Raw genomic sequence first — 113,792 nt, forward strand, 5'->3', positions numbered from 1 at the left:
CGGCCTTCCTGCTAGCCTGTGCCGCCTTTTCAGACAACTCGACTAGCGAGGATGAAGGCGCTTCCGGTGGGAGCGGGGTGCAAAGGTAGCTAAACCTTTCCGACTTGCGCAACCCCGCAGGGCAACTTATTTTCAAGCGGCTTTCCCGAGGAACAACCAACCCCGACCGCGTTCCGGTTGGGGATGCAAAAGTGGGTCATCAAGCCGTATTACGCAAGCCCGGAGGGTAAAATACTCGTTTAAGCCCCCCTTCCGCCCACTGCGTCAGGCACTTTCTTTTCGGAAAGCAAATGAAAACCGGCCTTCCCTACCCTATATACATAGGAGCGAGAAGGCCGGATGGACGCTAAAATGGCTTTTTAACGTACGGACTGCACGTATTCCTGTACTTCCCGGATACTGGAGTTGAATACCAAGGCATCATATACTTGGTAAAAGTTCTGCCGGTCGGCGACGCGGCTGTATAGGTACTTGGCAGTCTCTATGCGGTTTTCGTCGAAGGACAGAGATTTGATCAGGCGACGGGCATCCTCTGATTCGATGAATGATTCGTGCAGCGCGTCGCGCATAATGGCCATACGGGCATCGTCGAAGGGCCGGCGCTGGATTGCCTGGAGTAAATTGTCTACTTCGACGGGAGCCAACTGGTAGGCCGGAACCGGATAGCCGTGATTCTGATGCCCAGGTGCGGGGTATCCATTATTTGGGTAAGGCGTTGGATACGGGCCATGGTTGGGATACACCACCGGCGGAGCCAGCGGCACGGTGCTCACGGTGCGTAGCGAAGGGGGAAAGCCTAGACGAGCAATCAGCACGAAGTTCGTTTCGAACCCATCAGCCAGGAAAATTTGGGTGCGGTAATTAACGCCACGGCCCCGACCTACGGGAATGTAAAAATCGGCCCAATGATAGCCGGGGCGCAGTTGGTCGAGGTAGATCTGGGGGCGGGCGCCACGTGATACGGGCTGCCCATTGAGGGAAAGCCGAAAAGCCAAGCCCCGCTCACCGGAGATGCTGGCCGTAACGGGAGCAGCGTGCACAGTGCCAAGTAGTAGCAGGCAGCCAATAAGAAGAGGTAAGATTCGTTTCATGGAGCCGTACATTATAGGAGTGTACCTCGCATAAGCCAAGGACTGTGCCAAGTGGTGGCTCCTCCCCTATCGATTTATCGCCAAAGCAAAACCGCCCGGCCTGCTTCATGCAGACCGGGCGGTCGACTTATCTAGGAGCGGGATACCTACTCCGCAATTTTGGTCACTTTGAACTCGGTGCGGCGGTTACGCTGGTATTGCTCCTCCGTTTTGGCGTTCGGGACTACCGAGCGCGATTCGCCGTAGCCTTTGGCCGTGATGCGACCGGGAGCAATGCCTTTGGAGATGATGTAATCGACGGCCGATTGGGCCCGGCGCTGCGAAAGGGCCTGGTTGTAGGCATCTTTGCCACGCGAGTCGGTGTGTGAGCTGAGCTCAATGGTGATGCGCGGGTTGTCGTTGAGGGTTTCGACCAGCTTATCAAGCTCCAGGGCCGCATCGGGGCGGATATCGGACTTATCGTAATCGTAAAATATGTTATCGACCACGATGGCCTTGTTCTTCACGATTTTGGTGAGCGTAAGCGTTACCGGTATCCGCACTTCGTTCACGGGGTCGGGCAGTAACTCCTGGGCGGGTTTGCGGCCCACGGTGGTGAGGGGGCTGCGGGCCGTGAAATAGTCGTCGCGGTTAGCAGTCAGGGCATAACTGGCGACGGCCGAGTCAAGCTTGAAGATAAACTTGCCGTCGGGGCCGCTGGTGGTGGTTTGAAGCTGCTTGCCGCTAGAGCTGAGTAGCGCCACGGGCTGGTTGGGAACGATGGTGGTGGTGCCGGTTTTGTTGTCGCGCTCCAGCACGGTACCATCGGCCACGAAGAACACCAGCTTGATCGTATTCTCGCGGAAACGGTAGAGGTCATCGGAGCCTTTGCCACCGGCCCGGTTCGAGGAGAAAACGCCGCCTTGCTTGTCGAGGAAGAAGGGGGCGAAGTCGTCGCCGTTGCTGTTAATGGGGCTACCCAGATTCTGCACCTGGCCTTTATCAAGCTTGAAGATATCGAGCTTGCCGAGGCCGGGGTGGCCATCGGAGGAGAAATACAGTACCCCTTCGGGCGAAATGGCCGGGAAGCTCTCGTTGCCCACGGTGTTTACCTTGTCGCCCAGGTTTTCGGGGGCGGCAAAGCGGCCGGGACCTTCCATGGCAGCCTTATAGAGGTCGCTGCCACCCAAACCGCCCTTGCGGGTGGAGGCGAAGTAGAGCGTTTGGCCATCGGCCGAGAAGACCGGCGAATACTCGTCGGCGGTGCTGCTGTTCACGCCACGCAGGATTTCGGGCTCGGTCCAGGCATTTTCGCGGAAGTAGGAAATCCACAAATCCACGCTCAGCAGGCCCTTCTTGGAGCCGTCGTTGGAGCGGGCGAATACCAGCATCTTGCCATCGGGCGAGTAGGTGGCGCTGGCTTCGTGGCGATTGAGGGAGTTGATGACGGGTTCGAGTTTGCGCACGGTGCCTCCAGTCAGCTTCTGGTCGTCGGCGAAGCGCACGGCATACAGGTCGTTGAACCCTTCGCCGTTGCCGGGGAATACTTTCCCCTCGCGACCCGAGGCAAACACCAATTCCTTAGAGTCAGGAATGCGGGTGGTGCCGAACTCCGAGGCGGGCGTGTTCAACTCATCCAAGGGCATTACCTCGCTGTTGGTAGGCTGGGCCAGCAGTTCTTTTGAGGCGCGGGCGTTTCGGGCTTCGGCTTCGGCCTGAGCCGTGAGGGTGCGGTTGCTACCTACCTCGGCGTATTGGGTGAACTGCTCAGCGGCTTCGTCGAACTTGCCGTTGGCCCGTAGCGCCAAGGCATAATAGTAGCCGGCGTCAGCCTTGCGGGCTCCACCATCAATAGCTGCCTTATAATACGATTCTGCCTGCTCGACGCGGTTGGACAGACGGTACGATTCAGCAATGCGGTAGTTGCCCTGCGCTACGTTCTTGCCCTTCGCCACTTCGGCCTTATATAAGGTAAGCGCCGACTCATATTCGCCGCGCGTAAACCGCTTATCGGCCTTGCTCAGCCCCCCGGTGGTAGCGCAGCCCGCCAGTAGGGTGGCCGAACCCACAGCAGTCCACATCAGAATAGCGTTTTTCATAATAGCAGGCAGGGAGGAAAGAAGAACCGGTAGCTGGCCGCAAAAGGTGGCCAGTGCTCGGATAATGCGCAGATAGTGCGGCTAAGATGCAAGTTTTCCGACGAAAAAGTCGGTTTCAGCGCCCTAGCCGTTCGTTAAACGAAGTAACGGGTGAGCCAAGTATCGGCGGCCGGCGCCGGCCACCGCTCCAGCAGCTGCTGGCGCTGGCCAATGGTGTTGTCGAAATACGGCGTTTCGGCAGATAGCGTGCCGGCGGCAATGGCGGGGCCGAGTTGCTTACGGTCGAGTAGCGTTACCGTCCCGTCTACCCAAAAAGCCAGCTTCGACTTTTCGAGTAGCTCTATGCCCAACTGCTGCTCCATGCCCTGCACGAAACGTACCGAGGCATCAATCGAGCAGCCACTGGCATCGGCTACGCCCTCATCGAGCCCGATAACCAGAAATTGGCTGTGCAGCACAACGGCCGAGGCGGCTAAGCTGCGGCCGTGGCTGGTCCACTCGTCGGCGAAACGGTGCAGCGTGGGTTGCACCTGGGTTTGTTCGGCGGCCGTGAGGGGACGGTTGGCTTGGTAAATCCAGATGCGGGCCGAGGGGGGCAGTTGCTCGAAGGGAACGTACATGGGCGAGGTATGGCGCGAAGCTCCAGCTTCGCGTTTCATTGAATGCTGCTCTACAGTGTCAGCAACGATACGCGAAGCTGGAGCTTCGCGCTACTTACAAAGAAACAGCCCCGGCCGGAAGTTCCGGCCGAGGCTGTTTTTGAAGCGGATGGATTCAAGCCGGAGACTACGCGTTCAGGCCCTCGGCAGAAGCAATCAGCTCGGCCAGGTCGAACACCTGCACATCCTGCTCGCGCTCCTTGTTTTTTACGCCGTCAGCCATCATGGTCATGCAGAAAGGGCAGGCCACGGCAATAACGCTGCCGCCGGCCGCTTTGGCCGAACCAGGGCCGGCAGGGGCGTTGCTTTCCACGCCGCGCAAATTGTTGAGCACGGCAGCGGCGCCGTCGAGGGTAGCCAAGGCTTCCTCGGTGCGCTCGATGTTCACTTCCTTGTTACCGGGTTCGGCGTCTTTCCACATCTGGGCACCGCCGGCACCGCAGCACAGACCGTTGGTTTTGCAGCGCTTCATTTCCACCAAATCGGCATCGAGCACTTCCAGTACGGCCCGCGGGGCTTCGTAAATGTCGTTGGCCCGGCCCAGATAGCAGGAGTCGTGGAACGTGATGCGGCGGCCCTTGAACGATTCGCCGCCTTCAGCCTTCACCTTGCCCTCGTTGATGAGCTGTTGCAGGAAGGTGCTGTGGTGAATCACCTCGTACTCACCGCCTAAAGCGGGGTACTCGTTTTTGATGGTGTTGAAGCAGTGCGGGCAGGCCGTAACCACCTTCTTGATGCCGTAGCCATCAAGGGTAGCAATATTGGTCATGGCCTGCATCTGAAACAAGAACTCGTTGCCGGCACGCTTGGCCGGGTCGCCGGTGCAGCTTTCCTCCTTGCCCAGCACGGCGTAGTTCACGCCCACATGATCGAGGATGCGCACAAAAGCGCGGGTCACGCGCTTGTACCGGTCGTCGAAAGCGCCGGCGCAGCCCACCCAAAACAGGATTTCAGGACTTTCGCCCCGGGCCGCCAAATCGGCCATTACGGGTACAGAAACAGGACGCTTGGCAGTTTGCTCAGCCATTATATTGAGAACTAGAAGTCAGGAGGATGGTAAGATCAGGAAGGCAGGCGGGCTTTATACAGCTGCCGCCTTATCGGCCACGAACAGGTCGTCGGCCCAGTTGAAACGGTCGGAGGGCGAGAAGGCCCAAGGCGCGCCGTTGTTTTCAATATTGCTGAACATGGCGTTCAGGGCGTTGGGAGCGGCTGATTCCTCGAGTACCAAGAAGCGGCGCATCTCGATGATGCTGTCCAACGGGTTGATGTTCACTGGGCAGGCCTCGACGCAGGCGTTGCAGGTGGTGCAGGCCCACAACTCCTCGGGCGTTACGTAGCCCCGTAACAGCGTGTGGTTTTCCTTGTCGAGTTGCTCCTGGGGGTCGTGCTTGGCTTCTGCGCCGTACAGAGCCGGGCTGAAAATGAGCGGCGCGTTATACTTCTCCTCCATCCGGTCGCGCGTGTCCATGATGATTTTGCGGGGCGAGAGGAGCTTGCCGGTGATGTTGGCCGGGCACACCGAGGTGCAGCGGCCACACTCGGTGCACGAGTAGGCATTGAGCAGATTGGTCCAGGCCAGATCATCTACATCTTTGGCCCCAAAGGGTGCGGGAGCTACTGCCGAGCCATCGGGGTTGGTAGCCGGGGCCGGCACCGCGTAGCTGGGGTCCATCATGGCCTTCACCTCGTGGGTGATGCTATCCACGTTCGAGAACTGTCCCTGCGGGATGAGCCGCGAGAAGTACACGTTCGGAAACGCCATGATGATGTGGAAGTGCTTGCTGCTGGGCAGGTAATTCAGAAACAGCAGAATGCCCACTATATGCGCCCACCAGCCCACACGCTCCAATACATGCAACATTGGTACGCTGTCGGGCAACAGGCCTGTCAGGAACTGACTGACGGGATAGGCCCCCGGCAAGTCTAAGCCCTGGAGCTGGTAGGCCTTCAGGTCGGCCGTGTTCATCAGAAACAGGGCTGCCATCAGCACTACTTCTACATAGAGAATGATGTTGGCATCCATCTTGGGCCAGGCCCGCATTTCGGGGCCGGTGAAGCGCTTTACCACATTCGCATTGCGCCGCCACCAAAAGGCCACGACAGCCAGAACTACCAGCGCGCCCAGGATTTCGTTGGTACCAGTAAGGGCCGAGTACAAGGGACCAGCAAACTGCAGGAAGCGGTGGGTGCCGAATAGGCCGTCCACCATAATCTCAATCACCTCAATATTGATGACGATGAAGCCCACGTACACAATCAGGTGTAGGAAGGCCGGCGTCAGGCGCTTGAACATCTTCTGCTGACCGAAGGCGACGAGCAGCGTTTTCCAGAGCCGCTCATTCACGTGGCCACTCATGTCCCGGTCGCGGCCCACCAGCACGTTGGCCCGGATGCGGCTGGCCTGCCATGCAAACAGGCCGAAGCCCGCCAGCGCCACCAGCAGAAAGATGATGTTTTGAATAGAGAAATGCACGGGAAAAGGGTAAGTTTAGGGTTAGATCCGAAATATACTCGGTATGCATAACAATTTACCGATTTTGAGGCAGATAGTTTCCATTGACAACTTTTTTTTCAATTCTGGTTTGTAGGTTTGAAATGGTTTGCTACTTTTGTGCTCCCCAACGGCCAAAAGGCCCGCCGGGAACCACGAGCTGGTAATGTAGCTCAGTTGGTAGAGCACAGCACTGAAAATGCTGGTGTCGTTGGTTCGATTCCAATCATTACCACAAAAACCCCGATTCTGCTTCAGAATCGGGGTTTTTATTTTGCAGCAGTTTGTTTTCCCCCTGTACTCTGAGACGGCTCCGCGGCGCAGGTTGTGTCGCGGGCGGCGCGGGCAAACTCGTACCCCTGCAACACGGCCCGCCGCAGCAGGTCGCAGGCCCGGGGCACATCGCGCTGCTGTTGCGCCACGCGGCCCAGCAGAAAATATAGCTGCCCGCTGCGGGGCGTAATATCAAGCACCTCCCAGTAATCGTTCTGGGCAGCCTCGTAGCGGCCCAGCTTGAAATTGGCCAGCCCCCGGAACGTAAGCAGCTGCCCCCGCAGCCGCGAAGGCTCGCTGGCATGGCGCAACCCACCCGATAGCGTGCGAACGGCCGCCGCGAACTGCTGCTGCTGAAACAGCTCTGCTTCGCCCTGCCGTAGCCAGGCGCGGGCCAGCGTACTATCAAGGGCCAAAGCTTTCTGGTAGGCAGCCCGAGCAGGTGCCGGCTGGCCGAGGGCGGCCTCGCATTGGGCCAGACGCAGCCACAGCTGCCCCCGCAGCGCAGCCGGGGCTTCGGGCAGGGCCGCCCGCAGGTCGGCGCGGGCGGCGGCGTAATCGTGCAGCCCGAGCTGAGCGGCCTCGGCCCGTCGCCGCAGGGCTAAGTTGTAATTGGGCCGGAAGTGCAGGGCATCGGTGAAGTAGCTGTGTGCCCCGGCCCAATTACCCTTCGTGTAGGCCTGCAGGCCCCGCGTATAGTTGCTCGTGCCCGAAACATAGTCCATTGTAACTTTGACCGAGAACATAAACAAGGCTAGCCCCACTCCCAGCAGTGCCGTGAGCCAATAATCGCGCCGCGTGAACTTTACTTTCTGGCGCGCAATGGGCTGGTAATACCGCTCGTTGGCTCCGGCGGGCCGGCGGGTACGCAATGGCGGGCCCGGCGCGGGCATGGGCGCGCCATAAATGTGCTGGCCCTGCTGGCGGAAATGCTGCTGCCGTTGGGCCTCATCGATCCGGCGGGCATCGGCGCGTAGCTGCTGGTCGTAGTGGGCACGGCGGGCCTCGTGGCCAAGCACCCGGTAGGCCACGGCTACTGCCTTAAACAGCTCTTCGTAGAGCACATTACCGCCGTGTTTATCGGGGTGATACAGCACTGCCAGACGCCTGTAAGCCAGCCGAATATCGGGTAGCGTGGCCGTTACCGGCACCCCCAGTACGTGGTAATGATTCTGGCTCAAAGCAGGGCAGTATAGCGTAAAAATAAACCAATTTCAGACACAGCTTCGCCTTTTCCGTATGCAACAGCTACCATATAACGGGTAGCAGCTTTATTTGCTGTTGCCCGACTCTGTAACATTGTTTTCCCGCAAAAGTCTCCTCCATGGGCCTGTTCTCCACCGAAGAAAATGCTTCCAAGACCCCTCACAACGATAGTCTGGTAGGTAATCTGAAGGGTTACCTCGACACCCGCCTCGACTTGGTGCGGCTGGAGGTGCAGGAAAAAGCCAAGCACACTTTCGTAAATGTGGCGCATGGCATTACTATGGCTGTTATAGGCCTGTTCTTCTTCCTATTTCTAAATCTGTTCTTGGCTTTTCTACTGAACGATGTGCTCGACAGCCAGTTCTGGGGCTTCGGAATCGTGGCAGGCTTCTATCTTATTTTACTGATTGTCTTTGTTATGGGGGTCGATAAGTCGGCTTTCCAGGCCTTGGCTGATAAGATGCTGGGCAACACCATTTATAAATCTGACAAACGCCAAGCATAATCCGACCCATGACTGAGTTGCACAACCCTTTGTTTGAAGATGAGAAAGAGTTTCTGGAACGCCAGAAGCTGGAATATGAGCGGGCCCTGATGGGCGATGTTCAGGATATAAAGGAGAAGACACTGCAGTTGGGCAAGTACGCCGCCGCAGGAGCCGGAATATTGGGTGGGCTGTGGCTTATCTCGAAGGCCCTTGGCAGTTCCAAATCCAACAAAAAGCCGGCAAAGGCGCTCAAAGCTGCCGAAAAAGAATCTGCGAAGCAATTGAAGAACAACTCACGCAGGCCGCTGGCATCGACTTCCGTTGACACGGCGGTGGCAGACGACTTGGGTTTGGGGGGGCGGCGGCTTCGGGGAAGCATGCCGGCCGCAGGCAGTGCTGCCACTAACGAGGCAGACCCGTTCCAGCCTGCTACGAACTACAACGCCGCAGCACCTGCTACCCGCCCGAGTGCCCGCCCACAGGAGCAGTCAGCCTCCATGGCCGACCCGTCGTCGCAGTCGGAAGCGTCCTCGATACTGGCCGCTACTTTCAACGCCTTTATGCAGTCGGACACGGGCAAGATGCTGGTGGCCCAGGCCACGGCCGTTACCTTGGCCTTTATTGCCAAAAAGGCCAGTGACTACTTGCCAGTCCTTAAAAATGCCGACCTTGCCGCTTCGGATGCACCGCGCCAAGAGCCGGAAACCCGCGACATTGAATTTACTTACCACCACGACGACGCTGATGCGCCCAGCCAGCCTGCATGATACACTCAGCCAAAACCGCCAACTCGGCCGGAAGTCGCTGGCCGTTCTGCTGGACCCCGACAATATAGATGAGGCCGGGTGCCAGCGGTTGCTGAACTTAAGTGAGCGACACGCAGTAGATTACTTTTTTATGGGTGGCAGTCTGGTGCTTGGTTCGCATCAGGCTGCCCTCATTCGTTTTATCAAGAGCCGGTCCAGCGTACCGGTGATCCTCTTCCCAAGCCACAGCCTGCATTTCGATTCGCAGGCCGACGGCATCCTTTTGCTATCCTTGATTTCGGGCCGCAACCCCGAGTTTCTGATCGGTCAGCACGTAATTGCGGCCCCACGGCTGCGCGAAAGCGGCCTCCAGATTCTGCCTACCGGCTATATGCTCGTGGATAGTGGCCGCCAGACGACGGCCAGCTACATCAGTGGCACCACTCCCTTGCCCCACGACAAGCCTGCTATTGCCGCCTGCACCGCCATGGCCGGCGAGCAGCTAGGCCTGCGCCTCATCTACCTCGATGGCGGTAGCGGGGCCCTACACCCTGTTACGCCCGCCATGATTGGGGCCGTACGCCAAGCAGTAGATCTGCCCATTATCGTAGGTGGTGGCCTAAATAGCGCCGAAAAAGCCCGTGCAGCCCTGCAGGCTGGGGCAGATGTTATCGTGGTTGGGAACCATATCGAGCAGAACCCCGATTTCTTGGCCGAAGTAGCCGCCGTAATCACAGATTTCACGCGCGTTGCAGATGGCATAGAAGCAGCCAAAACCGTATCTACTCAGCACGTCATCAGCAGATAGCTACTACACACATATTCCTTTAGCAGAAAAGGAGAGAGCTCGACCAGATTGGCCGGGCTCTCTCCTTTTCTGTTACTACCATTGACACCTGCATCTGCGGCATCTGACCATCTGTAATTAGATGTTCATGGCCGATTCGCGGCGGCGCATTTTGCCGGCCGGAATACCGAACATCATCTTAAAGCGGCGGCAGAAGTAAGCGGTGTCTTTATATCCCACTTCCTTACCGATGTCGCGGATGCTCTTTTTGGTGGTCCGAAGCAGGAACACGGCGCGCTCCATGCGCTGGTATTCAATGTAGTCCTGCGGGTTGATGCCGGTAAGCATCTTGAAGTACTGGCCCACATAATCTTCACTCACGTTGGCTACGCCCGAGAGAACTTTGTTCGACAGGTCGCCGCCGATGTTCTCCTTGATGTAGTTGAATAGGTCGATGAGGCGTGGATCCTTGAAGTACGTGCTGTTGGTAGCCAGCTGCTCCACAAACATCTTATTCTTGAGGATGTAGCGTACGATTTCCACCACGATGTTCTCGGTGTAAATCGTGATGAGCCGCTCGCGGCCGGGCAGCTCCTGCAGGCTCTCCTCTACCACCTTGATGATGAGGTTGGCCAGCTTGGAATTGCCGGTGATGAGGAAGGCCGGCACATCGAGCGAGGCGAAGAAGTTCACCGAATCGAACACCTTGGCCTCAAAGCTCACAAACGAGTGGCTCTCCTCGGCATCCCCGATTAGGTCAAGGTCGGAGTTGGAGTGAAAGAACTTGTCCTTATTGGTGATTAGGTCGTCGTTGGTAATGCTCTTGCTAGGGTCGTGGCCATACGTAACCTTGGTAGCACGGCCGCCGGGGATAAAGAGCATTTCGCCCTCCTCTACCGCGTGGCTTTCATCGCCAAAGGAAACATGCCCTTTATGGAGCAGAATCAGGTTGTTACCTACATCGTAGGAGTTGCGCACCGTAAAGGGCTGCTGCAGCACCAGGTTCTTTGCTTTGATGTACCGGACACCCAGGGACTCTATTACTTTATTATAATCTTCCATCGGTAGGTAGAGCGAGAAATTTGAGAGTAGTAAACCAGATTATAGTACCTCTGGTTTAACAAATGCAAAATAACATATAAAAATTCACAAAAACACAAAACCCAGCCATTTACTGGCTGGGTTTTGTGCAATACTTCTGAATAATAGGCAATTCTGTTTCTATTTGAGAATTTCCCTAGAGATTACAATTTTCTGAATCTCGGAGGTTCCCTCATAAATCTGGGTGATTTTGGCATCACGCATCATCCGCTCCACATGGTATTCTTTCACGAAACCATAGCCACCATGAATCTGTACGGCCTCTACGGCTGTGTCCATGGCAACCTTCGAGGCGAACAACTTAGCCATAGCGCCCGACTTGGCGTAGTCTTGGTGAGCGTCTTTGTCATGGGCCGACTGCAGACAGAGTAAACGGGCCGCGTCGATGTTGGTAGCCATATCGGCCAGCTTGAACTGGATGGCCTGATGCTGCGAAATCGGCACACCGAACGCCTTCCGCTCCTGGGCGTACTTCAACGACAATTCATAAGCACCCGAGGCAATACCCAGGGCTTGGGCAGCAATACCAATACGGCCACCAGCCAGCACCTGCATGGCGAACTTGAAGCCGAAGCCATCTTCGCCGATACGGTTTTCCTTGGGCACCTTCACATCGGTGAACTGCAGCGAACAGGTATCGGAACCGCGGATACCGAGCTTGTTTTCCTTGGGGCTGGTTACGAAACCTTCCATGCCCTTCTCAACGATAAGCACGTTGATGCCGCGGTGCTTGGCTTCGGGGTTGGTTTGGGCCACTACGAGGTATACCGAAGCAGTGGTACCGTTAGTAATCCAGTTTTTGGTGCCGTTGAGCAGATAATGGTCGCCCATATCCTCGGCGGTGGTGCGCTGGCTTGTGGCATCGGACCCAGCCTCTGGCTCCGATAGGGCAAAGGCGCCAATGATTTCGCCGGACGTCAGGCCGGGCAGATACTTTCGCTTCTGCTCCTCGTTGCCGTACTTCTCTAAGCCCCAGCATACCAGCGAGTTGTTCACCGACATGATAACGGAGCACGAGGCGTCCACTTTGCTGATTTCCTCCATGGCCAGCACGTAGCTCACGGTATCCATGCCGCCGCCACCGTACTCGGGGCTCACCATCATACCCATGAAGCCCAGCTCGCCCATCTTCTTGATTTGCTCAGTCGGAAATTTTTGGTGCTCGTCGCGCTCAATTACACCAGCCCATAGTTCGCTCTGGGCAAAGTCGCGGGCAGCGGCCTGTACGGCCAGTTGTTCTTCAGTAAGCTGGAAATCCATGCAGTAAAGTGGGTGGGGTGGGAAAATCAAACGGTTGGGCCAGCACGACGAGCGGGCTGCGGCCGGACAAAATTACGCAATCAGGCGTTGGGCAGTAGCGTTCTAACACAAAACCCGCACAAAGAGTTGGCGGTCAGCGTCACTCTACTTGCTTTGGCAACTAAAAAGCCGCTTCCGAAGATCCGGAAGCGGCTTTTTATAGTGGGTTGTGCTGCCTTAACTGTTGCGACGACCGCCCAGAAAGAGACTGACGTAGTACAGCAGAGTGGCCAAAGAACTGAGGGCGGCAACCACGTAAGTCATGGCCGCCCACCACAGCGCGTCTTTGGCCATGGCGTGTTCTTGAGGTGTTACGATGCCCCGCTTATCAATCCAGGCTAGGGCACGCTTCGAAGCATCGAACTCGACGGGCAGCGTGACGAAGGCAAATAGCGTTGTGAGCGAGAATAGCACCACACCGGCCCCCAGCGGCCAAGGAGTGCGATTGAGCAGAAATACGCCCGCAATCAGCAGGATGGGCATAAAGCGCGATACGGCGCTTAGGGCCGGCACCATAGCCGAACGGAACTGCAACATATTGTAGGCCGTGGCATGCTGCACGGCATGGCCGCATTCGTGGGCGGCTACGGCGGCAGCGGCAGCGCTACGCTCGGCATAAACGGCTTCGCTTAGGTTCACAGTTTTGTCGGCCGGGTTGTAGTGGTCGGTCAGGCGGCCTTCGGTGCTGATGACACGCACATCGGTGATGCCGTTGTCTGCGAGCATCAGTTCAGCAATCTGTTTGCCCGACAGGCCATTCTGGAGGCCAACCTGGGAATACTGCTCGAACTTGCTTTTGAGGCGACGCTGCACAAGCCAGCTGACCACCATGGCAACAATCAAGACGATGTATATGGGAGAAAATATCATGGGAGAAAATCAGATGTGCTGGTTGAACAATGGCCCGCCGGATTTCGTGCCGGCCGGCGCTACTACGTGTGACTGATACGCTCGACGATGCGCGTGGTGCTGTAGCCTGGCACCAGCGGCACCGTCAGCACACGGCCGCCGCGGGCCAGCACCACCTCATGGCCCACAATCTGGCTTACGGCGTAGTCGTCGCCCTTCACCAAAATATCGGGTTGCACGGTTTCAATGAGGGCCAACGGGGTTTGCTCGTCGAAGAGCGTCACGGCATCAACAAACAAAAGCGAAGCCAGAACCCGCGCGCGTGACACTTCGTCCTGCAAGGGCCGGCCGGGCTTGAGTCGGCTAACCGAAGCGTCAGTGTTCAGGCCCACCACCAGCCGCTGGCCCAGGTGCCGGGCTTTCTCGAGGTAGTCGACGTGGCCCAGGTGCAGCAGATCGAAGCAGCCATTGGTAAACACTACCTTCTCGCCAGCCGCCTGCCAGGCAGCTACGGCAGTTGCGAGGGCTTCGCGGCTCAGTATTTTATCTTTCGACCACATGGCTTTAGCTGATAAGTTGGGGAAATAGTGTGAACATAAGATCAACAAGCCTCACCTATTGAAACCTTGGCTTACGCTTATTGCGGCCCTACTACTTCAGTTTCCAGTGCCACATCGGCTAAAGCCCGGCGCTTATGGCCCTTACCCGATTTGACCATACTGGCGGCAAAGCTGATACCGCCCATGAGCACAACCAGCAGCGTCTGAGAGCCGTGCACTACCAGCGCGTAGGCAATGCCGGCCTCCTTACTGATACCGTAGGCTAACAACACGCTCTGTACCATCACATGGAAGGGCCCGATACCGCCCGCCACCGGCGCGGCCATACCCAGAGCTCCAAACGTAAGCACGGCCAGACCAGCACGCATTCCCAAATCATAGGTTTCAGGAAAAGCGAAAAAAGCCAGGTAGTCCATGAGGTAATACACGGCCCAGGTAAAGAAGGTGTGGAACAGGAACAGCCCCTTATTCTCCAGCTTCAGGATACTGAACGCACCAGCCAGTACACCTTTTACGAAGCCTACAGCCTTGCTGAACAGCGCATTCTGGCGCAGCTGTTCCAAGTTGCGAAACACCGCGTAGCCTAGGCCCAGCATCAGCAACAGGGCAATACCCAGGGCCACCAGCAACGGCGTACGGTTGCGGGCCAGATCATCGTAGCGACCAGCCAGCACTTTGTCGGTCACGAAGCTCCAGAAAGTATTGAAGTCGAGAAGCAGCGTAGTACCCAGCAAACCCAATAGCACCAGCACATCAATTACCCGCTCGGTTACTACTGTACCCAGCGCCACCTGCACCGGCACGCCACTAGTACGCCGCAGCACCGAACAACGAATAACCTCGCCCATACGCGGTAGTACCAGGTTGGCCAAGTAGCCCACCATCATAGCATGGTACACATCCCAATAGCGGGGATAGTAGCCGGTGGGCTCAATCTGCATTTTCCAGCGGTAGGCGCGGCTGAAGTAACCCAGCACCGACAGCCCCATAGTAAGCAACAGCCACCAGTAGTTAGCCCCGCGTACGTACTGCCCGATGCGACTCAGATCCTGCCCCTGCAGCGCATACCACATCAGGAGGCCCGATACGGATAGCAGAAGCGTATATTTTATAATGTTGAGGACTTGCTTCATGCAGCAGGATCTGGGGGGCAGGAAAAGAGCTGCTAGGCTACTCGGTTGTGCTGGTCGGGGAAGATGACGGTAGGCTGATGCATTTTGGCCTCAGCGAAGTCGATAAGGGCGTAGGATATAATGATGACAATATCGCCCACGGCCACGCGGCGGGCGGCCGGGCCGTTTAGGCAAATCATGCCCGAGCCCCGCTCTCCCTTAATGGTGTAGGTTTCAAACCGCTCGCCGTTGTTGATATTGACAATGGTGACCTTTTCATTTTCCACCATGTTGGCCGCATCGAGCAGGTCCTCATCAATGGTAATGCTGCCCACATAGTGCAACTCGGCCTGAGTAACCTTAACGCGGTGAATTTTCGACTTGAGAACCTCTATATGCATGTGCTAAAGCATCAGATACTGTTTGGGGCCCCAAAGATACGGAAGGCGAGATAGTGAAGCCGTGAGGCAAAGGCCTATTGAAATCAAGGGACTTGCTGATGCTGTCGCCGGTTCGTGAATACCGGCTCAGCAGCTCGTCAGCTGTTTATTTCACCTCTACCACTACGTTATCAATCAGCCGTACGCCGCCGAGGTGGGCAGCCAAGCACACTACAACGGCACGGTCGGTATGCGTATCGGTCAGGGGCTGCAGGGTGTGGGCATCGGCCACGGTAATGTACTCTAGCTCCAGCCCGGACACGGCAGCCAGCTGCTCACGCACGACCGCCTGCACCTCCCCCGGCGTAGTATGCCCACCTCGGAGCAACTCGGCAGCAGCCTGCAGGCTTTGGTACAGGCGCGGGGCCAGCGCGCGTGCCTCGGGGCTCAGCCGCCGGTTGCGCGACGACATGGCCAGCCCGTCGGGCTCACGTACCGTTGGGAAAGCCACCAATTCCAGATCGAAAGCCAAGTCGCTGATGAGCTGACGCACGATAGCCACCTGCTGGAAATCCTTCTGGCCGAAATAGGCGCGGTGAGGCCGACTGAGGTGGAAAAGCTTGCTGACCACCGTAGCCACTCCGTTGAAGTGGCCGGGGCGGTGTTCCCCCTCCATTACCCGCTCCAGAGCTCCAAAACCGAATTGCACTGCCGTCGGGCGGGGGTACATTTCGGCTACTGAGGGCAGAAACAGGGCAGTGCAGCCAGCCGGAGCCAGCAGGGCCGCATCGGCCTCGGGCAGACGGGGGTACAGGCGAAAGTCGTCGGGGTTATTGAACTGGGTAGGATTGACGAAGATACTGGCCACTACTACGTCGCACTCGGTGGCGGCGGCCCGTACCAGCTGCAAATGGCCTTCGTGGAGCGCACCCATAGTGGGCACCAAGCCAATATGTTGGCCGGCCCTACGCCATTTTTCGGTGTGGGCTTGCAACGCGGCAGCAGTAGTGAGTATCTCCATAAAGCAAAGGGGCCCGGCCAGGGGCCGGAAGGCGGACCAGAATGAAATTTCCCTCAAAAATGCTTAATTTTGTGCATCCCAAAGTGTTGCCTACCTCTAATAATCCCAACTGACCGTTTATGTCGAAGTTGAAAATACTCTATGCTGCCACGGAAATCGACCCGTTTCTGCAGACCACCAAGGTAGCGGAGTTTTTGCGGCGCTTGCCGCAGGGCATGCAGGAAATGGGGATGGAGATCCGCATTTTTGTACCCCGTTTTGGCATTATCAACGAGCGTAAAAACCGATTGCACGAGGTAGTACGCCTCTCAGGCATCAACATTGCGGTAGGCGAAGATGAAAAGCCGCTCATCATCAAAGTGGCTTCTATTCCTAATGCCAAGCTACAGGTATACTTTATCGACAACGAAGATTATTTCCACCGCAAGTCGGTACTGGTTGATAAGAACGACAAGTTTCACTCCGACAACGACGAGCGGGCCATCTTCTTCTGCAAAGGCGTACTGGAAACAGTAAAGAAACTCGGCTGGGCTCCTGATATCGTGCATTGCAACGACTGGATGACAGGCCTGATTCCGATGTATCTGAAAACGACCTACAAGAAGGACCCGATTTTCAAGGATGCCAAATCTGTCTTCACGATTTACAGCAACGAATTCGATTTCAAGTTCGACGCCGACATTATCGAAAAGGCCAAGATGCTCGATATCGACGATGATATGCTAGCTTCTTTGAAGACGGCTGATTTTGGCGGCTTCATTAAAACGGGCATGCAGTATGCCGATAAGGTTGTGAAATCTGACGAAGATTTCAGCGAAAACATGGAGGCACTGTTCACCGAGTATTCGACCAAAAAGCAAATTGACCAGGTTGCCGCCGATGACGACCTGTTGACTTCTTACTACGCGCTCTATAATGAACTGGCCAACTAGCGCCGGCCGACTTTCGTCGGTTACTCTGCTCGGAATTACCCTGTTGGCCTTGGCCAGCAGCTGCGAAAAGGCCAACGACCTGGGCCTTGAACTGCCCGGTACGTCGCCTATCTCCGCAACCTATCTTGATCTGCCGCTTAAGGCCTCCACAGTACGCCAGCCGGTGGTGCAGACTGTGAAGGCGAACAGTGCCCTAGTAGGCCGCGTGCGCGACTCGTTCGTGGGTACTACCACGGCCGCAGCGGCCTTGAACCTGCTGGTATTGCCGGGCCTTTCGCCACTCGATTCGCTGCCGGCCAAATTCGTCAACCCCCGTCTCGATTCGGTGGTATTTGCTCTGGCTTTCGATCAGGTATACGGCTCTGCGGTTCAGCCACTGCGCCTCGATGTACTACCATTGCAGCAGCCGCTCGACGCCCGAACGGTGTATAACTCGACTACTACGGTGGCAACGGGCGACGCATTGGTGAGCAACTTTACGGCCGTGCTCAACCGCGACAATACGGTGCGGCTGCCGGCCAGCAACGCGCCGGATACGATCAGCGTGGCTTCGCCTCAGCGTACCATCCGGATTCCGTTGCTTAAATCGAGTAGTGCCGCACCGCTGGTTAATTCGGTGTTTGCGGCCATGACGTCGAACTCCGCCTTCAATCAGAGCACGCTCGACGGGCTGTGGAAGGGTGTGCTGTTACGGCCATCCGAAGGCCATGTGGGAAATGTCATCAGCATTCCGCGGGCCTCTAGCCGGACGATTAACGTAGTGACCTTTTACTTCCGTACTGGTGCGGAAGGCAAAAAGCGCACGTACTCCATCTATTTGGCCAACATTGCGCCGCTAAGTGGTTCTTTCACAGACGGTCGGTACTTCACGCAGCTCACCACCGATTTGGCCGGAACCCCGCTGGCCAGCCTGACTCCTCAAAACCAGCTGCCCTCTAGCACCACCAACGGCCTGACATATGTGCAGGAAGGCGTGGGGCTGAGTACCCGGCTGGAGTTTGAAGGCTTGGAAGCATTGCGCGACAAACCCACACTGGTCATCAATCGGGCCGAGCTGCTCATTCCGGTACGCCAGCTTAGCAACGGCTTGTTCCCGTATCCGTCTTCACTTTACCTCTATGAGGTAAACGAAGCCAACCAGATTCTGACGCGCCAGAATGGGGCCTCGACGGTTGACCGCCTCGTGCAGCAGGAAGAGCCGGTTGCGCTACCTAATGGGTCGCTCGTCCTGCCGTCCTCCACTGGAGTAGGTTATCCAGCTTCCGTCTCAGTCCCGTTTGGGCAGAATCCCACTCAGTTTTACTCGGTTGGTATCACGCAGTACCTACAGGCCTTCCTACAGAACCGCTTCAATGCGGGCGAGGATCGTCCTTCGGGTCTGTTGCTCTCACCGGCTCTTCGCAACGGCGAAGGCCTGCTGCTACCGCAGCAAAGCGGCGCAGTAGCCAACCTCAACCTGAACCGCGCTCAGCTAGATGCCAATAACATCCGACTGCGCGTATACTACTCCCAGCTTCAGTAAAGAGGAGTATCGGCCTTCAATCGGCCTAAGGGCGGCACGGCCTTTGCCAGTGTCGCCCTACTTTTGTCTTATATTTTTTCTCTTCGAGCTGCGGCTCTGAACCCGTCGACACTATGTGCGGAATTGTTGCTTACATCGGGCACCGTGAGGCCTGCCCCATTATTCTCAAAGGATTGCACCGCCTCGAATATCGGGGTTACGATTCGGCAGGCGTAGCGCTGCTGAACGACGGTGAGTTGAGCGTGTATAAGAAAAAGGGTAAGGTAGCCGAGCTGGAAAAATTCATTGCTGAGAAGGATACGCACGCCAATATCGGTATGGGCCATACCCGCTGGGCTACCCACGGCGAGCCCAACGACGCGAATGCCCATCCGCACTACTCCTCCTCCGAGCGAATTGCCATCATCCACAACGGCATTATTGAAAACTATGCCGCCCTCAAGGAGCATTTGCAGCAGCAGGGCCACGTATTTCACTCCGACACCGACACGGAGGTATTCGTGAATCTGATCGAGGAGATCCAGAAGAAAAACCAATGCTCGCTGGAGCAGGCAGTGCGTTTGGCGCTACACGAGGTAGTAGGTGCTTACGCTATTGTAGTGCTGAGCAAGGACAACCCCGGCCAGCTGATTGCGGCCCGTAAAGGCTCGCCGCTGGTGGTAGGTATCGGCGAGAACGAGTTTTTCTTGGCTTCCGATGCTACGCCCATCATCGAGTACACCAGCGATGTAGTGTATGTAAATGACTACGAGCTGGTTATCATCAAGGATGGCGAAATGGATCTGCGCAGCCGTGAGGACGTGAAGCAGACGCCCTACATTCAGCGGCTTGAGCTAGAGCTAGACCGCATTGAAAAAGGCGGCTACGAGCACTTCATGCTGAAAGAGATTTTTGAACAGCCCCGCTCTATCCTCGACTCGATGCGCGGCCGCTTAGAGCTGGAAGCAGGCCATCTGAACATGGGTGGCGTTCGGGCTTACGAGCGGAAGTTCGTGAATGCCGACCGTATCCTGATCGTGGCCTGTGGCACTTCTTGGCACGCTGGTCTGGTGGCCGAGTATCTGTTCGAAGACTTGGCCCGGGTGCCGGTGGAAGTGGAGTACGCCTCCGAGTTCCGTTACCGCAACCCCATCATTACGGAGCGCGACATCGTAATTGCTATTTCGCAAAGCGGTGAAACGGCTGATACGCTGGCCGCCCTGGAACTGGCCAAGAGCCGCGGAGCTACCATTTTCGGTGTCTGCAACGTGGTGGGCTCGAGCATTGCCCGCGCCACCGACGCCGGCGCCTACACCCACGCCGGCCCCGAAATCGGGGTAGCCTCCACCAAAGCCTTCACTGCCCAAGTAACGGTGCTCACGCTGTTGGCCATGATTGTGGGCCACAAGCGCGGCGCGCTCACCGATACCCGTCTGCGCGAGTTGATGGTGGAGTTGGAGACCATTCCGGCTAAAGTAGAGAAGGCGTTGGAGCTGAATACCGAAATCATGCAGATTGCGGAAATCTTCAAAGACTCCACCAACTTCTTGTACCTGGGCCGGGGATACAACTTCCCAGTTGCTCTTGAAGGCGCTCTTAAACTCAAGGAGATCAGCTATATCCATGCCGAGGGATACCCTGCGGCCGAGATGAAGCATGGTCCTATTGCGCTCATCGACGAGAACATGCCGGTGGTGGTTATTGCCACCAAGGACAGCTCGTACGAGAAGGTAGTGAGCAATATTCAGGAAGTGAAGGCCCGCAAAGGCCGCATCATTGCCGTGGTAACTGAGGGCGACACTGTAATCCCGGCCATGGCCGAGTTTACGATTGAGGTGCCTGCTACCAGCGAAGTGCTGATGCCACTCGTATCGGTGGTTCCGCTGCAGCTCCTCTCTTACCACATTGCCGTATTGCGCGGTTGCAACGTCGACCAGCCTCGTAACCTAGCTAAGTCGGTGACGGTGGAGTAACGGTTCAGACTATTAGCTGACTGCTGGTGGCTTCTGCTCAACCAGATATTTTATGAAAATTGCCGCTACGGAAGCTTCCGTAGCGGCAATTTTCGTTTAAAGCGAAGTATAATTTTCGGCTTATAGAGCGAACGACTCACCGCGCAGATACATCGTTTTCAGCAGCGGGCACACCTTATAGCGCTCCTCGTGGGTATCCTGATAAAGAGCCTCCAGCGTTTCATATACCCGCGCTACGCCGATGGCGTTGGCCCACTCGAATGGTCCGTGCGGGTAGTTGGTGCCTAGCTTCATACCCAGGTCAATATCCTGTACCGAGGCAGTACCTTCCTGCAATGTGTAGCAAGCCTCATTGATAATCATGCACACAATGCGCGGCGTTACCAGGCCCACGCGGTCGGCTACGAGGCGGTAGTCGGTGCCCAAGTCGGCACAAAGGGTAGCTAGCGCGGGGGCCGAGATGGAGTCGAGCAGCGTAACTTCCAGCAGAGGCCGATCAAGAAGAGTGGGCAGAGCGCAGAGGCCAAATACGGGGCCTAGCGGGGGTTCTTCGCCGTGGAAAAGTTGCGCCAAGCTGCGGGCAGTGGTATCGTAGAACAAAGGTTGACGGGGCCGCTCGTAGTGTAGCTGGGGCCAGTCGCGCAGGTCGAAGAGCACATCGGCAGCAGCCAGGCGGGCCGGCAAGTCGGGTGCGGTGGCGGGGCAGAAGTCGTACTGGTGAGCCGCGCCAAACTTGCGGCGCAGCTCGGTTTCGACGGTTTCACCGCCCACGATAAACAGATGCATAGATTTTCGGCTTACTTTAGCCCAAAGATAGTTCTTTCGTTTGCCCACCCCGTTTTCTGCCCTATCCATGGCCCACACCGTTGTATTTTCGCCCCAAGCCCCTGCTCCCATTGGTCCTTACAGCCAAGCCATCCGGGCTGGTGGCACCGTGTACGTTTCGGGTCAGATTGCCCTCGACCCAGCTACTGGCCAGCTCGTGGGCGGCGGTGATGTAGCCGCCGAAACGCACCAAGTAATGCGCAACCTGCAGGCGGTATTGGCGGCGGCCGGCCTCTCGATGCGCCACATCGTGAAGTGCAGCATCTTCGTGCAGGACCTCGGCAACTTCGGCCTCATCAACGACATCTACGGTAGCTACTTCGATGCCGATTATGCTCCGGCCCGCGAAACGGTGGAAGTGAGCCGGCTACCCAAAGACGTACAGGTAGAAATTTCGTGCGTGGCCGTGGAAGTATAAACAAGCCACCATACCGTTATCTTGAGCAGGGCGAAGAATCTGGCAGCTACCATCAGCTGACACTGACCAGACTATTCGTCCCGCTTAAGATAACCGTAAACCCAACACCTTATTTCACCATCTCGTTAGCTCACCGCATGCGCGAACTAGGCATCTTCCTGTTTCTGGCCGGGCTAATTGCCTTGGTGGCCCCTTATCTGCTGCCGGCCAACTTTCGGTTTCCGCTGCTTGATTGGATTTACAGCTGGGGGCCAACAGTAGCCTGGGCCATTAAGGGTGGCGCGGTACTGTTAGGGTTGGGCCTCTGGCTAGGTTTCCGAAACCGCGAATAATGCGCCGACCTGGTATCCGTAAGCCGGCTAAAGCCCAAGCCCGGCCCGACTACTTTCCACCCGAAAACGTGCTCTTGCGGGTGCTGCCCCCGGCCTTAGTGGGCCAGCGTGAGTTCGAGCAGTTCCACTTTGTCGGTTTCGATTTAAGCCAGGCCGACCTGGCTGGCCGCCGGTTTACCGACTGCCTGTTCGAAACCTGCAACCTGGCCGGAGCCTCGCTGGCCAACACCAGTCTGCAAAACGTGGCTTTCGACGGCTGCAAGCTGCTGGGCCTGCAGTTCACCGTCTGCCGCGACCTGCTGTTTGGCGTACACTTTGACCGTTGTCAGCTCGATTATGCCTTGTTCGGGGGCAAACAGATGGCCAATACGCGCTTTGAAGGCTGCTCGCTACGAGAGGCAGATTTCGCCAATACCAACCTAAACGGGAGCGTATTTGCTGACTGCGACTTGACAGGCACTTTGTTTGAGAACACAAAGCTGGCGGGTGCTGACCTACGCACCGTCCGTCACCTCCAACTCGACCCGGCCATCAACGAAGTGAAGGGCGCCCGCTTTGCCCTCGAAAGCCTGCCGGGCCTGCTGACGAAATTCGGGTTGGTGGTGGAGTGAACTGATGAATGTGCTGTCACCTTGACATTCCGCGACTTGAGCGGAGAGAGGAATGTGAGTGCCGCCATTGAACAAAATCATTCGGTAATGTCGGCCCAGATTCCTCCGCCGTCGGAATGACAGTTCTTTCGCTATTTCACCAACTCACCTTTCGTACCTTTGCAGCGCGGTTTCTCAACCTGAATAAAGCCGCACAACTGACGTATGGAAAGAGAAGTACGGGTGCGTTTTGCGCCCAGCCCCACCGGCCCGCTGCATATCGGCGGCGTGCGCACCGCGCTATACAACTACCTGCTGGCCCGCAAGCTGGGCGGTAAGATGCTGTTACGCATCGAAGACACCGACCAGAACCGCTTTGTACCCGGTGCCGAGCAGTACATTATGGACGCGCTGCGCTGGTGCGGTATCGAGATTGACGAAGGTATTGAGCAGGGCGGCCCCCACGCGCCCTACCGCCAGAGCGAGCGGAAGCCCATGTACCGCCAGTACGCCGACCAGCTGATTAAGGATGGTTTCGCCTATTATGCGTTCGATACCCCCGAGGAGTTGGACGCCATGCGCGCCCGCCTGACGGCCGCCAAGGTGCCCAACCCGCAGTACAACAGCATCACGCGGGCCCAGATGCGCAACTCGCTTACGCTGCCGGCCGAGGAAACCGAGCAGCTGCTGGCCGCCGGCACGCCCTACGTTATCCGCCTGAAAGTGCCCCGCAAGGAGGAAGTGCGCTTCCAGGATTTGATTCGGGGCTGGGTCGTGGTGCATTCGTCGGCCATTGACGACAAGGTGCTGATGAAGTCCGATGGCATGCCGACGTACCATCTGGCTAATATCGTGGACGACCACCTGATGGAAATCACGCACGTTATCCGGGGTGAGGAGTGGCTGCCCTCGGCGCCGCTGCACGTGTTGCTGTACCGCTACTTGGGCTGGGAAGCTACCATGCCGCAGTTTGCCCACCTACCGCTGCTGCTCAAGCCCGACGGCACCGGCAAGCTCAGCAAGCGCGACGGCGACAAGCTTGGTTTCCCGGTTTTCCCGCTCGAATTCCATGGCACCGACGCCGACGGCCAGCCTACCGTGAGCAGCGGCTACCGCGAGGCTGGCTATCTGCCCGAGGCGTTCATCAACTTCCTGGCCTTTTTGGGCTGGAATCCCGGCACGCCCCAGGAGCTGTTTACGATGGATGAGCTGATTGAGAACTTCTCGATTGAGCGCGTGAGCAAGTCGCCGGCCCGCTTCGACCAGAACAAGGTGCGCTGGTACAACGAGCAGTACCTGCGCGCTAAGCCCGACGCCGAGCTGGCCCAGTACCTCATCGAAGACCTCCAGAAGCAAGGCGTTGAGGTTTCGACTGACAAAGCCACCCAAATTGCTGCCCTGGTAAAGGAGCGCGCCACTTTCCCGGCCGATCTGGCCAAGGAAGCCCAGCTATTCTTCGAGCGGCCCACCAGCTACGACGAGCAGGTAATCAGCAAGAAATGGAATGCGCCGGTAGCTGCCGCGCTGTCCGAATTCGCCGTCCAGCTGCCCGCCGCTGCCGACGCTTCGCCTGACGAAATCAAGGCACTGCTGACGCAGGTGGTGGAAGGCCAGGGCCTGAAAATCGGGCAGGTACTCCAAGCCTTACGGATGGCCGTAACCGGCGCCGCGGCTGGCCCCGACCTGATGTACATCATGCACATTCTGGGCCCGCAGGAAACGGCCGAGCGGATTCAGGCGGCGGTAGCAGCCCTGCCCGCAGCCTAACGTTTCCGGTTTACCGATTGCAAAAGCCCGCCCGACAAACCGTCGGGCGGGCTTTTACGTGGGAGGTGGTGGCATATCCTTCGCCCCGACGGTTGCGTACCTACAGGGCGCGGGCTATGGGCCGGCGCGCTTTTGTGTATTTCCACTGCCCCGCATCCATTATGGCCAAGAAACCCGCCAAGTCGAAAAGCAAAAAGGAGGAGCCCGAGAAAAAAGCCCGAGTTCATAAGGAGCTGGAAGGCTTCGAAATCAAGGTAAACCCGCTGGGAGAAATCACCTCCAATTACTCCATCGAGGAAATAAACCAGTTTCTCAACCGTCATGTGCGCGACAAGAAGCTGGTAAACCGCGACGGGGCTTTCGGAGAGAAGGATGAGGAAGACGACGACCTGCCAATTGAAGAGGTAGAGGAGTCGGAGGAAGATTTTGTGCGCCGCAGCAGCACCGAGGCTAAGAGCAAAAAGCCCAAAGCCGATGCCAAGGGCAAGGAGGTGGATGAGGACGAAGTAACGGACGACGAGGACGAGTAGACTCGTCATTTATTCATCTTTTGCTATACTTGAGCTTCTTTCCATCAATCCCGTTAAGGTTCCCTCATGCAGTCTCACGAAATCGACTACAGAATCCTCGGCAACGATATTCAGGTGCTAGAAGTAGAGCTTGACCCCAACGAAACGGTGATTGCTGAAGCTGGGGCCATGGTGTACATGAGCGAGGCCATTGCCTTCGAAACCAAGATGGGCGACGGCTCGGAAGTGAACCAAGGGCTGATGGGCAAGCTGTTTTCGGCCGGTACCCGGCTGCTCACCGGCGAGTCGCTGTTCATGACGCACTTTACGCACCGCGGCGGCACGGGCAAGGCTCAGGTGGCCTTTTCAGCCCCTTACCCCGGCACTATCATTGCGCTCGATTTGCGGGAGTTGCCGCAGGGCCTGATTGTGCAGAAAGACGGCTTTCTGGCCGCCGCCCGGGGCACCAAAATCAGCCTGCATCTCAACTCGAAGCTCGGCGCGGGCTTTTTCGGGGGCGAAGGATTTATTCTGCAAAAAATAACCGGCGACGGTAAGGCCTTCGTGCACGCGGGCGGCACCATCATCGAAAAGCGCCTCAACAACGAGTTGCTGCGCGTTGATACCGGCTGCGTAGTAGCCTTCGAGCCGGGCATCGATTTCAGCATTGCCCGCGCCGGCGGCCTCAAGTCCATGATTTTTGGGGGCGAGGGGCTGATGCTGGCCACGTTGCGCGGTACAGGCCGGGTATGGCTGCAGTCTATGCCCGTGAAGAAGCTCATTCAGGCGCTGGCCCCGGCGGGCGGTAATTCCGGCAAAGAAAGCGGCGGTCTACTCGGCAATCTGTTTCAGGAATAAGCGCAAGTACTTCTTGGTGAGGCAGTCCGGCAAGTACGCATGCCGGACTGCCGCGCCAAGCTTTTCGGGCTTGAAATCAGCTTGCCGCATTAAACGCAATAACCCCCAGGCTAATAAGCAGGGCAAGAGCAATAGCGCCTAATATGCCTGCCGTGATGTAATTGGCGCGCTTCTCAGACTTTTTCTCCTTTTCCAGACGGGTGTAGCTGCTAGTGCGTCGCCGCCGCCGGCTGGAGGAAGACGAATCGGGAGCAAGAGTAGCAGTAGACATGCGTGGGAATTTAGGTTGGAACTCAGATCAGGACGAAGCGGAATATAGGTTTTTATCTGATTATAATGCAAAGCTGGCCACCAAATGATCTGCCGGTCAATCAGCAGCAGCGGGTCCTAACTTACGTGATGCACTACACTAACGGATTCTCCGGCACGGCGACAGACATAGCACGTACCGGCGCAATGTCCTATTATGCCATTGCATGCATCGGCTCAAGGGCCAAGTGGTACCAGCGGCATACCGGTCCGGACGCCATTCACGTAAAACTCCGCCGGTAGTGGGTGGCCCGCTTTATCGTAGCAGCGCCACTCACCAAACCAGAAAAACCGTTCAGTGGTGGCCGTAGACACGTACCGGGCCTTACCTCGCTTGGCTATCTGCCCATTGGAATGGTACACGGTTAGCGTAATAAGGCCAGCGGGGCGACGATGGAAACGCTCGGTACGTTCGGGCAAACCACTAGGGCTAAAGTAGCGCCAACTCCCCACCTCGCGGCCATGCCGGTAGCGGCCCTTATTGAGTAGGTGCTGCTGTTGCGCATCAAGGTAGACGCGCCAGGGACCATGCCGCAGTTCCTGCTGGTTGAAACGGTTGCGTGACCAGAAGCCAACAGGTGCTCGGGCGCAATTGCTGAGTACAAATAAGCTCACACTCAGCAGCGGCCAGCACAGCAAGGAAGTAAGGCGCATAGCAGAAGGGAAATAGTCCTGCCGATAGTTACAACTAATTATTTAGTTGTAACAGAATTTCGTCGAGTAACTCTCGCGAATTACTAAGGCGGGGCACTTTGTGCTGCCCCCCAAGCTTGCCCCTACTAGCCAGCCAGCGCCCAAACGTACCAACCGGAGCCACCGTGAGCGTAGGCGGCATAAGAGCTAGGTCGCGGTGACGCTTAGCGTCGTAGTCGGAGTTGAGCTGGCGCAATGTGTCGTCGAGCACCTGCGTAAAGCGGGCCGGGTCAGCGGGCGGGCGGGTGAATTCGACGAGCCACTGGTGGCTGCCGCGCGAGCTGCCGGGGCCCTCGGCGAAGTAAATGGGCGCGGCCGTATAGTCGCCAACGGTGGTATTGGTGGCCCGGCAGGCGGCGGCTAGGGCAGCATCGGCGTGTTCAATTACGACCTCTTCACCGAAGGCATTGAGGAAGTGCTTGGTACGCCCGCAGATGCGGATGCGGTAGGGCGCCAGGCTGGTAAAGCGCACTGTGTCACCGATTTTGTAGCGCCACAGCCCGGCGTTGGTGCTGATGAGCAGGGCGTAGGTGCGGCTCAGCTCCACCTCATCCAACCCGATGGCCTGGGGCTCGGCTTCATCCCACTGGCTCTGGGGCAGGAATTCGTAGTAGATGCCATGGTTGAGCAGTAGCAGCAGGTCTTCGGAGTCCGGCTCATCCTGTAGAGCCAGGTAGCCCTCGGAAGCGTTGTAGACTTCGAGATAGTGCATTTTGGGGCTCGGGATGAGCTGGCGAAACAGCTCCCGATAAGGCCCGAAGGCCACCGCGCCGTGCAGGAACAGGCCCAGCCGGGGCCAGATGGCGTGCAAATCGTCGGTGCCAGCCAGCTCGCGCACACGGCGCAGCAGCACAATCATCCAGGTGGGTACGCCGGCCAGCACCCGCACATCGGCCTGCATCACGTGGCGGGCAACGCGCTCAATCTTCTCTTCCCACTCATCCAGTAAGGCTAGCTCCAGCGGCGGCGTCCGGATGAACTCGGCCCAGGCAGGCAGGTTTTGCATGATCACCGCCGACACGTCACCGGCCCGCGAATTGGGGGCCGTGGGGCGGAGCGGGTTGGGGCCGTGGGTGCCGCCGAGCGAGAGAGTTTTGCCGCCCAGAAAGTCGTACTCGGGGTAGTGCAGGGTGGCCAGGGCAGTCATGTCGCGGCCGGCGCGGTAGTGGCACTCGTGCAGCGACTCGCGGGTAACGGGGATGTACTTGCTGCGGGCATTGGTGGTGCCACTGCTCTTGGCAAACCACTGCACCCGGCCAGGCCACAGCACATCGGCCTCGCCCAAAAGCACCCGCTCTAACTGCGGATACAGCTCTTCGTAGCTGCTCACGGGGACACGCTGCGCAAACTCGCGGGCCGAGGGCGCGTCTGCGTAGCCGTAGCGGCGGCCCCAGTCGGTGGCGCGGGCCGTATGCAACAGCTCGTGATGCAACTGCTGCTGCACCTCGTGGGGGTGGCGGCGAAAATGCTCGATGCTGGCCAGCCGGCGCTGCACGGCCCAGGTCAGTACGGTGCCAATCATTTCTTAGGCTTAATAGATACCGCTTGGTTGATAGTTATCAGCAGCTCGTAAAGAACGTCATTCAGAGCGACGCGAAGAATATCGCGTGCTGATGTTGATTTACTACTCCAAATTCGACGCGCGAGATTCTTCGCTTCGCTCTGAATGACGTTCTGCTGATCAAACTTTCCGCTTCAGTTCGAAATGCTTGCCCAGGTACACGCGGCGCACCATTTCGTCGGCGGCCAGCTCTTCGGCGGTGCCGGCTTTCAGCAGCTTGCCTTCGAAGAGCAGATAGGCGCGGTCGACGATGCTGAGCGTTTCGTTCACGTTGTGGTCGGTGATGAGGATGCCGATATTCTTGTGCTTGAGTTTGGCCACGATGCCCTGAATTTCCTCCACCGCAATCGGGTCGACGCCGGCGAAAGGCTCATCGAGGAGCACGAATTTGGGGTCGACGGCCAGGGCGCGGGCAATTTCGGTTCGCCGCCGCTCGCCGCCGCTCAGCACCCGGCCCAGATTTTTGCGCACGTGGGTCAGGCTGAACTCGTTGAGCAGCTCCTCCACCTTATCGCGCTGGGCCTGCTTGGGCATATCTGTCATTTGCAGCACCGACAGCACGTTTTCCTCCACCGTAAGGTCGCGGAAAACGGAGGGCTCCTGGGCCAGGTAGCCGATGCCAAGGCGGGCGCGCTGGTAAATGGGCAGCTTGGTGATGTCGCGGTCATCGAGAAACACCTTGCCTCCGTCGGGCTTCACCATGCCCACCGTCATGTAAAAGGAAGTGGTTTTGCCTGCCCCATTCGGTCCGAGCAGCCCCACAATCTCGCCCTGCTCGACGTGCAAAGACATGTCGTTGACTACCGTGCGGGCCTTGTACTTCTTTACCAAGTGTTCAGCGCGGAGTATCATTGTAGTTGGAAATATTGGTAAATGCACGTCATGCTGAGCGCAGCGGAGCGAAGTCGAAGCATCTCTACCGCAATGCTAACCAATTGCTTCTGCAACGAAGCGGTAGAGATGCTTCGACTATGCCTCCGGCTACGCTCAGCATGACACCTTTTTAACTGGTTTAACGCCCATCCCCTACCCTTTCAGCAGCGCGTTCTGGAGCTGCTGCTGGGCTGGGGTAGCAGTTGGAACGGTTTCGACCAGGTTTTTCACCTCCACCTCGAACTCGCGGGGTACGGCCTCGCGCTCCTGCACCGGGCCTTTGCCCTGCCGGAACTTGAGGCGCACGGCGGCGGCCGTGGTGGGCTCTACTAAGGGGCGTAGCAGCTGCTCGGCGTTCTGCATATTCAGGGCCTTCCCATCCACGGCCACGATTACGTCGCCCTCAGCTAAGCCAAAGGCGTTCTGATCGGCCTGGGTTTGGGCGGCCCTGAACTGGTCGAGGCTCTGGTCGTAGGCAAAGCCGAGTTTGCCAAAGGCCTTGATGCGCGCCTGGCCCGTGGGCTGATAAGTCCAGCCCATCTTACCGAAGTACTCGGCCAGCGGCAACGGTTCGGCGCCCTGCACGTAGCGGCGGAAGAAGGTGCCGATTTCGGGGTTGGTGAGGGCTACGATTTCGGGGATGAGCGCATCATCCTCAAACGAGCGGGTGGGGCCGTACTTCTCGCGCAACGCCAGCAGCACATCGCGCAGGGTTTGGCGGCCCTGGCTTAGCTCGCGCAGCCGGATATCGAGTAGCAAACCCAGCAGCGCGCCCTTGTTATACACGTTTTCGTACATGTCCTTGTAGGGTGGCTCCAGAATCCGCTTGCTCATCTCAGTAAACGAAACCGGCGGGCCGTAGCTGTCGGCCTTATCGATTTTACCCTTCATGCGCGCCTGAAACTCGGCGGGCGAAATCAGGCCGGCCTGCACCTGCACCTGCTGAGCCACATACTCGGTTACGCCCTCGTACAGCCACAGGTGCTGCGACATTTTGGGGCTCCGGAAGTCGAAGTCGCCGATTTCGCGCGAGTGGATGTTGAGCGGGGCCAGCATGTGCAGAAACTCGTGCGAGGCCACTTCCAGCACCATGCTTTGCAGGCGTTCCGGGTCGAGTATTTCGGGCAGAAAGTAGAGCGAGGAGTAGCTGTGCTCCATGGCCCCGTAACCGCCCTTCTCGCTGCTCAGCGGCGAATTCAGGCTGGGGAAGTAGAATAGAAACTGGTAGCGCGGCACCGGCATCTTCCCGAAATACTTCGTCAATGCTTCCGACATGGGCCGCAGCATCCGGCTGATGTCGGCTGCCTTCACGGCGCCGGTTTCCGATAGCACGGCCACCGAAATGCGGGCCCCGCCAGTGCTGAAGCTAGCCGTATCGGGCCGGGCATAGAGCACTGGGCCGTCAGCCAGCGTCACGTAGTCGGGGGCCGTAAGCACGTCGCGGGTGGCCGACTCGCGGCGCACGGGCAGCGCGGTAGCCCCGTACAGGTCGGCGGGCTTCTCAATGGTTACCTCGTAGGGCTGCAGCTTATAGCCTTCGAAGTAGCCGTAGAAACCGTAGTGGTTGAGCGTGAAGTTGCGGCCGGCGTCGATGTTGGTGCCGCCGGGCTGAAAGATGAACTGTTCGTCCTGCTTGGCATCCCAGGTATCATCCACCAGGTATTCGAGGCGAGCCAGCTGCCGGGCGTTGCTGATGACGAACATATTGGGGCCGTCATTTTTCACCTTGAGGGCCTTGCCGTTCTTATCGAAGGCCTTGAAGCTGGTGATAAAGCGGCCGTAGTCCTTTTTGGAGTACGAACCGGGCACCACCGCAGGCATCACATAAGTGGCCTGCTCCTCCTGCATAACGGGCGTCTGGACAACCACCTTCACCCGGTCGTTGACCACGCGGGCAAAATCGAGGTTGACGCGGTAGCCGGCGGGTTGCTGGGCCAGGGCCCCCACGGCCGCCGCCAAGTTCAGCCCGAGGGCCAACGAAAGAAATTTCATGCAATACGTGCGAGTAGAATAGCAGGCTAACGCCCTCACGAAGGTACGTAGTGTATGAACGTCATTCAGAGTGAAGCGCAGAATGACGCGGGCTGCTGTTGGTTCGTCATTTCAATGGCAGCGCGCGTCATTCTTCACTTCGCTCCGAATGACGTTCCTTTACACCCTGCTTAGCTTGCCACTTGAGGCTGAAAGATTGTAGCTCCAACACATGAATTTAAAAGAAACCGGCCGCCTGCTGCTGGCCCTATTCTTTCTCACGGCCGGGCTCATGCACTTTCTGCGGCCCGACGGGTTCTTGCGCATCGTGCCACCCTACCTGCCCAACCCGCTGCTACTGGTGCAGCTCAGCGGCGCCGCCGAAATAGCGGGGGCGCTGGGGTTGCTGGTGCCCGCTACCCGCCGCTGGGCCGCTTGGGGCCTCATTGCGCTGCTGGTGGCCGTGTTTCCGGCCAACGTGTACATGCTGCAAAGCCACGGCGCCGGTATGGCCGTGCCCGAATGGGCCCTCTGGCTGCGCCTGCCACTGCAGCTGGTGCTGATAGCCTGGGTGTGGTGGGTACGGCGGTGAGATAAGGATAGTTAAGATATAGTGTTTTTTATCTATTTATCAGCCAATGAATTGGCTGATTCTGCCTGCTATAAGCCGCTAGCATGGGCGGAAGCGGCGCTTTTTTTGTAGCGGCGCAGTTCACACTTATCCGCCGTCCTTTTTCTCCGTTTATCTATGATTTCCAAAACTTTACTCTTCGGCCTGCTCCTGCTAGGGTCGGTACAGGCCTCCGCGCAGGCTATCACCGATGCCGCCCGCGCCACCGCCGCCCGCGACTCGCTCATGCGGGCTGTGGAGAGTATTCATGCGCAATTGGTTCAAAAAACGGGCTTTGTGCTGAAAACGCCCAACCGCAAACGCCGCCATCTGGTGTCGGGCAACTATATAACCCCGCGGATAATAGACGCTGAAACCGGGCAGAAGCGTCAATTCGTCCTCTGGAAACATCGCACCATCTATCGGCGCAACGGGCGGATAGAGGAAAAATACACGGCCTACCAGCCGGGCGGACTGCTATTGCAGGAACGGCGGCTCAATGGCCAGATAATCTGGCTCGTGCTCTCTCCCCGAAGGTCCGACGCCGTCGCCAACCCGTTGCTGCGTTACGCCCGCTACATACGCGGGGGTTACCTGCTCTGGAACCAGCGGCAATACGTGCTGCCCACGGCGGTGGAGTTGAAATAGTATAGTGGTGAAATGGGTCGTTAAGGTTCCAAGAGCCTATTAGCGCAAGTAGCGCAGTTAGGTCCCAATAACGTCAGTTCCCCATTTCACAGTCGCACTATTTCACCGCTTCCCACCGGATGTCCTTCAGCTTCAGCTGTAAGGACTTCACGCCCCGGTACTCGTTGATTTCGACGTTGTAGCAGACGCTGAACGGCTCGCCTCCCCGGATACGTTCGAGGTGGTCGCCCATGCCAAAGCCGATGGCTTCGAGGCGGTGGCGGCCGCCGTCCTGGGTGAGGGCAATTTTGAGGTGCGAGTTGCCCACAATGCGCGCCGAGTCGGGGGCGGCGGTTACGTTTTCGGAGGCGAAAACCGGGTTGGCATTGCCAGGTCCGAAGGGCTCCATCTGGCTCAACAGCTTGTAGAAAGAGGGCGTGATGTCGCTTAGTACAACGGTGCAGTCGATAGCGACGGGCGGAATAAGCTGCTCGGGCGTGATGCGACCGGCCACAATGCGCTCGAACTTCTGTTGGAAAGCGGCCACGTTTTCGAGGGGCAGCGTGAGGCCGGCGGCGTACATATGGCCTCCGAACTGGTCGAGGAGCTCGGCGCACTCCTCAATGGCCTGGTGCACATCGAAGCCCACTACCGAGCGGGCCGAGCCGGTGGCCTTACCGTTGCTTTCGGTGAGGATAACGGTAGGCCGGTAGTACTTATCAATGCAGCGCGAGGCCACAATGCCCACCACGCCCTTATGCCAGTCAGGCTTGAAGAGCACGGTGCTGCTGGCGGTTTGCAGCGTGGCGTCGTCCTCAATCATGGCCAGCGCCTCCTTCGTGATGCTGGTATCGACGCCGCGGCGTTCCTGGTTGGTTTTGTCGACGACGCCTGCCTTTTCTTTGGCCTGTTCGGCGCTGTCGGCCAGCAGCATGGCCACGGCGCGCTTGGCGTCGCCCATGCGGCCGGCGGCATTTATGCGGGGCGAAAAGCCGAATACCAGGCTGGTGATGTTCAGTTCGTTTTCGCGCAGGCCGGCCAGTTCGCGCAGCGCTTCGAAGCCGGGCCGCTGGGACCGGGCGCGGTCATTGAGCAAGCGTAAGCCGTGGAAGGCCAGCGTACGGTTCTCCCCGTAAATGGGCACGATGTCGGCGGCAATGGCCACAGCCACCAAGTCCAGCAGTTCGTAGAGGTCGTCTTCGGGCAGGCCCTGGTGCTCAGTAAAGGCCTGCATCAGCTTGAAGCCCACGCCGCAACCGCACAGCTCCTTGAACGGGTACTCGCAGTCGGCGCGCTTGGGGTCGAGCACGGCCACGGCGGCCGGCAGCTCGGTGCCCGGCAAGTGGTGGTCGCAGATGATAAAGTCGACGCCCCGCTCGTTGGCGTAGGCCACCTTGTCCACCGATTTCACCCCGCAGTCGAGGGCAATGATGAGCTTAAACCCTTCGGCCTTAGCGTAATCAATGCCCGCCTCCGATACGCCATAGCCCTCCTTATAGCGGTCAGGAATGTAGTACTCGATGCGCCCGGGGCCGAAGAAGCGACGCAGGTAGCTATACACCAGGGCCACCGAGGTCGTGCCGTCCACATCATAGTCGCCATACACCAGCACCCGCTCGCCGCTGTGCAGGGCCTGCACCAGCCGGGCCACGGCGCGGTCCATGTCGCGCATCAGCAGCGGGTCGTGCAACTGCTCCAGATCGGGGCGGAAGTAGCTCCGGGCCAGTTCGAAGGTACCAATTTCACGCTGGCATAGCAGCCGCACAATGGCCTCGTTCACGCGCAACGCTTGGGCTAGGTGCGCCACTTGCTCCACCTCGGGTGCCGGCTTGCGAATCCATCTTTTTTCTAGCATTTCTCGGGCAGGTATCGGACCAGTCTTGGAATGAGGCCGTTTTCAAAAGTACCCAAACGACCACAGAATAGCACGGATTCCGGCGGACAGCTTGTCCTACAGCGTATCGCCCCGCAACTGGCGGAAGCGTTTACGGGCCTCGGCCACGTAGATGCTGCCAGCGTGCTTGGTGATGAGCTGCTGGTAGAGCTGCTGGGCCTTTTCGCGGTCCTGGATGTTCTCCTGCTGAATGCTGGCGGCCAGAAACAGGGCGTCGTCGCTGAGCACGTCGTACTTAGGGTTGGTGGTAATGCGCTCCAGGGTACTGATGGCCCCGGCGTAGTCGCTGGTGCGGCGCTGCAACTGGGCCTTCAGGTACCAAGCTTCATCCTGCAGGGCATGGCCGGGGTACTTTACCAACAGCCCATCGAGGCCGCGCAGAGCTTCGGGCAGCTTGTTCTGAAACACGAGTTGCTCGACGGCGGCATAATCGCGCAGGGCAACGCCGGATGTATCCTGGGCCGTGTTGTCGGTGATGAGCAGGCTGAGCTGCATGGCATCGTTGGCAATTTCGCGGGTGGTGGCCTGCTTGAGAATATCGAGGTGCGACTTGGCCAGCTTGAAGTCGCCGGCGAAGTAGCTTAGGCGGGCGTTGCGCAGTTTGGCATCGTAGCCCAGCGGCGTGTCCTTGTGCGACTTCTCGACCTGCGAATACAGCAGTGTGGCTTCCCAGGGCTCGGCCCGCAGCACGTAAATGTCGGCCAAGTCAATTTTGGCCTGATCCACCACGTCGGAGCTGGCCCGAGGCATAGCAATTACCTCTTCCAGCAGCTTCATGGCCGGCGCCTGCTCGCCGAGCTGGAAAGCCAGCAGCGCGGCCATGCTGCGCAGTACGGGGGCCGTTTCGGGCGTGCGTCCCAAGTCGGTGAGCACCTGCTCGTACTCTTTCAGCAGGCCCCGCAACTGGGCTTGGTCTACCGGATAGGTGTTGCGCACTTGGTCTTCGCGGGTCTGCACGAGGCGCTGGCGGGCCAGGGCGTAGAACGGCTGGCCGGCATACTCGCGGGTGATATACTCAAAGCCACCAATGGCGCTTTCGTAATCTTTATTGCGGCGGGCAATTTCGGCCACTTCCAGCACCCGGCGGCCCTGGGTGCGGCCCCGCCGGTCGAGGGCTTTGGCCTGCATCAAGGCCCCGGTAAAGTCGCGGCGCTGCACCTGCAGCCACAGCAGTAGCTCGCTGTATACGGCGCGGTCGGGGTTGCGCTGCACCTGGGTCAGCAGCTCTTTTTCGAGGGTGGCAAAGGCGGCTTCATCCTGCAGGTTGTTCTGGAGCATGTTGCGCACGAAGGGCAGCTGCTGCTCGTCGTCGCGCACCAGGCGCAGGGTTTCCACCAGCACTTTATCGGTCTGGCCCTGCTGGGTATACAGGCCGATGAGCTGGGACGCGTACTCGGTTTCGTTGCCGGCCAACTGCCGCCCGCGCAGGTAGGTGCGGGTAGTCCAGGTGGGCAGGTTGGCCTGCTGAAAGCTAGTGGCCACCGGCACTACCTGCTCGGAGCTGAGCAATTGCACCACCCGCTCCCACTGCTTGGCGGCGGCCGTCGAGTCACCAGAGGTGGCGGCTACCAAGCCCAGCGTTACGCCCAGCGTCTGGTCCTGGGGCCGCTGCTTGATGGCGCGTTTCACCAGCTTCTCGGCGTCTTTGGTGCGGCGCAACCCCTGCAGCGCGGCCAGGTAGTTGGGCAGCACGTTGGGGGCCGTTTGTTCGTCGGTGCGCAGGCGGCCGAACAGGTACGCAGCCTTTTCGTGCTCGCCCTTGCGCTCATACTCGCGGGCCAGCTGGATGCTCCCATCATCGGGAGCCTGGGCCCGGGCGACCGGGGCGGCGGCTATGGCCAGCAGCGCCAGCAGACTGACACCGCATACTATTCCACGCAACGGGTTTTTCATGCAGAGCTAACGAGTTGAAGCGGCCGGAAAGTGCCGGCAAACGGTTTCAGATACACTGTTATCTGGAAGATACTGTCATCCTGACGAAAGAAGGACCTTATCCCGCGAGCCCGACCATATAAGAGGGCCGTTTTCGCGGAATAAGGTCCTTCCTTTATCAGGATGACAAGATGCTAACTCAGGCCCTAAAAGAACTTAGCGCGATTATCTTTTACGTCAGCGTTCTGCTTGAGGGCTTCAAAGATGAGGCCGTCGATACGGGCCGCACGCTGGGCCGTCAGCTGCTGGCGGGCAGCGGCTACGTCGGTGGTGGGGGGCGCAGGCTGGGCGCTGGTGGGCTCAACCACAAACACGCCCTGCTCGCCGGCAATCGGGGCCGACTTCTGGCCCACTTTCAGGCCGAAGGCACGACCTACGGCAGTTGGCTCGCTACCCACGCCGGCAATCATGCTCTGGCCCAATACCACGTTGTCGGCGGTTTTCACCTGGGCGGCGGAGCCATAGGCCTGAGCCATCTGCTCGAGCGTACCCTTGGAGGCGCTCAGCTTCTGCTTGATTTGCTCAGCCTTGAGTTCGTTGCGCACTAAAGCGGTGATTTCAGGCTTGATGCTGGCCAAGTCGGCCGTTCCTTTGCTCCGCTCGCCGGTCAGCACGGCCACCACGTAGGTGTCGCCGATTTCGAACACGCGCGATACGTCGCCGGTCTGCTTGGCACCGGCCCCTTCCGAGTCGTCGGCGCCGTAGGCCCAGCGCACCAGCGGCCGAGCTTCCTGCAGATTATTCACGGCTTGGTCGCCACGGCCCAGGTTCTTGGCTTCGGCTTTCTGCAGGCTCTTGTCAGCGGCTACCGCCTTGCGGAACGACTCTAGGTCGGTGGCCTGGCCCTTCAACTCCTGCGCCTTGTTGTAGGCTGCGTCGCGGGTGCCTTCGGTGGGCTGAATGCTTTTCTGCACGGTGGCCACGCGGTAGGTCTGCTTGGTAGGTGCAGCCGTTACCTTAATGATATGGTAGCCAAATGATGTCTTGACCAAGTTGGGTAGCAAGCCGAGCGAAGAAGCGCCGAACACGGCCTTCTCAAACTCGGGCACCATGCGGCCCTGCTGGAACCAGCCCAGGTCGCCGCCGGTGGCGGTGGTACCGTCCGAGCCATACTGGCGGGCCATGGCGGCGAAATCGGCACCACCTTTAATCTTGGCAAGCACGTCCGTGGCTTTGGCCTTGGCAGCAACATCCGCCTCGGGCGTAGTAGCGTCGCTCTTGATTAGGATGTGGCTGGCGCGGGCGGCTGACTGGTCGCCGGTTTTCTGGCCGGTTACCTTGTACAGCGAGTAGGTACCGTTTTCGGCGTAAGGGCCGTACACCTTGCCTTCCTGCAATGGCAGCTGCTCGCGCAGTTTCTCGGGCATGTCGGCAGCCGTGAGGTAGGCCGGGACAACGGGGTTGTCGGAGTTGAGCTTTACGAATACCGAGTCGGCGGGTGCGGCAGCGAACTGGGTAGCCAGCTCGTTTACCGTTTTGCCGATTTCGGTGCTGTCTTCCACCGAAGCCGTAACCGGAATGGATACGTACTCGATGCTGCGGCCATCTTCTACTTTAAAGCGACCCTGGTTTTTGTCGATGTAGGCCTGCAGCTGCTCGTCGGTTACTTTCACGCTCGAATCGGAGAGGGCGAAGTAGGGCACGAACAGGTAGCGCAGGTTTACTTGGGCCATCATCCCCTCGTTGAAGCGCTTGGCTTCGGCCGAGGTCACGTAAGTGCTCATTTTGAGCAGGTTGGTATACTTCTGGCCTAGGCGCTCGGGGCGCAGGTTCTGCTCGAAGTTGGCAAAGGCGGCTTGCGCCTGCGGGTCCATCTTGTCGAGGTTGCGCAGGTATTCCTTCACCTTCAACACATCGAACTGGCCGGTCGAGTCGGTGAAAGCCTGGCGGATGCTGGGGTGGATGTTGGTACCCTGCACCATATCAGTCAGTTCGTCGTCCGAAACCGTCAGGCCCAGCTTGTCGAACTGCTTCTGGAAGGCAATGCGGTAGAGCATCTGGTTCCAGGCCTGCTCGCGCAGGTAGCCCATGGCCTGCTCGTCGGGCTGGCGGCCCTGCTGCTGAATGAAGGCCTGTTTGGCCTGCTCCAGCGTGGCATTGAATTCGTCGTAGTCGATTTCCTGCCCCGCAATTTCACCCACCGAGCGGTCGGAGCGGCCAAAGAAGCTGTTCTGCCCCGTAAACAGGTCGCCGCCCACCATAAACAGAAGCAGGCCGATGACGATAGCGCCAACTGCCCAGCCCGATTTTTCGCGGATTGTATTAATTAATGCCATGAACTTGAAAAAAAGCGCGGGTAGAAAATGGTGAATGGGGTGCAAAATAACCAAAAATGCCGGTCATTTGGTACATTCTCTGTCAGATAGGTAAAGGACGATGCGCTGGCCGGGCACAATGGGCCCCGGGTTGCTACTTCCGTTTCTTGGGCTTACCGGCGGCTTTGCCGGGTTTGCGGGCCGCTTTGCTGGTTTCGGCCTTCCGGGCATCTTCGGCCCGCATGTCGGCCTCCTTCTGGCGTTGGCGCAGGTAGCGCAGCCAGATAATGCAGCCGAACGAAACCATGAACAGCCAATAGTTGCTATAGAGACCTTCAAGCCCGCCAATAACCAGTGTCCGGAATGAGGCCACTACGAACGTAAATACGCCCACTACAAACAGAATGGTCTGGCTGATGCCGGGGTCCCAGAATCGTTTCATGGCTACGGAGCGGTATCGGTGGCAATGGGGGGGGCGGCTGCCGGAGCACCATCCTGCATGGTAAATACACCGGTGGGCGTTAGAATGCGGTAGCGCGAAAAATCCTGGTTGGCCGTCAGGCCCCGGCCGGTGAGCACCTCGGTGGGCGTTGTTACCTTGATTTCGGTTTCGGGCTTGGTATAGATGCTGGCCTTGTTCTGGTCGTAGAAAGCCTCTTCGGAGTTCATGCGCTGCTGCTTGGGCACATTGGTCACGCGCACGTCACCGCGCATAGAGTACAAACTCTGGTTGCGCTGGTAGCGGCCATACTTGCCGGTTATCGTGTTCACGACCGTTTTGCCCTCCTCGTCCATGAACGTGAGTTGCACGCCCTCGGGATAGAGCCGGTCGCCCGACTCAAAGCTCTGCTCCAGGGGGGCCGTCAGGCGCACGCGCAGCCGGGCCGAGTCGCTGACGAGCATGAGTACGTTGCGGGTTTCCACGGTGGGGCCCTGGTAGTCGATGACTTTGACCGGGGCCTCATCGGCTTTATGGCAGCCGGCGCTTAGCAGCACCGGCCCCAGCAGCAGCCACCCCGTCATCCATTTTCCTGACTTCATATCTGGTGGTTGGATCAGGGACAAAAACATATCCTTGATGCCGGAGGAGACGCGTAGGGGGCTGAAAAAAGACGGTGTGCTGTCCGCTCGCCCCACTGTTTGCTATCCTGTCCGGCTACTCAATCCGGCGCTTGATGAACCAGCGGTTGTTAAGCGTCACGCCCAGCTGCATCCGGATATAGCTTTCCTGCACGTTACGCTCGTTGCTGCCATCGGACTGCACGAGCACATCGGTGTTGCCGCGCCGCCCATAGGTGAACCCCAGACTGACGGTGGTAGCATCGAGGGCGGAGGCCGAGGGCAGCGGCAGGCCAAAGCCCCAGCTCACGGCCCGGTCGAGCAGCACGTTGCCGCCGGGGCGGTACGGCAGCTGGGCCACGCTCAGGCCGGCACGATACGTAACGCGCTTAAAGTAATTATCAACCGACGTGGGGTCGGGCGTAAATTCGCCCCCCATCGACCCGCGGTAGATGTCGCTGAGCGCAATATTCGACAGCCCACCTTCCTGGCCAAACGACTTGAAGCGCGACCATTGTTGCCGGCTGCCGTCGAGGTTCAGGCTCCAGTTGCGGTTGTTATCGAAGCTGATGCCCACCTGCGACAGAGCAGGTACGCGGGCTTTGCCCTTTTCGCCGCTGCTAAGCACGCTGGCGTTAATCAGGGCTCCGCCAGCATCTTCACGCAGAATATTAGTGCTTCGGTCGCCGTTGAGCTGGCTCTGGAAGCTGTATACCCCGCCCACGTTGTAGTTGAGCTTGTCGTTGAGCTTGCCGCGGTAGTGCAGCCCCGAGCGGAAGGTGAAATCGGTGTAGCGCACCTGCTGCTCGTAAATGGAGCGGCTGGCCAGTGCCAGGGGCAGCGTAGCGGTACCCACGCGGGTGCTGGCCTGCTGGTTGATGCTGCCAAACACATAAGCTGCCGACACGCCCACTACCAAGTTTTTGCGCACCCGTACCGCGTGGCTCATGTAGGCCTCCGCCAAGCCGCCGTCACCTAAGTACTGGCGCTCCAACTGGGCATCCGGGTCGTTGGACACGCCGTTATTCACTGTCTTCGACTCATAGTCGACCGTGCTGTAGGGCTTGAGGCCAATGGCCCCGGCCCAGCTGCGGCTGATAGGAACCGCCAGGGCTATGTAGCCCAGCGTGCCGGTACCGGTGCGCTGGCTGCTTACATTGTTGCGCAGCGTTTTGAACTGGCCAGTGTAACCGGCTTCGAACGTGGTGCGGTTGGTATAATACAGCAGCGCCGGGTTCAGCTCGTTGACGTTGGTGCCGTTCGGAGCTGCGACGCCCGTACCGCCCATGCCCATTTGCCGCACGCCACCCAGGTTCTGGCTGGCGTCGCCGAGCCCCAGGCGCGAATAAGGCGAGTTGCCCAAGCCCTGACCCTGGCCCAGCGCCCCCGGCGTGGCAGCCAGCAGGCCCAGCAGCGAAAAACCGCCGGCCAGACCAGCAAAATTAAGTTGCGACATGATGTGCTAAAATTCGGTGGAGCCCAATTAAAACCAGCTCCGGAACAACAAAGATAGGTCCTTTCAGGCGGGCACGAAAAAATGGTGCGTCGCCGCCGGCCAGTACCACGGCCAGCTTCGGGTAGCGGGCAGCGTAGGCGGCCAGCAAGCCGGCCACTTCGGCAGCCGCCCCATTCAATACGCCGCTGCGAATAGCGCTTTCGGTGTCGGTGCCGGTCAGGGGCACCTCATCGGTAGCATTGGCCGGCGGATCTACCAACGGCAGCCGCCCGGTAAACGCGTGCAGTGCCTTAAACCGCATGGCCAGCCCCGGCGCAATACTGCCGCCCCGGAACACCTGCCCGCCTTCCACCACATCGAACTTGATGGCCGTGCCGGCATCCACAATTACTATATCTCGGCCCGGCAGCAGCCAGGCTGCCCCCACCGCCCCCGCCAGCCGATCGGCTCCCAGGGTGTGGGGCGTGGCGTAGGCGTTGGCCAGGGGTAGCGGCGTGGTGGCGGGCACGAATTCCAGCACCCGGCCCGGTACCAGCGTCCGCAGTTCGGCGGCCCAAACAGCCGTCGGCTCGGCCACCGATGCCACCACTACGTGCTCAGGCTGCAGGCGCAGCACCGCCGCCCGCACCTGCGCTGGCGTCTGCCCGCTGGCCCACTCCAGCAGCTCATCCCGCTCAAAGCAGCCGTATTTCACGGCCGTGTTGCCAATATCGAGGGCGAGTGTGCGCAATGGGAAAAGTGAGGGGTTGGTAGCTGAAAGCCAAAAGTAGCGAGAAGCCAAAAAACGTTATTCAGAGTAAAGCGAAGAATTCTGCGCGAAGCCGTTGGTGTGTTTTTGCAACGGCCCCGAGCGAGAATCTTCGCTTTGCTCTGAATAACGTTTTTTCTGGCAGTCGATATCTCCGGGAGCCTATTTAGGCTCCCAGGGTTGCCTGCCTACATGAAATACTTAAGGCGGATAACTTCCTTCTCGTTGAGGAAGCGCCACTTGCCCCGGGGCAGGTCCTTCTTGGTGAGGCCGGCGTACTGCACCCGGTCCAGCGCTACCACGTCGTAGCCCAAGTGCTCGAATATGCGGCGCACGATGCGGTTACGGCCAATGTGGATTTCCACACCCACGAAGTGCGGGTTGCCAGCCACTACAGCCACGTCGTCCACTTCCGCCTTGCCGTCTTCCAGCTCCACGCCGGCCGCAATCTGGCGCAGGTCCTCTTCCGTCAGGGGCTTGTCAAGCTCCACCTGATAGATTTTCTTGTTGCGGTGCGAAGGGTGCGAAAGTTTCTGGGCGACTTCGCCGTCGTTGGTGAACAGCAGCAGACCAGTGGTGTTGCGGTCGAGGCGACCAACCGGGAACACGCGCTCCTTCGAGGCGCTCTTGATGAGCTCCATTACCGTGCGGCGGCCTTCGGGGTCGTCGGTGGTGGTGAGGAAGTCCTTGGGCTTATTGAGCAGGAGGTACACCTGCTTTTCGCGGCTCAGGTTGGTTTTGCCATACTGCACCGTGTCGGAGGGCTGCACCTGGTAGCCCATTTCCGTCACTACTTCCCCGTTTACCTTTATTTCACCCGCCGCAATCAGCGCATCGGCATCGCGGCGCGAGCACACGCCGGCGTTGGCGATGTAGCGGTTGAGGCGCGTCGTGCCTTCGGCCGAGTCCTCCTCCTCTTCGCGGCGGCGCTTGTTGCCCCGGGTTTTATCTTCGTCGTAATGGCGCAGGTTCTTGTAGTCGGGCGCTTCGCCGGTTGCCTCGCCACGCTTGCGTTTGCCGGCCTGGTTCGAGTCGGCGGCAGCAGCCGGCGCATCGGGGCGGCCGGGGCGCTCGTCGTAAGCACGCCGGGGCCGCTCCTCACGGGGCGCACGTTTCTCGTCGCGCCCGAAGGCGCCACGCGGTGCATCCGCATCAGGGCGTCGCGCGGGCCGGTCAGTACCCGCTGGGCGCTCGGAGCGCCGGTCGTCACGCCGGTCGGGGCGCTCATTGCGTCGCTCGTCGCGGCCAAAGCTGCTGCGCCGCTCGCCACTGGCACCGCCCCCGAAGCCGGAGGGCTTTCGGTCGTCGGATTCGCGTGGCTCCCGGTTGCCGGCTTCTTCGGCCCGGCGGGTAGCGCGGAAGGTGGCATCATCCGAAAAATCGGGATGCTGCGGAGCGAGGCTCTCGGGCCGGCGGTCGGGGTCGAAGGAACGGGCCGGGCGCACCGGACGGTCGGGGCCGTACTCGCGCGAGCCCAAGTGGTCTTCCTGGGGCCGTGGGCGCGGGGCTTCCTGGCGCGGCTCGTCTACGGCATTGGGGTTGCCTTTAATGAATTTACGGTTTCGCTCACCCGGCTGTCCACGGGGCACCGACTGCTCACCATCTTCTCGGCGGTAGGGCTGGCCCTTCCAGGTTTGCTTGGCCTCGAAGTTGCGCACGGGCCGCTCGTCGCGGCGCTCATCACGCTGGTCGCGGCGGTCGTCGCCACGGCCGGCACTGCGCGAGTCGCCAAAACGGCTGTCACGAGCCGGACGCTCGTCGCGGCTACCACCGAAGCGGTTGTCGCGGGCCGGGCGCTCATCGCGGCCACCGAAGCTACCGCCACCGCTGTTGCCAAATTTACGTGGGCCACCGAAGCTGCCGCCGCCGTTGCCAAACTTGCGCGGGCCGCCGTAGCCACCCTCCGCCGGGCGTCCGCCAAAGGCGGGCCGGTCGCCACCGCGCCGCGAGTCGTCGCCGCCGGAACCACCGCGAGCCTGGTCGCGGTTGGCCCGCTCTTGGCCGGGCTGAATGAATTTGCTGCCCGCGTCGCGGCTCGTAGGCCGGCTGGAGCTGGAGAAGCGGCCGCGGCCCTTGGGCGCGTCGTCGGAGTGGTGTTTCTTACCCATGGTGGTAAAGCGTGCGTGCCGTATCGCTACGGTACAGATGAATGATTCGGGAGAGCTTATAAACGAAGCTCCGGGGAAAACAGTGCCCGGACTAGCAGCCCGGCTCCGCGCGGGGCGGAGTTCAGGCAGCCAGTCCGGGCTACCGGGTTGTTTAGCGCCTAGCGCTTAGCCGAGGATGCCCAATAGAGATAATATCGTCTCTGACTAAGCACTACCCACTAAGCCCTAAGCTTCAGTTTAGTCGCGACGGGCCATTTTGGCCTCAATTGAATGCTGGGTGTGCGGTACGGCGCGCAGGCGCTCCTTCTGGATAAGCTTGCCGGTGCCGATGCATACGCCGTAGGTACCGTTCTTAATGCGAACCAGCGCGTTTTCGAGCTGCTGGATGAACTTCATCTGGCGCGACGCCAACTGGTTCATGCTTTCCTTCTCAGCCGTGTCGGCGCCGTCTTCCAGCACCTTCGATGAAGAAGCCGTGTTGTCGGTACCCATATCGTTTTTGCGGCTCAGGGTTTCCTTGATAAAAGAAACCTCCTTGCGGGCGGCAGTAAGCTTGTCCTGGATGATTTGCTCGAACTCGGCCAGTTCTTCCTTGGAATAGCGTAGGGGTGCTTCACTCATGATTGTAAAGGAAGATTATAGTGAGAGGGGTGGGATTGGGGAGGCTGGTTGAAAGTGACACCGACTGGCTGGCACATCTGGGTGCTAAGCCAAGTAAGCCGAACAGCAACAGAATCGAATTGGTTTACCCAGCCGCTTTGGCGGAAACCAAAATGCACGACCTCCGCACCCGCTCAATGCCGGTAATCGGCCGCAAAGCTACGATTTTGCGGCGGATTGCGCGTCACCCCTGCCTAAGTGGCAACGCCTTACCCGATGCGGTCTGAACTGGCACTAACGGGCAGCAACCGCCGGAACTGGTGGGATAGCTCAGCTTCTGAACTTAGAAACCCAGCATATGGATAGCAGCTACTGCGCCCTCTACGCCCTTGTTGCCGTGCTTGCCGCCGGCCCGGTCCCAGGCCTGCTCCAGGGTGTTGGTGGTTACAAGCCCGAATATGACGGGCTTGTTGAACTTGAGGCCTACGTTGGTGATGCCGCTGGCCACGGCGTGGCAGATGTAGTCGTCGTGCTTGGTTTCGCCTTGGATAACTACGCCCAAACAGATTACGGCGTCAATCTCATCGTGCTGGGCCAGTAACTGGGCCCCCAGCGTCAGCTCGAAGCTGCCCGGCACGGTGTTGCGGAAGATGTTCTCGGGCTTGGCGCCGTGCTTTAGCAGGGTGTCGTAGGCGCCCTGGGCCAGCGTGTCGGTGATTTCGCGGTTCCACTCGGCTACTACCAGCCCGAAGCACTTCTCGGAGATGTCAACGAAGTGGTCGGAGGTGTAGTCGCTCAGGTTTTTGAGGGAGGTTGCCATTAGGATTAAGCTATAAGCTGTCAGTGGTTAGCTGCTTAGCCGTTGTTCCAGAAAGATGCTTTCGAAAAGCACTTTACGCTTTTATTGGTGACTGCCAGCCTTATGAACTGAAGAGAGTGGCCCAGCCACAAAGATAGTCTCAGCGCCTGAGTACCTACATAAAGTAAAAAGGCAGCCCGAAAGCCGCCTTTTTATTTACATTGTTCTTAAAATCAGGCACTTGTACCCTATTTCAAACAAATGGCTACAGAAACCTACTTGCCGTTCAGACCTTCGGCGCGGGCCTTGTACTGCTTGGCTTCGTTGGCTTCGGCGGCAGCGGGGTAGGCGGTCAGGATTTTATCGTAGGCCGTAATGGCGCCGGCGTAATCCTTGGCTACTTCGCGGGCCGTGCCTTCCTTGAGCAGGTAAGCGGGCGAGAATTGCTCGTTGGCATTGTAGTTGGCGGCCTTGTTGTAGTAGTCAGCGGCTTCCTTGGGCTGGTTGAGCTCCAAGTGAGCATCGCCAATCAGCGAGTAGGCGCGGGCCTGCACCAAGTAATCGTCGGCGCTGAAGTCTTCGAGGTAGTCGATGGCCGCCTTGTACTGGCCTTGCTTGAGGGCAGCCACGCCGGCGTAGAAGCTGGCCAGGTTGCCGGCATCAGATCCACCGTACTCCGAAACCACGCGCTCCAGACCCAGGTTACGGCCGTCGCCTTTCAACGACTTCTGCAACGAGTCGGCCTCCCAGTAGCTTACCGCCTGGAACATGGCCGCCTGCCCTTTTTCATTCTGCGAGTTGCGCCACAGGTAGTAGCCGAAGCCACCCGCCACGGCCAGTACTACTACGGCCAGCAGGCCCAGCAGCACGTTCTTATTGCGGCGCACGAAATCCTCTGACTCCACCAGCCGCATGGCCAGTGCGTTGGGGTCTTCCATCAGCGGGTGCTCGGGGTTGTAGGCTTGCGCAGGAGCGAGTGGGTCGGTGCTGACGACACGCTGCGGGCGATTCTGCTGGCTTTTACCCGTAAAAGGAATCTTGGACATGGAGGTTGCTCGAAAAAGGGGCCACTGAATGCGGCCGGAAAATCGTCCGGTTGCTTAGTCGCGGATGTATGGGTAGTCCTGCTGCACGTACACGTCGTGGTAAAGCTCGTCGGCAGTCGGGTAGTCCGACTTCTCGGCAAACTCCACCGACTCCTGCACCTGAGCCTTTATCTTCTCGTCGATGGCTTCCAGGTCGGCCTCGGTGGCCATATTGTGCGTGAGGATGGTGTGGCGCACGGCCTCAATGGAGTCGCGCGAGCGGTAATCCTCCAGTTCGTCTTTGGTGCGGTACTTGGCCGGGTCGCTCATCGAGTGGCCCTTGTAGCGGTACGTTTTGAACTCCAGCAGCGTGGGGCCTTCGCCGGCACGGGCCCGCTCGGCGGCGCGGGATACGGCCTCGTGCACTTCCTCCACGTTCATGGCATTCACCGGCTCCGAAGGCATGTCGTACGACTCGCCCAGCGTATACAGCTCCGTGACGTTAGAGGTCCGCTGCACCGAGGTGCCCATGGCGTAGCCGTTGTTCTCAATCACGAAGATAACCGGCAGCTTCCAGAGCATGGCCATGTTGAAGGCCTCGTGCAGGGCGCCCTGGCGCACGGCACCGTCGCCCATCGAGCAGACGCATAGGTTGCCGGTCTTGTTGTATTTCTCGGCGAAGGCAATGCCCGCACCCATCGGCACCTGCGCGCCCACAATGCCGTGGCCACCGATGAAGTTTACTTCCTTATCGAAGATGTGCATCGAGCCGCCCTTGCCCTTCGAGCAGCCGGTGGCTTTGGCATACAGCTCGGCCATGATGGCGTTGGGCGAGGTGCCCAGCGCCAGCGGGTGGGCGTGGTCGCGGTAGGCGGTGATGTGCTTGTCGTCCTTGGTCAGGGCCGACACGGTACCGGCTACGCAGGCCTCCTGGCCGATGTAGAGGTGACAGAAGCCTTTAATCTTCTGCTGGCCGTACAACTGCCCGGCCTTCTCCTCGAACTTGCGCATGAGCACCATCTGCTCATACCAGGTCAGGTAGGTTTCCTTGGAATATTCGGGTGTGGCCGGCGACGAGGCTTTGGGCCCATCAGTAGCGGCCTTGGCTTCTTTGTTCACCGCCGTTTTCACGTTCTGGGGCTGCTGGGCGGTTTCCACCTTGGCCTTACCCTTAGCGGGCGCTTTGGTTGCCGACGTTTTCTTCGCCGAATTGGAAGCCTTAGCCGCAGCCTGTACTTTCGTCTCCGCCATCTTAGTTTCGATTGTTCGCGTTTGGGAGGCGAAAGTACGTAAAAGGATTGCAATGTCCGAACCCCGCGCATGAACCTGGAGAACCTTCATCTGCTCTTCTTCAAGAATTACGAAGAAGCTCAGCTCGCCTTTTCCCCGCACATCAACTGCTTTATCGGCGACAATGGCAGTGGCAAAACCAACCTGCTCGACGCCATCCATTACCTCTCGCTCACCAAGAGCGCCTTTACCCAAGCCGATACCCAGAGCATCCGGCAAGGCGAGGAGTTCTTTGTGGTACGCGGCCGGTTCGCCGACCGGCCCGATGAGGCGCCGGCCGAAACCATTCAGTGCAGTCTGCGGGTGGGCCAGAAGAAAAGCGTTACTCATGACAAGCAGCCTTATGAGCGGGTGTCCGACCACATCGGCCGCTATCCGGTGGTGCTCATCTCGCCCTACGACACGGACCTGATCCGGCAGGGCAGCGAGGAGCGGCGCAAGCACTTCGACAGCCTCATGTCGCAGCTCGACCACGCGTATCTGGAGCTGCTCATCCGCTACACCCAACTGCTCAAGCAGCGCAACGCCCTGCTCAAGCTGGCCGCCGACCGCCAGGCTGGCTACGACCGCGACTACCTGCTGACCATTGATGAGCAGCTGGCCCCACTGGGCGAGCAGCTGGTGCAGCGCCGCCAGGAGTTCCTGGTTGGGTTCGAGCCGCTCTTCCAGCGCCATTATGCCCAGCTCGCCGATGGTCAGGAGCAGGTTACGCTCACCTATAAAAGCGAGCTACCCGGCGCCGACTTCGGCAAGCTGCTGCGGCTGCAGGAGCGCCGCGACCTGACGCTGCAGCGCACCACCACCGGCCCCCACCGCGACGACTTCACTTTCCTGATGGATGACAAGCCGGTGAAAGGCTACGGCTCGCAGGGCCAGCAGAAGTCGTTCGTCATTGCTCTCAAGCTGGCCCAGTTTGAGTTACTGGCCGAGCGCCAGCACCAGAAGCCGCTGCTGCTGCTCGACGACATTTTCGACCGCCTCGATGAGAAGCGAATCACGCGCCTGATGCAGCTAGTGGCTAACCACACCTTCGGCCAGATTTTCCTGACCGACACCCACCTCGAACGCACCGATAGGGTGCTGGCCGAGCTGTCGGAAGATATCCGCCGGTTCCGGGTAGATGCCGGTACCGTGACGCGGTTGTAGCCGGCGGGCGGGGTATCTTTGTTGAGTTAGCCAGCGGGGTGCTTTCTTCGCGCGTTAACTTACTGCAATGGCTTACAAAAAACCTTACGCTCCCGAAAATTCTCGCAAGGCCGACATTGTCTCGCTTAAAGACAGCATCACGTCCATGCTGCGCGCCTACCGCCTGCAGGGTAAGCTGAACGAAGTAACAGTGGTGGCCAGCTGGGAGAAGGTGATGGGCAAGGCCGTGGCCCTGAAAACCCAGCAGCTCTACGTGAGCAACAACAAGCTATTTGTGCGCCTATCCTCGGCCCCCCTTAAGCATGAACTGATAATGGCCAAGACCAAAGTGTTGGCCAATCTCAACGCCGAAGTTGGCGAGGACATTATCAAAGAAGTCGTCTTCCTATAGCCGAGCTATAGATATAGAGTCCCGCTTAGCAGTACCCGCTTTTATGGTTGCTGCCTTTACTGCGAGGGCACGGCAACTCCCCGCCCAGGCAGCAGAGAGGCAGTGGGCAGTATTGCTCTGCTACAGCAATCCATGCTCTTACCATGCCATCCAGCCTAAACGGATTCAGGTCGTCGGTGCTTCTTTCTGCACCATAAGGCATACTTCTTCCATCCAATAGCGAGCAACTGCTAGTGGTGCGCAGATATGCTCAGGTAGTTCCTGCATGATACCCGAGCCAGGCGCACTCTTAAGGCAATGAGCCTGTATATGTGCGCCACGCCCTCCGCTGCGCTGTGGCCGCTCAGCTGCTGTGGTAGGCAATGCGGCACCGCTCCCCATCCAGCAACCCCATCTGGTCATCTACTGCTAGGCTGGTGCGGGCATTATCGAACTGTTCACGGTACTGCTGCTGAAACTGTCGGCGCTTGATGGCTTCCTGGAAGCGACGCACGTCGTCGCGGGTTTCCAACTCTAAGCCGGGCACTTGGGTAGGCTGGCCAGCCTCGTCTTTGGCTACCATGGTGAAGTAGCTTGTATTGGTGTGTTTCATCAGGCCAGTGCGCACGTCTTCGGCCGTTACCTTGATGCCTACCAGCAGCGAGGTGCGCCCCACATAGTTCACTGATGCCAGCAGCGACACCAGCTCGCCTACTTCCACCGGCTGCATGAAATTCACGCCATCTACGCTCACGGTTACGCAGTAGGTGCCGGCGTGTTTGGAGGCGGCGGCGTAGGCAACTTTATCCATCAGTGAGAGCAGAATACCTCCGTGAATCTTGCCACCGAAGTTGGCATACGATGGGATCATCAGCTCGGTGAGCGTGACGCGCGAGTAGGAAACGGAGCGGTAAGCGGGAAGTACAAACGGGGGCATAAGCCGACAGTTTAAGCGAACAGGGATTGTGCAAAGCTAGCGCTTCCACCGTGCCACCCAACCCCTCTCCTACCCTGTCCGGCTCGGTTACAAAACAGTCACTTTGCTACTTCTCTTCCCTCTTCAAAGGACCTGCTAACGCCGACTTGGAACAGACGAACGAACAGCTGTCCTCTGCGGCTGGTTTGCCAGACGAGGCCTTATAGAGCGCAGTTCATCTAGCATTGTATCATCGATGCGCAAAGAAGGCGAAACAGAAATGTTTCACGTGGAACACTTTTGTCCTACTTCGGACCGTACACCTTCAAGAGTAGCTCGTTGTAAGCCTCTAGCAGGGCGATGTACTTCTGCTGAAGCTGCATTAGGTCTTTTAAACTATCAACACCGGCACTAACTGTAACGACCGAACGAGAAATGCTAGCGCCATCGGACGCATTCGTTACATTTTTAGGGACACTTGTAACATTAAACGAAATATCAGTTTGTTGTGCAATCGTAAAATCGTTACTGAAGTCGTGTCCGATAATTTCGCCTACTCGCTTTACAAAGGTGTAATCAAGCTCACGTTCCTTGAACTTACGATACATTGTCGGACGTGTAATACCCAGGTCGTCCACTATCCGTGTAATGGATATTCCGCTGTTTTTAATAGCATCCTGCAGTGTTTCGCCCTGGTGCGGCATAGATAAAGGGTGTAAAGGAATTCGAGATGTAAATATGTACAATACATTCTACGTTACCAAAACGTACGAACATGTTATAATGATACACTGATACAATACAACAAAATCGTACGCTCTAACAATGTAATGAGACAATGTAACGCAAAGATGGCGGACGTTACACATGATACATTACAGCAATTTTGTAACACGTTAGGCAAAGCACCTATTACTCCCTTTGGCACAAAGCGCTAACGAAGTGCCAGAAGCCGGTCGGGGTAGTCGGTGGTAATGCCCCAGGGATTCAGGGCCAGCACTGCCCGCAGATCGGCCGGCTCATTCACAGTCCAAGGCACTAAGTGGATACACTGCCCGGCCAGCTCTGCAGCCAGCGCGGGCGTCAGCAGCCGGAAGTCGGGACCAACGACAGTTGGGGTAAAGCCTAGCACCGCTAGGTGCTCGGCCAGCAGCAGGGCATCTTCGATGAGCAGGCACAAGGGCAGCGCGGGTACCGCGTGGTGGGCCAGCTGCAGGATGCGCTTATCGAAGCAAAGTAGCGTGGTGCGGTGCATAATTTGCAGCGCCTGAAGCTCGGCCAGAACCAACGCCAGCAATTCGGCGGGTGGTGGCTGAAACAGACCGTCGTGGGCCGGCTCGCTTTTGATTTCGACGCTGTATTTCACCGGGCCGCGGCCCAGCTGCCGGGACAGGTTTTCGAGGTCGGCCACAACTTCGCGCAGCAGCGGCTTGAAGGCCGGCTCGGACTGCTGCTCCGGAAAACTGGGGTGGCGTGTCAGGCCGCAGTCGTACTGCCGGATACGGGCGTAGGGCAGCTGGTAAAGGTTGTGCTGGCGGGCTTCGGAGGGCGCGATGGGCTGGCCGGAAGGCAGCCGGCAGATGGCGGCTGACATCCAGGGCTCGTGCGACACTATCACCTGCCGGTCGGCCGAAATGACCACGTCCAGTTCTACCGCATCGACACCCAGGCGGAGGGCTTCACGGAAAGCGGGCAAGGTATTCTCGGGCCGCAGTCCGCGGCAACCACGGTGTCCGTGAACTTCGGGAAAGCGCCCGGGTTGAGGCTTCAGCATAAGCAGCAGCATAACGCCGGGCGCGGCGGTGCGCTTGGCCTTGCTGCTTACGTAGGCAGCGCCTGAGCGTGAGGAAATCGGGCTATTTTTGCCTTTATATCTCCTTAGCTCACTTCGTTTACCTGCTTCACTCCATGAAAAAGCTTATCATCCTGATTGTACTGGTGGCCGTAGCGGTTGGTGCCTACCTGTACTTCTATAAAGTGCGCACCGCGCCCGAGTACTCGCTCATGCAGGCTTACCAGGCCATCGACGACCACGACCCGGCGGCCTTCGAGCGGTACGTGGATGTGAACAGCGTTACGGGCAACCTGGTAGACGATGTGGCCAAGAACGGTTCGGCGCTGGGCGTACTCAATCCCGGCGGCATGGCCATGACGGGGGCCCTGCGCCTGCTTAAGCCCCAGCTGGCCCAGGCCGCTCGCAAGGAGGTGCAGCGCTACATAGAAACCGGCTCGGCAGAAGCGGCTGCCGCCGCTGCGCCCAACCGGCTGGTGAACGTGTCGATGATGGGGCTGGCCAGCAAAGTGGTGGGCGAAAACAGCAAGTTCTATGGTGTTGCCTACTCGCGCGAAGAGGGTGAGCAGGCGTTGGTAGGGTTGAAATTCAGCCAGCCCCGTTACGACACCACGCTGGTGCTCGAAGTGAAAATGCGCAAGCGCGATGACTACTGGCAGGCCACCGAAATCACGAACACCGGTGCTATTCTGCAGCATGTGGCGCGCATGGAAAAGCGCCGGTTGGTAGGAGGCAAGTAACCTCACTATCTCCAACATCGTTGCAAACAGAAAGCCCCGCCGTACCAAAGTACAGCGGGGCTTTCTGTTGAGATTAAAACGGTTTAGGTGCTGGATTTACCACGACCTGCGAACAGGAAGTAGAGAATCAGACCACCCAGCGGGAAGAAGAACACGATGGCTGCCCAAAGAATTTTCTTGCCGAGGCCCCAGTTCTGACGGAAGATGTCGAAGAGGGCGAATACATCGAGGGCCAGAATGATATAGCCCCAGGTGGCTAGGCTGCCGTCGGTGTTGAAGCGGCTGCACGACGTAAGCAACGAAACTGTGAGCAGCGAGAGGAGCAGGCCGGCACCGGGCAGGCGTTTGGTGAGCGTGTTGATGGCGTTCATGGCAGGGAAAGGTTAAGATTGGAGAGTTATGGGCCCCTTTACGCAACGAACTCAAAATGGATATTGAAAATTCGCAATAATGCATGACAACTAATTGATTTACAGATATTTACCAACATATAACTGGATTTGCTCCAGGAAAATACTCGCGGCTCGCGGAATCAGCACCAGCGTAAGTAAAACGCCATAGAGTGCGCCGTAAAAGTGGGCATCGTGGTTGATGTTGTCGCCCTGGCGCTGGCTCATGTAGTAGGAATAACCCAGGTAGAGGAGGCCAAAGAGGAAGCCTGGGATTTCGAAGGGAATAGGAAAAATGTAGAGGCCGGCCGCCGGATTGAACAGAATAGCCGAAAACACCACCGCCGACACGCCACCTGAAGCCCCGAGCGAACGGTAGCCGGGGTCGTTGCGGTGGCGCAGATACGTTGGAATATCAGACACAATGATGCCGCCCAAGTACAGCAGCAGGTACCACAACAACCCCATAGTAGGGCCGAAGGCATACCCGAAAATAGTTTCGACTACCCGGCTGAACGAGTAGAAGGCAATCATATTAAAGAGCAGGTGGGTGAAGTCGGCGTGCAGAAAGCCCGAGGTGAGGAAGCGGTACCATTCGTTGCGGCGGCGCACCACATAGGGCTCCAGAATCCAGCTTTCCAGAAAATCGGGATTCGACCAAGCGTAGAGCGAAATACCGACCGTAATTACGGCCAGCACAAGGGTGGCGGAAAATTCCATTCAGGGAAATAAGGGGTGATGGGAATGGGTTGGATGATATGATGGATAGGAGGGTTGGAAAAAGAGCGGTGTCATGCTGAGCGAAGGCGGATCAGCAGTCGAAGCATCTCTACCGCAACGCTAATCAAGGCCATTGCAAAGAAGCAGTAGAGATGCTTCGACTACGCCTCCAGCTGCGCTCAGCATGACACCGCTTATTGCTAACTGCTCTTTCGGCTTCCTCTTTCTACTGCTCGCGTTCCAGCAACTGCAGGGCCAACTGGTGCAGAGGCTTTTTGCGCGATTCGGGGGCCGCCACGCGCTCCAGATGCTGCAGGGCGTCCACGAAGTAGTCGTTGATAAGCGCTTCAGTCTGGGGGCGGATTTCGAGCTCGTCGTAGATGGCGCGCACGGCGGCAACCTTCGCTTCCTCATGCATTACCGGCTGGCCGACATGTTGGGCCAGCACGGCCTGCTGGGCGGGGCTGGCCTGGGCCTGCGCAGTGAGCAGCAGAAAGGTTTTTTTGTCGGCCAGGATGTCGCCGCCCACGCGCTTGCCAAAGGTGGCCGCGTCGCCGTACACGTCGAGCAGGTCGTCGCGCAGCTGGAAGGCCAGGCCGATATCCACGCCGAACTGGCGCAGGTGGTCGGCATCTACTTCTGAAGCACCACCGAGTCGGGCACCCAACTCCAGCGCGAAGCCCAGTAGCACGGCCGTTTTCAGCCGAATCATGTCCAGGTACTGCGCGATGCTAACGTCGGTGCGGGTTTCAAACTCCATATCCCACTGCTGACCCTCGCAGACTTCGGCGGCGGTTTGTGAGAAGCGGCGCAACAGCGGAGCCAGCAGCGCCGGCGGCATATCGAACAGCAGCTCGTAGGCGCGCACCAGCATCACATCGCCACTCAGGATGGCCACGTTGGGGTTCCATTTTTCGTGCACCGTGGGCTGGCCGCGGCGCAGCGGCGCCTGGTCCATCAGGTCATCATGAAGCAGGGTGAAGTTGTGGAAGACCTCGGTGGCCAGCGCAGGCTTCACCACGGCATCCAGCTCGTTGGTGAACAGGTGGGCGCCCATGAGAGCCAGCACCGGCCGGATACGTTTGCCGCCGAGGCTCATGATGTAGCGGATAGGCTCGTAGAGGCTCGTCGGCTCTTGCCCGTAGCGCAGGTCGGTGAGGCCAACGTTAAGTTTATCAGTGAAGAAAGAAAGGTCCATGCAGGGGTCAGATTGAGCAGGGAAAGGTACGGCGGGTTGCGGGAAGCGTTACCTCGCCCAACTTCGTATCTTCCCTGGCATGAGAACCCAACCCCTGCTCCTGCTGCTTGTTTGGCTGCTACTTCCGGCAATAGCCATAGCCCAGAACTCCTACAACCGCTGGGACGCTCGCCCACCCGCACCCATCGTGCCACTGCCCCGCAAAACGAATCAGCAGCCAACAGCCCCAAAGGCTACCCCGCCAACTCCCGCCGCCCCCGATTCGGTGGCGCTTACGACGGGCAGATACGTGCGGGTGCAGACGGTGCCGAATTTCCCGGGCGGGGCGTAGGCCATGTACGCAGTCATCAGCAGGAACCTGAAACGCCCGCCCGTCCCCCGACAGCGTGGGCAGATAATGGTGCAGTTCACGGTGCTGGCATCAGGGGCTTTATCTGGCATCGGGGTAGTGCCGGTCCGGGGCCTGAACCCGGCCTACGATGCCGCGGCAGTAGCGGCAGTAAGCCGATCAAACACCTTCACGCCGGGCAAGCGCGGCGGGCAGCCCGTCGATATGGTGCTGACGGTGCCGATGGAGTTCAAGTAGGCGGCAGGCTCCGGAAGCAAAAAGCCCCTGCTACCGTTGCCGGTAACAGGGGCTTCTCGTTTAACTTAGGCTTTAGCTACCGACGACGCTTGCTGCCGCCGCTTTTACCGCCACCGCCTTTGCTGCCCTTGCTGTCGGAGCGGCCGCTGGCGCTGTTGCTGCTGTTCTTGCCGTCGCTACGGCCACCACCACCGCCCGATTTACCGCCGCGGCTGCTGCCTCGGGGAGGGCGGCCGCCGCCATTGTCGCGACGCTCCTGCTGCTCGCGCTGCTTCACGTCGTCGGGGCGGTCGTCTACCAGGGCGAAGTCGATGGTGCGGTCAAGCAGGTTCACAGCCTTCACTTCCACCTGCAGCTCGTCGCCGAACTGGATAATGCGTTTGCTGCCTTGGCCCACGAGGCGGTAGTTGTCCTTGTCGAGCTCGAAGTTGTCGCCGGGAATGTCGCTGATGCGGATCATGCCCTCGCACTTGTTCTCGGCAATTTCCACGTACATGCCCCACTCGGTGAGGCCCGACACCACGCCGGTGAACTGCTCGCCGATGTGGTCCTGCAGGAACTCAACCTGCTTGAACTTGATGCTGGCGCGCTCGGCGCTGGCAGCCAGTTTCTCGCGCTCCGACGAGTGCTTGCACTCCTCCTCTATCGGCTCCATTTCCACGTTCTTGCCGCCGTCGAGGTAGTGTTCCAGCAGGCGGTGGGCCATCATATCGGGGTAGCGACGGATGGGCGAAGTGAAGTGCGAGTAGTGCTCGAAAGCCAGGCCGAAATGTCCGCGCGGGTCGGTAGTATAGGTGGCCTTGGCCATGGTGCGGATAGCCAGCGTCTGGAGCACGTTCTGTTCGGGGCGGCCCACCACTTCCACGTTCAGGTCGTTGAGTTCGGTGCTCAGCTTCTGCACGTCTTTCAGCTCCAGGTGGTAGCCGAATTTCTTGGCGAACAGGGCGAAGTTCTGCAGGCGCTCGGGGTCGGGCGAGTCGTGCACCCGGTACACCATGGTAAAGCGTGGCTTGGTTTTCTTCAGCTTGAAGACGAACTCGGCCACCTTGCGGTTGGCCAGCAGCATGAACTCCTCAATCATCTTGTGGGCGTCCTTGCGCTCCTTCACATACACGCCCAGCGGCTTGCCGTCCTCATCAAGGCGGAACTTCACTTCCTGCGTTTCGAAGCTGATGGCGCCTTGCTTGAAGCGGGCCGCGCACAGCTTCTTGGCAATGCGGTTCATCAGCTGCACCTCCTGGGTGTAGTCCGATTCCAGACCCTCAATCCGCTCCTGCGCATCTTCGTAAGCAAAGCGGCGGTCGGAGTGAATAACGGTTTTGCCCAGCCAGGTGGAGTACAGCTTGCCGTTCTCATCGAGCTCGAACACGGCCGAAAACGTCAGCTTGTCCTCGTTGGGCCGCAGCGAGCAGAGGCCGTTGCTCAGGTGCTCGGGCAGCATCGGAATCACGCGGTCCACGAGGTACACTGAAGTAGCGCGGCTGCGGGCCTCGTTTTCCAAGGCCGTATCGAGGCGCACGTAATGCGTCACGTCGGCAATGTGCACCCCAATCTCCCAGTGCCCGTTTTCGAGCTGCTGGATTGAAAGCGCATCATCAAAGTCCTTGGCATCGGCTGGGTCGATGGTGAAGGTGGTGATGTCACGGAAGTCACGGCGGCGCCCAATTTCTTCTTCTGAAATGGTGGCGGGCATTGCCTGGGCATCGGCTTCCACCTCAGCTGGAAATTCAAACGGCAGTCCGAACTCGGCCATGATGGCGTTGATTTCGGCTTCGTTGCCACCAGCCTGGCCGAAGCTGCGCACCACTACGCCGGCCGGCGAACGGTCGGAGCCATCCTCCGGAAACTCGGTGACGTGCACCAGCACCTTGTCGCCGTGCTCGGCGCCGTTCAGGTCATCCTGGCTCACGTACACATCAAAGTACATCTTGCGGTTGTCGGCCTTCACGAAGGCCACGTGGTCGCGAATCTGCAGGCGGCCCACTACCTCGGGGCGCTTACGGTCGAGCACTTCCACCACATCGCCCACCGGGCGGCCGTCGCGGGAGCCGCGCAGGCGTAGGCGCACGGTATCGCCCTGCATGGCAAAGCGCAGGCGGTCGGTGAACACGCGCACATCGTTTTCCGTCTCCTCACTAATCACGAAGGCGTACTTCTCGGTAGCCAGCGCCACGGTGCCCACAATGGTGTCGCCCCCGCTCTCGCGGCGGCGGCGCGGGGCCTGCGGGTCATCGGCATCGGCAAAGTCGAAGCCGGCCTCACGGCGGCGGTGTACCACGGGATCCTGGCCAAATTCGCTTTCGACAACCCGGCCGCCGCGGGGTAGCTTCTTGCCAGACGGCAGTTCGCCGGGCTCGGCAACGGGTTTGGCAACAGCATCTGTTTCTTCGTCAGCTTCGCCCTTTTTGCCACCCTTACGACGTCCTTTAGGGGCAGTAGCCAATTCCTCCTGAGCTTCATCGGTCAGGCGGTATTCGTCGTTCTGGATCAGCAGCAGCTGCTTTTGCTCACGCAACTCGCGCAGGTGGGCAAACACTACTTCACGCTGGTCTTTAGTGGTTACACCAAGGCGGCGCGAGAGCTGGCGGTAGGTGAGGACTTTGCCGGGGTTGTCGCGGAAAATCCGCATAATCTGGTCCTGGCTGATAAGGGCCGCGGCGGCCGCGGGCTCGGTAGAAGTGGCCTTCGCGCGGGAGGCGCGGGGGGCCGATTGAGAGGGTTGTTTCATGTAGTCGGGCCGCCGGTATTGTCGTTTTCTCAGGCGGCAGAGGTTGAATGAGGGGAAGGCGTGGGATGAAATGCCTTCGGGAAATTGAAAAAGGAAGCGGCACAGCGGCCGCCGTAAGATACTACGTAATATAACGGGGAATAACTATATCGGGGTTAATAGAATGTCATGCTTTATTGCGCTCTGTGTAGCCTCCTAATGGGCCCGGCTGGCCACGGCGGCACAGATATCGGCCGGCGAGTCGCGGGGAATGGCGGCCAGCAGCTGACGGGTGTACTCGTGTTGGGGGTTAGCGTAGATGTCGGCAGCGGGGCCGCTTTCCACTATTTGGCCTTGGCGCATAACTAGCAGCCGGTCGCTCATAAACCGGGCCACCGAGAGGTCGTGGGTGATGAATAGATAGGTGATGCCGAACTCGCGTTTGAGGTCGTTGAGCAGGTTTAGCACCTGCGCCTGCACCGACACGTCGAGGGCCGAAACCGACTCGTCGCAGATGATGCACTTAGGTTGCAGGGCCAGAGCACGGGCAATGCAGATGCGCTGACGCTGGCCACCGCTGAACTCGTGCGGGTAGCGCATAAAGTGCTCCTCGCGCAGGCCCACCGTACGCAGCAGCTCCAGCACTCGGGCCTTTTGCTGCTCGCCGCTGCCGCCTACACCATGCACCCGCATAGGCTCCCAGATGGCCTCGCCAACCGTCAGCATAGGATTGAGGGCGGCGTAGGGGTCCTGGAAAACCATCTGAAAATCGCGCCGCCGCCGCCGCAGAGCTTCGGCCGGCAGCGTGGCCAAATCGTCGCCTCCAAACAGGATGCGGCCGGCCGTTGGTTCCACCAGCCGCAGCAGCGCCCGGCCCAACGTGGTTTTGCCGCAACCCGATTCGCCCACCAGCCCGACAGTTTCGCCCGGATAAATGGCAAAGCTCACGCCATCCACGGCCCGCACAAACTCCGGCTTCCGGTTGAAAAAGCCTTTACGAATCGGAAAGTATACCTGCAGGTTCTCCACTTGGAGCAGAGGGTTGCGAGCAGTATCTTCCAGTTTCCCAAAGTTGAAACCATGAGCTACGGAGTGAGGCGCAGCAGCGGCAGTTTTAGAATTTTCGTTGGCTGTGTCTCCCCCGTTGTCCTGCGAGGCGCTGACTAAACCAGTGCCTAAGCCCTGAGACGCGGAAGGTACAAGATCCGCCTGAGCTGTCTGCGAAGCCTGCGTTGGCGGGCCAGCAGTAAGTGGCAACGGTAGGCCCGATTCAGCCGAGGGAGCTAATTCGAGGCTAAAATGCGGGGTTTCTGAGCGTGAAACAGAATGTTCCACGGGAAACATTTTGGTGGTATCGGCTCCGCTGGCAGGTAATGGTCCAGCTTCAGCAGCCGTTTCAGCCTCAATTACTTGCGCAGTGGCGCTTTCAGTGGAAATAAACCCTCCATCGGCCGTTTCCTGCATGAAATCGGCTACTACGGGAAGTTTTTTGCGGCCTACCGAAAGTTTTGGGCGGCAGGCCAGCAGGCCCTTGGTGTAGGGGTGCTGGGGGTTAGTAAAGATGTCGAGCACGTGCCCCTGCTCCACCACGCGGCCCCGGTACATCACCATAATCCGGTCGGCTATTTCAGCTACCACGCCTAGGTCGTGGGTGATGAAGATGACGGCCGTGTTGTGCTCGCGGCGCAACTCGTCGATGAGGCGGAGAACTTGGGCCTGCACGGTTACGTCGAGGGCCGTGGTAGGCTCGTCAGCTATCAGCAGAGCGGGGTTGCAGGCCATAGCCATGGCAATCATCACGCGCTGCTTCTGGCCGCCGCTGATTTCGTGGGGGTAGCTGGCGAATATCTTTTCGGGCCGGGGCAGGCGGGCCATCGTGAACAGCTCGACGGTGCGGACGTGGGCCTCCTTTTCGCTCAGGTCGGTGTGCAGCCGCAAAGCTTCCACCACCTGGGGGCCGCAGTGGTACACGGGGTTCAGCGAGGTCATGGGCTCCTGAAAAATCATCCCGATGTCGTTGCCGCGCACCTGTCGTAGCTGCGCATCGGTGAGCTGCAGCAGGTCTACCTCGCCCAGCGCCTCCGATTGAAACCTAGCCTCGCCGCTCGCAATGCGGCCGGGCGGCATGGGTACCAGCCCCATCAGCGCCAGCGAGGTAACCGACTTGCCCGAGCCAGATTCGCCCACAATGGCCAGCGTCTCGCCCCGGTGCAAATCAAACGATATGCCCTCCACGGCCCGCGTATTGCCACGGTGGCTGTGAAAGTCGATGGTCAGGTCGCGGACGGAGAGAATGGGAGCGGGCATGGGGTAAAGATAACGGGCGAAGCGCTGGTTGGTCCGACACGCAAACGGCCCGCCATGAGGCGGGCCGTTTATGGGTATTGTCATTCAGAGCGCAGCGAAGAATCTCGCGTGCTGCCACTGTAGCAGTAACCTAACGTCAGCACGTGAGATTCTTCGCTGCGCTCTGAATGACGTTCTAATACTACGCTACTCCCGAAGCCTCCGCGTCGCGGTGGGCCTGAGCGGCCTCTTTGGCGGCGCGCTCTTCCGCCTCGGCAGCCTCGAAATGCTCGCCGTAGAAACGGTTCTGGAACAGCAGAATCAGCGCTACACCCACGAAAATGGCAGCATCAGCAATGTTGAAGATGGGCCAGAGCGAGAGGTGCGAGCCGCCCACCAGCGGCCAGGTAGAAGGCAGAATTCCTTCGTAGATATCCACGTAGAGCATGTCAATCACCTGCCCGTGTAGCCAGGGCGTAGGGGCTCCAAAAGGCGCGTTATTATATACAACCCCATAGAAAATGGAATCAACCAGGTTGCCGATGGCCCCGCCCAGAATAAGGGCAATACAAATCATGAGGGCATTGGGCGCGTGCTGCTTCCAGAGGCGGTAGATGTAGTAGCTGATGCCCGTTACGGCTACCAGCCGGAACGTGGTGAGCAGCAGCTTGCCATAAGGCTCGGGCAGCTCTACGCCGAAAGCCATTCCCGGATTCAGCGTGTAGTGCAGCTTAAACCAGTCGCCGAACACGGGGATTTCGCCGGCCATACCCATGGGCATGTAGCGGTGCACGGCCCATTTCGAGAGCTGGTCGATGACGATGACGAGCAGCGCCACGAGGTAGTATTTCCAGTACTTCATTCAGGAGAAGTGAGCAGTTAGAAGTGAGAAGTGAGGCCCGGTACTGACAGCCTGTCAGCCCTGGCCCCTCTCCCCTGTCGTAGCACAAAGGGACGAAGATTTTTAGACTTGGTCATATGGCCGTGGAGCCCGACTGATTGCCGGGCAGTATATGTTCTGGCGGTCGGTTTGTGCCCTTTTGAGCCGTATTTCGGGGCCGGCCCAGCGCTTTGTGCGCCGGTGTGCCAACCACCGGTTTGGAGCCGGCGGTTGGCGCTTCAGTTTCAGGCAGTTGCCACCTGAAGCTGTACGGGCACTGAGAACTCGTCGAATTCGAGCACCGTGTCGCCGCTGATTTCGGGGGCGAAGGCTAGACTCAGGGCCTGGATTTCAGCTTTGATGTAGTCGCCGAAGCTTTGCACGGCGGCTTCCAGCTCGGGCTGCTGGCCCAGCGTCACGCGGATTTTGTCCTGCACTTCTAGGCCGCTGTCTTTGCGCAAGTTCTGGAGGCGGTTCACCAACTCGCGGGCTACGCCTTCCTGGCGCAGCTCGTCGGTCAGGGTTACATCGAGGGCCACCGTGAGGGGGCCGTCGGTGGCTACAAGCCAGCCGGGCAGGTCGTCGGTGCGGATTTCCACGTCGTCGGGGGCCAGGGTGTAGGTTTCACCTTCGATTTCCACGCTCAGGCTTCCCTCCTTCTCCAGCTGGCTGATTTCTCCGGCCGTCATCTGTTGGATACGGGCGCCCACTACCTTCAGCTTGGGGCCATATTGCTGGCCCAGACGCTTGAAGTTGGGCTTCACCGACTTTACCAGCACGCCGCTGGTGTCATCGAGGAACTCCACGTGCTTCACGTTCACCTCGGCGCAAATCAGGTCCTCGACCTTGCCCACCTGTTCGCGGGTGCGGTCATTCAGCACCGGCACCAGAATGCGCTGCAACGGCTGGCGCACCTTCAGCACCGACTTTTTGCGCAGCGAGTGGGTGAGCGAGGAAATCCGCTGGGCCAGCTCCATCCGCTCCTCCAGGGCCTTGTCGATGAGGTTGGTTTCGGCGGCAACCAACAACGTTAAATGAACCGATTCGGGAGCCAGAGGCGTGTTTTTGGCGACGGCTTCGACACGCATTCCGTCGGTCATGTTCTTATAAAGCCAATCCGCAAAAAAGGGCGCGATGGGCGACATCAATTGTGCCACCACTACCAAGCATTGTTGCAGCGTTTCGTAGGCGGCGCGCTTGTCATCCGTCAGTTCGCCCTTCCAGAATCGGCGGCGCGAGAGGCGCACGTGCCAGTTGGAAAGCTGGTCGGTCACGAAGTCCTGGATGGCCCGGGCGGCTTTGGTGGGGTCGTAGGCGTCGTAATGACCGCGTACTTCGAGGATGAGCGACTGGAGCTTGCTCAACACCCAGCGGTCCAGCTCACCCAGGTCCTGAAGCGGAATTCGGTCGAATTCGCGGGCCTGGAAGCCATCGAGGTTGGCGTAGAGGGCGTAGAACGAGTAGGTATTGAAGAGCGTACCAAAGAAGCGGCGCTGCACCTCCGTGATGCCGGCTACGTCGAATTTGAGGTTGTCCCAGGGCTGGGCGTTGGCAATCATATACCAGCGCGTGGCGTCGGGTCCGTACTGGCTGATGGTGGCAAACGGGTCGACGGCGTTGCCGAGGCGCTTGCTCATCTTGTTGCCATTCTTATCGAGCACGAGGCCGTTGGCCATCACGTTCTTATAGGCAACAGAGTCTTCCAGCATCACGGCCAGCGCGTGCAGCGTGAAGAACCAGCCGCGGGTCTGGTCCACGCCTTCGGCAATGAAATCGGCGGGGAAATTCTTCTGGAATTTCTCGCTGTTTTCGAGCGGATAGTGCCACTGGGCGTAGGGCATAGCCCCGCTGTCAAACCACACGTCGATGAGGTCGGGCTCACGATACATGGGCTGGCCGCTGGGGCTCACCAGGAAAATATCGTCCACGTAAGGCCGGTGCAGGTCCACGTTTTCGCCGTTGGCGTAGGGGTTGTGGGTCATGATGTCGGCCGCCACGGCCTTGTCAATCTCCTGCTTCATCTGCTCGATGGAGCCAATGCAGATTTCCTCGGTGCCGTCCTGGGTGCGCCAGATGGGCAGCGGGGTGCCCCAATAGCGCGAGCGGCTCAGGTTCCAGTCGACCAGGTTTTCGAGCCAGTTGCCGAAGCGGCCGGTGCCGGTGCTGGCGGGCTGCCAGTTGATGGTTTTATTGAGTTCGATGAGCCGGTCTTTCACCGCCGTAGTCTTGATGAACCAGGAGTCGAGCGGGTAGTAGAGCACGGGCTTATCGGTGCGCCAGCAGTGCGGGTAGGTGTGCTCGTACTTCTCCACTCTGAAGGCCGTGCCGTCGCCTTTCATGCGGATGGCAATGCTTTCGTCGAGGGTTTTGTAGTCGGCGCCGGTCTGGTCGTGGTCGTCGTAGTTCTTCACCCAACGGCCGCCAAATTCGCCCATCTGGGCCACGTAGCGGCCCGTCCGGTCCACAATCGGACCGAGCTTGCCCTCGGCATCAGCCAGCAGCAACGCCGGAATGCCATTCTGCTGGGCTACCCGGAAGTCATCCGCGCCAAATGTGGGCGAAATGTGCACGATGCCAGTACCGTCCTCGGTGGTCACGAAGTCGCCGGGAATTACGCGGAAGGCGTTTTCCTCGTTTTCAAAGGCTGGAAAGCCGGTGGCGTGGCCGAAGAGGCGCTCGTACTTAATACCGACGAGGTCACCGCCTTTGAAGGTATTTTCGATGCGCCAGGGCAATACTTTGTTGCCGGGCTTGAAGTCCTCAAACGAGGCCTCTTTGCCTTTCTCCGAGAAGTGTTTGCCTACCAACGCCTCCGCCAGCACCACCCGAATGGGCGCGCCAGTGTAAACATTGAAAGTGCGTACGAGCACATACGGAATGTTCTTCCCCACAGCCAGACCAGTATTGGCCGGCAGCGTCCAGGGTGTCGTCGTCCAGGCAAGAATGTGGAGCGGAGCGGCGGCGTCAGCCGCGAACAGCTTCTCCGAAGCCGCATCCTGCACCACTTTGAACTGAGCCACTACGGTCGTGTCCATCACGTCGCGGTAGGTGCCGGGCTGGTTGAGCTCGTGCGAGGAGAGGCCGGTTCCTGCCGCTGGGGAGTAGGGCTGGATGGTGTAGCCTTTGTAGAGAAAACCCTTGTCGTAGAGCTTCTTGAGCAGCGCCCAGCAGCTCTCGATGTACTCGGGCTCGAAGGTGATGTAGGGGTCGTCGAGGTCCACCCAGTAGCCCATCTTCTCAGTCAGGTCGTCCCACTGGGCCTTAAAGCGCATGACGGTTTCGCGGCAGCGCTGGTTGTACTCCTCAATGCTGATTTTCTTGCCGATGTCCTCCTTCGTGATACCCAGCTCCTTTTCCACCTGCAGCTCGATGGGCAGGCCGTGGGTATCCCAGCCGCCCTTGCGAGGCACCTGCTTACCGAGCAGCGTCTGGTAGCGGCAGAAGATGTCCTTCACCGTCCGGGCCATCACGTGGTGGATGCCGGGCGCGCCGTTGGCCGAGGGCGGACCCTCGTAAAACACGAACGTCGGCTGGCCTTCGCGGCTGCTCACGCTCTTTTCAAAGATGCTGTTCTGCTTCCACCACGCCAGGATATCGGTGCCAACCTGGCCGTAATTGAGCGGCTGCTTGTATTCGGGGTAGGACATTTTATGTTGAGCTATTAGCTGACAGCTGGTAGCTGGTAGCTTTTTGATGTTCGTGTAGTTGTTGGAGAAAAGCTAAGAGCTATCAGCTCGTTTTCGGCTTCATCCGGTCCAAATCCAGCTCCAAATCGTCGTCCTCGGCGTGGTAGTTGTTGTCGTAGTGGCGGATGCTGGATTGGTCGATTTCCTCTTCTTTGGTCCCGTGCTCGAAGGTAACGAGCAGGCAGGGCAGCAGAATCAGGTTGGAGAAGTTGGTGATGAGCAGGCTGGCCGACATGAGCAGGCCCAAGGCCTTGGTTCCCCCGAACTCGGAGAAGGCAAACACCGAAAAGCCTAGAAACAGCACGATACTGGTGTAAATCATGCTGGTGCCGGCCTCGCTGAGGGTAGTGCTGATGGCGGCCCGCACCCGGCGGCCGTTGATGGCCATTTCCTGCCGAAACTTGGCCAGCAGGTGGATGGAGTTGTCACCATCAATACCCAGCGCAATACTGAAAATGAGGGCCGTGCTGGGTTTGAGCGGGATGCCGAAGTAGCCCATAATGCCACCCGTGAGCAGCAGGGTAAAAAAGTTGGGCAGCAGCGCGAAAAACACCGTCCGGAAGGATCGGAACAGAATCAGCACGACCAGACCCACTAAGATAAAGGCGTGCAGCAGGCTGTTTTTGAGCGTTCCAATCAGGAACTCGTTGCCCTTGGTGAAGATTATGGTGGTGCCGGTGAGACGGGCGGTGAGGTCGGTGTCCTTGAAAATCTTGTCAATCTGGGGCCGAATCTTGTTGGTGAGCAGCGTGTCGAGGTTCTGCGAGCCGATGTCGGCAATCTTAAGCGAGATGCGGGCCTCGCGCATGGTGCTATCGGTAAACGAGCGGAGCAACTTGCCAGTGAGGTTACCCTCGGCGCCGGGCTGGCTTTGCGAGCGGGCCAGGTAGCTGAAGATGTAGTTCTTCTCGGAGTTGTCGGGCAGGCGGTAGAACTCGGGGCTGCCGTTATAAAAGGCCTGATTCGAGGCCTTCAGAGCCGTTACCACGCTTACCGGACTCGTGAGCACGGGCAGAGTACGCAGGTAGTTTTCGAGCCGGTCAATGCGCTCCAGGTTCTTGAGTTTCAGCAGGCCTTTCGGCTTACCGGTGTCCACCACAATTTCCAGCGGCATAACCCCATTAAAGTGCTGCTCAAAAAACTTGAGGTCGGAATTCACCGACGAATCTTTGGGCAAATCGTCCACCATATACGACACCGATTTCACCTTGCTCACCCCCACGGCGGCCAGCACGGCCAGCGCCAAGGCCGTCAGGTACACCGTGCGGCGGCGCTCCAGCACCAAGTAATCGAAAAACTCCAGCAGCTTGATGAGCGGCTTGGCGTCGAGGTGTTGCAGCTGCCGGGCCGTGGGCGGCGGCAGAATGGTGAAGATGATAGGCATCAGAATAAACGACACCAGAAAGGCGACGTAGATATTGATGGTGGCCACCAGCCCAAACTGGAACAGAATGGCAATGTTGGTGAAGCAGAACACCACGAAGCCAATGGCCGTGGTGGTGTTATTCATCAAAGTAACGAGGCCGATTTTGCGCACCACCCGCGTCATGGCCAGCACCTGGTTGCCCGATTTGCGGTAGTCGTAGTGGTAGCGGCTGAGCAGGTAGGTGCAGTTGGGGATGCCGATAACGATGATAATGCTCGGAATCAGGCCTGTGAGCAGGTTGATTTTGTAGCCCATCAGCACCATGCTGCCGATGCACCAAGTCACCACAATCAGCACAATCAGCAGCGGAAACACCACCGCCGACCACGTCCGGAAGAACATGAACAGCGTCAGGGCCATCATTACGATGGTCAGGGCCACAAACAGCTTCATTTCCGAGGCCACTTTGGTGGTCATGGTGGCCCGAACGTAGGGCAGGCCAGCGTAGTGCAGCCGGATTTCAGTGTCCTTTTCGAAGCGGTGGGCGTGGGCCAGAATTTCGGCCATTACGGCCTCGCGCCGGCTCGAATTGAGGTATTTGGGGTCGATGGTAAGAGCCAGTAGCGTGGCGCCGGTGGTGGGCGAAATCAGCTGGCCCTTATAAAACTGCTGCTCGTTCACCACCCGCATCAGCGAGTCGAGCTTGACCTGCGAGCCGGGCGGTCCGTTGAAAATGGGCACAGCCCGGAATGTGCGGTTAACGGTGTCTTTTTCGAGCCGCGGCAGCCGCGTCACGCTCAGTACGCCATTCACGCCCTCTACTTTGCTCAGCGTATCGGTGAGCAGCCGGAGCTGGTTGAACTTGCCAAGCTGGTACACCGAGCTGTCCTGCATACCCAGCACGAGCACGTTGCCGTCCTCGCCGAACTGGCGCTTGAACTGCTGGAAGTACACCATGTCCGGGTCGTCGGGCGCTACTACCTGGGCGAAGTCGTAAGTCATTTCGACTTTCCGCGCCTGCCAGGCCATAAACACCGTAATAGCCACCAGCAGCCCCACTAGCAGCCGACGATTCTTAATTACAAACAGGGCAAGATTCCGCCACATAGACCGTTAAAATGCAGCAAAGGTACGCAACCAGGTTCAGGTAGCAGGCGTGAGCTAGTCAGTAAGTGTCGGACGGACAGCCGCTTTGGTTGATAATTATTTCATACGAAACATTTTTTATTTGAAATATATGAAACATTTTGCGCAACCATTTCCGTAAACACACCTTTTTCAGACGGTTGCAATTACCTTCAATTGCACTATTTGAATATTGTCTTGTTATTTTCAAATCAACATGGTATTGTACCATTCACCTGATACATCACTCACTTTCGATTCTGATTCCGCCACCTTGCTGCTGAGCTACACGGCTACCGGACTGTCGGTTTCATTTGGCCAGGCCTACCAACTGGCGCTGGAAGAAATGCTGGCCCAGAACATTGGCAGGCTACTACTTGACCTAAAGCGCAACGCCCCCCCCACCGACGACCTGGAGGAACTGCTGGCCCCGCTCGGCGAAGCAGTGGCCCGTCAGCCCGACCAATCCCTGTTTATTGCCGCCCTCGTTTCAGAAGGCCAGTACCAGTACCAAATTGGCAATTCGCTGGCTTCCTCCTCCCTGCCGCCGGCCCAAGTCGAGTTCAACTACTTCACCTGCCGCCACGACGCCACCCAGTGGCTGAGCGAGAACTAAGCAACCCCTGATGGGCCAAAAAGTCGCTGGCCGGTCATCCTGAATTCAGGATGACCGGCCAGCGACTTTTTGGCCCATCAGGCGGTTTCAATATGAGTGGCAAAAACGCGTGTCAGCCTCACCCCAGGCTTCTCGCTGGCCTGTAGTACGGCCGGCCACACCCGCTCTAGGAACTGCCACAATTCGCGGCGGCGCATATTCCCAATGCACAGCCGGATAACGTGCGGCGGAGCCTACGCGGTGATCAGAACCTCATAATCCACGTCTTTGGTGATGACGGTGAGCTTATTCAATGCGGCATGCTGCCACACCTGCTCATCGCTCCACGCCGGGTCGGGCACTGGTTCGTAATCCGGCGTGTGCCAAATAGCAAAGCGATGTGGCAAATTGGCGTCGATTAAGTATTTGCCCATCTCGCTCCGAACTGCTTAGAATTAGGCGGCAAAGTTGATAAAACTCTGCCGTGCCAAATTCTCGGACGCGAACCGCAGGCAGGCCTGAATATCAGCTATTTCCAGAAACGGATAGCTCTCCAGCACATCCTCCGGAGAGTCACCGGCGGCCAGAAACTCTAGCACCGTCTGCACCGTCAGGCGTAGCCCCCGGATGGTCGGCTTACCGCCGCACAGGTGCGAGTCTAGTGTAATTCTGTCGTGGATGTAGTGCATGATGAATAAAGATACGGTCTGCCAAGATACAAAAAGGCTCCGTTCCGGTATCGGAACGGAGCCTTTTGCTTACATCAGCTTGTTGCTTATAACTGCTCGAATATGCGCGAGAAGCTCACGGCCTCGCCAATGTAGCCGCGCAACTCCGAGATGGGCATGCGGGTCTGCTCGCGCGAGTCGCGGTGACGTACCGTCACGGTGTCGTCTTCCAGCGTCTGGCCATCCACCACGATGCAGAAGGGCGTGCCGATGAGGTCTTGGCGGGTGTAGCGCTTGCCGATGGCATCGCGCTCCTCCATAATCACGCGGAAATCGTGGCGCAGGCTGTTGAAGATTTCGGTGGCTTTTTCGGGCATGCCGTCCTTTTTCACGAGCGGGAAAATGGCGGCCTTAATGGGGGCCACTGCGGGGTGCAGGCGCAAGAGGGTGCGGGTTTTGGTTTGCTGTTGCTCGCCTTCGCCCTCGGTAATGGTTTCTTCCTGGTAGGCCTGGCAGAGCGTGGCCAGGAACAAGCGGTCGGCGCCGGCCGAGGTTTCTACCACGAAGGGCACGTAGTTACCGTAAGCTTTGCCGGTTTCGGGGTCGATGTCGGCGTCGAAGTACTGCTGCTTCTTTTTCGACAGCGCCTGGTGCTGGGTCAGGTCGAAGTCGCCGCGGGAATGGATGCCCTCAATCTCCTTGAAGCCGAAGGGGAATTCGTACTCAATGTCAACGGCAGCTTTGGCGTAGTGGGCGAGCTTTTCGTGGTCGTGGAAGCGAAGTTTATCGGCCGGCAGGCCCATTACCTCGTGCCAGCGGCGGCGCATGGTTTTCCAGTGCTCGTACCACTCGCCCTCGGTACCGGGGCGCACGAAAAATTGCAGCTCCATCTGCTCGAACTCCCGCATCCGGAAGATGAACTGCCGGGCCACAATCTCGTTGCGGAAGGCCTTACCGATCTGGGCAATGCCGAACGGCACTTTCTGGCGGGCCGATTTCTGCACGTTCAGGAAGTTGACGAAGATGCCCTGGGCCGTTTCGGGGCGTAGGTAAATCTGGCTCGAATCTTCGGCCACCGCGCCCACCTGGGTCGAGAACATGAGGTTGAACTGGCGCACCTCGGTCCAGTTGCCGGTTTTGCTGACGGGGCACAGAATCTGCTCATCGATGATGAGCTGCTTGACGCCGGCCAGGTCCTCGGCCGTCAGCAGGCGACCCATTTCGGCCAGCAGGGTTTCGGCGCGGGCTATTTCGCCGTTCTTCTCGTGCTCGGCCGCTTTGTCTTCGAGCAGCACATCGGCGCGGTAGCGCTTCTTGCTGTCGAGGTTGTCAATCATCGGGTCCGAGAAGCCATCGACGTGGCCCGAGGCTTTCCAGGTGAGCGGGTGCATGAAAATGGCCGCATCGAGGCCCACCACGTTCTGGTGCAGCTGGGTCATGGCTTTCCACCAGAGCTGCTTGAGGTTGTTTTTGAGCTCCACCCCGTTGGGGCCGTAGTCGTACACGGCGGCCAGGCCGTCATAAATTTCCGACGACTGAAATACGAAGCCGTACTCCTTGGCGTGCGACACGATGTTGGCCAGCGTGCCTTCGGTAGTGGCCGCGGCAGCGGGTTTGGGGGCGTTGCTCATGGCAAATGCGGGGTTGAGAGGAGAGTCGTTTCGGGCAAAGCGCGTAACGACAGGCAAAAGTAACCAAAGCCTCGCCCGCAACCGCAACCGGGCGCAAAACGGCTCTGTCAATGGTCAGAAGGCAGGTTTCGGCCATGGTTGGCAATCTTACGTTTAGCATTCCGGCCAGCCAATGGGCCGCGCCAGTAACAATTTCATAATCTTGCCCTGCCTAAGGCTCAAAGTACCTTTGGATTTGTTTTTTTCGATTTCTCACCCAACTCCTCCTCTATGTTCGGCTTAGAGCCTCATGTGCTGCTGCTGCTGGCTGCATGCCTGATAGCAGCTTGCGCCTTCGAATTCGTGAATGGCTTCCACGACACGGCCAACGCCGTGGCCACAGTCATCTACACGAATGCCCTGCGCCCCTGGGTGGCCGTTATCTGGTCGGCGTTCTGGAACTTCATCGGCGTGCTAACCGGCGGCGTGGCCGTAGCCATGACCATTGTGTACCTGCTGCCCGTTGAAAGCCTTGTAGATGGCAACGTGTACCACGGCATTGCCATGGTGGGTGCGCTCATCATCGGGGCCATTATCTGGAACATCGGCACTTGGTACTATGGCCTGCCCTCGTCGTCGTCGCACGCACTTATCGGCTCGATTCTGGGCGTGGGTATTGCCTACAGCTTTCTGCCCGGCGTAAACAATTCGGGTGTGAACTGGGGTAAAGCCGGCGACACTGGCTTGGCGCTACTCGTTGGCCCGGCGTTCGGTTTCACACTCACCATTCTGCTCATGTTCCTGCTACGGCGGGTTATCAAAGACAAGTCCATCTTCAAGGAGCCACACAAGCACAAGCCGCCACCGCTCTGGATCCGGCTGATTCTGGTAGTTACCTGTACGCTGGTGAGCTACTTCCACGGCTCGAACGATGGCCAGAAGGGCGTGGGCCTAATTATGCTTATCCTCATTGGCATCGTACCCACCTATTTCGCCCTCGACCACACCAAAAACCCGCTCGATATGCGCGACTCGCTGGTGCGGGTAGAGCAAGTAATGAGCCGCGTAAACGTACCTGAGCTAAGCCAGGATGACCAGAAAACGGTGGGCGAAATTCGGGTGCAGACCAATGCGCTAGACCGTATTTTCGAAGGCAAGACCAAGGTCGAGCAGATTCCGCAGTCCGACCGTTTCGAAATCCGCAAGGCCATTCTGCTGCTTTCCAATCGCGCCAAGCTCATCCAGGAAAGCGAAAAAGTACGCCTGAGCACCCGCGACCGACAGACACTGGAAGACGGACTAAAGGGCCTTAAGTCGTTTACCGATTACGCCCCGACCTGGGTATTCATCATCGTGTCGTTGTCGTTGGGCATTGGCACGATGGTGGGCTGGCAGCGCATCGTAAAAACCATTGGCGAGCGTATCGGCAAGGAGCACCTGAGCTACGCCCAAGGCGCCTCCTCGGAACTGGTAGCCGCCTCCATGATCGGCATCAGCTCGGCGCTGGGCCTGCCGGCTTCTACCACCCACGTGCTTACCTCGTCGATTGCGGGTAGCATGGTGGCCAGCCGGGGCGTGAAGAACGTGAACCCCGTAATGGTGCGAAACATTGCGCTGGCCTGGGTGCTCACGCTACCCGTAACCATGACGCTTTCGGGCCTGCTGTTTCTGCTCTTCCGCGCCATTATGCCGAGCTAATCTGCTTAGCAGTATCCTGGAATAAGATAAAAAGCCGCTCCGGATTCCGGGGCGGCTTTTTTGTTGAATAGCTGTTTTTCAGCCTAGTGTCAGAATGGGGCGAATGTCCCAAAACCAATTGCTAAAGCTGTGAAAAGACGGAAAATGAAGAAGTTATCAACTTATCAACAGCTAAAAACCTAATTTTTGTGGATAACTACGATTTAGGAAGGCCATTGCACCTCTAAATCCTCATCGATGAAGACGCCGAAGTTGACGAACTGTAGCTCCTCATCTTCGAAATACATGTCAATCATTTCCTTTTCGTAGGAGATGCGCATCTCACCGGTGTCCATTTTCTCTATCTCGCTGTGCTCGTGGCCCTGGCCCTTCATCAGCTCCTGAATCTGCTCAGGGCTACGGCCGTGAATGGCCTCGCCGTAGAGGCGGATGCCGGGGTGGTCGGTTTCGATGCAGCTCAGGCGGTAGTCATCCTCACGGTCGAAGTAGAGTGAGTAGCCTTCGTCGAGGTAATTCCAGGCCTGGTGCTCAAACTCGTCGTCATCTTCCGACTCTTCAATCTCCTCGGGCTCGCCCATCAGCGAGCGAACCTCGTCCTGGGAAGCGCCAAACTTGAGCGGGCCCATGCCGATGCCGAGGCGGATTTCATGTTCGTCGGTGCTGGATGGTTGGGCGGGGGTTTGCATGGTATCTAGGGAAAAGGGGTGAAGTTTTTTTAAGCGTATAGCTACCAGCCGTTGGCTGATAGGGTTCGTTTTACTTGCTTGCTTCCCGGGCCTGCGTTTACGCCGGCTCAGTTTCTGGCAAGTACTCAAAGGTACGGGTGAACCACTGTTTCAAGCCATTTGCCCTCGTTCGAGCAACGGTTTTACCGTAAAACGCCAAACGCTAAAGGCTGGCCGTTGTCAGCGAACAACTCAAACGAGGCTCACTTACCGTAACGTTCCTGGAATTCGGCGCGCTGCTCCTGGTAGTCGGGATTAGCGCGGGCTTCGTCCCACTTAATTTTGAAAATGGCAGCCGATTCGGCTTTCACGGGGTCTTCGGGGGCGCGGGGCAGCTCGGCGCGGCCGTGGGCCCCACTCTGGCCCTTCTTGTCGTCGGGCACGGGGCCGTCGTATTTTTTGCCGCCGCGGTGGTTGGCGTAGCGCCGGGCACGGGTGTAGCCCATCTGCAGAAATTTGCGGGCCATGTCGGCGCCCACAAAGTCGTGAGCCTTCAGGTAGGCCTCAAACAGCCCGTAAATGGTATCGGCTGACTCCCGGGCCACCTCGGGCGTCCGGAAGCGCCAGTGGGGCAGAATCTCGCCTTTATAGGGCTGCACCAGCAGCACCCCCTGCTCGCCCTTGCCCACCCGGTACAACTCGGGGTGGCGGCGAAAGTCCACAGCAGTGAAATCGAGGTCGTAGTCGAAGGGCATAGGCGGCGGCCGGGCTGGTACTCGGCAAGGGGCGACGCCCTATATACGCGGCTTCGGGCCGCAGGGCTGCCCCACATTCAGGAAAGCCTGCGCTCCGCCCCTTTTCACCGGGCGCACCGCTGGTCCGGCCGGAGCACGGGCATTTCGGAAATTCGAAAACCAGCCCGCTTATCCACAAGCTTAATAACTTTTGAAATTCATTTTTTTAAATAAATCTTTTTAATCCCCATCGTTAGGGCTGTTGATAAGTGGATAAGAATTGAGAGTTATCCACGGCCGGGATAACATGTGTACAAGACCAGACTTATCCACCGTCTACCAACAGGGTATGTGGATAGTAAGATGCATGTTATCAGGTTTTTATCAGAGTTTTTCACAATCCACAGCACTTATCCCGATATCCACAATCCACAGCCCCGGACCGATGTGGATAGTGGGATTTTCGGGGGATAGTTATCCACCCTTATCCACCGTCTCTAAGGTGGATAACAGGGGTGTCGGGGCGGCTGAACTACCAAAAAAAGATGTCCGCAACTTCTCCACGCATTATCCCCATGTTTCCCCACCATTATCCACAGATTATGCGTGCAAGCGCTACAGCCGTGGAAAACTATGTGGATTAGCTCTGGCTGGAGTTGGCAAAAAGCCACTGGTAGCACCCATTTGCTGTTTTGCGCTGTGGATATCTTTCAAGCTCAACCCCTATATAGCGCGAAATAGGAATATGACTGGCCAGCCGGCCCTCGTAAGCTGGTGGGGCGCTATTACCGATATCCAGCCACAACCTCTGTCCAAGTCTGGGTAGCCACTACCCTATAACTACCAACCCACGGCACTCAGTTGGCCCACGGAACAGATACGCTGCTTCTGCCGGACTGCTCAGTCCCAAAGCAAAAGCCCGAATCCGTCATCCGGATTCGGGCTTTTGCTTTGGGACTGGAGCCGTAGAGGGTAGCTTCAGAAGATCAGGGTTTCCACGTTGTCGAAATTCGAGCGGATGGTGAGGGGCTTGGGGAAGAGGAAAACCGGCTCGGGCGCGGCCTTGAGGTCCGGGTCGCCGCCCTGCCAGCGGCCGTCCTGGTTGCTGTCGATGAGTACGCGCAGACGGTAGGTGGCGGGCGCGATGTTATCGAAGCGGAAGCTGCCTTTGGGCGTGTCGAGGCTGAGCAGCACCTGGCCCTTTTCATCGAGCAGCTGCACCCAGTAGCGCTTGGCCGTGGTCTGGATGGGGCCGCTAAGCGTGCCGGTAGTAGTCTGGTCGACTACCTTGAGCTTGAGCGGCCGCAGCCCCAACAGCCGGCCCGTGATGCTTTGGATGGCCGTGCTATCGAGCAGCAACGTCACGGTTTTCTGGGCCTTGGTATCGAGGTTAACGGTTAGCGTGGAGCGGTCGGGGCTGAGGCTACCATCCTGCGGCAGGCGCAGCGGGCGGCGCTTCAACGAGTCTTCTACCAGCGTACCAATAGGCTTCTTGGGGTCAAGTCGAATGGGCTCGGTGAACACGAATTTTACCTGGCCCTGGCGGTATACTTCCTTAGGGCTACCCTCTATGGTGTAGGCCGGTACCGGCTTGGGTGCCTTGGTCGGGGGGTCGGCAAACTTCACCGCAATAGTATCGCGGGCCACGTTGCCGGCGCTGTCGGTGGCGGCCAGCAGGTAGCGGCCTTCGGTGAGGCCGGCCGTGCGGTACAGAACGGCCGTGCGGTTACGCTCAGTCAGCTGCACGGCCTCCTGCAGGGCTGGTGGCGGCGTAGTGGCGTTGCCCAGCGGCGCGAGCGTAGCCGTCAGCAGGCCCTCGTTATAGCTGATGCGCTGGTCAGTGGCCGCGCTTTTCTGGGTCGTGACGAGCGGGCGGCGGCTGTCGGGCTTGGTCAGCACGAAGCGCAGCGTGTCGGGCCGGGGGCCTACCGTCAGCAGCTCACCGCCGGGTTGGTAACCGATGGCCTCGGGCTCCTCGTAACGGTTCGTCTGGTTCTTGTCGGCCAGCGCATAGGCGCGGTAGCGGCCTTCTTTCAGGTAGCGGAACGTAAAATCACCCTGCTTATCGGTGCGGGCCAGGTAGGTAGGCACGCCCCGCTTGATGTCCGAGGTATCCGCTTCCGGATAAAGCAGCACCGACACGCCTTCAGCCGGCTGCTGGCTCAGCAGGCCCACCACGCTGCCCCGCACCGCGCCCGAATCGAGCTGGGCCCCGGTGCTGAAGCTGACCGAAACGTTAGCCGCCTTGTTCTTCTCGGTGATGTCGCTGATGGCCTCGCCGAAATTGAACGAGTAGGTGGTATTGGGCCGGAAGGGCTGCTCGAAGGTAAGCGTAACGGAGGTGCGGTCTTCCCGGATTTTGTAGGTGTTGGCTGGGTCGAGTACCGGAGCTACGAGCAGGTTCTTGGCCAGGTCCGTCAGCTGTACCTGCTCCGAAAATTCCAGCCGGATACTCTGCCCCGTTACATTGCGGGCGCCGTTGGCAGGTGTGGAACTGATGAGCTTGGGCAGCGTAGTGTCGCGGGCACCGCCCTCGGGCGAGCTGATGGCCGCGCAGCTGCCCAGGGTTCCGGCCGTAATCAGAAGGAAAGCTATGCGCATTGCGGGGTGTGCAGATTGAAAAGAGTACGCGGATTGTGGAAACGAGGAAGTGGGAAACTAATTGCAGATAAGGAGAACGTCATGCTGAGCTTGCCGAAGCATCTCTACCGCTTCGTCGAACGATTGCTACGAAGCGGTAGAGATGCTTCGGCAAGCTCAGCATGACATTATCGTATCTGTAAGCTTCCTACTTTATCCAATCCCTCTCCTACCGCTTGCGGGCTACGTACATCACGCTGCTGTACTGGCCCTCGTGGCGGGCGGCGTACTGGTTGGAGTTGTAGCCGGTTTTTAAAACCGAAAGCAGACCACCGCGCTGGCCGCCCCGGTGCTTTTCGCTAAGCATACTTACGTAGTAGGCATCCAGCGGCATGGGCAGCTCCTGCTCCACCTGCAGCCGGTGCTTTTTAAGCAGCAGCTTCATGGTTTTCGGGCTGAAATGGTAGAGGTGACGCGGCACGTCGTAGGCGGCCCAGTCGGGACCGTAGTGCTGGGCGTCGAGGCTTTCTACGTTGGGCACGGCAATAACCAGCGTGCCGCCGGGCCGTAGCAGCCGGATGAGCTGCTTGAGCGTGTCGTTGAGCTCGTGCACATGTTCGAGCACGTGCCAGAGCGTAATGGCATCAAACGAAGCCTCCTGAAAATCGACCAGCCCGGCCAGGCCAATGGGCTGACCCACCCGACGGCTGGCCTCCTCACGGGCTCCGGGGTTGGGTTCCCAGCCGGCTACCTGCCAGCCATCGGCTTTGGCAGCCGCCAGAAAGTGGCCCGTGCCGCAGCCATAATCGAGCAGCTTACCACCGCTTGGTACCAGCTTGTTCAGCAGGCTCACCTTGCGGCGCATGGTAAAAACCCGCGCTACTTTGTACGCCTGATTGATGAGCCCGCCCGCCCCGCTGTTGTGCGAAACATACTCGTCCGACTCGTAATAGCGCCCGATATGCGCCGCGTCGGGCCGGGGGTTGGTGAACTGAAACGTGCAGGCCGCGCACTGCTGGATGGCGAAACTCTCGTGGCTCACCGACCTATCCTCCACCACCAGCTTGTTGCGCAGCTCCGTTTTGCCGCACACCGGGCAGGTATCCAAACGCTCGTAAATCACTGATTCTCGCTGATTAGGTTGATTTCGCTGATTGCAACGACCGGGTTGGGTCTGGATGTCAGCCGTAAGACGAAGGTACAAAACCAAACCGGCCGCCGAATCGGAAAGAAACGGCGGCCGGTTGGCAGTACCATAAGAGCTGCTGAAAAAAGAACTGTCATTCTGAGCGGAGCGAAGAATGACAGTTCTTGTGGTTTCCGGTTACTTATTTACCGGCCCAGATACACCATCAGCACCGACACATCGGCGGGGCTTACGCCACTGATGCGGCTGGCTTGGCCCAGGGTTTCGGGCTGAATCTTGAGCAGCTTTTCGCGGGCTTCGTGCGAGAGGGCGGGCATGGCCTGGTAGTCGAGACGACCCTGGATGATGAAGTTCTCCAGCTCCTGCATGCGGGCAGCCTGCTGATGCTCCTTCTCCAGATAGGCTTCGTATTTCACCAGAATTTCGGCCTGCTCCAGCGCGTCGGGGCGGTAAGGTGCCAGCGCCAGCGCGAGGCCGGGCAAAGCCACGGCCAAAGCCGGAAGCTCCACGCCGGGGCGGCGCAGCAGGTTCACGGCGCGGGTTTTCTCGCTGATTTCGGCCGAGCCTATTTCCGTGAGCCAGCCGTTAATGTCGGCGGCTTCGATGCCGAAGTTCTTCAGCAGCTTGGCGACTTCCTTGGTCTGCTGCTCCTTTTCGCGCACGCGCTCCATGCGTTCTTCCGAGGCCAGACCCAACTCGTAGCCCAACGGGGTCAGGCGCAGGTCGGCGTTGTCCTGGCGCAGCAGCAGGCGGTGCTCGGCGCGGCTCGTGAACATGCGGTAGGGCTCGTCGGTGCCCTTGTTCACCAAGTCATCAATGAGTACACCGATGTAGGCCTGGCTACGCGAAAGCACGAACGGGGCCTCGCCGTGTACCTTACGGTGGGCGTTGATGCCAGCCATCAGGCCCTGGCAGGCGGCTTCCTCGTAGCCGGTGGTACCGTTTATCTGGCCCGCAAAGTACAGGTTGGCCACCCGTTTGGTTTCCAGCGTGAGGTGAAGCTGCGTCGGCGGGAAGAAGTCGTACTCGATGGCGTAGCCGGGCCGGAACATCTTGGCATTCTCGAAGCCGGCAATTTTGCGTAGGGCGCGGTACTGCACGTCTTCGGGCAGACTGCTTGAAAAGCCGTTCACGTACACTTCCACCGTGTTCCAGCCCTCAGGCTCCACGAAAATCTGGTGGCGGTCCTTGTCGGCGAAGCGGTTGATTTTGTCCTCCACGCTCGGGCAGTAGCGCGGCCCCAGCCCCTTTATACGCCCCTGAAACATAGGCGACTTCTCGAAGCCCTCCTTCAGGATTTCGTGGACTTCAGGGTTGGTGTAGGTGATGTGGCAGGGACGCTGCTTGGGCAGCACGGGCGTATCGAGGTAGCTGAACTTGCCGGGCACCTCGTCGCCGGGCTGCTCCTCCATTTTGCTGTAGTCGAGGCTGCGGCCGTCTACCCGGGGCGGGGTGCCGGTTTTCATACGACCCGCCTCGAACCCCAGCTCCAGCAGTTGCTCGGTGAGGCCGGTGCTACCCTTCTCGGCCATGCGGCCCCCACCAAATTGCTTCTCACCAATGTGGATGAGCCCGTTGAGGAAAGTGCCATTAGTCAGCACCACCGACTTAGCCCGGAAGTCGATGCCCAACTGGGTTTTCACGCCCACGCACACGCCGTCTTCCACCAGCAAACCGGTTACGGCCTCCTGCCAAAAATCCACGTTGGGCGTTTGCTCCAGCGCCAGGCGCCACTCCTCGGCAAAGCGCATCCGGTCCGATTGCGCCCGCGGGCTCCACATGGCGGGGCCCTTGGAGCGGTTCAGCATCCGAAACTGAATCATGGTTTTGTCGGTGATGATGCCCGACATACCGCCCAGCGCGTCCACCTCGCGCACAATCTGGCCCTTGGCCACGCCGCCCATCGCCGGGTTGCACGACATCTGGGCGATGGTGTTCATGTTCATGGTCACCAGCAGGACTTTGGAGCCCAGCTTAGCGGCGGCGGCGGCGGCCTCGCAGCCCGCGTGGCCCGCGCCCACCACAATCACATCGTAATCTTCTTGCTGAAACATAGTTGGTTAATCTGCCTGCGCCGGAAAGAGTTCAACGCGGATTGACAGCCGCAAATTTACCGCCTTTTTGCTAGCGGTTGGCTTTGATGAACGACGTAGGGGCGGGGCTTGTCCCCGCCCGCCGTAAGAACAAACCGCCGGAATAACTCAAGCGGGTTTTGTTCAACGCAAATCGTTGAACGACGTAGGGGCGGGGGAAAGCCCCGCCCCTACGTCGTTCAATCGAGTTCAAACTCCTGTCAACACAGAATTCTGGGCGTCCACCCGCTCCCAGGAAAATGGGTACCACTCCTCGCGCAGGCAGTCGAATACCTCCGTGGCGGCCGGGCAGGGAAACAGTTTGTAGTCGAATTTGGGGTAGCCGTAGACTAGGTAACCGGGGTAATAGTGCGTGTAATGGCGGCGGCGGGCTTCCTCCAGCTTCAGCAACATCAGCAGCTTGCCGGGGCTGAATTTGCGGTAGTCAGGGTCGTAGAAGTTCATGATGCCTGCCATCGTCCGCTCGCCCGCGTCGAAAATGCCGGCCGCCACCAGCCGGCCCGCGTCGCGCACTTCCAGCACTTCGGTCTGGAAAACGTTGTGGGTAGCCCCGTTCAGCAGGAAGGTTTCCACAGTATCGGGCGCGTCGAAGCTGATGCTTTGGCGGTAGCGGGCGTAGAGTTCCTCCAATTCGTTTGTCAGTTCTAACGGTCGTAGCTGCAGCGTGAACCGCTCGGCTTGGCGCAATAGGCGGCGCTGAACCGGACCGTACTTCACATCAGCCAGCACCATGCGGAGCCAATGCACTGTGTACACCTTCTCTCCCACCGGCAGAAACAGGCAGGTAAATAGGTCCTGGTGCATGCGGTAGTAGCCCTGGCTCAGATAGAAATCCAGGGCCCGGCCGGGAACGACAAGCGGCGGCGTGGCAGACATACGGGGGGTGCCGGTAGAACAAAAAACGCCCGCGTTTCGGCAGGCGTTTTCAAATCAAATCAAAGGAAGATTAAAACGTGCGGAGCAGCAGGCAGTCGTCTTCCTTTTTGCGCATAGCGGTCTGGCTGAGCAGGTCCTTATCGGCGTAGCCGAGCAGGTGCAGCACACCATGAATCATCACGCGGTGCAGCTCGTCGCGGAAAGTGACGCCGTGGGTGACGGCGTTTTCGCGCACCCGATCTACCGAGATAAAGATGTCGCCTTCGAGCATATCGGCGTCGTCGGCGTTGTCGAACGAGATGACGTCGGTGTAGGTGTCGTGGTCGAGGTACTCCACGTTCACCTTATGCAGGTACTCATCGGAGCAGAAGATGTACGTGAGTTGCACGATTTCGTGCTCGTGCACTTCGGCCACGCGCTCAATCCAGGAGGTTAGTTCGCGGGCGTCGTCGAGCTCAAAATCCACCTCTTCCACCATAAACTCGATGCCATGCGATTCGGCACCGGGTCCCGGCTCATCTAACTCATCGAACTCGGTGGGCAGGTCGCTCATGGCAGCCGAAAACTGGAGATTGAAAGATCAGGCAAAGGAAAAGCAGAACCAGCCGGGTTGAAACCTAGCGGGCAGCCGGAGCCTCGGCACCGTTGATGGTCGAATGGCGCTCTTCAGCCTCTCCATCGGCCTCCGAACTGGGCAACAGGAAGGTCAGCAGCACATGGCGGCCATCCTTGTTGAACTCCACTTCATCGGCGAGGTGGCGGATGAGGAAGATGCCGCGACCTCCGGGATTTTCGATGTTCTCGGGAGCGGTCGGGTCGAGCAGGTTGTCGTAGTCGAAACCAGCGCCCTCATCCTCAATCTCAAACCGCACCCGGTCGGACTCGACCTGCAGCGAAAGCAGCACGTTTTTGTCCTTGTCGAACTTGTTGCCGTGGCGGATAGCGTTGTTGACGGCCTCGGTGACGGCCACCATAATGTTTCCGTAAATATCGTCGTCGATGTGAAACGTATCCTTCGAGTTGTCGATAAAGCTCTCCACTACGCGGATGTTTTCAACGAGCGAAGGAATTTGAATTTTAACCTGCTTCATACTGGGTAAAAAAGAGAAGGGCGGCGGGTAAAAGGTAAAAATAGCAGAACGCTACTTCATTTGCTGAAAATACTCGCTCACCTTACGCTGATAGTACGGGGTGAGGGTGGGAGGCACAGCGCGAAGCAGCTCGGTCTGACGGGTTTGCTGGCGCTGGTACTGCTGGAACGCGGGCGGAAAAACTGGCGGACGTTGCTGGGCTGTCTGGGCTTCGCGCTTATCGTCCTGGTCCCGCTCGCGGGCCGATTTCTCGGCTTCAAGCAATCGAGTCAGGATTTGGCGCTGGCGCATAACAGTCTGCTCCGTCAGCCGCTTGTTTACGAGGTCGGTTTCGGTTTGTTCCATCATTTTCTTGATGTCGCCGAGGCCGCCGGCGCCTCCCTGGCCCTGCCCGTCCTTGTTGGGGTCGGGTTTGCCACCGCCGGGCTTGTTGCCCTGCATCTTCTCCAGCTCCTGCATGGCCTGGCGCAACATCTGCTGCTGGCCGGCCAGCTTGGCCAACTCCTCGGATAGCGCCCGGCCAGATTTGCCACTCTGCTGGAGCTGCTGAATCTGCTGGTTGAGCTGCTGCTGCATGCGGCCCATCTGGCCCTCGCCGGCCGAGGAGCCCTTTTTCTTCTTGCGGCCGGGCTTGCCACCGCCCTGCATCTGCTGCTGGCTCTGGCTGTCGCGCTGCTGCTGCTGCATCTGCTGAAGGGCATCGTTGAGCATCAGAGCCAGGTTGTTCATACTGGTCATGGCCTGCTGCTGGGTGCTGGTGGCGCGGCCCACGTTGCGGTCCTTGATGTGGCCCAAGGCCTCATCCATGCGGCCGTTCATCTCGCCCACCTCGCGGGTCACGAAGCTCTGAATCTGGGAAACGCGGTTGGCCAGCGCGTACAGCGAATCCTGCACTACGCGGGCGTCGTCTTTGAGCTTGCGCTGGGTCTGGCCGAGCTGCACGAAGCGCGGGTCGCTCTGGTCCACCTGCCGGAACTGCTGCATCAGGTTTTCCTCATCGAAGCTGAGCTTGAGCAGGTTTTCGAGGATGTCGCGCAAGTCGTCGATGTTCTCCTGCTGCTGGTCCGATTCCTCCTGCTCCATCTGCTGCTGCATCTGCTGAGCCATCTGCTGCATCTTCTGGGCGGCCTTGCTCTGGCTTTGGCTGGCCTTCTGGTTCTGATTTTTGCCCAGCTGCTGCTGGCTTTGCTGCTGCTGCTCGTCTACCTGCTGCTGGTCCTGCTTCATCTCGTCGGCCCCGTTTTCGCCGTCGAGTTGCTTGTCTAGTTCCTTGAGGTCTTTGAGGTCTTCCTTCACCTCCTCAAACTTCTGCTGCTGCTCGGTTTGCTGGTTTTTAAGGTCCTCGTTCTTGGCTTTCTGCTGCTCGTTGCTAAGCTTGTTGTCGGGGTTCTGCTTGTCGTTTTTCTCGGTTTGCTCGGCCAGCTTCTGCTGCTCCTGGGCCAGCTGCTGGAGCTTTTCGAGAGCCTGGTCCTGCTTCTGCTCGAACTGCAGTTGCTTGAACATTTCGAGGGCCCGCTCCAGCTCCTTCTGCAGGGTGTTTTCCTTGTTTTCGAGCTGCTGCAGCAGTTTCTGGATGTCGGGTTGGTTCTGGTCTTCCTGCTGCTCCAGCAGCTTGCGCAGCTCCTCGTAGAGTTTCTTGGTTTCGGGGTCGAGCAGGTCGTCCATCAACTTCTGCAACTCCTTGGCTTTCTCGGCCAGTTCGTCGTTTTTCTGGGGGTCGAGCTGGTTCTGCTGCTCCTGCAGCTGCTCGAACTGGCGCTTGAGGTCTTCGAGGGCCTGATCCATCTGCTGCTTGCCCTCCAGCATATCTTTGAGCTGCTTGCGGTCCTGGAAGTTAAGGTCGCGCTTCACTTTGAGCTTGTCCTGGGCCTTGGCCAGCTCGCGCTCCATCTTCTTCGACTCCTGGGCCGCCTGGCTCATCTGGCTTTGCATGGCCTCGCTCTGAGAAGCCAGCTGCTGGCGCTGCTCGGTGCGCGAAGGCAGCCGGAATTCGGCCACCCGACTCCGGCCGGGCTTGGCCCCATTCACGCCATCGTTGTCCCACACCTGCACGAAGTATTCGAGCCGGTCACCGGGCTTCATGTTCAGCCGGCGTACGTCCCAGGCGTAGGCGTAACTCTGGCTGGGGCCTGCGCCCAGCGGCAACGCGCGGGTCTGGTAGGCAGCATTAGGTGTGTTTTTGCCGAGGATGCGGTAATGCAGCTGCAGACGCGAGAAGCCGTAGTCGTCGCGCAGGTTGCCGCCCAGGGCCAGAAACTGTCGGGCCGTAGTGTCCTGGAAACTCTCCAGCGTCACCTCAGGCGCGGCATCCGCAATTACAGTCAGCTGGTACTCAATCGGGTCGCGGTTGGGACTGGCAGCATTGCGCAGGCGCACGGCATAGTTCTGGCTGCGGGTGGCGCGGCGGCGCAGATGGAACTGGCCGTCGGCGGCCTCGTTGGGCGTGGCGGCCACGGTTTCGTTGGGGTTCTGGAAGTTCAGCTGCAGCTGGTCGGTGGCTTCAGTCTGAAACTCCCAGCGCAGCTCCGTGCCCTCGGGCACCGTGAGGTTGCCGGTGTTGCGAATGGTTTCGTTGGGCCGGCCCACGTAGGCCGGGTACACGGCCCGGATGGCGAAGTCGCGCAGGTTGGGCCGGGCCTTCACCTTCAGCTTGTAGTCGTCCGACGAAAAGCCGGCCGCTGCCAGCTGGAAGTCCACGTTCTGGCGCAGCTGCCGGAAATCGTAGCGAAAGCGGTTGCCGGATTCGCGGGTCAGGCGGCGCTCCTTGCCCTCATACTGAATGCTGATTTCGTTGGGCAGCACCTCCCCTTCCACCGTCACATTCAGGCTGAAATCTTCGCCCTTGAACGCCGTGAGGCTTTTATTCTCCACCACAAACGTAAACGGCGCGGGCGGACTATACTTCTGGTTGTAGTTGAGAATGCGGCCGGTGCCCTGCACGAAAAAAGCCGGGTAAGCCAGCAGCAGCACCGCCACCACGGCCGCGGGCACGGCTACGTACTTCCACAGCGGCTTGGTCTGGCGCTGAATGTTGATACCCTGCGAAAACTCGACACCCCGCAGCTGCCCGGCCCGCTGCTCGAGGCTGGCGGCCAGCAGCGCGTTTTCCTGGGCTTGCCCGCGTAGTTGCAACGCGTTCAGCAGCTTGTCCTGCACCTCCGGAAACAACTCGCCCACCCGGCGGGCGGCCTGCTCGTCGCTCAGCATGCGGCGCAGGTGCGTGAGGGCCGCCAGTGGCTGCCAGATCCAGCGCACGAAAGCGTACACCATGCCTCCTACAAACCCGAACAGCAGCCCGGCCCGCACCCAGGTGGGCAGGTACAGGAAGTATTCGAGCAGGTTGAACACCAGAAACAGGCTCAGTAGCAGGCCGCCGGCCACCAGAGCCCCGCGCACCAACAGGCTGAGGTAAAACTTGCGCTTAAACGCATCGAGACGGGCCAGCACATCGTCCAAAGCCCGGGTCGTCGCGGGGTCTTGCTCCACTCCCATAAACGTATTCAGTAAGCTATTAGCTCTCAGCTACTAGCCGTTAGCTTTGTTCTGGCTGACAACAAATTACACGGTCTTTTGTGCAAGAGACGCCAGTTCGGTCTTTTAGCTGCCCGATTCAGGTCCGGGAAAGATACAACTTTCACCCCGTCAGGCAGTGTAAGAGGGACAACGGAAATGGGGTAACAGGTTCCTTTTTGGTTAGCTGCTAGCTGAGAGCCATTAACTGGTAGCTCTCGTTTTCTCAGCCAAAGCTAGCCGCTAACGGCTCTCCGCTAGCAGTTCAACATAGGCGTACCTTTGGCCACTTCCTCGTTTGTTTCTCCTGGCTCGTGCCCCGACTATTGGCCACGGTACTATCGGCGGTGTTTCATCCGCTATTGGTTCCGCTTTATCTGTTCTATATCGTGTGCTACCAGCTGCCGGGTGTAGCAGCGCACCCGGCCCTGCCGGCCCGCGGGTTGGTAATGGCCCTGGTGGCGGGCGGCACGCTGGGCCTCCCAGGCCTGGGCACGGCCCTGCTGGTGTGGCTGGGCTATGCCGACTCGGTGGAGTTACGGCAGCGCCGGCAGCGTACCCTGCCCCTGCTGCTGGCCGCGCTCAGCTTCGGCGCTACGGCCGCGTTGCTCTACCGGCCCCAGGAGCCCGACCCGCTGCTTTTCCGGATGATGGCGGGCATGACGCTGGCCGTGCTGCTGACGCTGCTCATCACGCTTCGCTGGAAAATTTCGGCCCACGGCGTGGGCATGGGTGGCGCGTTCGGTCTTCTGCTACTGCTGAACTTCAGCGGCGCGGCCGGCGCCTCGGGGCCCTGGTGGCTGGCCGGCTGTGCGGTTTTAGCCGCCGCCGTAAGCCGCGCCCGGCTGGTGCTCGACGCCCACACGCCCGCCCAGGTCTGGGCCGGGCTGGCACTCGGCTTGGGCGTGGCGTTGGGTATCGGGGCGGTAAGTCTGTGAATGCGTGGGTAAATGCGTGAGCCAGCCTGTCATTGCGAGCAACGCGAAGCAATCTGCGCGGGCAGAATGACCAGCCCGGACAAACGCAAAGCCCCCGACGAACGAACGTCAGGGGCTTGCTGCTTATAGGGGTTTGCTCGGGTAGATTGCTTCGGCTCCGCCTCGCAATGACGGGCGGGCCCACGCATTCACTTAGTCACCCGTGCCCTAATTAATACGATGGGCCTTTATCGGCCTGTACGAGCTGCTCTTCGGCGTCCACGTACTCGTCGATGGAGGTGCAGGAGCAGATGAGGTTCCGGTCGCCGTAGGCCGAGTCGATGCGCGATACGGACGGCCAGAACTTGTAGGCGCGGGCGTAGTCGGTGGGGTACACGGCCTGCTCGCGCGAGTAAGGGCGCGTCCAGTCATGTACGAGCACGGTGGCGGCGGTGTGCGGGGCGTGCTTGAGCAGATTGTCCTTGGCATCGGCGCGGCCTTCCTCCACCTCAGCCACTTCCATGCGAATGGAAATCATGGCTTCGATGAAGCGGTCCAACTCCTCCTTGCTCTCCGACTCGGTCGGCTCCACCATCAGGGTGCCGGCTACCGGGAAGCTTACCGTGGGCGCGTGGAAACCGTAGTCCATCAGGCGCTTGGCAATGTCTTCTACCTCGATGCCGGCCTTCTTGAACTGGCGGCAATCCAGAATCATCTCGTGGGCGCAACGACCGTTGGCGCCTGTGTAGAGCACGGGGTAGTGCTCTTCCAGCTTGGCCTTGATGTAGTTGGCGTTCAGGATGGCGATGCGGGTAGCCTCCGTCAGGCCTTCGCCGCCCATCATGTTAATGTAGGCGTAGCTGATGGGCAGAATGCTGGCCGAACCCCACGGGGCCGACGACACGGCGCTGGCCGTGCGGCCGTCGGCATCAATCAGCACGTGGCCGGGCAGGAAGGGCGCCAAATCGGCTACTACGCCGATGGGGCCCACGCCGGGACCGCCGCCGCCATGCGGGATGCAGAACGTTTTGTGCAGGTTTAGGTGGCACACGTCGGCCCCAATGATGGCGGGCGAGGTGAGGCCAACCTGGGCGTTCATGTTGGCTCCGTCCATGTATACCCGGCCGCCGTGGTTGTGAATGGTGGCGCAGATATCGATGATGGTTTCCTCGTACACGCCATGCGTGCTCGGGTAAGTCACCATCAGGCAGCTCAGTTTGTCGGCATACTGGGTGGCTTTGGCCTCCAGGTCGGCCACGTCGATGTTGCCGTCCTCGGTGCTCTTCACCACTACCACCGTCATGCCGGCCATTACGGCCGAAGCGGGGTTGGTGCCATGGGCCGAAGCCGGAATCAGGGCCACGTTGCGGTGCTGGTCGCCGCGCGAATCGTGGTAGCCTTTAATGGCCAGCAGGCCGGCGTACTCGCCCTGCGCGCCCGAGTTGGGCTGCAGGCTCACGGCGTCAAAGCCGGTAACCTCACACAGCCATTTCTCCAGGTCGGCGAAGATTTCGGCGTATCCCTGGGCCTGCTCGCGGGGCGCGAATGGGTGCAGGTTGCCGATTTCGGGCCAGGTAACCGGAATCATCTCGGCGGTAGCGTTGAGCTTCATGGTGCACGAACCGAGCGCAATCATGGAGTGCGCCAGGCTCAGATCCTTGTTTTCGAGCTGCTTCATGTAGCGCAGCATCTCGTGCTCAGAGTGGTGCGTGTTGAAGATGGGATGCGTCAGGTATTCGCTCTTGCGAACCAGTACGTCGTCCCAGTTCACGTCTACCTCGGCGGGCAGTTCCACCTGGGGGGCGCTCTTACCGAGCACCTTGGCAAACACGGCCACGATGTCCTGCACATCTTCAATTTCGGTGTTCTGGTTGAGCGAGATGCCCACCCGGGGCGTGCCGTTCTCCTGGAAGTAGCGGAAGTTGATGCGGGCGGCTTCGGCCTCTTTCTTCACGGCGCTCTGCAACTCTTCGCTTTCCAGCTTGATGTCGAGCGTATCGAAGTAGAACTCGTTGCGCTGGTTCAGGCCCAGCTCACCCAACGCACCGGCCAACACTTGGGCCTGGGCGTGGATGTTGCTGGCGAACTGGCGGATGCGCTGGGGGCCGTGGTACACGGCGTACATGCCGGCCAGCACGCTCAGTAGCACTTGGGCAGTGCAAATGTTGCTGGTAGCTTTCTCGCGGCGGATGTGCTGCTCGCGGGTTTGTAGGGCCATGCGGAAGGCCTTGTTGCCGGCCGCGTCAATGCTCTGGCCGATAATACGGCCCGGAATTACGCGCTTGAACTGGTCGCGGGTGGCCAGGAAACCGGCGTGTGGTCCGCCGTAGCCCATCGGTACGCCGAAGCGCTGCGAGTTGCCCACCACGGCATCGGCGCCCATCTCGCCGGGAGGCGTGAGCAGCGTCAACGACAGCAAATCGGCCGCTACGGTTACGAACAGGTTGTGCTCGTGGGCTTTGGCGATGAAGTCGGTGTAGTCGTACACGGCGCCGTCGGCGGCCGGGTACTGCAGAATGGCGCCGAAGAACGACTCGTCGGTGAGGTCGGCGGTGCGGTGGTCGCCGATAACCAGCTCAATTTCCAGCGGCGTGGCGCGGGTGCGCAGCACGTCGATGGTCTGGGGCAACACCTGCTCGGACACGAAGTAGCGCTTGGCCTTTTTGTTCTTGCGCAGCGAGTGGAACATGTGCAGCGTTTCGGCGGCGGCGGTGCCCTCGTCGAGCAGGCTGGCGTTGGCAATATCGAGGCCCGTAAGCTCCATCACCATCGTCTGGTAATTGATGAGGGCTTCGAGGCGGCCCTGGGCAATTTCGGCCTGGTAAGGCGTGTAGGCGGTGTACCAGCCCGGATTCTCGAGGATGTTGCGCTGAATGACGGCCGGCAGCTGGGTAGGATGGTAGCCCAGGCCGATGTAGTTCTTGAACAGCTGGTTCTTCTCGGCAATGCCTTTGAACTTGGCCAGAAACGCCCGCTCGGTGAGGGCCTTGGGCAGGTTCAAAGGCTTTTTGAGGCGGATGGCCGCCGGCACAGTTTCGTCGATGAGCTGGTCAATCGACTCGACGCCGATAACACGCAGCATTTCGGCTACGCCGGCTGCATCGGGTCCGTTGTGGCGGTCCACAAACACATCGGCGGGCTTGGTCTTCAGCAACATAAAGGGGTGGATGAGGGTGGCAACGAAAGGCTTGGGTAGCGCCTTCAGCAAAGGTAGCGCGAAAAGGCTTCACCCTTAAACCGATAGGCAGGCAAATGTTTGGTGGTTTATCGAGTAGTCTGCTGCCGCTTTTCGAAGCCAGCTTGCATATTCCGACTTCAATTATCTTTTATAGCTAACTGTCCGCTTCATGTTGCTGCCTCTACCGATGAGATAGTGGCAACTATGACATCGGTAGAGGCAATATTTTTTTGGACTGCTAAATAGAACGCTCAACTTTTCACCGGCACCACCGAAGTCCTCGACGACAAATTCAGCCGCTCCGAATTGGCCGAAGTGCAGGGCCAGTTACGGCAGTTGCAGCAGCGTTTCGCCGGCGCTGCCTTGCCCGAAGCCGCCCGGCAGAAACTGATAAAGTTGACTGAAACGGCTGCGGTTAAAGCCGAAGGTCTCACAAAGAAGGACTGGCAGAACTGGATAATAGGGGGCTTCGTTAGCTCTATCACCGGCCTCGCACTCAATCCTACCCAGGCCAGCGAAGTACTGAAGCTGGTGAAGACGGCCTTTGGTGGGCTGTTATTACAGTAGCCGTTTTCGCCCACTATAACCTGGCTCCACTGCAGCCACTGACCCCGAAGCGGGCAGCGGCTTTTTGCATAATAGCGCCTAGAATGCCTCGGCCACGTTGAAATAAAACGTGCCGCCCGAGTCGCCGAAGGCCGCGTCGAAGCGCAGGTTCAGGTTTTCGGCCTTCACCAGTTTGAAGCGCAGACCTGCCCCGACGGCCGGGTGCAGGCCGCTGAAAGCAAAATCGCGCAGGCGCGGGGCCACCCGGCCGGCGCTGGCAAAGCCCACCACGCCGAAGCGGTTGGTGATTGGCCGGCGATACTCGACCTGGGCGGCGGCGTAGTTACGGTCGAGGTAGCGGCCTTCGTAGTAGCCGCGCATCAACTCATTGCCCCCCAGAGCCCCTCTTTCCAGCAGCGGCACATTGCCCGACGAAAAGTAGCCGAACACCTGATAAGCCAGCACGTGCTGGCGCTTGCCCGCGAGCTGGAAATATTGCCGCACGTCTAGCTTAGTCAGCTCGTAGCGGAACTGGCCGCCGAGCTGCTTGCCGTACCAGCCGTGGGTAACGTCGGCCAGCATACCCCGCTGGGCATTCAGCACATTGTCGCGGGTGTCGTAGGTGAGGGCCGTTTCCAGGCCAGTGCTCACGGAGCCGCGTGCGCCGTCGAACCGGGGCCGGCCGGCTTCATCGAGCAGCAGGCTTTCGGGTTCCAGCGTTACGCTGCCCACCCGCACGTGGCGCAGCCCGCCACCCACGAACAGTTTGCCCACAATCCGCCGCAACAGCAGCGGCTCGATAACCGTGTAGCGGTAGTCGTACACTTCCTCGTTGGAATCGGGCGTGTCGTTGCCCACGCCGTAGAAAAGGCGCGGAAAGCTGGAGTGCCGTAGGTTGCCGCGCAGCAGGTAGTTTTCGTGGTTGAAGAAAACCGTGTAGCCCGAGTACAGAATGAACTGGTTGTTGAGCGTGTACTGGACCGAAATGGGAACGTTTGACGTCCGGGTATCGAGGCCGGCTCCGCGGGGCTTAAAGAGGAATTTGGCTCCTACGCCCGCGCCCCAACTGGTTTCGGGGGCATACGAGATAATGGGGGCCAGCACCAGCCGGGTCGGGTACACGCCGCGCTGCGTTACCGCCGCCTGGTTGAGGTCGAACTCAAATACGTCGAGCACGCGGTCGAGAAACGAGCGGCTGGTATCGGCCGCGGCCGCCGGTACGCCCCCTGCGCCAGTTCGCAACGAGTCGGGCGGTAATTGCTGGGCCGCGGCCGGATTCGTTGCCAGAGTGCCCCCCGTTGCCAGCAAGGCCGTCAGAGAGGCTTTCCGGAATACTTTCATAAGCTGATTTCCTGCGAAGATTAAGGTGAAAAGGGCGGCCGGGCACGGGGGCCGACCTGCCACTTTCGGAAGCTGCTGGGTCAAACCCGGTATCCGGCCAAGGCTACTGCCGCCCGGCCGCCGCCGAAAGTGGTTTGGAGGGCGCGGGAAATAAATCCGGCAACCAGCCCGGCCGCTGCCTCCTAAAACGGGCTTGCTACCTTTGGGTTCCACTCTCCCCCACCTGTATGCCCACCCTTACCATCGGCCTGCTGCGCGAAGGCAAAACCCCGCCCGACAAGCGCGTGCCGCTCACGCCCAAGAAGTGCATCGAGGCCCAGGACCAGTTTCCGGGCCTGACGATAGTGGCCCAGCAGAGCGAAGTCCGGGCGTTTGCCGACCAGGAGTACCGCGACGTGGGCCTGGAGGTGCGCCCCAGTGTAGCCGATTGCGACGTGCTGATGGGCGTGAAGGAAGTGCCGGTGGCCGAGCTGCTGCCCAACAAAACCTACTGCTTCTTCTCCCACACCATCAAGAAGCAGCCGGCCAACCGCGAGCTGCTGCGCCAGGTGCTGGCGCGTAACATCACCCTCATCGACTATGAAGTGCTGACCGATGAGGAGAGCGGGCGCATTGTGGCCTTTGGGCGCTGGGCCGGCATTGTGGGGGCCTACAACGGCCTGCTCACCTACGGCCGCAAGCATGGCCTGTTCCAGCTCAAGCCCGCCTACGAGTGCGTGGATATGGAGGATATGCAGGAGGAGTTTTTCAAGGTGAAAAAGTTGCCGCCCATTAAAATGGTGGTAACCGGCACCGGCCGCGTGGCCCAGGGCGCCGTGGAGGTGCTGGAGCTGATGGGCATCCGGCGGGTAAGCGTGTACGACTACCTCTACCTCGATTTCAATGAGCCGGTGTACACCCAGCTGCGTAGCTCCGATTACAACTGCCGCCGCGACGGCCGCGTGTGGGACACGCCCGATTTCCACCGCCACCCCGAGCAGTACGAAAGCACGTTTCACAACTTCCTGCCCGTAACCGACCTGTTGATTGCCTGCGCCTACTGGCACCCCCAGGCCCCGCGCCTGTTCGCCGAGGAGGACACGCGCCGCCCCGATTTCCGCATCAACACCATTGCCGACGTTACCTGCGACATCGACGGCTCGGTGCCCACCACCCACCGCAGCACCACCATTCAGGAGCCCGCCTACGACTACAACCCCGCCACCGGCGAGCTGCACGCGGCTTATTCAGCGCCGGAGCATATCACCGTAATGGCCGTTGATAACCTGCCCTGCGAGCTGCCCCGCAACGCCTCGCGCGACTTCGCCCGCCAACTCATCTCCCACGTGCTGCCTCATCTGTTGGCCACCGGTGGGCCCGACGAGGTGATTGAGCGCGCGACTATTGCCCGCGGCGGCCAGCTCCTGCCCCGCTACCAGTACCTGGCCGACTACGTAGCCGATTAGGTACGCTTCTCGGTTAAGGCAAGCGCGTCATCCGGCTCAGGCCGGATGACGCGCTTGTTTTGAAGCTATATAGGAGGATGCATGTTATACCCAGATTGTCATACTGAGCTTGCCGAAGTATCTCTACCGCTTCGTTGTAATCGTTGAGCGAAGAGTGGTAGAGATGCTTCGGCAAGCTTAGCATGACGGCCTTTTGACTTATTGAACAGATTTGTTCACCAGAGTAATAGCGCTATACCTTCAGGACCGGGTATTTGGCCTGTACCAGCATGTGGAGGCCGTAAGCCATCAGGCCCAGGGCCACTATGCCCAGCACTACCGGCCCCATACTGGCCAGCAGATCGAACGCCTCATCGGTGCTACCAACGGCCGTGGCACGCGACTGTTGGCCAGCCTGAATGAAGAAGTAGCCGATAATGCCTAATACAACACCCCGGGCCGTGTAGCCTATCTGTCCGAGCCGGTACACGGTGTTCTGCTGGCCGCCCGGAATGTCGCTGCTCTGCACATGCTTGTGGAACTTACCGGAATAGGCTTGGTAAAACTGGTAGAAACCAACGCCGATAGTGACTGCGCCTACCAGCATAACGATCCAGTCGCCGCCGGGCCAGGCCAACACCCGGGCCGTGAGGGTTTGCTGGGTGTCGCCGCCGCTGTCGGCCGAGCCGCTTAGGGCCAGCTTGGCGGCGTACCAAGCCAGACTGGTGTACAGCAGGCCGCTTGCCGCATAGCCCACGCGTCGCGCTATACCGGCACTATCACTGCCTTTGTCTTCGGTGTCACGCACTGCCTGCACCATCCGCCACACAATGTAAGCCAACAGGCCCAGCGCAATCAAGCCCAGCAGTACCGGGCCGCCGGGCAGGCCCTGTAACGTCTGAACGGCCTGTTTCTTGTCGGCTGTCTGGCCTTCCTGCTGTCCGGTGGCCGCCAACAGCGCCAGCAGGCCCATCAGTCCATAAACGGCGCCTTTAGCGGCGAATCCTACGCGAGCCAGCGTCCGCAGGCCCCCCGATGGGGCATTGGTAGGTAGCGTATTTGAGAGTGTATCGGAAAGGGTCATGAGTTAGCTGCTTGCTGAGATTGAAATGGCCATAGTGCCGTTGCCGGAGCAGAAAAAACGATAAAGCCTGCCGGGCGCAGCGCAGCCGGGCAAACCGCCCGCCCGCGCCCGCCTACCCGACCTCTTACGGCAGAAAACGCTAAAAGGTGGCCCGGCGGCTGTTGTTCAGCAAGCCATCGGGCCGGTATACACTTACACCCGGATGGGCCAGGGCCGCGTTGCCGGGTATATCGAGCGTAAGCAGGGGCTTGCCGCGCACCATGGTGTCGGCCATCAGCTGCGCCAGGTTGCCGCCGGGGTCCATGTAAGGAATGAAAAAGTCGTCGGCCATATCGGCCAGCAGCAGGTTGCGGATGGTCGCCGTTTCAAGGCTTACAGCACTCACCTCCGGCTCGAAGGGCGTGATGAACAGCAAATATCCCCGCTTTAAATCGGCTTCGTGCTCAAAAGCGGTGTTTGGCTGAATGCCCCGCCCCAGCACGTACAGGATGGGCTGCTCGGTGCCTTGGCGCAGAAAATGATAAACCGTCTGCTCCAGTCGCGAATGAAACCCCGATGCAATACAGCGCTGCTGCTGCCGCTGCTCCATGGCCCAGCGGTAGGTTTCGCGCTCAATGGCTGCCGGGTAAGCGCGAGAACACAGAAACACCGTTTTGGGCAACGCCAGCAGGGCCGGGCTACCAAGGGTGCGCAGTTCTTCCGGCAGCGTCAGCATGTAGAAAAATTTTACCTTTTGTTATTGATAAAGTTAAATAAAATATTGATAAAATCATTATAAATGAATTATCTATTGGACACTACCGCACCTTGCCAAGTTTCGAAGCTTCTTACAAACCCGAAAGAAAGTCGTACTGCGACTATGCGGACACCAGGTGAGGCGTGACGTTTTGGTTGGTACCAGACACTTTTCCAAACAGCTTCTTCATGGGCTAGGAGGCTGCCGCGCTATCCGGATCGGAGGAAGGTGAGGTACCAAAAACAGCATCACGCACCATGTTCAATACCAGCGCATCCGACATGCTAAGCGACGCTGGATTCTGACTTACCTCGCTCGGTAGGAAGAAGCCTTCGAGATGAGCAAAACCCACCTCATCTAAGGGGTGAAAGGCCATCGACCATTCCGCGAAGCTGCGCTGCGTAATGGTTTTGTGAACCATTTTAACCACATTAACATGCCGCGTATCGCTGCTTATTTCTTCGTAAAGTGGCTCCACCACGTCAGCCTCTCCCTCCAGAATCTGAGCAATATGGCCATTGCTGTAAAGCAACATTCCCGTAATGCCACGCGCAGTATTATACTGCCGGTATTTGTCAAGCATAGCCCGTAATTCAAGGTCATCAATATCCTGCGCGGCTACGCTCATATAAACAAGATGGATCATGGGGATAGAACCAATAGAGGCAGACCTTTTTACGTGTCGCCTGTAGATGGGTTTAACAAGACAGGTTCCTTTACTATGTTGCGCCTGAGCGCATACACAACCGCCCGATACTCTTGAGGAGTACCGGGCGGCGTGAAGTAACTCTATCGGGAAAGTTTAGAACGTGCGCTGGAACCAGTGCTTGATGTCGTCCATCGTTTCGCCGGTTTTCTGCTGCAGATTGCCAAGCCACTCGTCCTGCTTACCTTCCTCGTAGTCGAGGTCGTCGTCGGTGAGGTTGCCCCACTTCTGCTTGGTTTGGCCTTTAATTTCGTTCCAGTTGCCGCGGGCGCGGAGCTCGGTGCTGTCGTCGATGCCGTTGTTATTAGCGTCCATGATAGTAGGGTTAGGGTGGAAGATAACTGCTTTACGCGTTAGCGTGCAGCAAAGTTGACATACAGGGCATGAATGCTAAAAGTGTGTAGTCGAACCCAATAAGATAAGGAACAGGATAGAACCAAAGACTGCCAGCGTTCCGGCACCTACCCCCAAACCTGCGGCGGCCTTGCCCAGCTTGCGGTTATGAGCCTGCCGGCGGTAGCCGTCGTAGTAGGCTGGATCGTTGAGCAGGTCGGGCTGGGGAGCATTCAGGTTATAGCGCTTAGGTGGTGTAAGGGCAATAGCGCCGCCCACCACCGGCCCGCCATAGAAGGTCGTTACTGTAGCGGCGAAAGTGCCCCAAAACACGCCCTTGTCGGGCTTATAATATTTCCGGCTATCTTGGCGGCCCAGGGCGGTGCGCTGCGCCGTGCTCAGGCCTACTAGGCTGGTGCCGGGCGCCGACGCCGAAACTGCCCGAAGTACTTCCCGCGTGCCATTGGCAAACCGAACCATGAATACGTCGGTGGCGGCCAGCTGCATTGTATCGGCGGCCGTGGCTTGGCCGAGCGAGTCGGTGGCGGGCGGTAGGGGCAGGTAGCGCACCAGCTGGGGGGTAATGCGCAGTACCCGGGCCGGCAATTCGTCGCCGTTGGTGCGCACAATAACATCGGTGGCAGCGCCGGTAGCCAGCGTCACTACCGGCGCTGCCGCCGAGTCGGTCACGACGGCCGGGGTCTGCTGGGCCTGGCTTTGGCCGGCCCCCAATAAGGCGGTTACAGTCAGCAGGGAAAAGAGTAGCGTACGCATGGTTTCTTCAAATGAGAGCTTGGTGTCTGTAATACCTGTGCGCCGCCATGGCACTGGTCTGGGCCTTGGTTAAGGGTAACTTTAATACATATTCAAAAAGCTGCCGCTAAGCACAGTGCTGCTGACTACTGCGAGTACAAGCATGAGGCTTGCCGCGCCGAGCCCAACGCCCAGAAAGGCTTTCCCTGCTTTGCGGCTTTTAGCCTGCTGTTGGTAACCATTATAGTAGTTAGGGTCTTGAAGCAGAACCGGAGCGGGGGCCTGCAGGCTGAGGTGCGACGGCGGACTGAGGGCCACCGCGCTACCCACCACCAACCCAGCAGGCCCGGCGGCGGCCGTGCTGGCAAAAGTGCCCCAAAACACGCCTTTCGCGGGCCGGTAGTAGCGGCGACTGTCCTGGCGGCCTAACTCGTGGCGCTGCGTAGCACTTAAACCCACCAGCGAAGAAACTTCGGCAGCAAAACCTTTCGCCGACTGAAACAGCCCTCTGGTACCATTGGCGTAGCGAATCATGAATACGTCGGCAACGGCTAGCTGCAGCGTATCGGGAGCAATGGGAGGCGCATCGGTGGCGGGCAGCGGCAGGTAGCGTACTACCTGCGGTGTAACGCCTAACACCCGGGCCGGCAACTCGTCGCCGTTGATGCGCACAATAACATCGGTGGCAGTACCCAGGGCAGGGGGCGCGGCCTGTACTGCGGCCGAATCGGCTACGGCAACCGGGGGCTGCTGGGCCTGGGCCCGGCTGGCTCCCAGCAGGGCCCAAGTAATCAGCAGCAGGCAGAATAAGGTGCGCATAGCCTCCGCAGACAGGAAAAGAAGAGAAATGGTGAAAACGCCCGCGCCCTTAGCGGCGGCGGTAGTTGAAGCCCAGCAGCAAGCTAAACCGCACGCCGCCGTTGCCGGGTACCACAGCTAGGTTTACCGGAAAATTAACGTCCTCTACCTTAAATGAAGTGCCGATAGCCAGGGCAATGTTGGCGCCGGCCGGCGTTATGTTAGGCCCCAGGCCGAACTCGAAGCCCTTGGGCCCGCGGATACCAACCAGCGCGTTCAGGCTGGGGATGAATTTGCCCTGTTCCAGCCCGCCAATCAGCGGTACTACTTCAACCAACCCCGCCAACCCCGAGGAAAGCCGGAAGATGCGCGTTTCGAACTGCCAGCCAAACTGCGTGAGAAAGGGGTTAAGGCGAAAGTCCTCGCGGGCCTTGTCAGCCGCTCCGCCCGTGAGCACCGTGAAGCCGATGCGTGGCCCGCTAAGGTTAACGGTGGGGTCAATCAGGAGCTCGTCGCCGGGTACCGCGGGGCCAGCCGGGGGCACGGCCGGCAGTTGCCGCGCTCCGCCGGGCGTGCCGAACACCTCCTTGGTGCCGTTGGCGTAGCGAATCATGAAAACGTCGGTTTTACGCACCGTAATCAGTGGTCCGTCGGGGTTGTCGGTGCGGCGGTAGGTTACGCCGGTGGGCGAAATCTCCACCACTTTCACGGCAATTTCTTCGCCCGATTGCTTGGTAAGCATGTCTTGGGCTTGGGCAGTGAAGGCCGAAATCAGCAGCAGGAGCAGTAAGCTAAGTAAACGTGGGAGCATGGCAGTAGGGCTTAGGGTGAAATTCTCCGGAAAGATGCCAATTCGTCCACGCTTAGTTGCAACCAAGATGTTCTATATTTAGACCCGCTGCGCAACTGTATTTGAAGAGAATATACTTGTAAATCAGTGGTTTATAGTAATATATTCAGACTTTACAATACCCTGCCTGCTCATGGACGACCTGCGCACCACGCTTGCTACCTTCTCGCCCGACGACCACAAGGAGTTCCGGCAGTTTATTCAGCGCCAGCGCCGCAAGCAAAACGGCCGCATGGATGTGCGCCTTTACGAGCTGCTGACCCAGTCGCGCGAGTACACTACCCCCGAGCTGCTGGCCCGCCTCTACCCCGACGAGCCCAACGCCGTGGCCTACTATGCCCTGCGTAAGCGCCTGCTACGCCACCTGCTCGACTTCCTGCTGCTGCGCCAGCACCAGCAAGACCCGACGGCGGCGGCTTCGGTGCGTGGGCTGCTCACGCTGGCTCAGTACCTGTTCGAGGCCGGCATCGATCGGCTGGCCTGGAGCACGCTGCACAAGGCCGAAAAGCTGGCTCGCACCAACGAGCAGTACGAGCAGCTCAATGCCGTGTACAACCTGCAGATTGCCCGCGCCCATAGCCCCCACGCCGATCCGCTCGACGACATCATCCGGCAGCGCAACCTCAACAAAAAGGACGCCGACGAGGAGGAACGGGCCAACATTGCCGACAGCCTCATCCGGCAGCGCCTGCGCCAGGCCCGCATAAAGGGCCGGGCCGCCGAGTCGTTTGACGAGATTCTGCAGCAGGTGCTGCGCGAGTACGATTTGCAGGAAGCCTTTGCCCGCCGGCCCGCGCTGCTGCTGCGGCTCATGTCCATCACCCGCGCGGCCATGCTTGTGCGCCGCGACTACGCCTCGTTTGCGCCCTTCGTAATGCGCTGCTACCAGCTGATGGAGAAACGCCACGGCTTCCGGCCGGCCCACCGCGAGGCCCAGCTGGGGCTGCTGCTGATGATTGCCCACGCCCTGTACCGCACCCGCCGCTTCACCGAATCGGTGGAGTACCTGGAGCGGCTGCGGGTGCTGCTGGAGGCCGGTCCGCGCCTGCTGCGGGCGGCTATGTGGCCGCGCTACACCTTTTTGCTGGCCGCCAACTACGCCTTTCTGCGCCGCAATTCCGAGAGCATCTGCCTGCTCGAACAGGTGCTGCGCCTGCCGCTCAGCCCCCGCGAAGAGCTCACGGCCCGCCTGGGCCTGGGCTTCCATTACTTCGCCGAAGGCCAGTTTCAGAAAGCCAACCAGACGCTGCAGGCCATTGGGCGCACCGACCACTACTGCGAGCAGGAAATGGGCGTCGAGTGGGTTATCAACCGCGGCATGGGCGAAATGCTGATTCAGTTCGAGCTAGGCAACGCCGACCTGGCCCACAACCGCCTGCGGGCCATCGAGCGGCTGCTGAAGGAGCGGTTCGGGGCCGGTGGCGGCGGTTACGCGGCCGTATTGCACTACCTGCAGCTGGTGGGCGAGCTTATCGACGATCCGGCTACCGCCCGCTGCCCCGCCTTCGCCGAGCGCCTGCTCCACATTCCCTCGTTCGTGTCGGTGGAGCAGGAAGATTTGCAGGCCCTGAGCTTCTTCAGCTGGCTTCGCTCGCAGACCACGGGCCAGCCCTACTACAGCGTGCTGCTGGAGCTGGCCAACGCCCCCGAATCAGAAGTGCGGGTGTAGAAACCGGCCGTACTGTGCCAAGCAAAAAGAACCTTATCCCGCTGAGGCGGCCGTAAAATAGCTCGTCTCAGTTTGATAAGGTCCTTTGTTTTGCGTCGGCCGGGCAGGCGGTTTGTCCCGCGCTGCCAGCTAAGCGGTACGCTCGTTTCTAGTTGCTGCGGGTAGCGGCGTTGATTTCGGCTTTGGCTTCGCCGGCGGCGGCATCCATTTTGCTGTCGGCTTTGTCGGCAGCCGCTTTGGTTTCGGCAGCGGCTTCTTCGGCGGCGGCTTCGGTGTTGGCGGCGGCATTCTCGGCCGTAGCTTCAACTACCTGACCAGTATTTTCGAGAGCGTCGTCGGTCGCTACAGCAGCGTTTTCGGCGGCAGCTTCGGTGTTGGCTTCGGCATTCTCCTGGCTCTGCTCGGTGCAGGAAGCAGCGGAGAACGTAACGGCAGCGGCAACGAAGAGGGTTTTGAACAGGGTTTTCATCGGAATAGAAATCAAAGGTGAGGAAATGAATGCCGACAGCCTGTCGGACAGGGCTTTATAAGAGCGACCGGGAAAAGGTAACCCGCCGGACTATCCGGGCCGCGTTCTGGGGCAGGGGGCTTAAGGCAGCGGGCGGCGCAAAAATCTTACGGTATCGGCCCCCCAGCGCAGCCGCAGCTGGTCGGGCAAGGCGGGCAGCTGCCGGAAGCCCCAACTAGTGCCCGCCGGAACGCTTCGGCCGAGACGCGGTACCAGCCGCACAACAAAAGCCGAAGGTTGCGCCGGCCAAGCTTGTTGCCAAACATCAAATCCTATAGCAGTTACCTCAACCAACTGGCCCCGTGAAGGCGTGGTAAATGGCAGTGTTGCGCGGCCTCTGCTGTCGGCGGAGACACCACTCAGCACCTTGCCGGCGGCGTCGCGCAACAGCACGGTGGCCCCTTCCACCGGCTGCAGCGAATCGGCCCCAAAACCACCCCTGATGTGAAAGGTAAGTACTAACGAATCGGGCCCGTCCCCCAGCAGCCGTTGCCGGCCCCTGCTCCGCGCTGCCGATTGTTGGCCCTCGAAGCGTAACTGCAGCCACTGCCCCCGTTGCCGGTACGTTCCGGCTCCTTGCTTCCCCATCTCCATCGCGTCCTCGTGCTGGTAATAGTCAAACTGCTGGTCAGGATATAGCACGAGTTGCTTGCTGGAAAACAGCATGACACGGGGGCCAGCCGTTTCCTGATAATTGCCGGGTAGCAGGGGGCTGTGGCTTGCGCAGGCACTAAGGCTACTAAAGAACAGTAATAGAATGATTCGTAGCGGGTTCATAAGCGGGTGGAGATTGACGACGAATGAATTTTCCTTAATCTGATGCCAGGCGAGCTAACAGTGCACACGCGGCGCCGTAATTTTTTGGTTGATATACGCCAAGTTCCGCTTGATACCGCCGATTTCAACTCCGGCTCGGCTCTGCCGTATGGAAGGTCCCTGGCCCTTCATCGTTCCTGTTGCCTATGCGTTTCTGCCTGCTCCTGCTCGCCTGCTTTCTACTGCTGCCTAACCTGGCGGCCGCCCAGGCCAACGACGGTTTCCAGCGACGCGACGGCACCATGTTCATAGTGCGCAACGGCGAGCTCAGGCCCATGTCCCGCGATGTGCAGCTGCCCAACGGCCGTCGCGTGACGCGCGACGGCTGGGTGGTGGAGCGCGACGGCCGCCGCACCGAGCTGCGCGACGGCCAGGGCTGCACCATGCTCGGCGAGGCCGCCCGCACCGAATCTGATAGTCGTGGCCGCTTGGTACTGCATGGCCCCGGTAACACCCAGCCGGGGCCCTCCGGATTCTGGTCGGGTAAAAAGTGGAAAAGCAAAGGCAAGGGCAAGCACAAGCGTAAGCGCGATGACGATTAGCCCGGCCTTATGCCGGCCTTACTTCTCCACTTCCTGCCCCTGGCGGTCGATAAAAAAGGTGCGGCCGTTCTGTCTCACCTGCGCCCGGGCCTGGTCATCGAAATCGGTGGCGCTGGCGTAGCGGCCGAACGGGGCGCTGCCGGCGGTGGTGTCGGCCAGATAGTCGGGGCCGATGAAGGTGAAGTAGCCACCTGTTTTCACGCGGGCCAGTTTCTGATCGAAGGAGTAGGCTTCCTGAAAAACAACGGGTACCGCCGGCTCCTCGGGCCCCTGAATGTAGTGCCAGCCCTGGCCGGTGAGCACGGCCGCATACCCCTCCGAGAAGTCGCGGGCGGCGTAGTAAAATGCGCTGAATTCCTCGCCGTCTTCGTTTAAAAACGTGTAGAGCCCGCCGGCCCGGGCCCGGGCGTAGCCGTCGGCGTAGGGGTACAGGGCATCGTAGGCGGGCTTGATAACCTCCGTCCCGTCGGCGGCCACGAACCCGGATACCCCTTCCTGCTCCACTACCGCCCGCCCCTCCCGAAACTCGCCGATACGGGCGTAGCGGGCGGGCATCAGCGTGTCGCCGTTGGGCCGTAGAAGGCCATACTGCCCGTTCTGCTCGAACGGCACCGGTTCTTCGGGGCCGCAGCGGGTTATGCCCAGCGCCAGAAGAAGGGCCGCACCACCGGCCAGCGCCCCGTAGCGGGTGCGGGCCGGCAGGGCTGCCAGCCGCTCCCCGATAGTGGCCCGCGACTCCTCCAGCAACCGTTTCCAGTCAACGGCCCGCGCCCGGGCCAAATAGCCGGCCCAAATACCCGGCTGGCGGACCGGCAGAATTGCGGCAACGGGTGGCGGCAGCTGCGGTGAGGGCGTGGGTGCCCCGCTACCCGTTGGTGGCCTGGGTTCTGCCGGGGTAGGGCTGGCAGCCGCAGTTCCGGCCGGGGCCGTAGCCAGCTGCCCGATGAGCTGTTCGAGCTGCCCGATTTTCAGGCCCAGCTCCTGGTTGCGGGCTTCCAGGTCGGTTCGGTGGCGGTCAATGGAGGCTTCCAAGGCCTGTTTCTCCTGCCGTTCGGCGCTCAGGCGGGCGGCCAGTTGTGGCGCGTCGGGGGCAACCGGGGCCGCCTGCAGCTGCTGCTGCAACTCCGTCATGCGTTGCTCGCGGGCGGTTTCGCGCGCTTCGAGGGCGCTTAGCTGCTGCTGCACGTCCTGCTGCATCTGCTGGCGCAGGGCCTCCAGCTCCTGTTTTTCCTGGTAATGCGCGTCGATTTCGATTTCGTAGCCGGTAGAGGTGCGGTCAAGCTCGGCCACATCTTCGGCCCCCAGCCACCGCCACAGCTGTCCGGCCCACTTGCCCAGCTGCTCGCTGGGGCCAGCCGGCTCCGTTTCCCGGACTCCGTAACCCGCTGGTGGCCCGGCCTGCTCAGTCGTTTCGGCCAGCACGGCGGCGCCGCCAGTTAGCCCTTCCACGCCCGTAAGCAGGGCGGCTACCTGCTCGAAATCGGTGGGTGTGAGGTCGATTTCGGGCGAGGCCAACTGGGCCAGGCGGCGCGTAAACCGGCTAGGGTCGGGCAGCAAATGAAAGGTGGAGGCGGCTGGCACAGCTCCCATACGAGCCTCTACGGTGGGCCCGAACTGCACGGGTGCGCTGAACAGTACCAGCCCGGTGATGAAGTGCAGGTTAGCTGCTTCAGGCGGCAGATGTGGCCCCAGCAGCGCCATCAAGGCACTTCGCTGCCGTTCGAAGCGGGCAAAGGGGTTATCGGCCTCGTCGGCTTCGGGAGTCGGCAACTCTAGCGGCATACCATCGAGGTACCAGGGCCCGGTGCGCAGGTCGGGCAGTTCCAGTTCGCCGCCAGCGGGCAGCAGCAGCACTATGGTGAGGCTGCGGGGGCGCAGTAGCAGAGCGTCAATTGGCGCCTCGCCGGTTGGCAGCGACACCTGGCCCAGCAGCAGCGTGGGCGGCGCTCCGGCTTCGGTTGCCAGCGCGGCGGCTACGGCCTCGAACTGCTGCTGACGAATGGATGAGGAAAACGGGGAGGATTGGTACTGATGCAGCATGAACAAGCGGTTTGGCCGCAACTTTCCGGCCTAAACAGGCCAGCGCAAAGGTAGGGTACGCAGGCTGTCACCGTCCGGATGCGCCAACTTTTCGGGCCGCGGGCAAGTATAGCCGGGTAGTTCACCTGTCTCGATTCCTTCCTCTTTTCTATATTTTCCTATGGATTCCACCGCCTCCACTCCCGCCAATCAGCCCACCCCAACTATCCCGCTCACCGTTACCGACGAGCAGAATTCGGCCCTGCTCACCGATACCCTCCACCTGCTCGGCACAAAGTCGCCCAACCCTAAGCAGGCGCTGGCCGAAATTGAGCGCTGGATTGAAGTGCTGAAAGTAACTGAGCGCACCGGCCTGGCCAAAATAACCCAGGAGCTACAGCTGGTGCATAAGCAGTTATCCTCGGCCGACACCGATACCCACGATTTGGCCGAAACCCTGGCTTCGCTGGGCATTGAAACCAGCAAGGTGGCCGAAGAAACCTCCAATGACTATGCCACGCCGCTGGCTCAGCTCGGCAAAACCCTGATGAAGCTCGGCTCGCAGTTGTCAAAGTAAAAACCCACTCATTCTCGGGCACAGTTTGCCCGAGAATGAGTGGGTTCGAGCAGCAGCCGACGTAACTTTGCGCTTCTGCTTGCTGCTTGTCCATGTCCGAATCTGCTCCTTCTGCTGCCGACCTCACGCTCTACGACCCCTTCGATGGCATGCGCTTTGGGCCGGAGGCGTGCTTTCTGTGCGGAACACCCACCACGCCGCCCCAGGATACGGTTCCGGTTTTCGCCGATTGGCTAATGGACCGCTACCAGCTGCGCGAGCGGCCTATCAAGCTGCTCGACCTGCGCATTGTTACCTATCCGGAGCTGCGCATTGCGTGTTGTGCCCGTTGCCGTACGCGGCACGTCGAGCCGCTGGAGGCGCATGTGGAGGCCGTAAGCCGGCAGGGGGTGCGTGGGTTTCGCGAGCTCGATGAACAGACGCTGTTTCTGTGGCTGGGCAAAATGTTCTACGGTATTCTGGTAACCGAGCTCATCAACCAGCAAGACCCGCTGGCCATGCCGCAGTATCCGCTGGCCGAAAACGCCCAGATGCTGCGCCGCTTTCAGGCGTTCTTCCAGCCGCTACAGGCCCTGCGCGTGCCCATCAGCTACGACGACTTCGTGCCGGCGTCCCTGTTCATGCTCGAAACTGAGGCCACCCACGACGAGCTGCCTTTCGAGTATGATGACGACCTGAGCACGCTGACCTTCAGCATCAAGCTTGATGAAACCGTGCTGATAGCCTGTCTGGTTGATAACGGCATTATTGGGCAGGCTATGCGGCGCGTAGATGCCGATGCCCGCCGGCCATTGCACCCGGTGCAGGTGGCCGAGTTCAAGGCCCGCGTATACTACGCGGCCTACCTACTCAACGTAGTGCCCGACTACTTCCCGCGCGCCCTAAAGTCCGGCGACCAGGAGGTGGTAATGGATTCGCTTATCGACGATGTAACCGGAGCCATCTTCAACCCCTGGGAAAACAGCGCTTACGCCCAGTCGTTGCTGGAAATGTGGAAGCGCTGGCAGATTCCATTGGAGCGCATCGTGGCCGACCCCAGCCGCCCGCTAAGCTACCTCTACGACGCACACGACCAGCCCCGGCACCTGCCAAAGTACCCGGAAGCGGAGTAAGGCGATAAAAGGAAGAGGAAAGCGGAGCTTAGCTGGCTGAGCCGGCAACCCTACAAGTCAGCAACGGGTAGCCACTAAGCACTAGGATTTAGCCTGCCTGCCAGGCAGATTCAGGAGCGTATTTCTGGAGCTTGATGCCGGTCCAGCGGCCTTCGAGGCCACCTTTACACTCTCGCTCGTTTACCAGCACGTCCACGCAATGGCGGTGGCGGCGGTTCATGGTGTCATGAATGATGTACACACCGTCGAGGCCGTTGGCGAGGCCACTGACGCGAACTTTTTCGCCGTATTTGAACGGTCCGCCCCATCTGGTAAGCAAGTCGCGCGATACGGCTAGCCAGCGGGTTTTGCTCGAGTGGTTTTCCGGGATGATGGAGCCATCGGCGGTTTCCATCGGGTTGTCATCGGTCTGGCCTACTTCGGGCCAGTAAGCGGTGGCCGTAACTTTGTAGGCCAGAGTTTCAGGAGCCTTTTTAACAGGCAACACCGGTAGCGACACGGCTACCGGACGGGGAGTCAGGGTAGCGACGGTGGAGGGCAATGCCAACGCCGTCGAAGAAATGGTGCGGGGAGGAAAGAGGAAAGTCAGCAGGAACAACGCAATAGACATGGCAATTGGGTCGGTGGACTCTCACTTAACCTGGAGAGGATAGGTAGCCGGCCCGACTCGGCAAAAGGGCAAAATATTTTCTCAAAAACTTTCGACCCTTATTCTCTAGGATAGCAACCCGAAGGTTGAATGCAGTGAATAGAGCGTGAAAGAGAGTTTTATTTAATACAATTTGTTGATTTAATTGTATTAAGTATATCCTTATGCTTTGAAGGGGTCAAAGGTAAGCCATTTTTTCAACATGACCCAAAAACCCTTTTTCTGATCCGCTAGGGGCTATGTTAAGTTGTGCTACTTCTTGCCATGTAAACCAGCCAAGATGCCAACATGTGGAACGCGCATACGGCACCAGCCTCGCTAGGGTTATCTGTAGCGGCCAAACCTGGTGTTGCGCTTAGCGTACTGTATGCCGATGGCCACTGGTATGGTGGCTGACTTACTGCTTTGCTATTCTGCGTTTCTATGCTGTACAACTCGTTTCCTGTGTCTGCCCGCGCCGCTGCTTTGCTGGCTCTGGGCTGGTTGGGTGCCTGCTCCGCTCCTTCTTCCGAACCTACTGCCGGTACTGGTTCCGCCACCGCCGCCGACTCGCTGGGCACGGCGGCCCCGGTTGCCCCGCCTGACTCGCCGCTGCAGATAGTAGCGCAGTTTCGGGAGCCGCAGATTGTAGGCGTGGCCGTGCTGCCCGATGGCCGGGTGTTCGGCGACTTCCCGCGCTGGGACAACAACCCGGTGGCCCCGATTGCCGAAATCGGCCCTGGTAATAAATTAACGCCTTACCCTGACGCCGAGTGGTGCAAGTGGGATGAAACCGTGCGCAACGAGCCCCAGAAACACTGGATTTGCCCCCAGAGCGTATACGCCGACCCCAGCGGCATGCTGTGGGTGCTCGACCCGGCCTCGCCCGGCATCAAAGGCACAGTGGCCGGTGGCCCTAAGCTGGTCAAAATCGACCCGGCCACCGATAAAGTGGTACAGAACATTGCCATACCTGCCAACGTGGCCCCCGGTAATTCCTACCTCAACGATGTGCGCGTCGACCCCGAAGCCCAGTACGCTTACATCACGGAGTCGGCCATTGGCAGCCTGGTCGTTATCGACCTGAAAACCGGGAAGTCGCGGCAGTTGCTGGCGCGCCACAAATCGATGCTTGGCGACACCACGCTCAACATCAAGGCCGATGGCAAGCTGCTCGTCGACCCCAGCGGCAAGCAGGGCCAGTTCAACGCCGATGGCATTGCCCTGAGCCACAACAGGCAGTATCTGTACTGGAAACCGCTGACCAGCTACGCGCTCTACCGCATCAAAACCGAGGCCCTGCGCAACCCAGCCCTCACCGAGACGCAGCTAATCGCCCAAATTGAGGACTTGGGCAAAGCACCGGCTTCCGATGGGATGATTCTCGATGCGCAGAACAACCTCTACCTGTCGGCCTTTGAAGACCACTCCATCAAGCGCCGCACGCCCGATGGTAAAATCGAAACCGTGGTGCAGGACCCGCGCCTGGAATGGCCCGACACGTTTGCCTTCTCGGCCGACGGCCGCACGCTCTACGTTACCAACTCGGCCATCCACAAAACCGCCACCTGGAATCAAGGAATAGGTCGGCAGGACCAGCCCTACCACGTTTTTAAGATGCCGATAGGGAAGTAAGCCGCATCGGCGGTTGACTGAAAAAGAACGGCGTAAGGGCGGAGACAAGCCTCGCCCTTACGCCGTTCTGCGTAACATGAGTTAATCGTTCAGGTTGCCTAATCCATCATATCAGCCGATCGAGGAGGATTGTGGGCCTCGGGGCGCCAGCTGAGTGGATAACCTTCATCCTCGTAAGCCAGCGCAGCTTCGGTGAGGTAGAGCGGCCGAAAGGTGTCGAGCATAACGGCCAGTTCATGGGTTTCCTTTTTGCCGATGCTGGCCTCTACGGTACCGGGGTGCGGCCCGTGTGGGATGCCGCTGGGATGCCAGGTGAAGGAGGCTAAATCGACTCCGCGGCGCGACATGAAGTTGCCTGCTACATAGTACAGCACCTCGTCGGAATCGACGTTGGAGTGGTTGTAGGGGGCCGGAATGGCCAGCGGGTGATAATCGAACAGCCGCGGCACGAACGAGCAGATAACGTAGTTGTTGCCCTCGAACTGCTGATGCACCGGCGGCGGCTGGTGGATGCGGCCGGTAATAGGCTCGAAATCGTGGATGCTGGTGGCGTAAGGGTAGAAATAACCGTCCCAGCCCACCACATCAAACGGCGAATTGCCGTAGAAAAGTGAGTGCAGCAGTCCGTCCTTCTGCACCCGCACCTCGTACTCGCCCGACGCGCGCACGTCGTCCGTAATCAACTCCGAAGGCCCTCGGAAATCCCGCTCGCAGTAGGGGGCGTGCTCCAGCAGCTGCCCAAAGTGGTTGCGGTAGCGCCGGCAGGTTTCCACCGGGCTGAACGACTCGATGATGAGCAGCCGCACCGGCCCTTCCTCGAAGTGCATCTGGTGGATAATGGTGCGCGGAATCACGATGTAGTCGCCGGGTTCGAAGGCCAGCTTGCCCAGCTGGCTCCACAGCTCGCCCCGTCCCTCATGCACGAAGATTACCTCGTCGGCCAGCGCGTTCTTGTAGTAGTAATCCATGCGCCGCTCGGTGGGGTTACACACGCTCATGGTCACGTCGGAGTTGCCGAGCAGGGTTTGGCGGGCTTCGAGGTAGTCGCCGCCGGTGCTGGTTTGGGCCAGCGTGCGCAGGTGGGCCGGAGCCAGCGGCCGGTCTTTCAGCAGCTTGGGCGCAAACGGCCGGGCCTCGCCAACACGCCTTATTTCGGTGGGCGCGTGGCGGTGATAGAGCAGCGACGACACGCCGTGGAAACCCATCGTACCCACCAACTGCTCATGATAGAGCGAGCCGTCGGGCTGCCGGAACTGAGTATGTCGCTTGCGTGGAATCTGGCCTAGACGCTGATAAAAGGGCATAACGAACGATTCTTTCGGGTGGGAAATACCGGTCGGTGAAGGTACAAAGTTTATGAGTTGCCAGGCTGAATGACGTTTAGAAGCTGTTTAGGAAGTCAAAAACACGTTATGCTGAGCGCAGCCGAAGCATCTCTACCGCTTCGTAGCATGATGCAGAGGAGCGGTAACGATGCTTCGGCTGCGCTCAACATGGCGGTCTGATGGTACCAACAGCTTGCTTCCTAGCAACTGATAACCAAATACCTTTGTCGGCGCTTTACTGCTACTTATGCTCTCATTCCTGCTGCCGCTGCTGGCCCTGCTCACTCCCCCCGATTCGGTTTCAACGCCTCGCAGCCGCACCTTTCGCTTCGATTATACGGCCACTGTGCCTGCTGCCCCGGCCGGCACCAAAGCCGTTGAGCTGTGGATGCCCGTTCCCCACGACGATAAGTCGCAGCAGGTAAAGGGCCTGAAAATCACGGCGCCGGTGGCCTACGATATTCAGATCGGCGAGTACGGCAACCGCATCCTGCACCTGCGGGCCACGGGTGCGGAGTTGCAGGGCTTCGAGGTGAAAATGAGCCTGGAAGCCATCCGGCAGGAGCACCTCACGCCCACCCTGGCCACCGGCCAGCGCCCGCCCCGCGAAAAAGCCGACCCCAACCTGAGCCGTTGGCTGGCTCCCGATAACCTTGTGCCGCTCGACCCCAAAATCCGCCTCTGGGCCCAGGAGGTGGTGGCGAAAGCCGGGGCGAAAACCGACCTTGAAAAGGCCCGCGCCATTTATGAGCACGTCGTAAGCACCGTTACGTATGACAAAACCGGCCAGGGCTGGGGCCGGGGCGACATCTACTACGCCTGCGACGCCCGCCGCGGCAACTGCACCGATTTCCACGCCGTGTTCATCGGCTACTGCCGGGCCCTGGGCATTCCGGCGCGCTTCAGTATTGGCTTCCCACTGCCGCCCGAGCGCGGTACAGCCGAAGTAAAGGGCTACCACTGCTGGGCCGAGTTCTTCACCCCCGCCACCGGCTGGGTGCCCATCGATGCTTCTGAGGCTGCCAAGAACCCCACCCGCCGCAACTACTTCTTCGGGGCCCACGACGAAAATCGCCTCGAATTCACTCGGGGACGCGATTTGGTTCTGGCTCCGCGCCAGCAGGGTCAGGCACTTAACTACTTCATCTACCCGTATGCCGAAGCCGACGGCCAGCCGCTGGCCGGCGTAAGCCATAGTTTCCGTTTTCAGGATAAGTAGATGATTGTAGCGCGAAGCTCCAGCTTTGCGCTACTGCCCGGCCAGCCCGAGCAAGGCCGTGTTGCCAGGCTCACGAATGGCATTCAGGGCCTGCTGCATCTCAACATCATCATGGTTGAGCACGCGGAAGTAGGCCGGCTTGCCGTAGGCGCTGCGGGCAATGTAGGCCTTTAGCTGGGTGCGCAGCAACGGGGCACAGCGGCGTAGGCCGGCTGCGTCGGCGGGCAGGCCGTTTTGCATGGCGCGGGTGGCCAGCAGCTGCAACTGCACGTCGCTGATGCGGAACTGCTCGCCGAACTGCTCGAAGCGCAGCGTCTCCAGTTCAGCTTTGTGGTCCTGGTAGTAGCTGAGGGCGAATTCGCGCACCAGGTTCAGGCTTTGCAGCTTCAGGTAGTAGCCCGACTGCGCCGAGGTATCGCGCGACACAAACAGGTCGGGCATGATGCCGCCGCCGCCGTACACCATCCGGCCCCGGGCCGTGCGGTAGCGCAGTGAATCGGCGAAGTGAATGCTGTCGGCGTGGAAATACTCGCCGTTGCGGGCCCGCTTCTGCAGCTCTTGCTCGTACTCGGCCAGCCCATGGCCGTACGATTTCTGAATGCTACGGCCCGATGGCGTATAGTAGCGGGCAATAGTAAGGCGCAGCTCCGAGCCGTCGTTGAGCGTGATGGGCTGTTGCACCAGGCCCTTGCCGAACGTGCGGCGGCCTACCAGCAGGGCCCGGTCGTGATCCTGCAGGGCGCCGGCCAGCACTTCGGAAGCCGAGGCACTGCCTTCGTCCACGAGCACCACCAGCGCGCCATCTTCAAACTCACCGGCCACCCGCGAGTAGGTCTGGGTGTCGTATTGGTCGCCCTTGCCCTCGGTGTACACAATCTTCTTGGTGCCTCCGATGAACTCGTCGGCAATTTTGGTCGCCCGGTCGAGGTAGCCGCCGGGGTTGCCACGCAGGTCGAGTACGAGCCGCGTGAGGCCCTGGCGGCGCAAATCGCCCAAGGAGGCCTTAAACTCGTCGTAAGTACCGCTGGCAAAGCGGCTGATTTTCAGGTAGCCCGTCTCGTTATCCACCATGTAAGCCACATCGACCGACGAATTGGGAATGCGGTTGCGCATAACGGCCACAGTAATGGCACGGGGCAGCCCCCGGCGCAATAACTGCAGCCGAACCTGGCTGCCACGCGGACCGCGTAGCTTGCCAAACAAATCCTGCATCGTGAAATGTACGCCCGATACGGCCTGTCCGTCTACGGCCAGAATTCGGTCGCCGGGCTGCAGGCCGGCCTGCTCGGCGGGGCCTTCGCTCAGCGGCGCCACTACCGTCACGGTGTCGCGGAATAGATTGAATTCGACGCCGATGCCGTCGTAGTCGCTCTGCAGAAAAGAAGAAGCCTGCTGCTGCTGCTTGGCCGGAATGAACACCGAATGCGGGTCAAGGCGCTCCAGCATGCGGGTAATGGCGTAATCCGACAACTCTTCGGCATTCACCGAATCCACGTAGTCGCGGTCAATGTAGCTGAGAATTTCCTTGAACTTGAGGTAACCGCGGGCCGTCAGATCGGGGTTTTGGCTGGAAGGCCGGAAGGGGTTGGCCCCAATCAGCACGCCACAGGCCAGTACCAGGCCCAGCAGCCAGGGTTGGCGCACCTGCCACCGCCAATTGCGGGGTCCAGGCTCCGAATTGGGCCGGGGTGGCTGCTTTGGCTGAAAGGTCATAAAGCGCTAGGCGAGTAGAGGTTCAGTCAATAAACGGGCAATAGGTACAGAACGGTTCTTCAAACTTATTGAAACTTTTCAAAGAAACCGGCGCAATACATAGTGGTATATCAATTTTCGAATAAGTGTCCAATATTTTATAATATTAAGTCAATAAACAGCCGTTTTTACACGTTTTATCCTAACAAAGAGCTGTCCTAATCTCTATTCAATACAAAGGTTTTTCTATAATTATAGAACGATTTGATTTTTCGCCAAAATAGCGCTTTTGCTCGCCCAACGGCGGTGTGGAGGCCGTGACCAACAACCAACTTCGGCCGGATGATTCGGGCGGACTGTCGTACCTTTGCGGGGCGGCGGCTGCTGGTTGGCGACCCCGCACTACACTCTTTTTTTTGATGCAATGGGGCGCGTGATGGCCATTGATTACGGGCACAAACGCGTGGGACTGGCCGTTACCGACCCGCTTCAACTGATTGCCACACCCCTGACCACCATCCATAGCCAGGAGCTGCTGGCCTACCTAAAAGCCTACCACGAGCGTGAGCCGCTGGAAGCGCTGGTAGTCGGCATGCCCCGCACCCTCGGCAACGAGCCCACCGATGCTACCAGCGCCGTAGTGGGGCTGGTACGGCGGCTTCGCAAAGAATTTCCGGCCGTGCCGGTGCATGAAATTGACGAGCGGTTTACCTCCCGGATGGCCCACGCAGCTATGCTGGCCGGCGGCCTAGGCAAAAAGGACCGCCGCGACAAGGCCACTGTTGATAGAGTGGCGGCCACCATTATCCTTCAATCTTACCTCGAATCCCGATGATTTTCCCCATCGTTGCCTTCGGCGACCCGGTACTGAAAACCCTCGCCAAACCCCTGCCCGCCAACTTTTCGGCGGCCGAGCTCGACCTGCTGATTGCCAATATGTACGAGACCATGTACCACGCCCACGGCGTGGGCCTGGCCGCCCCGCAGGTGGGCAAAGGCATCCGCCTGTTCGTTATCGACTCGGCGCCCATGCTCGACGAGGACGAAGACGGTAACCCGATTGTGGACGAGCCCACAGCAGCCCCCGTCAAGCGCGCTTTCATCAACCCCGAAATGCTGAGCGAAACCGGCGAGCCGTGGGCTTTCGAAGAGGGCTGCCTGAGCATTCCTGGTATCCGGGAGCGGGTAACACGCTGCCCGGTTATCCGGATGCGCTACGAAGACGAGCAGCGCCAGATACACGAGGAAACCTTCTCGGGCCTCACCGCCCGCGTTATTCAGCACGAGTACGACCACCTAGAAGGCGTGCTGTTTACTGATTATACCAAGGGCCTGCGCAAGCAGCTGCTCAAGGGCAAGCTCGCCCGCATCAGCAAGGGCGACGTGGATGCCGACTACCGCATGCGCTTTGCCGCCCCGGCCGGTGGCCGCCGGTAGTTGTTTGCTGTAAGCTGGCTGTCATTCAGAGCGAAGCGAAGAATGTTGTGTGGACTCTTTCGTTTACAATGGGTTCACGCAAGATTATTCGCTTCGCTCTGGATGACGTTCTGCCAACTATCCAGCTACTTCCCCAGCCGGTACACGCCTTTAGTGCTGGTGGGCTCGTAGCGGCCGAAAACCTGCGGGAGCTTGTAGCGGAGTTCGGGCAGCAGGTTGCGCTGGTCGATGAGGTACTGGGGCGGATTGGGGCCGAGGCTGCGGGCGAGCCGGAACACAGCCGCGTACTCATCGAGTCGGCCAAAATCGACCTGGGCCAGCCGCCAGTCGAGGTAGGGCGAGGCGAGGCGGTTATGCACGTAGGGGCGCAGGCCGGGTCCGAGTACGAGCAGGCGCTGGCCCTGCAGAAAGTTGGTACGCGGGTCGGGCTGCACGGCATAGCGAGCTTCCAAGGGCAGCTGCAGGGCGTCGTCGAGGAAGAAAACGGCCCGGTAGCGCACCAGCAGCACGACGCCTACCAGCAGTAGCAGCCCCACCTCGGGCACCCAGGCCCGCGCGGTTTTCTGCCACAGGTACAAGCTGAAATAGGCCACCGGCGGCAGCAGCAGCGCCGCCGTGCCGGGGGCCACGCCCCGGCCGGCCAAGGCCATGGCGGCCGCCACCAGTACCCATACCAGCATCAGCTGCTGAAACTTCACCTGAAATACGAGGCCCGGCGGCCCTAGCAGGCTGCGCAACAGCCCCAGCGCCAGCACCACCCCCGGCAGCACCAGCAGCCGCAGCTGCACGGGCAGCGGCAGCCCATCGGTGCCGGCCACGAGGCCACTAATGGTGGGCTGCAGATGAAACTGCGCGAAGCCCGGTAGCGAATCGGTATAGAGGAAGAACGTGGCCACTACCGCGTACGGGAACAGAAAGCCGCAAACCAGCAGTAGAAAGCTGCGGAACGAGTTGGCCGCGAAGATGATAACGGCAAACAGGCCCAGCAGCAGAAACAGCGCCAGCGGCAAGTAGCACAGCGCCGCCACGCCAATCAGGAAGCCGGCCCGAAACAGGCGGCGGTTATCGTAGCCCTCGCGCGAGGTGGGCAGTAGGGCGCTGAAACCGGCAATCAG

At 59.3% G+C, this 113,792-nt stretch carries 102 protein-coding genes and 1 tRNA gene (1 of these 103 running past the window's edge); 33 read left to right on the plus strand and 70 right to left on the minus strand.

Going from position 1 to position 113,792, the window contains the following annotated elements:
- Positions 1–359: 359 nt before the first annotated feature.
- The 5 genes from HW556_RS01595 to HW556_RS01615 all read right to left on the minus strand — a co-directional run bounded on the left by HW556_RS01595 (position 360) and on the right by HW556_RS01615 (position 6,304).
- Positions 360–1,091 (minus strand): DUF4476 domain-containing protein, encoded by a 732-nt coding sequence (locus tag HW556_RS01595; protein WP_176897359.1) that lies wholly within the window; start codon positions 1,089–1,091, stop codon positions 360–362.
- 146 nt (positions 1,092–1,237) lie between these two features.
- Positions 1,238–3,169, minus strand: coding sequence for an OmpA family protein (locus HW556_RS01600; RefSeq protein WP_246289487.1), 1,932 nt, complete (start codon positions 3,167–3,169; stop codon positions 1,238–1,240).
- Positions 3,170–3,303: 134 nt separating this feature from the next.
- Entirely contained in the window at positions 3,304–3,828 is a 525-nt protein-coding gene (locus tag HW556_RS01605; protein WP_246289488.1) for a hypothetical protein, read from the minus strand.
- Positions 3,829–3,955: 127 nt separating this feature from the next.
- A complete protein-coding gene (locus HW556_RS01610; protein WP_246289489.1) occupies positions 3,956–4,855 on the minus strand; it encodes a (Fe-S)-binding protein in 900 nt (299 codons plus the stop codon).
- A gap of 54 nt (positions 4,856–4,909) precedes the next feature.
- Positions 4,910–6,304, minus strand: coding sequence for a 4Fe-4S dicluster domain-containing protein (locus tag HW556_RS01615; RefSeq protein ID WP_176897361.1), 1,395 nt, complete (start codon positions 6,302–6,304; stop codon positions 4,910–4,912).
- A gap of 180 nt (positions 6,305–6,484) precedes the next feature.
- On the opposite strand from HW556_RS01615, the gene HW556_RS01620 reads away from it, so the two are divergent.
- A tRNA-Phe gene (locus HW556_RS01620) sits at positions 6,485–6,557 on the plus strand.
- Positions 6,558–6,591: 34 nt separating this feature from the next.
- Here HW556_RS01620 and HW556_RS01625 read toward each other — a convergent pair.
- Complete coding sequence (locus HW556_RS01625; RefSeq protein WP_176897363.1) at positions 6,592–7,776, minus strand: J domain-containing protein; 1,185 nt, start codon at positions 7,774–7,776, stop codon at positions 6,592–6,594.
- 143 nt (positions 7,777–7,919) lie between these two features.
- Between HW556_RS01625 and HW556_RS01630 the strand changes: the two genes are divergently transcribed.
- The 3 genes from HW556_RS01630 to HW556_RS01640 are packed head-to-tail and all read left to right on the plus strand — an operon-like array spanning position 7,920 to position 9,842.
- Positions 7,920–8,306: a phage holin family protein gene (locus tag HW556_RS01630; RefSeq protein WP_176897365.1), complete on the plus strand. Its 387-nt coding sequence runs from the start codon at positions 7,920–7,922 to the stop codon at positions 8,304–8,306.
- A gap of 8 nt (positions 8,307–8,314) precedes the next feature.
- Positions 8,315–9,055 (plus strand): hypothetical protein, encoded by a 741-nt coding sequence (locus HW556_RS01635; protein WP_176897367.1) that lies wholly within the window; start codon positions 8,315–8,317, stop codon positions 9,053–9,055.
- Complete coding sequence (locus HW556_RS01640; protein WP_176897567.1) at positions 9,033–9,842, plus strand: geranylgeranylglyceryl/heptaprenylglyceryl phosphate synthase; 810 nt, start codon at positions 9,033–9,035, stop codon at positions 9,840–9,842. Before HW556_RS01635 ends, HW556_RS01640 begins: the two co-directional genes overlap by 23 nt.
- Positions 9,843–9,959: 117 nt before the next feature.
- Here the strand turns inward: HW556_RS01640 and HW556_RS01645 are convergent, their stop codons facing one another.
- From HW556_RS01645 to panC, 7 genes are all read right to left on the minus strand, one after another.
- Positions 9,960–10,883, minus strand: a complete 924-nt coding sequence (locus tag HW556_RS01645; protein WP_176897368.1) for a helix-turn-helix domain-containing protein — start codon at positions 10,881–10,883, stop codon at positions 9,960–9,962.
- A 159-nt stretch (positions 10,884–11,042) separates the two neighbouring features.
- A complete protein-coding gene (locus tag HW556_RS01650) occupies positions 11,043–12,182 on the minus strand; it encodes an acyl-CoA dehydrogenase family protein (RefSeq protein WP_176897370.1) in 1,140 nt (379 codons plus the stop codon).
- A 216-nt stretch (positions 12,183–12,398) separates the two neighbouring features.
- Positions 12,399–13,091 (minus strand): zinc metallopeptidase, encoded by a 693-nt coding sequence (locus tag HW556_RS01655; protein ID WP_176897372.1) that lies wholly within the window; start codon positions 13,089–13,091, stop codon positions 12,399–12,401.
- 62 nt (positions 13,092–13,153) lie between these two features.
- Positions 13,154–13,630: a D-glycero-beta-D-manno-heptose 1-phosphate adenylyltransferase gene (gene rfaE2, locus HW556_RS01660; protein WP_176897374.1), complete on the minus strand. Its 477-nt coding sequence runs from the start codon at positions 13,628–13,630 to the stop codon at positions 13,154–13,156.
- A gap of 77 nt (positions 13,631–13,707) precedes the next feature.
- Complete coding sequence (locus HW556_RS01665; protein WP_176897376.1) at positions 13,708–14,763, minus strand: lysylphosphatidylglycerol synthase transmembrane domain-containing protein; 1,056 nt, start codon at positions 14,761–14,763, stop codon at positions 13,708–13,710.
- Positions 14,764–14,795: 32 nt separating this feature from the next.
- Positions 14,796–15,143 carry an aspartate 1-decarboxylase gene (panD, locus tag HW556_RS01670; protein ID WP_176897378.1) on the minus strand — a complete coding sequence of 116 codons (348 nt, stop codon included), beginning with the start codon at positions 15,141–15,143 and terminating at the stop codon, positions 14,796–14,798.
- Positions 15,144–15,288: 145 nt separating this feature from the next.
- Positions 15,289–16,143 carry a pantoate--beta-alanine ligase gene (panC, locus tag HW556_RS01675; protein ID WP_176897380.1) on the minus strand — a complete coding sequence of 285 codons (855 nt, stop codon included), beginning with the start codon at positions 16,141–16,143 and terminating at the stop codon, positions 15,289–15,291.
- Between the two features lie 119 nt (positions 16,144–16,262).
- Between panC and HW556_RS01680 the strand changes: the two genes are divergently transcribed.
- The 3 genes from HW556_RS01680 to glmS all read left to right on the plus strand — a co-directional run bounded on the left by HW556_RS01680 (position 16,263) and on the right by glmS (position 20,549).
- Positions 16,263–17,075, plus strand: a complete 813-nt coding sequence (locus HW556_RS01680) for a glycogen/starch synthase (protein ID WP_092773934.1) — start codon at positions 16,263–16,265, stop codon at positions 17,073–17,075.
- Positions 17,059–18,597, plus strand: coding sequence for a DUF4270 family protein (locus HW556_RS01685; RefSeq protein ID WP_176897382.1), 1,539 nt, complete (start codon positions 17,059–17,061; stop codon positions 18,595–18,597). The genes HW556_RS01680 and HW556_RS01685 overlap by 17 nt, the downstream gene beginning before the upstream one ends.
- A 113-nt stretch (positions 18,598–18,710) precedes the next feature.
- Positions 18,711–20,549, plus strand: coding sequence for a glutamine--fructose-6-phosphate transaminase (isomerizing) (gene glmS, locus HW556_RS01690; protein ID WP_176897384.1), 1,839 nt, complete (start codon positions 18,711–18,713; stop codon positions 20,547–20,549).
- A 120-nt stretch (positions 20,550–20,669) separates the two neighbouring features.
- Here glmS and HW556_RS01695 read toward each other — a convergent pair whose 3' ends face one another.
- On the minus strand, positions 20,670–21,335 hold the full coding sequence (locus HW556_RS01695; protein ID WP_176897386.1) for a 3-hydroxyacyl-CoA dehydrogenase family protein: 666 nt from the start codon (positions 21,333–21,335) through the stop codon (positions 20,670–20,672).
- A gap of 67 nt (positions 21,336–21,402) precedes the next feature.
- On the opposite strand from HW556_RS01695, the gene HW556_RS01700 reads away from it, so the two are divergent.
- The 6 genes from HW556_RS01700 to HW556_RS01725 all read left to right on the plus strand — a co-directional run bounded on the left by HW556_RS01700 (position 21,403) and on the right by HW556_RS01725 (position 25,848).
- Positions 21,403–21,792: a RidA family protein gene (locus HW556_RS01700; protein WP_176897387.1), complete on the plus strand. Its 390-nt coding sequence runs from the start codon at positions 21,403–21,405 to the stop codon at positions 21,790–21,792.
- 137 nt (positions 21,793–21,929) lie between these two features.
- Complete coding sequence (locus HW556_RS01705) at positions 21,930–22,124, plus strand: hypothetical protein (RefSeq protein ID WP_176897388.1); 195 nt, start codon at positions 21,930–21,932, stop codon at positions 22,122–22,124.
- The gene (locus tag HW556_RS01710; RefSeq protein WP_176897389.1) at positions 22,124–22,735 is read left to right on the plus strand and encodes a pentapeptide repeat-containing protein; all 612 of its coding nucleotides are present in this window, start codon (positions 22,124–22,126) and stop codon (positions 22,733–22,735) included. The genes HW556_RS01705 and HW556_RS01710 overlap by 1 nt, the downstream gene beginning before the upstream one ends.
- 204 nt (positions 22,736–22,939) lie before the next feature.
- Positions 22,940–24,481 carry a glutamate--tRNA ligase gene (gene gltX, locus HW556_RS01715; protein WP_176897390.1) on the plus strand — a complete coding sequence of 514 codons (1,542 nt, stop codon included), beginning with the start codon at positions 22,940–22,942 and terminating at the stop codon, positions 24,479–24,481.
- Between the two features lie 161 nt (positions 24,482–24,642).
- Positions 24,643–25,011 carry a hypothetical protein gene (locus HW556_RS01720; protein ID WP_176897391.1) on the plus strand — a complete coding sequence of 123 codons (369 nt, stop codon included), beginning with the start codon at positions 24,643–24,645 and terminating at the stop codon, positions 25,009–25,011.
- A gap of 66 nt (positions 25,012–25,077) precedes the next feature.
- A complete protein-coding gene (locus HW556_RS01725; RefSeq protein WP_176897392.1) occupies positions 25,078–25,848 on the plus strand; it encodes a TIGR00266 family protein in 771 nt (256 codons plus the stop codon).
- A 76-nt stretch (positions 25,849–25,924) separates the two neighbouring features.
- Here the strand turns inward: HW556_RS01725 and HW556_RS01730 are convergent, their stop codons facing one another.
- The 5 genes from HW556_RS01730 to HW556_RS01750 form a co-directional block, all read right to left on the minus strand.
- Positions 25,925–26,119 carry a hypothetical protein gene (locus HW556_RS01730; protein ID WP_176897394.1) on the minus strand — a complete coding sequence of 65 codons (195 nt, stop codon included), beginning with the start codon at positions 26,117–26,119 and terminating at the stop codon, positions 25,925–25,927.
- A 215-nt stretch (positions 26,120–26,334) separates the two neighbouring features.
- On the minus strand, positions 26,335–26,811 hold the full coding sequence (locus HW556_RS01735; protein ID WP_176897396.1) for a toxin-antitoxin system YwqK family antitoxin: 477 nt from the start codon (positions 26,809–26,811) through the stop codon (positions 26,335–26,337).
- A gap of 34 nt (positions 26,812–26,845) precedes the next feature.
- Positions 26,846–28,372, minus strand: coding sequence for a GH3 auxin-responsive promoter family protein (locus tag HW556_RS01740; RefSeq protein WP_176897397.1), 1,527 nt, complete (start codon positions 28,370–28,372; stop codon positions 26,846–26,848).
- A 159-nt stretch (positions 28,373–28,531) separates the two neighbouring features.
- Positions 28,532–29,263 (minus strand): LPS export ABC transporter ATP-binding protein, encoded by a 732-nt coding sequence (gene lptB / locus HW556_RS01745; RefSeq protein ID WP_176897398.1) that lies wholly within the window; start codon positions 29,261–29,263, stop codon positions 28,532–28,534.
- 174 nt (positions 29,264–29,437) lie between these two features.
- Positions 29,438–31,276 (minus strand): M61 family metallopeptidase, encoded by a 1,839-nt coding sequence (locus HW556_RS01750; protein WP_176897399.1) that lies wholly within the window; start codon positions 31,274–31,276, stop codon positions 29,438–29,440.
- 211 nt (positions 31,277–31,487) lie between these two features.
- Between HW556_RS01750 and HW556_RS01755 the strand changes: the two genes are divergently transcribed.
- Together HW556_RS01755 and HW556_RS01760 are read left to right on the plus strand one after the other, a co-directional pair.
- Positions 31,488–31,847 carry a DoxX family protein gene (locus HW556_RS01755; RefSeq protein ID WP_176897400.1) on the plus strand — a complete coding sequence of 120 codons (360 nt, stop codon included), beginning with the start codon at positions 31,488–31,490 and terminating at the stop codon, positions 31,845–31,847.
- A 156-nt stretch (positions 31,848–32,003) separates the two neighbouring features.
- Positions 32,004–32,513 (plus strand): hypothetical protein, encoded by a 510-nt coding sequence (locus HW556_RS01760; RefSeq protein WP_176897401.1) that lies wholly within the window; start codon positions 32,004–32,006, stop codon positions 32,511–32,513.
- Positions 32,514–32,610: 97 nt separating this feature from the next.
- Here the strand turns inward: HW556_RS01760 and recJ are convergent, their stop codons facing one another.
- The 12 genes from recJ to pdhA all read right to left on the minus strand — a co-directional run bounded on the left by recJ (position 32,611) and on the right by pdhA (position 47,619).
- Positions 32,611–34,347 (minus strand): single-stranded-DNA-specific exonuclease RecJ, encoded by a 1,737-nt coding sequence (gene recJ, locus HW556_RS01765; protein ID WP_176897402.1) that lies wholly within the window; start codon positions 34,345–34,347, stop codon positions 32,611–32,613.
- Between the two features lie 96 nt (positions 34,348–34,443).
- Complete coding sequence (locus HW556_RS01770) at positions 34,444–36,279, minus strand: tetratricopeptide repeat protein (RefSeq protein WP_218136843.1); 1,836 nt, start codon at positions 36,277–36,279, stop codon at positions 34,444–34,446.
- Between the two features lie 185 nt (positions 36,280–36,464).
- Positions 36,465–38,594 (minus strand): peptidylprolyl isomerase, encoded by a 2,130-nt coding sequence (locus HW556_RS01775; protein WP_246289490.1) that lies wholly within the window; start codon positions 38,592–38,594, stop codon positions 36,465–36,467.
- 133 nt (positions 38,595–38,727) lie between these two features.
- Entirely contained in the window at positions 38,728–39,015 is a 288-nt protein-coding gene (locus HW556_RS01780) for a hypothetical protein (protein ID WP_176897405.1), read from the minus strand.
- A 2-nt stretch (positions 39,016–39,017) separates the two neighbouring features.
- Complete coding sequence (gene lptC / locus HW556_RS01785) at positions 39,018–39,614, minus strand: LPS export ABC transporter periplasmic protein LptC (RefSeq protein ID WP_176897407.1); 597 nt, start codon at positions 39,612–39,614, stop codon at positions 39,018–39,020.
- A 115-nt stretch (positions 39,615–39,729) separates the two neighbouring features.
- Positions 39,730–41,088: a porin family protein gene (locus HW556_RS01790; RefSeq protein ID WP_176897408.1), complete on the minus strand. Its 1,359-nt coding sequence runs from the start codon at positions 41,086–41,088 to the stop codon at positions 39,730–39,732.
- Positions 41,075–41,818 carry a type III pantothenate kinase gene (locus HW556_RS01795; protein WP_176897411.1) on the minus strand — a complete coding sequence of 248 codons (744 nt, stop codon included), beginning with the start codon at positions 41,816–41,818 and terminating at the stop codon, positions 41,075–41,077. The genes HW556_RS01790 and HW556_RS01795 overlap by 14 nt, the downstream gene beginning before the upstream one ends.
- A gap of 206 nt (positions 41,819–42,024) precedes the next feature.
- Complete coding sequence (locus tag HW556_RS01800; RefSeq protein WP_176897413.1) at positions 42,025–43,944, minus strand: pseudouridine synthase; 1,920 nt, start codon at positions 43,942–43,944, stop codon at positions 42,025–42,027.
- Between the two features lie 237 nt (positions 43,945–44,181).
- A complete protein-coding gene (locus HW556_RS01805) occupies positions 44,182–44,565 on the minus strand; it encodes a TraR/DksA family transcriptional regulator (RefSeq protein WP_176897415.1) in 384 nt (127 codons plus the stop codon).
- Between the two features lie 322 nt (positions 44,566–44,887).
- Positions 44,888–45,364 carry a 6,7-dimethyl-8-ribityllumazine synthase gene (ribH, locus tag HW556_RS01810; RefSeq protein ID WP_176897417.1) on the minus strand — a complete coding sequence of 159 codons (477 nt, stop codon included), beginning with the start codon at positions 45,362–45,364 and terminating at the stop codon, positions 44,888–44,890.
- 254 nt (positions 45,365–45,618) lie between these two features.
- Complete coding sequence (locus tag HW556_RS01815) at positions 45,619–46,389, minus strand: tetratricopeptide repeat protein (RefSeq protein WP_176897419.1); 771 nt, start codon at positions 46,387–46,389, stop codon at positions 45,619–45,621.
- Between the two features lie 54 nt (positions 46,390–46,443).
- Positions 46,444–47,619 carry a pyruvate dehydrogenase (acetyl-transferring) E1 component subunit alpha gene (gene pdhA, locus HW556_RS01820; protein ID WP_218136844.1) on the minus strand — a complete coding sequence of 392 codons (1,176 nt, stop codon included), beginning with the start codon at positions 47,617–47,619 and terminating at the stop codon, positions 46,444–46,446.
- A 69-nt stretch (positions 47,620–47,688) separates the two neighbouring features.
- On the opposite strand from pdhA, the gene recF reads away from it, so the two are divergent.
- Both recF and HW556_RS01830 read left to right on the plus strand, forming a co-directional pair.
- Positions 47,689–48,804, plus strand: a complete 1,116-nt coding sequence (recF, locus tag HW556_RS01825) for a DNA replication/repair protein RecF (RefSeq protein ID WP_176897420.1) — start codon at positions 47,689–47,691, stop codon at positions 48,802–48,804.
- Positions 48,805–48,871: 67 nt separating this feature from the next.
- Positions 48,872–49,195 (plus strand): DUF721 domain-containing protein, encoded by a 324-nt coding sequence (locus tag HW556_RS01830; RefSeq protein WP_176897422.1) that lies wholly within the window; start codon positions 48,872–48,874, stop codon positions 49,193–49,195.
- 343 nt (positions 49,196–49,538) lie between these two features.
- On the opposite strand, the gene HW556_RS01835 is transcribed toward HW556_RS01830, so the two are convergent.
- The 3 genes from HW556_RS01835 to HW556_RS01845 form a co-directional block, all read right to left on the minus strand.
- A complete protein-coding gene (locus tag HW556_RS01835; protein WP_246289491.1) occupies positions 49,539–50,111 on the minus strand; it encodes an acyl-CoA thioesterase in 573 nt (190 codons plus the stop codon).
- Between the two features lie 284 nt (positions 50,112–50,395).
- Positions 50,396–50,794, minus strand: a complete 399-nt coding sequence (locus tag HW556_RS01840) for a hypothetical protein (protein ID WP_176897424.1) — start codon at positions 50,792–50,794, stop codon at positions 50,396–50,398.
- A gap of 230 nt (positions 50,795–51,024) precedes the next feature.
- Positions 51,025–51,876, minus strand: coding sequence for a glycerophosphodiester phosphodiesterase family protein (locus tag HW556_RS01845; RefSeq protein ID WP_317170462.1), 852 nt, complete (start codon positions 51,874–51,876; stop codon positions 51,025–51,027).
- 122 nt (positions 51,877–51,998) lie between these two features.
- On the opposite strand from HW556_RS01845, the gene HW556_RS01850 reads away from it, so the two are divergent.
- Positions 51,999–52,622: a hypothetical protein gene (locus HW556_RS01850; protein WP_176897428.1), complete on the plus strand. Its 624-nt coding sequence runs from the start codon at positions 51,999–52,001 to the stop codon at positions 52,620–52,622.
- A gap of 83 nt (positions 52,623–52,705) precedes the next feature.
- Here HW556_RS01850 and HW556_RS01855 read toward each other — a convergent pair whose 3' ends face one another.
- The 3 genes from HW556_RS01855 to HW556_RS01865 form a co-directional block, all read right to left on the minus strand.
- Positions 52,706–52,993 (minus strand): PLD nuclease N-terminal domain-containing protein, encoded by a 288-nt coding sequence (locus HW556_RS01855; RefSeq protein WP_176897430.1) that lies wholly within the window; start codon positions 52,991–52,993, stop codon positions 52,706–52,708.
- A 99-nt stretch (positions 52,994–53,092) separates the two neighbouring features.
- Entirely contained in the window at positions 53,093–53,731 is a 639-nt protein-coding gene (locus HW556_RS01860) for a rhomboid family intramembrane serine protease (protein WP_176897436.1), read from the minus strand.
- Positions 53,732–53,957: 226 nt separating this feature from the next.
- Entirely contained in the window at positions 53,958–54,929 is a 972-nt protein-coding gene (locus HW556_RS01865; RefSeq protein WP_176897438.1) for a polyprenyl synthetase family protein, read from the minus strand.
- Between the two features lie 79 nt (positions 54,930–55,008).
- On the opposite strand from HW556_RS01865, the gene HW556_RS01870 reads away from it, so the two are divergent.
- Together HW556_RS01870 and HW556_RS01875 are read left to right on the plus strand one after the other, a co-directional pair.
- A complete protein-coding gene (locus HW556_RS01870; protein ID WP_176897441.1) occupies positions 55,009–55,260 on the plus strand; it encodes a hypothetical protein in 252 nt (83 codons plus the stop codon).
- Between the two features lie 3 nt (positions 55,261–55,263).
- On the plus strand, positions 55,264–55,515 hold the full coding sequence (locus tag HW556_RS01875) for a TonB family protein (RefSeq protein WP_262889980.1): 252 nt from the start codon (positions 55,264–55,266) through the stop codon (positions 55,513–55,515).
- A gap of 76 nt (positions 55,516–55,591) precedes the next feature.
- Here the strand turns inward: HW556_RS01875 and rnr are convergent, their stop codons facing one another.
- The 5 genes from rnr to HW556_RS01900 all read right to left on the minus strand — a co-directional run bounded on the left by rnr (position 55,592) and on the right by HW556_RS01900 (position 67,547).
- On the minus strand, positions 55,592–58,243 hold the full coding sequence (gene rnr, locus HW556_RS01880; protein ID WP_176897451.1) for a ribonuclease R: 2,652 nt from the start codon (positions 58,241–58,243) through the stop codon (positions 55,592–55,594).
- 195 nt (positions 58,244–58,438) lie between these two features.
- Positions 58,439–60,529, minus strand: a complete 2,091-nt coding sequence (locus HW556_RS01885; protein ID WP_176897453.1) for an ABC transporter ATP-binding protein — start codon at positions 60,527–60,529, stop codon at positions 58,439–58,441.
- Between the two features lie 181 nt (positions 60,530–60,710).
- A complete protein-coding gene (locus HW556_RS01890) occupies positions 60,711–61,370 on the minus strand; it encodes a lipoprotein signal peptidase (protein WP_176897455.1) in 660 nt (219 codons plus the stop codon).
- A 263-nt stretch (positions 61,371–61,633) separates the two neighbouring features.
- Complete coding sequence (gene ileS / locus HW556_RS01895) at positions 61,634–65,035, minus strand: isoleucine--tRNA ligase (protein WP_176897457.1); 3,402 nt, start codon at positions 65,033–65,035, stop codon at positions 61,634–61,636.
- 82 nt (positions 65,036–65,117) lie between these two features.
- Positions 65,118–67,547, minus strand: a complete 2,430-nt coding sequence (locus HW556_RS01900; protein WP_176897459.1) for an efflux RND transporter permease subunit — start codon at positions 67,545–67,547, stop codon at positions 65,118–65,120.
- Positions 67,548–67,782: 235 nt separating this feature from the next.
- Between HW556_RS01900 and HW556_RS01905 the strand changes: the two genes are divergently transcribed.
- Complete coding sequence (locus HW556_RS01905) at positions 67,783–68,181, plus strand: hypothetical protein (RefSeq protein ID WP_176897461.1); 399 nt, start codon at positions 67,783–67,785, stop codon at positions 68,179–68,181.
- A gap of 233 nt (positions 68,182–68,414) precedes the next feature.
- Here HW556_RS01905 and HW556_RS01910 read toward each other — a convergent pair whose 3' ends face one another.
- The 3 genes from HW556_RS01910 to HW556_RS01920 all read right to left on the minus strand — a co-directional run bounded on the left by HW556_RS01910 (position 68,415) and on the right by HW556_RS01920 (position 70,459).
- The gene (locus HW556_RS01910; RefSeq protein WP_176897462.1) at positions 68,415–68,594 is read right to left on the minus strand and encodes a DUF5615 family PIN-like protein; all 180 of its coding nucleotides are present in this window, start codon (positions 68,592–68,594) and stop codon (positions 68,415–68,417) included.
- A 21-nt stretch (positions 68,595–68,615) separates the two neighbouring features.
- Positions 68,616–68,849, minus strand: a complete 234-nt coding sequence (locus HW556_RS01915) for a DUF433 domain-containing protein (RefSeq protein ID WP_176897464.1) — start codon at positions 68,847–68,849, stop codon at positions 68,616–68,618.
- A gap of 86 nt (positions 68,850–68,935) precedes the next feature.
- Positions 68,936–70,459: a glycine--tRNA ligase gene (locus tag HW556_RS01920; RefSeq protein ID WP_176897466.1), complete on the minus strand. Its 1,524-nt coding sequence runs from the start codon at positions 70,457–70,459 to the stop codon at positions 68,936–68,938.
- Positions 70,460–70,729: 270 nt separating this feature from the next.
- Between HW556_RS01920 and HW556_RS01925 the strand changes: the two genes are divergently transcribed.
- A complete protein-coding gene (locus tag HW556_RS01925; RefSeq protein WP_176897467.1) occupies positions 70,730–72,136 on the plus strand; it encodes an inorganic phosphate transporter in 1,407 nt (468 codons plus the stop codon).
- A 203-nt stretch (positions 72,137–72,339) separates the two neighbouring features.
- Here the strand turns inward: HW556_RS01925 and HW556_RS01930 are convergent, their stop codons facing one another.
- From HW556_RS01930 to HW556_RS01970, 9 genes are all read right to left on the minus strand, one after another.
- The gene (locus HW556_RS01930) at positions 72,340–72,822 is read right to left on the minus strand and encodes a hypothetical protein (protein ID WP_176897469.1); all 483 of its coding nucleotides are present in this window, start codon (positions 72,820–72,822) and stop codon (positions 72,340–72,342) included.
- Positions 72,823–73,064: 242 nt separating this feature from the next.
- Positions 73,065–73,556 (minus strand): DUF4385 domain-containing protein, encoded by a 492-nt coding sequence (locus HW556_RS01935; protein ID WP_176897470.1) that lies wholly within the window; start codon positions 73,554–73,556, stop codon positions 73,065–73,067.
- A 957-nt stretch (positions 73,557–74,513) separates the two neighbouring features.
- Positions 74,514–76,136 carry an Ig-like domain-containing protein gene (locus HW556_RS01940; RefSeq protein WP_176897471.1) on the minus strand — a complete coding sequence of 541 codons (1,623 nt, stop codon included), beginning with the start codon at positions 76,134–76,136 and terminating at the stop codon, positions 74,514–74,516.
- Between the two features lie 208 nt (positions 76,137–76,344).
- Positions 76,345–77,223: a class I SAM-dependent methyltransferase gene (locus HW556_RS01945; RefSeq protein ID WP_218136845.1), complete on the minus strand. Its 879-nt coding sequence runs from the start codon at positions 77,221–77,223 to the stop codon at positions 76,345–76,347.
- 224 nt (positions 77,224–77,447) lie between these two features.
- Positions 77,448–79,316 carry a tRNA uridine-5-carboxymethylaminomethyl(34) synthesis enzyme MnmG gene (mnmG, locus tag HW556_RS01950; protein WP_176897473.1) on the minus strand — a complete coding sequence of 623 codons (1,869 nt, stop codon included), beginning with the start codon at positions 79,314–79,316 and terminating at the stop codon, positions 77,448–77,450.
- 228 nt (positions 79,317–79,544) lie between these two features.
- Entirely contained in the window at positions 79,545–80,231 is a 687-nt protein-coding gene (locus tag HW556_RS01955; RefSeq protein ID WP_176897474.1) for a GNAT family N-acetyltransferase, read from the minus strand.
- Between the two features lie 70 nt (positions 80,232–80,301).
- Positions 80,302–80,784 (minus strand): rRNA maturation RNase YbeY, encoded by a 483-nt coding sequence (ybeY, locus tag HW556_RS01960; protein ID WP_176897475.1) that lies wholly within the window; start codon positions 80,782–80,784, stop codon positions 80,302–80,304.
- A 64-nt stretch (positions 80,785–80,848) separates the two neighbouring features.
- A complete protein-coding gene (locus tag HW556_RS01965) occupies positions 80,849–81,322 on the minus strand; it encodes an ATP-binding protein (RefSeq protein ID WP_176897477.1) in 474 nt (157 codons plus the stop codon).
- Between the two features lie 51 nt (positions 81,323–81,373).
- On the minus strand, positions 81,374–84,814 hold the full coding sequence (locus HW556_RS01970) for a DUF4175 family protein (RefSeq protein WP_176897478.1): 3,441 nt from the start codon (positions 84,812–84,814) through the stop codon (positions 81,374–81,376).
- A 332-nt stretch (positions 84,815–85,146) separates the two neighbouring features.
- Here HW556_RS01970 and HW556_RS01975 point away from each other — a divergent pair, with 332 nt between their 5' ends.
- On the plus strand, positions 85,147–85,770 hold the full coding sequence (locus tag HW556_RS01975) for a hypothetical protein (RefSeq protein WP_176897480.1): 624 nt from the start codon (positions 85,147–85,149) through the stop codon (positions 85,768–85,770).
- Positions 85,771–85,981: 211 nt separating this feature from the next.
- Here the strand turns inward: HW556_RS01975 and gcvP are convergent, their stop codons facing one another.
- On the minus strand, positions 85,982–88,906 hold the full coding sequence (gcvP, locus tag HW556_RS01980; RefSeq protein ID WP_176897481.1) for an aminomethyl-transferring glycine dehydrogenase: 2,925 nt from the start codon (positions 88,904–88,906) through the stop codon (positions 85,982–85,984).
- Positions 88,907–89,233: 327 nt separating this feature from the next.
- Between gcvP and HW556_RS01985 the strand changes: the two genes are divergently transcribed.
- Positions 89,234–89,494 carry a hypothetical protein gene (locus HW556_RS01985; RefSeq protein WP_176897482.1) on the plus strand — a complete coding sequence of 87 codons (261 nt, stop codon included), beginning with the start codon at positions 89,234–89,236 and terminating at the stop codon, positions 89,492–89,494.
- Positions 89,495–89,572: 78 nt separating this feature from the next.
- Here HW556_RS01985 and HW556_RS01990 read toward each other — a convergent pair whose 3' ends face one another.
- Positions 89,573–90,814: a BamA/TamA family outer membrane protein gene (locus tag HW556_RS01990; protein WP_176897483.1), complete on the minus strand. Its 1,242-nt coding sequence runs from the start codon at positions 90,812–90,814 to the stop codon at positions 89,573–89,575.
- 227 nt (positions 90,815–91,041) lie between these two features.
- On the opposite strand from HW556_RS01990, the gene HW556_RS01995 reads away from it, so the two are divergent.
- Complete coding sequence (locus tag HW556_RS01995) at positions 91,042–92,259, plus strand: NAD(P)-dependent oxidoreductase (RefSeq protein WP_176897484.1); 1,218 nt, start codon at positions 91,042–91,044, stop codon at positions 92,257–92,259.
- Between the two features lie 232 nt (positions 92,260–92,491).
- On the opposite strand, the gene HW556_RS02000 is transcribed toward HW556_RS01995, so the two are convergent.
- From HW556_RS02000 to HW556_RS02030, 7 genes are all read right to left on the minus strand, one after another.
- Positions 92,492–93,322 carry a DUF1206 domain-containing protein gene (locus HW556_RS02000; protein ID WP_176897485.1) on the minus strand — a complete coding sequence of 277 codons (831 nt, stop codon included), beginning with the start codon at positions 93,320–93,322 and terminating at the stop codon, positions 92,492–92,494.
- 139 nt (positions 93,323–93,461) lie between these two features.
- Positions 93,462–94,037 (minus strand): DNA-binding protein, encoded by a 576-nt coding sequence (locus HW556_RS02005; RefSeq protein WP_176897486.1) that lies wholly within the window; start codon positions 94,035–94,037, stop codon positions 93,462–93,464.
- A 214-nt stretch (positions 94,038–94,251) separates the two neighbouring features.
- Entirely contained in the window at positions 94,252–94,704 is a 453-nt protein-coding gene (locus HW556_RS02010; RefSeq protein ID WP_176897488.1) for a BLUF domain-containing protein, read from the minus strand.
- Between the two features lie 156 nt (positions 94,705–94,860).
- A complete protein-coding gene (locus tag HW556_RS02015) occupies positions 94,861–95,079 on the minus strand; it encodes a CsbD family protein (protein WP_176897490.1) in 219 nt (72 codons plus the stop codon).
- Between the two features lie 75 nt (positions 95,080–95,154).
- The gene (locus HW556_RS02020) at positions 95,155–95,871 is read right to left on the minus strand and encodes a hypothetical protein (RefSeq protein WP_176897492.1); all 717 of its coding nucleotides are present in this window, start codon (positions 95,869–95,871) and stop codon (positions 95,155–95,157) included.
- An 81-nt stretch (positions 95,872–95,952) separates the two neighbouring features.
- The gene (locus HW556_RS02025; protein ID WP_176897494.1) at positions 95,953–96,669 is read right to left on the minus strand and encodes a hypothetical protein; all 717 of its coding nucleotides are present in this window, start codon (positions 96,667–96,669) and stop codon (positions 95,953–95,955) included.
- Positions 96,670–96,718: 49 nt separating this feature from the next.
- Positions 96,719–97,459: a hypothetical protein gene (locus tag HW556_RS02030; RefSeq protein ID WP_176897496.1), complete on the minus strand. Its 741-nt coding sequence runs from the start codon at positions 97,457–97,459 to the stop codon at positions 96,719–96,721.
- 172 nt (positions 97,460–97,631) lie between these two features.
- On the opposite strand from HW556_RS02030, the gene HW556_RS02035 reads away from it, so the two are divergent.
- Positions 97,632–99,167: a hypothetical protein gene (locus HW556_RS02035; protein ID WP_176897498.1), complete on the plus strand. Its 1,536-nt coding sequence runs from the start codon at positions 97,632–97,634 to the stop codon at positions 99,165–99,167.
- A 148-nt stretch (positions 99,168–99,315) separates the two neighbouring features.
- On the opposite strand, the gene HW556_RS02040 is transcribed toward HW556_RS02035, so the two are convergent.
- Positions 99,316–99,636 carry a hypothetical protein gene (locus HW556_RS02040; RefSeq protein ID WP_176897499.1) on the minus strand — a complete coding sequence of 107 codons (321 nt, stop codon included), beginning with the start codon at positions 99,634–99,636 and terminating at the stop codon, positions 99,316–99,318.
- Positions 99,637–99,756: 120 nt separating this feature from the next.
- Complete coding sequence (locus HW556_RS02045) at positions 99,757–100,341, minus strand: carboxypeptidase-like regulatory domain-containing protein (RefSeq protein WP_176897501.1); 585 nt, start codon at positions 100,339–100,341, stop codon at positions 99,757–99,759.
- 296 nt (positions 100,342–100,637) lie between these two features.
- On the opposite strand from HW556_RS02045, the gene HW556_RS02050 reads away from it, so the two are divergent.
- Positions 100,638–101,033 carry a DUF6799 domain-containing protein gene (locus HW556_RS02050; protein ID WP_176897503.1) on the plus strand — a complete coding sequence of 132 codons (396 nt, stop codon included), beginning with the start codon at positions 100,638–100,640 and terminating at the stop codon, positions 101,031–101,033.
- A gap of 18 nt (positions 101,034–101,051) precedes the next feature.
- Here the strand turns inward: HW556_RS02050 and HW556_RS02055 are convergent, their stop codons facing one another.
- Positions 101,052–103,073 (minus strand): WG repeat-containing protein, encoded by a 2,022-nt coding sequence (locus tag HW556_RS02055; protein WP_176897505.1) that lies wholly within the window; start codon positions 103,071–103,073, stop codon positions 101,052–101,054.
- A gap of 160 nt (positions 103,074–103,233) precedes the next feature.
- Here HW556_RS02055 and HW556_RS02060 point away from each other — a divergent pair, with 160 nt between their 5' ends.
- Together HW556_RS02060 and HW556_RS02065 are read left to right on the plus strand one after the other, a co-directional pair.
- Positions 103,234–103,629, plus strand: a complete 396-nt coding sequence (locus HW556_RS02060; protein ID WP_176897507.1) for a hypothetical protein — start codon at positions 103,234–103,236, stop codon at positions 103,627–103,629.
- A 92-nt stretch (positions 103,630–103,721) separates the two neighbouring features.
- Complete coding sequence (locus HW556_RS02065; RefSeq protein WP_176897509.1) at positions 103,722–104,741, plus strand: hypothetical protein; 1,020 nt, start codon at positions 103,722–103,724, stop codon at positions 104,739–104,741.
- Positions 104,742–104,829: 88 nt separating this feature from the next.
- On the opposite strand, the gene HW556_RS02070 is transcribed toward HW556_RS02065, so the two are convergent.
- A complete protein-coding gene (locus HW556_RS02070; protein WP_176897511.1) occupies positions 104,830–105,351 on the minus strand; it encodes an RlpA-like double-psi beta-barrel domain-containing protein in 522 nt (173 codons plus the stop codon).
- Positions 105,352–105,813: 462 nt separating this feature from the next.
- Here HW556_RS02070 and HW556_RS02075 point away from each other — a divergent pair, with 462 nt between their 5' ends.
- Positions 105,814–107,004 carry an SMP-30/gluconolactonase/LRE family protein gene (locus HW556_RS02075; RefSeq protein WP_176897512.1) on the plus strand — a complete coding sequence of 397 codons (1,191 nt, stop codon included), beginning with the start codon at positions 105,814–105,816 and terminating at the stop codon, positions 107,002–107,004.
- Between the two features lie 98 nt (positions 107,005–107,102).
- Here HW556_RS02075 and HW556_RS02080 read toward each other — a convergent pair whose 3' ends face one another.
- A complete protein-coding gene (locus tag HW556_RS02080) occupies positions 107,103–108,308 on the minus strand; it encodes a homogentisate 1,2-dioxygenase (RefSeq protein WP_176897515.1) in 1,206 nt (401 codons plus the stop codon).
- A gap of 268 nt (positions 108,309–108,576) precedes the next feature.
- Between HW556_RS02080 and HW556_RS02085 the strand changes: the two genes are divergently transcribed.
- Positions 108,577–109,548, plus strand: coding sequence for a transglutaminase-like domain-containing protein (locus HW556_RS02085; protein WP_176897517.1), 972 nt, complete (start codon positions 108,577–108,579; stop codon positions 109,546–109,548).
- 30 nt (positions 109,549–109,578) lie between these two features.
- On the opposite strand, the gene HW556_RS02090 is transcribed toward HW556_RS02085, so the two are convergent.
- A complete protein-coding gene (locus HW556_RS02090; protein WP_176897520.1) occupies positions 109,579–111,261 on the minus strand; it encodes a S41 family peptidase in 1,683 nt (560 codons plus the stop codon).
- A gap of 403 nt (positions 111,262–111,664) precedes the next feature.
- Between HW556_RS02090 and ruvX the strand changes: the two genes are divergently transcribed.
- Both ruvX and def read left to right on the plus strand, forming a co-directional pair.
- The gene (gene ruvX, locus HW556_RS02095) at positions 111,665–112,075 is read left to right on the plus strand and encodes a Holliday junction resolvase RuvX (RefSeq protein ID WP_176897522.1); all 411 of its coding nucleotides are present in this window, start codon (positions 111,665–111,667) and stop codon (positions 112,073–112,075) included.
- Positions 112,072–112,677 carry a peptide deformylase gene (gene def, locus HW556_RS02100; protein ID WP_176897524.1) on the plus strand — a complete coding sequence of 202 codons (606 nt, stop codon included), beginning with the start codon at positions 112,072–112,074 and terminating at the stop codon, positions 112,675–112,677. Before ruvX ends, def begins: the two co-directional genes overlap by 4 nt.
- Positions 112,678–112,802: 125 nt before the next feature.
- On the opposite strand, the gene HW556_RS02105 is transcribed toward def, so the two are convergent.
- Positions 112,803–113,792: the 3' portion of a hypothetical protein gene (locus HW556_RS02105; RefSeq protein WP_176897526.1), read on the minus strand. The gene runs 426 nt beyond the window's last position; 990 of the gene's 1,416 nt are visible here — the last part of the coding sequence; its start codon lies beyond the right edge, outside the window; its stop codon occupies positions 112,803–112,805.

The sequence above is a fragment of the Hymenobacter terrestris genome (assembly GCF_013377905.1).
GTDB lineage: Bacteria > Bacteroidota > Bacteroidia > Cytophagales > Hymenobacteraceae > Hymenobacter > Hymenobacter terrestris.

Coding starts and splice junctions, on each gene's coding strand:
- ileS (WP_176897457.1), bottom strand. CDS start 65,035: ATGTCCTACCCCGAATACAAGCAGCCGCTCAATTACGGCCAGGTTGGC.
- HW556_RS01930 (WP_176897469.1), bottom strand. CDS start 72,822: ATGCAAACCCCCGCCCAACCATCCAGCACCGACGAACATGAAATCCGC.
- HW556_RS01900 (WP_176897459.1), bottom strand. CDS start 67,547: ATGTGGCGGAATCTTGCCCTGTTTGTAATTAAGAATCGTCGGCTGCTA.
- HW556_RS01995 (WP_176897484.1), top strand. CDS start 91,042: ATGCCCACCCTTACCATCGGCCTGCTGCGCGAAGGCAAAACCCCGCCC.
- lptC (WP_176897407.1), bottom strand. CDS start 39,614: ATGAAGTCAGGAAAATGGATGACGGGGTGGCTGCTGCTGGGGCCGGTG.
- HW556_RS01935 (WP_176897470.1), bottom strand. CDS start 73,556: ATGCCCTTCGACTACGACCTCGATTTCACTGCTGTGGACTTTCGCCGC.
- HW556_RS02080 (WP_176897515.1), bottom strand. CDS start 108,308: ATGCCCTTTTATCAGCGTCTAGGCCAGATTCCACGCAAGCGACATACT.
- HW556_RS02005 (WP_176897486.1), bottom strand. CDS start 94,037: ATGCTGACGCTGCCGGAAGAACTGCGCACCCTTGGTAGCCCGGCCCTG.
- HW556_RS01875 (WP_262889980.1), top strand. CDS start 55,264: ATGTACGCAGTCATCAGCAGGAACCTGAAACGCCCGCCCGTCCCCCGA.
- HW556_RS01685 (WP_176897382.1), top strand. CDS start 17,059: ATGAACTGGCCAACTAGCGCCGGCCGACTTTCGTCGGTTACTCTGCTC.
- HW556_RS01595 (WP_176897359.1), bottom strand. CDS start 1,091: ATGAAACGAATCTTACCTCTTCTTATTGGCTGCCTGCTACTACTTGGC.
- ybeY (WP_176897475.1), bottom strand. CDS start 80,784: ATGAGCGACCTGCCCACCGAGTTCGATGAGTTAGATGAGCCGGGACCC.
- mnmG (WP_176897473.1), bottom strand. CDS start 79,316: ATGTTTCAGCAAGAAGATTACGATGTGATTGTGGTGGGCGCGGGCCAC.
- HW556_RS01835 (WP_246289491.1), bottom strand. CDS start 50,111: ATGCCCCCGTTTGTACTTCCCGCTTACCGCTCCGTTTCCTACTCGCGC.
- HW556_RS02050 (WP_176897503.1), top strand. CDS start 100,638: ATGCGTTTCTGCCTGCTCCTGCTCGCCTGCTTTCTACTGCTGCCTAAC.
- HW556_RS01815 (WP_176897419.1), bottom strand. CDS start 46,389: ATGTCCAAGATTCCTTTTACGGGTAAAAGCCAGCAGAATCGCCCGCAG.
- HW556_RS01885 (WP_176897453.1), bottom strand. CDS start 60,529: ATGCCCGCTCCCATTCTCTCCGTCCGCGACCTGACCATCGACTTTCAC.
- HW556_RS01905 (WP_176897461.1), top strand. CDS start 67,783: ATGGTATTGTACCATTCACCTGATACATCACTCACTTTCGATTCTGAT.
- rfaE2 (WP_176897374.1), bottom strand. CDS start 13,630: ATGTGGTCGAAAGATAAAATACTGAGCCGCGAAGCCCTCGCAACTGCC.
- HW556_RS02025 (WP_176897494.1), bottom strand. CDS start 96,669: ATGCGCACCTTATTCTGCCTGCTGCTGATTACTTGGGCCCTGCTGGGA.
- HW556_RS01845 (WP_317170462.1), bottom strand. CDS start 51,876: ATGCTGCTGCTTATGCTGAAGCCTCAACCCGGGCGCTTTCCCGAAGTT.
- HW556_RS02075 (WP_176897512.1), top strand. CDS start 105,814: ATGCTGTACAACTCGTTTCCTGTGTCTGCCCGCGCCGCTGCTTTGCTG.
- HW556_RS01850 (WP_176897428.1), top strand. CDS start 51,999: ATGAAAAAGCTTATCATCCTGATTGTACTGGTGGCCGTAGCGGTTGGT.
- HW556_RS01630 (WP_176897365.1), top strand. CDS start 7,920: ATGGGCCTGTTCTCCACCGAAGAAAATGCTTCCAAGACCCCTCACAAC.
- HW556_RS02085 (WP_176897517.1), top strand. CDS start 108,577: ATGCTCTCATTCCTGCTGCCGCTGCTGGCCCTGCTCACTCCCCCCGAT.
- def (WP_176897524.1), top strand. CDS start 112,072: ATGATTTTCCCCATCGTTGCCTTCGGCGACCCGGTACTGAAAACCCTC.
- HW556_RS02040 (WP_176897499.1), bottom strand. CDS start 99,636: ATGAAAACCCTGTTCAAAACCCTCTTCGTTGCCGCTGCCGTTACGTTC.
- HW556_RS01805 (WP_176897415.1), bottom strand. CDS start 44,565: ATGAGTGAAGCACCCCTACGCTATTCCAAGGAAGAACTGGCCGAGTTC.
- HW556_RS02055 (WP_176897505.1), bottom strand. CDS start 103,073: ATGCTGCATCAGTACCAATCCTCCCCGTTTTCCTCATCCATTCGTCAG.
- HW556_RS01635 (WP_176897367.1), top strand. CDS start 8,315: ATGACTGAGTTGCACAACCCTTTGTTTGAAGATGAGAAAGAGTTTCTG.
- gcvP (WP_176897481.1), bottom strand. CDS start 88,906: ATGTTGCTGAAGACCAAGCCCGCCGATGTGTTTGTGGACCGCCACAAC.
- HW556_RS01755 (WP_176897400.1), top strand. CDS start 31,488: ATGAATTTAAAAGAAACCGGCCGCCTGCTGCTGGCCCTATTCTTTCTC.
- HW556_RS02070 (WP_176897511.1), bottom strand. CDS start 105,351: ATGTCTATTGCGTTGTTCCTGCTGACTTTCCTCTTTCCTCCCCGCACC.
- HW556_RS01750 (WP_176897399.1), bottom strand. CDS start 31,276: ATGAAATTTCTTTCGTTGGCCCTCGGGCTGAACTTGGCGGCGGCCGTG.
- gltX (WP_176897390.1), top strand. CDS start 22,940: ATGGAAAGAGAAGTACGGGTGCGTTTTGCGCCCAGCCCCACCGGCCCG.
- HW556_RS01965 (WP_176897477.1), bottom strand. CDS start 81,322: ATGAAGCAGGTTAAAATTCAAATTCCTTCGCTCGTTGAAAACATCCGC.
- HW556_RS02035 (WP_176897498.1), top strand. CDS start 97,632: ATGGACGACCTGCGCACCACGCTTGCTACCTTCTCGCCCGACGACCAC.
- lptB (WP_176897398.1), bottom strand. CDS start 29,263: ATGATACTCCGCGCTGAACACTTGGTAAAGAAGTACAAGGCCCGCACG.
- HW556_RS01925 (WP_176897467.1), top strand. CDS start 70,730: ATGTTCGGCTTAGAGCCTCATGTGCTGCTGCTGCTGGCTGCATGCCTG.
- HW556_RS01705 (WP_176897388.1), top strand. CDS start 21,930: ATGCGCGAACTAGGCATCTTCCTGTTTCTGGCCGGGCTAATTGCCTTG.
- ribH (WP_176897417.1), bottom strand. CDS start 45,364: ATGGCAACCTCCCTCAAAAACCTGAGCGACTACACCTCCGACCACTTC.
- HW556_RS01775 (WP_246289490.1), bottom strand. CDS start 38,594: ATGGCATTAATTAATACAATCCGCGAAAAATCGGGCTGGGCAGTTGGC.
- HW556_RS01720 (WP_176897391.1), top strand. CDS start 24,643: ATGGCCAAGAAACCCGCCAAGTCGAAAAGCAAAAAGGAGGAGCCCGAG.
- HW556_RS01955 (WP_176897474.1), bottom strand. CDS start 80,231: ATGTCTGCCACGCCGCCGCTTGTCGTTCCCGGCCGGGCCCTGGATTTC.
- HW556_RS01730 (WP_176897394.1), bottom strand. CDS start 26,119: ATGTCTACTGCTACTCTTGCTCCCGATTCGTCTTCCTCCAGCCGGCGG.
- HW556_RS01665 (WP_176897376.1), bottom strand. CDS start 14,763: ATGAAGCAAGTCCTCAACATTATAAAATATACGCTTCTGCTATCCGTA.
- pdhA (WP_218136844.1), bottom strand. CDS start 47,619: ATGGCGGAGACGAAAGTACAGGCTGCGGCTAAGGCTTCCAATTCGGCG.
- HW556_RS02020 (WP_176897492.1), bottom strand. CDS start 95,871: ATGCGTACGCTACTCTTTTCCCTGCTGACTGTAACCGCCTTATTGGGG.
- HW556_RS01735 (WP_176897396.1), bottom strand. CDS start 26,811: ATGCGCCTTACTTCCTTGCTGTGCTGGCCGCTGCTGAGTGTGAGCTTA.
- HW556_RS01770 (WP_218136843.1), bottom strand. CDS start 36,279: ATGAAAAACCCGTTGCGTGGAATAGTATGCGGTGTCAGTCTGCTGGCG.
- HW556_RS01870 (WP_176897441.1), top strand. CDS start 55,009: ATGAGAACCCAACCCCTGCTCCTGCTGCTTGTTTGGCTGCTACTTCCG.
- HW556_RS01700 (WP_176897387.1), top strand. CDS start 21,403: ATGGCCCACACCGTTGTATTTTCGCCCCAAGCCCCTGCTCCCATTGGT.
- ruvX (WP_176897522.1), top strand. CDS start 111,665: ATGGGGCGCGTGATGGCCATTGATTACGGGCACAAACGCGTGGGACTG.
- HW556_RS02060 (WP_176897507.1), top strand. CDS start 103,234: ATGGATTCCACCGCCTCCACTCCCGCCAATCAGCCCACCCCAACTATC.
- HW556_RS02065 (WP_176897509.1), top strand. CDS start 103,722: ATGTCCGAATCTGCTCCTTCTGCTGCCGACCTCACGCTCTACGACCCC.
- HW556_RS01605 (WP_246289488.1), bottom strand. CDS start 3,828: ATGAAACGCGAAGCTGGAGCTTCGCGCCATACCTCGCCCATGTACGTT.
- HW556_RS01760 (WP_176897401.1), top strand. CDS start 32,004: ATGATTTCCAAAACTTTACTCTTCGGCCTGCTCCTGCTAGGGTCGGTA.
- HW556_RS01855 (WP_176897430.1), bottom strand. CDS start 52,993: ATGAACGCCATCAACACGCTCACCAAACGCCTGCCCGGTGCCGGCCTG.
- HW556_RS01655 (WP_176897372.1), bottom strand. CDS start 13,091: ATGATATTTTCTCCCATATACATCGTCTTGATTGTTGCCATGGTGGTC.
- HW556_RS01860 (WP_176897436.1), bottom strand. CDS start 53,731: ATGGAATTTTCCGCCACCCTTGTGCTGGCCGTAATTACGGTCGGTATT.
- HW556_RS01600 (WP_246289487.1), bottom strand. CDS start 3,169: ATGAAAAACGCTATTCTGATGTGGACTGCTGTGGGTTCGGCCACCCTA.
- HW556_RS02045 (WP_176897501.1), bottom strand. CDS start 100,341: ATGCTGTTTTCCAGCAAGCAACTCGTGCTATATCCTGACCAGCAGTTT.
- HW556_RS01865 (WP_176897438.1), bottom strand. CDS start 54,929: ATGGACCTTTCTTTCTTCACTGATAAACTTAACGTTGGCCTCACCGAC.
- HW556_RS01910 (WP_176897462.1), bottom strand. CDS start 68,594: ATGGGCAAATACTTAATCGACGCCAATTTGCCACATCGCTTTGCTATT.
- HW556_RS01940 (WP_176897471.1), bottom strand. CDS start 76,136: ATGCGCATAGCTTTCCTTCTGATTACGGCCGGAACCCTGGGCAGCTGC.
- HW556_RS01710 (WP_176897389.1), top strand. CDS start 22,124: ATGCGCCGACCTGGTATCCGTAAGCCGGCTAAAGCCCAAGCCCGGCCC.
- panC (WP_176897380.1), bottom strand. CDS start 16,143: ATGGAGATACTCACTACTGCTGCCGCGTTGCAAGCCCACACCGAAAAA.
- recJ (WP_176897402.1), bottom strand. CDS start 34,347: ATGCTAGAAAAAAGATGGATTCGCAAGCCGGCACCCGAGGTGGAGCAA.
- HW556_RS01840 (WP_176897424.1), bottom strand. CDS start 50,794: ATGCCGCACCAGGGCGAAACACTGCAGGATGCTATTAAAAACAGCGGA.
- HW556_RS01725 (WP_176897392.1), top strand. CDS start 25,078: ATGCAGTCTCACGAAATCGACTACAGAATCCTCGGCAACGATATTCAG.
- HW556_RS01640 (WP_176897567.1), top strand. CDS start 9,033: ATGCGCCCAGCCAGCCTGCATGATACACTCAGCCAAAACCGCCAACTC.
- HW556_RS01920 (WP_176897466.1), bottom strand. CDS start 70,459: ATGAGCAACGCCCCCAAACCCGCTGCCGCGGCCACTACCGAAGGCACG.
- HW556_RS01695 (WP_176897386.1), bottom strand. CDS start 21,335: ATGCATCTGTTTATCGTGGGCGGTGAAACCGTCGAAACCGAGCTGCGC.
- HW556_RS01645 (WP_176897368.1), bottom strand. CDS start 10,883: ATGGAAGATTATAATAAAGTAATAGAGTCCCTGGGTGTCCGGTACATC.
- HW556_RS01990 (WP_176897483.1), bottom strand. CDS start 90,814: ATGAAAGTATTCCGGAAAGCCTCTCTGACGGCCTTGCTGGCAACGGGG.
- HW556_RS02090 (WP_176897520.1), bottom strand. CDS start 111,261: ATGACCTTTCAGCCAAAGCAGCCACCCCGGCCCAATTCGGAGCCTGGA.
- HW556_RS01830 (WP_176897422.1), top strand. CDS start 48,872: ATGGCTTACAAAAAACCTTACGCTCCCGAAAATTCTCGCAAGGCCGAC.
- glmS (WP_176897384.1), top strand. CDS start 18,711: ATGTGCGGAATTGTTGCTTACATCGGGCACCGTGAGGCCTGCCCCATT.
- HW556_RS02000 (WP_176897485.1), bottom strand. CDS start 93,322: ATGACCCTTTCCGATACACTCTCAAATACGCTACCTACCAATGCCCCA.
- rnr (WP_176897451.1), bottom strand. CDS start 58,243: ATGAAACAACCCTCTCAATCGGCCCCCCGCGCCTCCCGCGCGAAGGCC.
- HW556_RS01680 (WP_092773934.1), top strand. CDS start 16,263: ATGTCGAAGTTGAAAATACTCTATGCTGCCACGGAAATCGACCCGTTT.
- panD (WP_176897378.1), bottom strand. CDS start 15,143: ATGCATATAGAGGTTCTCAAGTCGAAAATTCACCGCGTTAAGGTTACT.
- HW556_RS01800 (WP_176897413.1), bottom strand. CDS start 43,944: ATGGGTAAGAAACACCACTCCGACGACGCGCCCAAGGGCCGCGGCCGC.
- HW556_RS02015 (WP_176897490.1), bottom strand. CDS start 95,079: ATGGACGCTAATAACAACGGCATCGACGACAGCACCGAGCTCCGCGCC.
- HW556_RS02010 (WP_176897488.1), bottom strand. CDS start 94,704: ATGATCCATCTTGTTTATATGAGCGTAGCCGCGCAGGATATTGATGAC.
- HW556_RS01970 (WP_176897478.1), bottom strand. CDS start 84,814: ATGGGAGTGGAGCAAGACCCCGCGACGACCCGGGCTTTGGACGATGTG.
- HW556_RS01780 (WP_176897405.1), bottom strand. CDS start 39,015: ATGAAACGATTCTGGGACCCCGGCATCAGCCAGACCATTCTGTTTGTA.
- HW556_RS01610 (WP_246289489.1), bottom strand. CDS start 4,855: ATGGCTGAGCAAACTGCCAAGCGTCCTGTTTCTGTACCCGTAATGGCC.
- HW556_RS02030 (WP_176897496.1), bottom strand. CDS start 97,459: ATGCTCCCACGTTTACTTAGCTTACTGCTCCTGCTGCTGATTTCGGCC.
- HW556_RS01790 (WP_176897408.1), bottom strand. CDS start 41,088: ATGTCGCAACTTAATTTTGCTGGTCTGGCCGGCGGTTTTTCGCTGCTG.
- HW556_RS01890 (WP_176897455.1), bottom strand. CDS start 61,370: ATGAAGTACTGGAAATACTACCTCGTGGCGCTGCTCGTCATCGTCATC.
- HW556_RS01915 (WP_176897464.1), bottom strand. CDS start 68,849: ATGCACTACATCCACGACAGAATTACACTAGACTCGCACCTGTGCGGC.
- HW556_RS01740 (WP_176897397.1), bottom strand. CDS start 28,372: ATGATTGGCACCGTACTGACCTGGGCCGTGCAGCGCCGGCTGGCCAGC.
- recF (WP_176897420.1), top strand. CDS start 47,689: ATGAACCTGGAGAACCTTCATCTGCTCTTCTTCAAGAATTACGAAGAA.
- HW556_RS01650 (WP_176897370.1), bottom strand. CDS start 12,182: ATGGATTTCCAGCTTACTGAAGAACAACTGGCCGTACAGGCCGCTGCC.